The sequence below is a fragment of the Fibrella aquatica genome (assembly GCF_041321135.1).
Lineage (GTDB): Bacteria > Bacteroidota > Bacteroidia > Cytophagales > Spirosomataceae > Fibrella > Fibrella aquatica.
Genome location: NZ_JBGGWF010000010.1, coordinates 115,344 through 224,196, shown reverse-complemented (window position 1 = coordinate 224,196; position 108,853 = coordinate 115,344). Strand labels below are relative to the sequence as shown.

General features: G+C 51.7%; 94 protein-coding genes (1 of these 94 running past the window's edge). 47 read left to right on the top strand and 47 right to left on the bottom strand.

All coding sequences use genetic code 11. The features are described from left to right. On the top strand, positions 1-4,666 hold a 4,666-nt coding region (locus tag ACAW87_RS20545; RefSeq protein ID WP_370725516.1), incomplete at its 5' end, for a beta strand repeat-containing protein. Positions 4,667-4,796: 130 nt separating this feature from the next. Here the strand turns inward: ACAW87_RS20545 and ACAW87_RS20540 are convergent. The 7 genes from ACAW87_RS20540 to ACAW87_RS20510 all read right to left on the bottom strand — a co-directional run bounded on the left by ACAW87_RS20540 (position 4,797) and on the right by ACAW87_RS20510 (position 12,787). Further along, on the bottom strand, positions 4,797-6,875 hold the full coding sequence (locus ACAW87_RS20540) for a thioredoxin domain-containing protein (RefSeq protein WP_370725515.1): 2,079 nt from the start codon (positions 6,873-6,875) through the stop codon (positions 4,797-4,799). A 111-nt stretch (positions 6,876-6,986) separates the two neighbouring features. Further along, positions 6,987-8,639, bottom strand: coding sequence for a T9SS type A sorting domain-containing protein (locus ACAW87_RS20535; protein WP_370725514.1), 1,653 nt, complete (start codon positions 8,637-8,639; stop codon positions 6,987-6,989). Positions 8,640-8,720: 81 nt separating this feature from the next. Continuing rightward, positions 8,721-9,299, bottom strand: a complete 579-nt coding sequence (locus tag ACAW87_RS20530; protein ID WP_370725513.1) for a hypothetical protein — start codon at positions 9,297-9,299, stop codon at positions 8,721-8,723. 90 nt (positions 9,300-9,389) lie between these two features. Further along, a complete protein-coding gene (locus ACAW87_RS20525) occupies positions 9,390-10,403 on the bottom strand; it encodes a bestrophin family protein (protein WP_370725512.1) in 1,014 nt (337 codons plus the stop codon). A 67-nt stretch (positions 10,404-10,470) separates the two neighbouring features. Continuing rightward, on the bottom strand, positions 10,471-10,791 hold the full coding sequence (locus ACAW87_RS20520) for a hypothetical protein (RefSeq protein ID WP_370725511.1): 321 nt from the start codon (positions 10,789-10,791) through the stop codon (positions 10,471-10,473). Between the two features lie 68 nt (positions 10,792-10,859). Next, the gene (locus ACAW87_RS20515) at positions 10,860-12,449 is read right to left on the bottom strand and encodes a cryptochrome/deoxyribodipyrimidine photo-lyase family protein (protein ID WP_370725510.1); all 1,590 of its coding nucleotides are present in this window, start codon (positions 12,447-12,449) and stop codon (positions 10,860-10,862) included. A gap of 134 nt (positions 12,450-12,583) precedes the next feature. Beyond that, positions 12,584-12,787 (bottom strand): hypothetical protein, encoded by a 204-nt coding sequence (locus ACAW87_RS20510; RefSeq protein WP_370725509.1) that lies wholly within the window; start codon positions 12,785-12,787, stop codon positions 12,584-12,586. A 136-nt stretch (positions 12,788-12,923) separates the two neighbouring features. On the opposite strand from ACAW87_RS20510, the gene ACAW87_RS20505 reads away from it, so the two are divergent. From ACAW87_RS20505 to ACAW87_RS20490, 4 genes are all read left to right on the top strand, one after another. Continuing rightward, a complete protein-coding gene (locus ACAW87_RS20505; RefSeq protein ID WP_370725508.1) occupies positions 12,924-13,730 on the top strand; it encodes an SDR family oxidoreductase in 807 nt (268 codons plus the stop codon). 103 nt (positions 13,731-13,833) lie between these two features. Then, complete coding sequence (locus ACAW87_RS20500; protein WP_370725507.1) at positions 13,834-16,467, top strand: MGH1-like glycoside hydrolase domain-containing protein; 2,634 nt, start codon at positions 13,834-13,836, stop codon at positions 16,465-16,467. 114 nt (positions 16,468-16,581) lie between these two features. Next, the gene (locus ACAW87_RS20495) at positions 16,582-17,808 is read left to right on the top strand and encodes an ABC transporter permease (RefSeq protein WP_370725506.1); all 1,227 of its coding nucleotides are present in this window, start codon (positions 16,582-16,584) and stop codon (positions 17,806-17,808) included. A gap of 199 nt (positions 17,809-18,007) precedes the next feature. Next, positions 18,008-18,208 carry a hypothetical protein gene (locus tag ACAW87_RS20490; protein WP_370725505.1) on the top strand — a complete coding sequence of 67 codons (201 nt, stop codon included), beginning with the start codon at positions 18,008-18,010 and terminating at the stop codon, positions 18,206-18,208. 160 nt (positions 18,209-18,368) lie between these two features. On the opposite strand, the gene ACAW87_RS20485 is transcribed toward ACAW87_RS20490, so the two are convergent. Further along, a complete protein-coding gene (locus ACAW87_RS20485; protein WP_370725504.1) occupies positions 18,369-19,385 on the bottom strand; it encodes a ComEA family DNA-binding protein in 1,017 nt (338 codons plus the stop codon). Positions 19,386-19,543: 158 nt separating this feature from the next. On the opposite strand from ACAW87_RS20485, the gene ACAW87_RS20480 reads away from it, so the two are divergent. From ACAW87_RS20480 to ACAW87_RS20420, 13 genes are all read left to right on the top strand, one after another. Then, entirely contained in the window at positions 19,544-21,061 is a 1,518-nt protein-coding gene (locus ACAW87_RS20480) for a glycine--tRNA ligase (RefSeq protein WP_370725503.1), read from the top strand. 110 nt (positions 21,062-21,171) lie between these two features. Continuing rightward, positions 21,172-21,684, top strand: a complete 513-nt coding sequence (locus ACAW87_RS20475; protein WP_370725502.1) for an acyl-CoA thioesterase — start codon at positions 21,172-21,174, stop codon at positions 21,682-21,684. A gap of 391 nt (positions 21,685-22,075) precedes the next feature. Then, complete coding sequence (locus ACAW87_RS20470; RefSeq protein ID WP_370725501.1) at positions 22,076-24,793, top strand: c-type cytochrome; 2,718 nt, start codon at positions 22,076-22,078, stop codon at positions 24,791-24,793. 48 nt (positions 24,794-24,841) lie between these two features. After that, positions 24,842-25,606 carry a 3-keto-disaccharide hydrolase gene (locus ACAW87_RS20465; protein ID WP_370725500.1) on the top strand — a complete coding sequence of 255 codons (765 nt, stop codon included), beginning with the start codon at positions 24,842-24,844 and terminating at the stop codon, positions 25,604-25,606. Between the two features lie 111 nt (positions 25,607-25,717). Continuing rightward, positions 25,718-26,767 (top strand): aldose 1-epimerase family protein, encoded by a 1,050-nt coding sequence (locus ACAW87_RS20460; RefSeq protein WP_370725499.1) that lies wholly within the window; start codon positions 25,718-25,720, stop codon positions 26,765-26,767. A 138-nt stretch (positions 26,768-26,905) separates the two neighbouring features. After that, positions 26,906-28,129 carry a class I mannose-6-phosphate isomerase gene (locus ACAW87_RS20455; protein ID WP_370725498.1) on the top strand — a complete coding sequence of 408 codons (1,224 nt, stop codon included), beginning with the start codon at positions 26,906-26,908 and terminating at the stop codon, positions 28,127-28,129. Between the two features lie 203 nt (positions 28,130-28,332). Then, a complete protein-coding gene (locus tag ACAW87_RS20450; RefSeq protein WP_370725497.1) occupies positions 28,333-29,364 on the top strand; it encodes a sugar phosphate isomerase/epimerase family protein in 1,032 nt (343 codons plus the stop codon). Positions 29,365-29,575: 211 nt separating this feature from the next. Next, positions 29,576-30,730: a Gfo/Idh/MocA family protein gene (locus ACAW87_RS20445; RefSeq protein WP_370725496.1), complete on the top strand. Its 1,155-nt coding sequence runs from the start codon at positions 29,576-29,578 to the stop codon at positions 30,728-30,730. A 213-nt stretch (positions 30,731-30,943) separates the two neighbouring features. Then, positions 30,944-31,819, top strand: coding sequence for a ThuA domain-containing protein (locus ACAW87_RS20440; RefSeq protein ID WP_370725495.1), 876 nt, complete (start codon positions 30,944-30,946; stop codon positions 31,817-31,819). A gap of 46 nt (positions 31,820-31,865) precedes the next feature. Then, the gene (locus ACAW87_RS20435) at positions 31,866-35,021 is read left to right on the top strand and encodes a PVC-type heme-binding CxxCH protein (RefSeq protein WP_370725494.1); all 3,156 of its coding nucleotides are present in this window, start codon (positions 31,866-31,868) and stop codon (positions 35,019-35,021) included. 93 nt (positions 35,022-35,114) lie between these two features. After that, the gene (locus tag ACAW87_RS20430; protein WP_370725493.1) at positions 35,115-35,978 is read left to right on the top strand and encodes a sugar phosphate isomerase/epimerase family protein; all 864 of its coding nucleotides are present in this window, start codon (positions 35,115-35,117) and stop codon (positions 35,976-35,978) included. Positions 35,979-36,091: 113 nt separating this feature from the next. Further along, positions 36,092-36,910 (top strand): sugar phosphate isomerase/epimerase family protein, encoded by an 819-nt coding sequence (locus ACAW87_RS20425; RefSeq protein ID WP_370725492.1) that lies wholly within the window; start codon positions 36,092-36,094, stop codon positions 36,908-36,910. Positions 36,911-36,955: 45 nt separating this feature from the next. Then, positions 36,956-37,759 (top strand): alpha/beta fold hydrolase, encoded by an 804-nt coding sequence (locus tag ACAW87_RS20420; protein WP_370725491.1) that lies wholly within the window; start codon positions 36,956-36,958, stop codon positions 37,757-37,759. Between the two features lie 121 nt (positions 37,760-37,880). Here the strand turns inward: ACAW87_RS20420 and ACAW87_RS20415 are convergent, their stop codons facing one another. The 4 genes from ACAW87_RS20415 to ACAW87_RS20400 all read right to left on the bottom strand — a co-directional run bounded on the left by ACAW87_RS20415 (position 37,881) and on the right by ACAW87_RS20400 (position 41,607). Beyond that, positions 37,881-39,158 carry an asparagine synthetase B gene (locus ACAW87_RS20415; RefSeq protein ID WP_370725490.1) on the bottom strand — a complete coding sequence of 426 codons (1,278 nt, stop codon included), beginning with the start codon at positions 39,156-39,158 and terminating at the stop codon, positions 37,881-37,883. 537 nt (positions 39,159-39,695) lie between these two features. Continuing rightward, positions 39,696-40,166, bottom strand: coding sequence for a hypothetical protein (locus ACAW87_RS20410; protein ID WP_370725489.1), 471 nt, complete (start codon positions 40,164-40,166; stop codon positions 39,696-39,698). Between the two features lie 161 nt (positions 40,167-40,327). After that, complete coding sequence (locus ACAW87_RS20405; RefSeq protein ID WP_370725488.1) at positions 40,328-41,125, bottom strand: polyprenol monophosphomannose synthase; 798 nt, start codon at positions 41,123-41,125, stop codon at positions 40,328-40,330. A gap of 86 nt (positions 41,126-41,211) precedes the next feature. Then, positions 41,212-41,607 (bottom strand): DUF4296 domain-containing protein, encoded by a 396-nt coding sequence (locus ACAW87_RS20400; protein ID WP_370725487.1) that lies wholly within the window; start codon positions 41,605-41,607, stop codon positions 41,212-41,214. Positions 41,608-41,706: 99 nt separating this feature from the next. On the opposite strand from ACAW87_RS20400, the gene ACAW87_RS20395 reads away from it, so the two are divergent. The 4 genes from ACAW87_RS20395 to ACAW87_RS20380 all read left to right on the top strand — a co-directional run bounded on the left by ACAW87_RS20395 (position 41,707) and on the right by ACAW87_RS20380 (position 45,372). Beyond that, positions 41,707-42,573 (top strand): DUF58 domain-containing protein, encoded by an 867-nt coding sequence (locus tag ACAW87_RS20395; protein WP_370725486.1) that lies wholly within the window; start codon positions 41,707-41,709, stop codon positions 42,571-42,573. A 164-nt stretch (positions 42,574-42,737) separates the two neighbouring features. Continuing rightward, a complete protein-coding gene (locus tag ACAW87_RS20390; protein WP_370725485.1) occupies positions 42,738-43,586 on the top strand; it encodes a hypothetical protein in 849 nt (282 codons plus the stop codon). A gap of 30 nt (positions 43,587-43,616) precedes the next feature. Continuing rightward, a complete protein-coding gene (locus ACAW87_RS20385; protein WP_370725484.1) occupies positions 43,617-44,516 on the top strand; it encodes an MOSC domain-containing protein in 900 nt (299 codons plus the stop codon). A 19-nt stretch (positions 44,517-44,535) separates the two neighbouring features. After that, on the top strand, positions 44,536-45,372 hold the full coding sequence (locus tag ACAW87_RS20380; protein ID WP_370725483.1) for a hypothetical protein: 837 nt from the start codon (positions 44,536-44,538) through the stop codon (positions 45,370-45,372). Positions 45,373-45,456: 84 nt separating this feature from the next. On the opposite strand, the gene ACAW87_RS20375 is transcribed toward ACAW87_RS20380, so the two are convergent. The 13 genes from ACAW87_RS20375 to ACAW87_RS20315 all read right to left on the bottom strand — a co-directional run bounded on the left by ACAW87_RS20375 (position 45,457) and on the right by ACAW87_RS20315 (position 58,046). Beyond that, positions 45,457-45,726 (bottom strand): NifU family protein, encoded by a 270-nt coding sequence (locus ACAW87_RS20375; RefSeq protein WP_370725482.1) that lies wholly within the window; start codon positions 45,724-45,726, stop codon positions 45,457-45,459. A gap of 41 nt (positions 45,727-45,767) precedes the next feature. Next, a complete protein-coding gene (locus ACAW87_RS20370; RefSeq protein WP_370725481.1) occupies positions 45,768-46,877 on the bottom strand; it encodes an Mrp/NBP35 family ATP-binding protein in 1,110 nt (369 codons plus the stop codon). 113 nt (positions 46,878-46,990) lie between these two features. Continuing rightward, positions 46,991-47,995: a GSCFA domain-containing protein gene (locus ACAW87_RS20365; RefSeq protein ID WP_370725480.1), complete on the bottom strand. Its 1,005-nt coding sequence runs from the start codon at positions 47,993-47,995 to the stop codon at positions 46,991-46,993. A gap of 73 nt (positions 47,996-48,068) precedes the next feature. Further along, positions 48,069-49,172 carry an AMP-binding protein gene (locus ACAW87_RS20360; protein ID WP_370725479.1) on the bottom strand — a complete coding sequence of 368 codons (1,104 nt, stop codon included), beginning with the start codon at positions 49,170-49,172 and terminating at the stop codon, positions 48,069-48,071. Beyond that, the gene (locus ACAW87_RS20355) at positions 49,169-49,579 is read right to left on the bottom strand and encodes a hypothetical protein (protein ID WP_370725478.1); all 411 of its coding nucleotides are present in this window, start codon (positions 49,577-49,579) and stop codon (positions 49,169-49,171) included. Before ACAW87_RS20355 ends, ACAW87_RS20360 begins: the two co-directional genes overlap by 4 nt. Continuing rightward, positions 49,579-49,956 carry a photoactive yellow protein gene (locus ACAW87_RS20350; RefSeq protein WP_370725477.1) on the bottom strand — a complete coding sequence of 126 codons (378 nt, stop codon included), beginning with the start codon at positions 49,954-49,956 and terminating at the stop codon, positions 49,579-49,581. Before ACAW87_RS20350 ends, ACAW87_RS20355 begins: the two co-directional genes overlap by 1 nt. A gap of 22 nt (positions 49,957-49,978) precedes the next feature. After that, the gene (locus ACAW87_RS20345) at positions 49,979-52,681 is read right to left on the bottom strand and encodes a PAS domain-containing protein (RefSeq protein ID WP_370725476.1); all 2,703 of its coding nucleotides are present in this window, start codon (positions 52,679-52,681) and stop codon (positions 49,979-49,981) included. Positions 52,682-52,820: 139 nt separating this feature from the next. Then, entirely contained in the window at positions 52,821-53,246 is a 426-nt protein-coding gene (locus ACAW87_RS20340; RefSeq protein ID WP_370725475.1) for a response regulator, read from the bottom strand. A 6-nt stretch (positions 53,247-53,252) separates the two neighbouring features. Then, entirely contained in the window at positions 53,253-55,484 is a 2,232-nt protein-coding gene (locus ACAW87_RS20335) for an ATP-binding protein (RefSeq protein ID WP_370725474.1), read from the bottom strand. 277 nt (positions 55,485-55,761) lie between these two features. Then, positions 55,762-56,217 carry a 50S ribosomal protein L9 gene (gene rplI, locus ACAW87_RS20330; RefSeq protein WP_370725473.1) on the bottom strand — a complete coding sequence of 152 codons (456 nt, stop codon included), beginning with the start codon at positions 56,215-56,217 and terminating at the stop codon, positions 55,762-55,764. 84 nt (positions 56,218-56,301) lie between these two features. Beyond that, positions 56,302-56,553 (bottom strand): 30S ribosomal protein S18, encoded by a 252-nt coding sequence (gene rpsR, locus ACAW87_RS20325; RefSeq protein ID WP_085412948.1) that lies wholly within the window; start codon positions 56,551-56,553, stop codon positions 56,302-56,304. A 2-nt stretch (positions 56,554-56,555) separates the two neighbouring features. Next, complete coding sequence (gene rpsF, locus ACAW87_RS20320; protein ID WP_370725472.1) at positions 56,556-56,924, bottom strand: 30S ribosomal protein S6; 369 nt, start codon at positions 56,922-56,924, stop codon at positions 56,556-56,558. 153 nt (positions 56,925-57,077) lie between these two features. Further along, positions 57,078-58,046, bottom strand: a complete 969-nt coding sequence (locus tag ACAW87_RS20315) for a DUF8428 domain-containing protein (RefSeq protein ID WP_370725471.1) — start codon at positions 58,044-58,046, stop codon at positions 57,078-57,080. A gap of 174 nt (positions 58,047-58,220) precedes the next feature. Here ACAW87_RS20315 and ACAW87_RS20310 point away from each other — a divergent pair, with 174 nt between their 5' ends. After that, positions 58,221-58,889 carry a YggS family pyridoxal phosphate-dependent enzyme gene (locus ACAW87_RS20310; RefSeq protein ID WP_370725470.1) on the top strand — a complete coding sequence of 223 codons (669 nt, stop codon included), beginning with the start codon at positions 58,221-58,223 and terminating at the stop codon, positions 58,887-58,889. Between the two features lie 135 nt (positions 58,890-59,024). Here the strand turns inward: ACAW87_RS20310 and rny are convergent, their stop codons facing one another. The 5 genes from rny to ACAW87_RS20285 form a co-directional block, all read right to left on the bottom strand. Beyond that, positions 59,025-60,659 (bottom strand): ribonuclease Y, encoded by a 1,635-nt coding sequence (gene rny, locus ACAW87_RS20305; protein ID WP_370725469.1) that lies wholly within the window; start codon positions 60,657-60,659, stop codon positions 59,025-59,027. Between the two features lie 87 nt (positions 60,660-60,746). Continuing rightward, the gene (locus tag ACAW87_RS20300; protein WP_370725468.1) at positions 60,747-61,034 is read right to left on the bottom strand and encodes a cell division protein ZapA; all 288 of its coding nucleotides are present in this window, start codon (positions 61,032-61,034) and stop codon (positions 60,747-60,749) included. Between the two features lie 61 nt (positions 61,035-61,095). After that, positions 61,096-61,434, bottom strand: coding sequence for a hypothetical protein (locus ACAW87_RS20295; RefSeq protein WP_370725467.1), 339 nt, complete (start codon positions 61,432-61,434; stop codon positions 61,096-61,098). A 122-nt stretch (positions 61,435-61,556) separates the two neighbouring features. Further along, positions 61,557-64,019: a phenylalanine--tRNA ligase subunit beta gene (gene pheT, locus ACAW87_RS20290; protein ID WP_370725466.1), complete on the bottom strand. Its 2,463-nt coding sequence runs from the start codon at positions 64,017-64,019 to the stop codon at positions 61,557-61,559. A gap of 185 nt (positions 64,020-64,204) precedes the next feature. Beyond that, positions 64,205-64,840: a DUF1684 domain-containing protein gene (locus tag ACAW87_RS20285; RefSeq protein ID WP_370725465.1), complete on the bottom strand. Its 636-nt coding sequence runs from the start codon at positions 64,838-64,840 to the stop codon at positions 64,205-64,207. Between the two features lie 87 nt (positions 64,841-64,927). On the opposite strand from ACAW87_RS20285, the gene ACAW87_RS20280 reads away from it, so the two are divergent. Both ACAW87_RS20280 and ACAW87_RS20275 read left to right on the top strand, forming a co-directional pair. After that, a complete protein-coding gene (locus ACAW87_RS20280; protein WP_370725464.1) occupies positions 64,928-66,028 on the top strand; it encodes a DegT/DnrJ/EryC1/StrS family aminotransferase in 1,101 nt (366 codons plus the stop codon). Positions 66,029-66,057: 29 nt separating this feature from the next. Continuing rightward, positions 66,058-66,345, top strand: a complete 288-nt coding sequence (locus tag ACAW87_RS20275; protein WP_370725463.1) for a hypothetical protein — start codon at positions 66,058-66,060, stop codon at positions 66,343-66,345. Positions 66,346-66,421: 76 nt separating this feature from the next. On the opposite strand, the gene ACAW87_RS20270 is transcribed toward ACAW87_RS20275, so the two are convergent. Further along, positions 66,422-66,694: a hypothetical protein gene (locus ACAW87_RS20270; protein ID WP_370725462.1), complete on the bottom strand. Its 273-nt coding sequence runs from the start codon at positions 66,692-66,694 to the stop codon at positions 66,422-66,424. A 271-nt stretch (positions 66,695-66,965) separates the two neighbouring features. Between ACAW87_RS20270 and ACAW87_RS20265 the strand changes: the two genes are divergently transcribed. Together ACAW87_RS20265 and ACAW87_RS20260 are read left to right on the top strand one after the other, a co-directional pair. Further along, positions 66,966-67,454, top strand: a complete 489-nt coding sequence (locus tag ACAW87_RS20265) for a hypothetical protein (protein WP_370725461.1) — start codon at positions 66,966-66,968, stop codon at positions 67,452-67,454. A gap of 40 nt (positions 67,455-67,494) precedes the next feature. Next, positions 67,495-68,622 (top strand): hypothetical protein, encoded by a 1,128-nt coding sequence (locus ACAW87_RS20260; RefSeq protein WP_370725460.1) that lies wholly within the window; start codon positions 67,495-67,497, stop codon positions 68,620-68,622. Between the two features lie 102 nt (positions 68,623-68,724). On the opposite strand, the gene ald is transcribed toward ACAW87_RS20260, so the two are convergent. Continuing rightward, complete coding sequence (gene ald / locus ACAW87_RS20255; RefSeq protein WP_370725459.1) at positions 68,725-69,855, bottom strand: alanine dehydrogenase; 1,131 nt, start codon at positions 69,853-69,855, stop codon at positions 68,725-68,727. 188 nt (positions 69,856-70,043) lie between these two features. Between ald and ACAW87_RS20250 the strand changes: the two genes are divergently transcribed. Together ACAW87_RS20250 and ACAW87_RS20245 are read left to right on the top strand one after the other, a co-directional pair. Continuing rightward, entirely contained in the window at positions 70,044-70,502 is a 459-nt protein-coding gene (locus ACAW87_RS20250; RefSeq protein ID WP_370725458.1) for an Lrp/AsnC family transcriptional regulator, read from the top strand. A gap of 263 nt (positions 70,503-70,765) precedes the next feature. Next, positions 70,766-72,475, top strand: coding sequence for an IPT/TIG domain-containing protein (locus ACAW87_RS20245; protein ID WP_370725457.1), 1,710 nt, complete (start codon positions 70,766-70,768; stop codon positions 72,473-72,475). A gap of 315 nt (positions 72,476-72,790) precedes the next feature. Here the strand turns inward: ACAW87_RS20245 and ACAW87_RS20240 are convergent, their stop codons facing one another. Both ACAW87_RS20240 and ACAW87_RS20235 read right to left on the bottom strand, forming a co-directional pair. Further along, positions 72,791-75,079, bottom strand: coding sequence for a GH92 family glycosyl hydrolase (locus tag ACAW87_RS20240; RefSeq protein ID WP_370725456.1), 2,289 nt, complete (start codon positions 75,077-75,079; stop codon positions 72,791-72,793). Between the two features lie 120 nt (positions 75,080-75,199). After that, positions 75,200-76,321 (bottom strand): NAD(P)/FAD-dependent oxidoreductase, encoded by a 1,122-nt coding sequence (locus ACAW87_RS20235; RefSeq protein ID WP_370725455.1) that lies wholly within the window; start codon positions 76,319-76,321, stop codon positions 75,200-75,202. Positions 76,322-76,463: 142 nt separating this feature from the next. On the opposite strand from ACAW87_RS20235, the gene ACAW87_RS20230 reads away from it, so the two are divergent. Both ACAW87_RS20230 and sufB read left to right on the top strand, forming a co-directional pair. Further along, positions 76,464-78,416: a hypothetical protein gene (locus ACAW87_RS20230; protein WP_370725454.1), complete on the top strand. Its 1,953-nt coding sequence runs from the start codon at positions 76,464-76,466 to the stop codon at positions 78,414-78,416. A gap of 366 nt (positions 78,417-78,782) precedes the next feature. Next, positions 78,783-80,276: a Fe-S cluster assembly protein SufB gene (gene sufB, locus ACAW87_RS20225; RefSeq protein ID WP_370725453.1), complete on the top strand. Its 1,494-nt coding sequence runs from the start codon at positions 78,783-78,785 to the stop codon at positions 80,274-80,276. An 81-nt stretch (positions 80,277-80,357) separates the two neighbouring features. Here the strand turns inward: sufB and ACAW87_RS20220 are convergent, their stop codons facing one another. Then, on the bottom strand, positions 80,358-80,735 hold the full coding sequence (locus tag ACAW87_RS20220) for a DUF4260 domain-containing protein (RefSeq protein WP_370725452.1): 378 nt from the start codon (positions 80,733-80,735) through the stop codon (positions 80,358-80,360). A gap of 169 nt (positions 80,736-80,904) precedes the next feature. Here ACAW87_RS20220 and ACAW87_RS20215 point away from each other — a divergent pair, with 169 nt between their 5' ends. After that, positions 80,905-81,270 carry a DMT family transporter gene (locus tag ACAW87_RS20215; RefSeq protein WP_370725521.1) on the top strand — a complete coding sequence of 122 codons (366 nt, stop codon included), beginning with the start codon at positions 80,905-80,907 and terminating at the stop codon, positions 81,268-81,270. A gap of 114 nt (positions 81,271-81,384) precedes the next feature. After that, positions 81,385-81,900 (top strand): YfiT family bacillithiol transferase, encoded by a 516-nt coding sequence (locus ACAW87_RS20210; RefSeq protein ID WP_370725451.1) that lies wholly within the window; start codon positions 81,385-81,387, stop codon positions 81,898-81,900. Positions 81,901-82,001: 101 nt separating this feature from the next. On the opposite strand, the gene ACAW87_RS20205 is transcribed toward ACAW87_RS20210, so the two are convergent. Next, positions 82,002-82,955, bottom strand: a complete 954-nt coding sequence (locus ACAW87_RS20205) for an acetyl-CoA carboxylase carboxyltransferase subunit alpha (RefSeq protein ID WP_370725450.1) — start codon at positions 82,953-82,955, stop codon at positions 82,002-82,004. A 92-nt stretch (positions 82,956-83,047) separates the two neighbouring features. Next, positions 83,048-84,475 (bottom strand): MBL fold metallo-hydrolase RNA specificity domain-containing protein, encoded by a 1,428-nt coding sequence (locus ACAW87_RS20200; protein WP_370725449.1) that lies wholly within the window; start codon positions 84,473-84,475, stop codon positions 83,048-83,050. Positions 84,476-84,677: 202 nt separating this feature from the next. On the opposite strand from ACAW87_RS20200, the gene dacB reads away from it, so the two are divergent. After that, positions 84,678-86,249, top strand: a complete 1,572-nt coding sequence (dacB, locus tag ACAW87_RS20195) for a D-alanyl-D-alanine carboxypeptidase/D-alanyl-D-alanine endopeptidase (RefSeq protein WP_370725448.1) — start codon at positions 84,678-84,680, stop codon at positions 86,247-86,249. Positions 86,250-86,259: 10 nt separating this feature from the next. On the opposite strand, the gene hslV is transcribed toward dacB, so the two are convergent. Genes hslV through ACAW87_RS20180 form a run of 3 tightly spaced genes read right to left on the bottom strand, consistent with a single transcriptional unit; the run spans position 86,260 to position 89,163 of the window. Further along, positions 86,260-86,802, bottom strand: a complete 543-nt coding sequence (gene hslV, locus ACAW87_RS20190) for an ATP-dependent protease subunit HslV (protein ID WP_370725447.1) — start codon at positions 86,800-86,802, stop codon at positions 86,260-86,262. A 51-nt stretch (positions 86,803-86,853) separates the two neighbouring features. Beyond that, positions 86,854-88,128, bottom strand: coding sequence for a 3-deoxy-D-manno-octulosonic acid transferase (locus tag ACAW87_RS20185; protein WP_370725446.1), 1,275 nt, complete (start codon positions 88,126-88,128; stop codon positions 86,854-86,856). Positions 88,129-88,140: 12 nt separating this feature from the next. Next, positions 88,141-89,163, bottom strand: a complete 1,023-nt coding sequence (locus ACAW87_RS20180) for a hypothetical protein (protein ID WP_370725445.1) — start codon at positions 89,161-89,163, stop codon at positions 88,141-88,143. Positions 89,164-89,348: 185 nt separating this feature from the next. On the opposite strand from ACAW87_RS20180, the gene ACAW87_RS20175 reads away from it, so the two are divergent. The 8 genes from ACAW87_RS20175 (at position 89,349) to ACAW87_RS20140 (ending at position 95,226) form a co-directional block, all read left to right on the top strand. Then, positions 89,349-89,807, top strand: coding sequence for a DUF6932 family protein (locus ACAW87_RS20175; RefSeq protein WP_370725444.1), 459 nt, complete (start codon positions 89,349-89,351; stop codon positions 89,805-89,807). A 2-nt stretch (positions 89,808-89,809) separates the two neighbouring features. Next, entirely contained in the window at positions 89,810-90,013 is a 204-nt protein-coding gene (locus tag ACAW87_RS20170; RefSeq protein ID WP_370725443.1) for a hypothetical protein, read from the top strand. Positions 90,014-90,028: 15 nt separating this feature from the next. Further along, positions 90,029-90,367: a low molecular weight protein tyrosine phosphatase family protein gene (locus tag ACAW87_RS20165; protein ID WP_370725442.1), complete on the top strand. Its 339-nt coding sequence runs from the start codon at positions 90,029-90,031 to the stop codon at positions 90,365-90,367. Between the two features lie 9 nt (positions 90,368-90,376). Then, positions 90,377-90,886 (top strand): GNAT family N-acetyltransferase, encoded by a 510-nt coding sequence (locus tag ACAW87_RS20160; RefSeq protein WP_370725441.1) that lies wholly within the window; start codon positions 90,377-90,379, stop codon positions 90,884-90,886. A 108-nt stretch (positions 90,887-90,994) separates the two neighbouring features. Continuing rightward, the gene (locus tag ACAW87_RS20155) at positions 90,995-91,438 is read left to right on the top strand and encodes a DMT family transporter (RefSeq protein ID WP_370725440.1); all 444 of its coding nucleotides are present in this window, start codon (positions 90,995-90,997) and stop codon (positions 91,436-91,438) included. Positions 91,439-91,484: 46 nt separating this feature from the next. Then, positions 91,485-91,997, top strand: a complete 513-nt coding sequence (msrB, locus tag ACAW87_RS20150; RefSeq protein ID WP_370725439.1) for a peptide-methionine (R)-S-oxide reductase MsrB — start codon at positions 91,485-91,487, stop codon at positions 91,995-91,997. A gap of 232 nt (positions 91,998-92,229) precedes the next feature. Further along, complete coding sequence (locus tag ACAW87_RS20145) at positions 92,230-94,806, top strand: penicillin-binding protein 1A (RefSeq protein WP_370725438.1); 2,577 nt, start codon at positions 92,230-92,232, stop codon at positions 94,804-94,806. 72 nt (positions 94,807-94,878) lie between these two features. Then, on the top strand, positions 94,879-95,226 hold the full coding sequence (locus ACAW87_RS20140; protein WP_370725437.1) for a hypothetical protein: 348 nt from the start codon (positions 94,879-94,881) through the stop codon (positions 95,224-95,226). On the opposite strand, the gene ACAW87_RS20135 is transcribed toward ACAW87_RS20140, so the two are convergent. Then, positions 95,223-96,356: an acyltransferase family protein gene (locus tag ACAW87_RS20135; protein WP_370725436.1), complete on the bottom strand. Its 1,134-nt coding sequence runs from the start codon at positions 96,354-96,356 to the stop codon at positions 95,223-95,225. The two genes, ACAW87_RS20140 and ACAW87_RS20135, sit on opposite strands and share 4 nt — an antisense overlap. A 51-nt stretch (positions 96,357-96,407) precedes the next feature. Then, positions 96,408-98,168 (bottom strand): ABC transporter ATP-binding protein, encoded by a 1,761-nt coding sequence (locus ACAW87_RS20130; protein WP_370725520.1) that lies wholly within the window; start codon positions 98,166-98,168, stop codon positions 96,408-96,410. A 93-nt stretch (positions 98,169-98,261) separates the two neighbouring features. On the opposite strand from ACAW87_RS20130, the gene ACAW87_RS20125 reads away from it, so the two are divergent. From ACAW87_RS20125 to ACAW87_RS20110, 4 genes are all read left to right on the top strand, one after another. After that, positions 98,262-98,894, top strand: a complete 633-nt coding sequence (locus ACAW87_RS20125; RefSeq protein WP_370725435.1) for a DUF4126 domain-containing protein — start codon at positions 98,262-98,264, stop codon at positions 98,892-98,894. Between the two features lie 58 nt (positions 98,895-98,952). Beyond that, entirely contained in the window at positions 98,953-99,177 is a 225-nt protein-coding gene (locus tag ACAW87_RS20120) for a hypothetical protein (RefSeq protein WP_370725434.1), read from the top strand. A 301-nt stretch (positions 99,178-99,478) separates the two neighbouring features. Then, entirely contained in the window at positions 99,479-100,573 is a 1,095-nt protein-coding gene (locus ACAW87_RS20115) for a lytic transglycosylase domain-containing protein (protein WP_370725433.1), read from the top strand. Positions 100,574-100,727: 154 nt separating this feature from the next. Then, positions 100,728-102,437, top strand: a complete 1,710-nt coding sequence (locus ACAW87_RS20110) for a pyruvate dehydrogenase complex dihydrolipoamide acetyltransferase (RefSeq protein WP_370725432.1) — start codon at positions 100,728-100,730, stop codon at positions 102,435-102,437. 101 nt (positions 102,438-102,538) lie between these two features. On the opposite strand, the gene ACAW87_RS20105 is transcribed toward ACAW87_RS20110, so the two are convergent. From ACAW87_RS20105 to ACAW87_RS20090, 4 genes are all read right to left on the bottom strand, one after another. Then, positions 102,539-103,759: an MraY family glycosyltransferase gene (locus ACAW87_RS20105; RefSeq protein ID WP_370725431.1), complete on the bottom strand. Its 1,221-nt coding sequence runs from the start codon at positions 103,757-103,759 to the stop codon at positions 102,539-102,541. 118 nt (positions 103,760-103,877) lie between these two features. Next, positions 103,878-104,645 (bottom strand): glycosyltransferase family 2 protein, encoded by a 768-nt coding sequence (locus tag ACAW87_RS20100; RefSeq protein WP_370725430.1) that lies wholly within the window; start codon positions 104,643-104,645, stop codon positions 103,878-103,880. Then, complete coding sequence (locus ACAW87_RS20095; RefSeq protein ID WP_370725429.1) at positions 104,642-105,232, bottom strand: WcaF family extracellular polysaccharide biosynthesis acetyltransferase; 591 nt, start codon at positions 105,230-105,232, stop codon at positions 104,642-104,644. Before ACAW87_RS20095 ends, ACAW87_RS20100 begins: the two co-directional genes overlap by 4 nt. Then, positions 105,195-106,124 (bottom strand): glycosyltransferase family 2 protein, encoded by a 930-nt coding sequence (locus tag ACAW87_RS20090; protein WP_370725428.1) that lies wholly within the window; start codon positions 106,122-106,124, stop codon positions 105,195-105,197. The genes ACAW87_RS20095 and ACAW87_RS20090 overlap by 38 nt, the downstream gene beginning before the upstream one ends. 137 nt (positions 106,125-106,261) lie before the next feature. Here ACAW87_RS20090 and ACAW87_RS20085 point away from each other — a divergent pair, with 137 nt between their 5' ends. After that, positions 106,262-108,517 carry a sialate O-acetylesterase gene (locus ACAW87_RS20085; protein ID WP_370725427.1) on the top strand — a complete coding sequence of 752 codons (2,256 nt, stop codon included), beginning with the start codon at positions 106,262-106,264 and terminating at the stop codon, positions 108,515-108,517. Positions 108,518-108,561: 44 nt separating this feature from the next. On the opposite strand, the gene ACAW87_RS20080 is transcribed toward ACAW87_RS20085, so the two are convergent. Further along, positions 108,562-108,853 carry the 3' portion of a leucyl aminopeptidase family protein gene (locus ACAW87_RS20080; RefSeq protein WP_370725426.1) on the bottom strand. The gene runs 1,139 nt beyond the window's last position, so 292 of the gene's 1,431 nt are visible here — the last part of the coding sequence; its start codon lies off the right edge, out of view; the stop codon is at positions 108,562-108,564.

Sequence of the window (108,853 nt, the reverse complement as noted above, 5' to 3'; positions counted from 1 at the left end):
ATTCGGTTGCACCACAGCTACACCGATCTCGGTGACGGGTGTGGATGCGCCGGTAGTAGCTCCGATCAATCTAAGCTTGTGTGTAGGTACGTCACTTGATCTGACCAGCCTGTCTGGTCTGACAGGTCTGACGAACGTCTTCCGTCAAGGTGGTCTGCTGGGCTTAGGTAACCTGCTGGGTACGCCTACGGCAGTAAGTGTAGGTGCGGGTGTGAATCTGTTCAATGTGGTGTCTACTAACCCATTCGGTTGCACCACAGCTACACCGATCAGTGTCTCAGGGGTGGATGCGCCGGTGGTAGCACCAATCAATCTAAGCTTGTGCGTAGGTACGTCGCTTGACCTGACCAGCCTGTCTGGTCTGACAGGTCTGACTAACGTCTTCCGTCAAGGTGGTCTGCTGGGGCTGGGTAATGTACTGGCTGCTCCTGTAAGCATCGGTGCGGGTGTGAATCTGTTCAATGTGGTGTCTACTAACCCGTTCGGTTGCACCACAGCTACACCAATCAGTGTCTCAGGGGTGGATGCTCCTGTAGTGGCTCCGATCAACTTGTCTCTCTGCGTAGGTACGTCGCTTGATCTGACCAGCTTATCTGGTCTGACGGGTCTGACCAACGTCTTCCGTACAGGTGGTCTGCTGGGGCTGGGTAATGTACTGGCTGCTCCTGTAAGCATCGGTGCGGGTGTGAATCTGTTCAACGTGGTGTCTACCAATCCATTCGGTTGTACGACAGCTACACCGATTAGTGTCTCAGGTGTGGATGCACCGATCGTGGCTCCGATCAATCTCTCTCTCTGCGTAGGTACGTCACTTGACCTGACCAGCCTGTCTGGTCTGACGGGTCTGACCAACGTCTTCCGTCAGGGTGGTCTCCTAGGTCTGGGTAATGTACTTACTAACCCATCAGTAAGTGTAGGTGCTGGGGTGAACCTCTTCAATGTGGTATCGACCAATCCATTCGGTTGTACCACAGCTACACCAATCAGTGTCTCAGGGGTGGATGCGCCGGTGGTAGCACCAATCAATCTAAGCTTGTGCGTAGGTACGTCGCTTGATCTGACCAGCTTATCTGGTCTGACAGGTCTGACTAACGTCTTCCGTCAAGGTGGTCTGCTAGGCTTAGGTAATGTACTGGCTGCTCCTGTGAGCATTGGTGCGGGTGTGAACCTGTTCAACGTGGTGTCTACTAACCCATTCGGTTGCACCACAGCTACACCGATCTCGGTGACGGGTGTGGATGCGCCGGTAGTAGCTCCGATCAATCTAAGCTTGTGTGTAGGTACGTCACTTGATCTGACCAGCCTGTCTGGTCTGACAGGTCTGACGAACGTCTTCCGTCAAGGTGGTCTGCTGGGCTTAGGTAACCTGCTGGGTACGCCTACGGCAGTAAGTGTAGGTGCTGGGGTGAACCTGTTCAATGTAGTGTCGACCAATCCATTCGGTTGTACCACGGCTACACCGATCAGTGTCTCAGGGGTGGATGCGCCGGTGGTAGCACCGATCAACTTGTCTCTCTGCGTAGGTACGTCGCTTGATCTGACTAGCCTGTCTGGTCTGACAGGTCTGACCAACGTCTTCCGTACAGGTGGTCTGCTAGGCTTAGGTAATGTACTGGCTGCTCCTGTGAGCATCGGTACGGGTGTGAACCTGTTCAACGTGGTGTCTACTAACCCATTCGGTTGCACCACGGCCACACCAATCTCGGTGAGCGGGGTGGATGCGCCAGTAGTAGCTCCGATCAACTTGTCACTCTGCGTAGGTACGTCACTTGATCTGACCAGCCTGTCTGGTCTGACAGGTCTGACGAATGTCTTCCGCACAGGTGGTCTGTTAGGCCTGGGTAACATACTTACTAACCCATCAGTAAGTGTAGGTGCGGGTGTGAACCTGTTCAACGTGGTGTCTACTAACCCATTCGGTTGTACCACAGCTACACCGATCAGTGTCTCAGGGGTGGATGCGCCTGTAGTGGCTCCAATCAATCTAAGCTTGTGCGTAGGTACATCACTTGATCTGACTAGCCTGTCTGGTCTGACGGGTCTGACCAACGTCTTCCGTCAGGGTGGTCTGCTGGGCTTAGGTAATGTACTGGCTGCTCCTGTGAGTATCGGTGCGGGTGTGAACCTGTTCAACGTGGTGTCTACTAACCCATTCGGTTGCACCACAGCTACACCAATCTCGGTGAGTGGGGTGGATGCGCCTGTAGTGGCTCCGATCAATCTAAGCTTGTGTGTAGGTACGTCGCTTGATCTGACCAGCCTGTCTGGTCTGACGGGTCTGACGAACGTGTTCCGCACGGGTGGTCTGTTAGGTTTGGGTGATCTGTTGGGTACACCGGCTTCGGTCAGCGTTGGTGTGGGCGTGAACCTGTTCAATGTGGTGTCTACTAATCCATTCGGTTGTACCACAGCTACACCGATTTCTGTAACGGGTGCGCCTACGCCGGATCTAACTCCGATCAGCCTCAGCCTATGCGCTGGTGTTGAATTGGATCTGACAAGCCTTAGCGGTCTGGTTGGCCTCACCAACGTTTTCCGCACCGGCGATTTACTGGGTCTGGGTACGTTGATCAATACACCTACCGCAGTAAGCATTGGGGCAGGGGTTAATCTCTTCAACGTGGTGTCGTCTACTCCATTCGGTTGTACGGCAGCCACGCCGATCTCGGTAACAGGGGTCGATGTGCCGGTCGTAGCGCCAATCAATGTCACGCTTTGTGCGGCATTAACTACCCCTGTCAATCTGAGCGCGCTGCTAAACGGAAACGGAGCTATTGCGGGCTTGGTAAGCGTGTTCCTGAACGGTGATGGCCTGGCCGGTTCGGTTATTGCCGATCCAACAAATGTGAGTCTGGCGGCGGGTGTGAACCTATTCACGGTGACAAGCACCAACCCAACCGGTTGCACGATCATCACCCCGATTCAGGTGACGCTCGACGTGAAACCAGTGCTGAGCATTGCGGCCGAATTGCAGTCACAAACGGTTTGCGAAGGCACCTCACCATTGCCAATCGTCGGGACGATAACCAGCGGTACTATTGCCAGTAGCCTCTTCTTCGGTCCATTGGCCGATACAACCAGTCTGTTTAGCACCTCAGTTGGGGCAGGTCTGACTTTCACCCCAACGGCTGCGCAATTGCCGGCTCCAGGACAAACGGTTTACTTCGCCCTGGTCGCCAACGGTACGTCGACTTGCTCAGATACGGTGTTTGTGTCGATTACTACAGCGCCACGGCCTGTGGTGACTACGACCAGCCTGAGCATTTGCCTGGGCGAGTCGGTTGATCTGGCCGCTCAGGTAGCCACCTCGGCAGGAAACGTGACGGCGTTCTTCGGAACCCGGTTAAATGCGGAATCAATCTCCGGTCCGCTGACCAGCCTGACAGTTACGCCGACGCTGACGACGACCTACTTTACCCGCGTCACGATTCCGCTGACAAACTGCTTCAGCATCGATAGTGTGGTGATCACGGTTCAGCCAAAACCAAGCGCTGGTATGGATATGACACTGGTTTGCGGACCGCTGGGCGAAACCCCAACCTCGGCTACGCTGTCGGCCTCTCCAATCGGTGGGTCGTGGGTGAACGGTGCTGGTAACCCAACGCTGGCGACCTTTACGCCGAACGCGGCTGAAACGACGGTTGGTGGACTGGCCGTTGGTTCGTACGAGTTCATCTACACGGCCATCAATGGTTGTTCTGATACGGTTGCGGTGGTGGTACCTGCCTGTCAGACGTTCTGCGCCGGGGTGTCGGTGACGGCGCTGGCCAGTAGCTACACGCTCACGCCTGATCAATCGATCAGCCTGACGGCGGAGGTTAGCCCGGCCGGGTCGTATACTTACGCCTGGAATGGTCCTGGAACGATTACGCCAACGGACGGAGCTACGGTAGTGGCCTCGAACCTGACAGCGGGTGTGAATACGTTCACGGTTACCGTAACAACCAGTCCTGGCTGTACCACTACGGCTACCGTTTCGGTCACGGTTGTAACGTCTGATCTGGAAATCAGCATCGTCGACCCGGGCACGTGTAACACGGCAACGAATGGGTACACCAGTACGGGTGTCATCTCACTGACCAACGCCATTGCTGGGACATTGACTATCGTTGACGGAACAGCTACTACAACGGTTTCGGTAACGGCTGGTCAAACATCGGCAGCTTTCAGCCTGACAGGATTGATCTCGGGAACAGGAACGCATACGGTGGTGGTCAACGGGGTTGGATACCCAACGGCGTCTACTACCTACACGGCGCCTGAGTCATGTACGGTGGCACCCTGTAACCTGGTAGCGCTGCCGGTGACGGCCATTGCGGCTACGTGCAGCAGTACGTTTGCAGCGGCTCTGGACAACGCTCAGCTTGTGCTGGCTGGTCCGGTCGTGGCAGGAACCAGCTACAACGTCAGCCCTGGCAGTTCATTCTCGGCAACAAGCGCCTTGTTCGGCATTAATCAACCGCTGGCTGGTTTGACTACAGGTAGTTTGCTGCGAAGTGGCCTGCCGAATCCGGCCACGGTGGCGGGTGCTACCTACACGGTGCGTGTGTTCACGGCTGACGGTTGCTTTGCCGATACAGTGGTAACAGTGCCGCGCGCCGACTGCCAGTGCCCACCGGCCAAGTGTGTACCGATTACGGTTAGAAAAATTGCCAGAACGCGTTAATAACATTTTCCCACCGTAGCTGCATGCTGTTGCCTGTAACGGGTAACAAAAAAGCCGCCGATCGAGAGATTGGCGGCTTTTGCGTTTAAACCTATAAGGTCTTTTTGTGGACCTTATAGGTTTAATTAGTCTACTTCACGATCTTCCACATAGCCTCTACGCTGGTGACGGGGAGCTGGCAGGCGCGGTTGTAACAGACGTAAATGGCGGTTTGGTCGTTGATCGTGCCACGCTGTTGTAACAGGGGTAACGAACTGCTGCTGAACGTACCTGCTACTACCTTATTTGGGAAAAATTGACTGTCGATCTGTTGCCGGTACGCCATCGCTTCGGGGCCAACAAGCGCAATTTCGGCCGTGGGACGTACGCGCATGGCGTAAAGCGACGCCCAGTTGGTGAGGTAGCTGGCTTCGTTGGCCATCAGCGGCTGAATGAGACCCAGCATGGCATCGGCGCGCTTGCCGTAATCGGGGCGGTCGAGGAGGAGGCTGAGCGTGTAGAGATTGTGCGCCATGATTGAGTTCGAGGCTGGAATCACGTTGTCGAACAGCTCTTTCTTACGCGCAATCAACTCTTCGCCCGATTTATCGGTGAAGAAAAATAACGGCTCGGGGGCCACTTCCGATTCGGTTGTCAACGTACCCGGATCGTCGAAGTGGGCCAGTACGTATTGCGTCAGTTTATCCGCTTCGGTAAGCCAGCTTTCGGTAAACGTGGCCTGATACAGGGCCAGGTAGCCGTCGATTACGGCGGCGTAGTCATCGAGGAAACCAATCTGCCGGGCCCGGCCGGGTTCGCCTTCCCGCTTTTTGTAGGTGTGCCAAAGCCGCCCGCCATTGCGCTGATCGGTCAGTTTCTGGTTGATGAAGAAGGCCAATCGTAGGGCGATCGACAGGAATTCGGGTTCGCCGAAAACGCGGTAGGCTGTGACAATGCCTTTCAACGCCAGCCCATTCCACGAGCACAAAATCTTGTCATCAAGGCCGGGACGGATGCGCTGATCCCGAACGGCCATCAGTTTCTGGTGCGTGTCGGCGAGTTTCTGTTCCAGTTCGGCAGCGGTCCATCCCTGTTGATCGGCAAAGGCGGGGTTCGTCTCGGTACGATGCAGAATATTTGTCCGGCCGTGGCCATGACCGATGTCCCAGGCCCCTTCCGGCGTGATCGTGTACAGCTTAGCGAACCAGTCGTAATCGGCGCCCAGGATCTGCTGTAGTTCGTCGGCTTGCCAGGTGTAGAACTTACCTTCGATTCCTTCGCTGTCGGCATCGAGCGCTGAGAAAAAGCCGCCTTCAGGCCCCAGCAGTTCGCGCTCCATGAAGCGAATGGTGCCGTAAACGGTGTCTTTGTAGAGTTTGTTACCCGTCAGCGTAAAGGCGTCGGAGTAGAGCGTCAGCAGTTGGGCATTGTCGTACAGCATCTTCTCGAAATGCGGGGCAAACCAGTACTTATCTGTTGAATAGCGCGCAAAACCACCGCCCAGCTGATCGTAAATGCCGCCCAGCGCCATGCGGTTCAGGGTCAGCACCAGTTGATTAAACGCCGACGCGTCGCCGGTGAGATCAGCGTAGCGAAGCAAAAAGCTGTAGAGCGTCGGCATCGGGAATTTAGGGGCGCGACCGGTACCGCCATCTTCCAGATCAAAGCGCGATGCCAGTTTCAGGTACATCGCCTCCACGGTTTCCAGCGCGTAGATCGGTTCGGCGTTGCTCAGTCTAAACCGCTCTGTTTCCGAGGCATTCAAATGATTGGCAAACCCCTCCGCTGATTCAGCCAGTTGCCCCCGGTTATCGTCGAACGCCTGCCGGACGCCACTAAGCAGGTTATGCCAGTTTTGGGGCGGCGCGTAGGTGAGGCCGTAGAACGGTTTGGCGTCGGGCATCAGGAATACGTTGAGCGGCCAGCCGCCCTGTACGCCCATCGCCTGCACGGCTTCCATGTAAATAGCATCTACGTCGGGCCGCTCTTCCCGGTCTACCTTAATACAGACGAAGTTGGCGTTCATCACCTGCGCAATGCGTTCGTTTTCAAACGATTCACGCTCCATCACGTGGCACCAGTGGCAGGCCGAATAGCCAATACTGACCAAAATGGGCTTGTCTTCGTCGCGGGCGCGTTGCAGGGCTTCTTCCCCCCACGGATACCAATCCACGGGGTTATGCGCATGTTGAAGCAGATAAGGCGATGATTCGGTGCTAAGGCGGTTCATGGGAGAAAAGACGTTTGTGGTTTGTCGTGCGTGGTTTGTGGTTGCGCTGCTGATTCACCAGTTTTCTTGAATTAGCAGCGCAACCACAAACCACACACGACAAACCACAAACTAGTTTATGATCAGTTGCTTACTAACCCCGCCGCTTCGGATCAGGTATAGGCCGGGGGGGAGTGTACTGGTATCAATGACCAGAGGGGCCGAAATGTTCACAAATTGCCGGATAATCCGTCCCTTTGCGTCGATGAGCGTAACATCGGTACGTTGGCTGGTTTCTACAGTTACCTGTTGCCGGGCGGGGTTGGGGTATAGGCGCAAATCGGGCAGGGCGGTTGGCTCGGTGGCCAGCAAGGTTAGGTCGTATTGGCAAAGGGCTACCTCGCGGCCGGTGAGGGTGAGGCTTCCCTGCCAACTTTTATAGCGAATGGGCACCACCGTTTGCTGATTGTCGGTGGCGTAGGGGTTATGGGCCGCAACCAATAGTTTGTTGTCGCTGAAGATGCCTCGCCAAACGGGTTTCTGATCGTTCATCAGGTCGCGGGCGTTGGTTTCGGCCACTAGTTCATAAGCATCCTGAAACTGACTGTTGAATTGCGAAAGCCGGTACAGGCCGTGAACAAAATGCTCATAGGCCGCATGCACGTCCTGCCGGGTGGTCGAGAGGCTCAATTCATCCCAGAACCACAGGCCTTTGGCCCCGGCGAAGAAGGGGAAAATAGCGGTAGCCTCGGCCATCTGCGGCTGAATAAAGGTGGGGTAATTGCCGCAACAGTCATGGAACCGCATCCAGACAAACGGGATCACCGGCTTGCTGCTCCAGGCCCGGTTTGTTTCGATCTGAAATAGCGTGTAGGCCAGGTAATCGCCCGCGAGCGGACTAGGTCGAACGGCATCGTAATTGTAGTAATAATAAACCGAGGGCGACAGGAAATCGAGCTGATCATAGAAAGCGCCGCCGAGGGTTGTGCCGTTGTTGTCTTTGGTGAGGTAACTCAGGCGATTGGCATTGGTGGTCCAATCGGTCCAGGAGTTGGCAACTACATTGACGTAGGTGTTACGCACTGGTACGTCGCTGTAGGTACTGACCCGAATCTCCGACAGGTCGGCGCGCTGACGGAGGTATTGCAACCCATAAGCGTACAGGGCAACCAGGTCATTTTTGTAAGTACGTATGAAATCGGCGTCAGCGAGGGCGCGGTACTGAGCGGGTGTGGCGGTGTTGGTTTTTAGTCGAAGAATGCCCGCGTCGGTGTCAATTTGCCGTTCAATGTCCACCATCAGGATATCGGCGGGCAGGATAAACTGACCGGCGGCGTTAGTTTGCCCACCCGACTGTTCGCGCAGCCAGCCATCCCATTTCGCCCGGTACAGCGCCAGGTCATTACCCCACGGACTTTCGAGCGTTTCCCACGGTTGATTCAGGCCATAGGCAAAGCCCGCGTACTCCAATACGCGTTGGCTTCGTCCAGGGTTTTCACCGGCAACGGGCCGCACCAACCGATTGAATCCGTGGGCTAGCGGGGCGTTGGCATCACCAGTCAGGCGCGCCCCGCCGTAAATGATCGTGAAGGCATCGGGAAGAGTAAACGCCGGGAATTTGCTCCACTCGACCCGGTTGGGTTGGGTAACGGGCGTAAACGGAAGCCGTTCGGCGCAACGTTCCTGAGCCAGCGCTGGTACGGTCATACCCGATATATCAATGCCGGGTACGTTGCCGATCACCAGCAGTATGACAAGGAGCCAGAAATGTTGTTGTCGAGGCACGGCAAATGAGTTAAGTCCGGCAAAGCTAGGGTCAGAACACGCGCTTTGGCAAAACAAACTTAGCGATAGCCTGCCGACAACCTATTTTGTTGCCGTTATGGCCTTAATGATATTAATCGTCCTTTCTTCGTAGAATACCGTGACGGTGGTACCGTTCACTTCCAGCAACTCGCTCGTGATGTAGAACGGAAATTCAGTCACGTCGCCATCGGCTGCGGTAATTAACAGTAGGCCGGGTTCGTCGCCGGTGGTGATTTCATCGGCACCCAGTACGCCCACTACTTGCCGGGTTTTAGCCGTGATAATCCGGGGATCGACATCCAGCAGGGAGGTGTCATCGACCTGAATATCGAGCACGGCGTTGGTTACTTCGGAAGTGTACCGAAAAGTGATCTGACTGCCAATCAGGCCAGTAAGCGTGCTTGGCTGAATTGTTTTTATGTCGTCCAGATTAATCGTGAAAGACTCGGTCAGGTGCTGCCGGGGTAACTCGATCGTCAGCGTAACCATTGGGTACCCCGCATCGTCGACCTGTTTCAATAGCCCCGTTTCGCTGATCTCTTCGTCGTTAGGAATCGAATCATGAACAGTTAATGAAGGGGGTGTAATCTGCTGATCATATTCCCTGGCTTCCCGTATGACATAGGCAGACTTGTTCATTTGTGGACTAAAGTTGGCCGTTATGAGCCCGACTGCCAGTCCGGCTATCTGTATACTACCCCAATGCATCATCAGTCAGGAAATATGTCGTTACATGAGAATATTGTCAACGGCCTGTAGTTTGGCGGGCAGCTCTGTTTCGCTCAGCATCTCGCGCAGGTCGATTTCGATATTGCGGCAGATGGCCGAGATGGGTACGTCGTTGATGCTGTTCTCGAACGGGTTTTCGCTGGTGTCGCCCACTACTTCCATGGTGTTGAACACCCAGGCAATCAGCGTGTAGAACGGAATCGTCAGCCAGACATGCCAACCGCCTACTTTGGTCATTTCGGTGATCAGGCCGAAAGGAAGCAGCAGAATAAACAGCCAAACAAACACGTAGCTGAAAAAGGCGTACTGCCGGGGAAACGGAAACGTTTTCAGCCGTTCGGCGGCTCCCTGCTGGTTATACAGTTCAACCAGCATTCGTTCCAGTTCGTTATGATAAATATCAGACAGTAATCCCAGTGCCCGCAACTCGCGGAGGTGCGCCGACTGGTTGCGAATCAACTGGGTGGCTACGTTAGCTTTGCTTAATAAGCTGTTTACCTCGTCTTTCGGCAAAAAATGGCATAACTCGTAGTCCATCTTTTTCTGCTGGAAAGCCTCGATATGATCGATGATTTTGAGTTCGGCTCCGTGGTGTTCCTCCCAAACGTGTTTGCTGCGGAGTTGAAGCCGAAGGGCGTTCAAAAAAGCCAGATGCCGGTAAATTAGTAGCCGGTGATGGTTGCGCAATTCGCTGGCTGGTAACTGGCCGGATGCGTTCAGGTTGGTGATGTAGTCGAGCACCATAATAGCCCACGACCGGCTCGCGTTGGTCAGGCTCCCCCATACCCGCCGCCCTTCCCATAGCCGGTCATAGGCCGAGTTGTTTTTAAAACCCACGTAGAAGGCAACCGCCGTACCAATCGTGGCAATCGGGATAAACGGCACCGTCAGTAAGGGCCAATCTGTGGCTATATACAGGCTAACGATGGCCGTAGAGTAAGTGACAAAAAACAGAATTGGCCTCCAGGTGAACGACCATAAGTGCCTGAAAGAAATGCGTTTGCGGGTGTACATAATCCAGGTGATACTAGATAGCGGAAACAGGAATCCAGACGGTTTTGCTAACGCAGTTTCTCAAACTCTACATCATCGAGAAAATGTTCCAGGCAATCAGGATGGTGTTGATAATGATGGTGGGAATTCGAACCATGTTAGCTAACCGACTAAGCGATTCACCGATACGGATCAGCAGGAAGAGCGACACTACGCATAATACGATGTTCAGCAACGTGAGCAACAACGCATTTTGCAGAAACGAAGGAAAACAACTCAGGTACGTCGCTTTGGCTTCTACAAACGAAACGCCTTCGCGGGTTGCTACGTAAATCCAGAGGCCGAGGTTGAGAAGGACAATCATCGACAGCAACAGGCCAAGGGCAAAGGAGAGATTGAACTGCTTCATATACGTCGATTGTGAGTGAGCAATTGTCATTGTGCCAAAGGTAAGCATATGCCCGTGCCTTTACGTGTTCACTTTGCGCTGGCATCGGCAATCGGTATAGTGTGCCGCTTTAAAATGCGCTCTTTTTCGACTTTGCCTGTTTCCGTTTTTCGGGGCTGATGCAACTTTACCCGCGCCTCGCGACCCGACTCAACAATATCGACGATGGGGGCGGGGTAGTCGATGCCGATGTGGAAATGGGCCATATCCTGCTCCAGGGGCGGCATGGTCCACGGTTCGTGAATGTAGGCATCGGGGCAGTTGGCCAGTTCGGGAATCCACTGCCTGATGAATACGCCATTCGGGTCATGCTCCTGCGATTGCTTTACGGGGTTATAAATGCGGACGGTGTTGGTGCCCGTCATGCCCGACTGCATCTGAATCTGTGCGTAGTGAATGCCCGGCTCAAAATCGGTGTAAATCCGGGCCATGTGCAGGGCCCCTTCTTTCCAGTGTTGCAGCAGATGATGACTCAGAAACGACATCAGCATAGCCCGCATTCTGAAATTGATATAGCCGGTAGCGGTCAGGCAGCGCATGCAGGCGTCGACCATCGGGTAGCCCGTTTTGCCGTCGTGCCAGGCGGTGTAGTGCGCCGGGTTGTCGTTTTTCTCAAGGGTATCGAAAGCCCGGTTTACGTTCTCGAACTCGATTCGGTCTTCGCTTTCAAACTTCTGAATAAAATGGCAATGCCAGCGAAGACGCGACGCAAAGGCGGCAAACTGTCGACCCAACCCTGGCAGGGGAGGGTGCTTGGCGGCCTCTAACTGCGCCTGAAATACCTGTCGGATGCTCACACAACCCCAGGCAATGTAGGGCGATAACCGGCTACACCCCCGCCGACTCTCGAGCGGTTTCGAGATCGATTTTGCGTATAATGAAATACGGTCGGTCAGAAAACTGGTCATATACCGAAAGGCGTTCTGCTCGCCACCCGGTTGAAACAGCGGGTCAGGTACGTGCCACTCGGCGGGTAGGTTGGGGCCACGTTCCTGCTGAAACCAGGCGTTGGGTACGTTGGCCGGTAACCAGCGCATCATATCAGGGTGTTGCTGAGGGGAGCGCATGGTTTGCTGCCAGTCGGCGGCCCAGGTGTCGCGGTTTTTCAGCCGCCGGATAACGCCGTTGCATTGATACTCGTTCCACTGAATGCCCTGCTCACGGCAAAGCTGAGTCACGGCTTTGTCGCGGTCGTAGGTGATTTTCAGGCCGGTTTCTTCGTACGAAAAAAGGGTGTCGATGGTAAACTCTTTTTGCAGGGCTGCCAGCACATCCACGACTTCCCGCTGAAAAATCCAGATTTTTGGAGGGCCCGACTCAGGTATGTTGTCAGCAGCGGCTTCGTCGTCGAACTCGAAGGGTAGCCATTCGTGGGTACGTTGTTGTTTTGGGGCTGAAATCGCCAGTTTCGGTAATTGCCGATTCAGGTCGGCGAGGCATTCGGTCACAAAACGCCAATGGCGCGGGTCGTAGTTGGGGTCGGCCTGTACCGATGGCTCAAAACAGTAAAGTAGCAATACCGGTTTCCCTGTGTTTATCGCTGCCTGTAGCGGCGCATGGTCGCGCAGACGCAGGTCGCGTTTGAACCACAAAACAGTAATAACTGGCCGGTTGAGCATGGGGCAAAAATAAGGTGTTTCGGGGAGTGTTGATGACGCGCGGTTTATTGCTGACGCCTAGTCGAAGGGCCATACGTCAGCAATAAACCGCGCGTCATCAACACTACAGTGCGTCAGCAATACGCATCAACCCATTACGCTTCATCCCGGTTTTCCAGATTGGTTTTTCCCAGAAAATCGGCCTTCTCCATGCCATCTGATTCGTCTTTTACTTCGCTGGCGTCAACGTCGGTGTCTTCATCGATCGATTTTAGGAAGTGACCCGGCTGGGGTGCCTGCGCTTCTGTTGATTGAACAATGGGCTTTTCGCCTGCTTCCGGTTGTGGTTTGTCGGTCATGATGTTGTTGGTTAACTAGAACAGAAACTCTCCCTATAGCTTAGAAAGCCATTAATTCAAGGCAACGGTTATAACTATCCGACCTAAAACGGAGTAGTTGCAGTAGGAACTGAATAACACACTAACTCAAAAGTCAATGGGAGATAAGAAACTGTCGGGTCAAACGGCGCTGGTAACCGGGGCCAATTCGGGGATTGGGGCGGGTGTAGCCAAATCGCTGGGGCAGGCTGGTGCCAACGTTATTATCAATTACGTATCAAGGCCAGAAGATGCCGAGGCGCTGGTGGCTGAGATCAAAGGATTCGGTGTAGATGCGATAGCCATTCAAGCAGACGTGTCGAAGGAAGAACAGGTACAGGCCATGTTCAAACAGGTCATCGATCACTTTGGTACTATCGATATTCTGGTGAACAACGCGGGGCTTCAGCGCGATGCCAAGTTCGATGAGATGACGCTGGCCGACTGGAAGCTTGTAATCGATGTTAACCTGACCGGGCAGTTTTTGTGTGCCCGCGAGGCTGTTCGGGAGTTTTTGCGGCGTGGACCACGGCCTGAAGTGTCGCGGGCAACGGGTAAAATTATCTGTATGAGTTCGGTACACGAATCCATTCCGTGGGCGGGGCATATCAACTACGCAGCGTCGAAAGGAGGTGTTAAACTCTTGATGCAGTCGCTGGCGCAGGAATACGGCGACCGGCAAATTCGGGTCAACAGCATCTGCCCCGGTGCCATTCAAACGCCGATTAATACCGAAGCCTGGGGAACGCCCAAAGCCTATGATTCGCTGATGACACTGATTCCCTACAACCGAATTGGTCAACCTCAGGATATTGGTAACCTCGCCGTTTTCCTGGCCTCCGACGATTCAGACTACATCACCGGCGCCAGCATCTTCATCGACGGCGGCATGACGGTTCTGGAAAGCTTTTCGGATGGAGGCTGATCTAATTTACGAATGACGATGTACAAGGTACGATGTAGCGCTGCTTCATGTCCTGTACTTGTAGTTCGTCCATCGTAAGTCGTAAATTGTAAATCGTAAATCAATGAATCCTGAATTAGATCGCCTTCGGGAGAACGCGAAAAAAGCGGTACCACTCGAAAAGTGGGGGCCTTACCTGGCTGACCGTCAGTGGGGTACGGTGCGCGAAGACTACTCGGCTAACGGCGATGCCTGGAATGCGTTTCCGCACGATCAGGCGCGGAGCCGGGTGTATCGCTGGGGTGAAGATGGCCTGATGGGTTTTTCCGACCGCCGCATGAACGTCTGCTTTGGGCTAGCCCTGTGGAACGGAAAAGACGGCATACTGAAGGAACGTCTCTTTGGCCTTACCAACGGCGAAGGCAACCACGGCGAAGATGTGAAGGAACTGTACTATTACCTCGACAATACGCCGACGCATTCGTACATGAAAGGCCTGTACAAGTATCCTCAGGCCGCGTTCCCGTATGACTGGCTGCTACACGAAAACGGGCGACGTACCCGGCAAGACCCCGAGTTCGAGGTACTACAGACCGGCGTTTTCGACGATGGTCGTTATTTCGATGTGGTAGTCGAGTATGCCAAAAAAGATTCAGACGATGTGTGTATCCGTATTACAGCTACCAATCGCGGTCCCGATTCGGCTCCGCTGACAATGTTACCTACCCTGTGGTGCCGTAATCGCTGGTCATTCGAGCCTGATTTTCAGAAGCCAACTATTAGCCGCCGCCCCGATACGCCTACGGCGGGTAACGTGTTCTTGTCGCACTTTCGGACGGGTAATTATTATCTTTATTATCAGCCGGTAGAAACCAGCCTGATGACCGATAATGAGTCAAATACCAAGCGGCTCTACGGTATGCCCAACGGATCGCCGTTTGTGAAAGACGCGTTTCATGAAGCCGTGGCCGGGCAAAATGATTACCTCTGCGACCTGTTGAAAGAAAACGAAGTGGGCACCAAGTTCGCACCGGTTTATAAAAAAGAGCTGGCCCCCGGCGAAAGCTGGACCGTTTCGTTACGGCTTTGCAAATCGATTCAAAACCAGCCGTTCGATGCTGCGTTCGATCAAGTATTTACTGACCGGATTGTCGATGCTGATGCCTTTTACCAACCGCTATTCCCGGCTTCAGCGTCTGATGATTTAAAGCGTATTCAGCGACAGGCGTTGGCCGGGTTGCTGTGGACAAAACAGTATTACCACTACGATATTCCGCACTGGCTGCGGGGCGATCCCGGCAATCCGCCGCCACCTGCCGAGCGGTTGCAGGGGCGTAACCACAACTGGCGGCACCTGAACAACGAAGACGTGATCAGCATGCCCGACAAGTGGGAATATCCCTGGTATGCGGCCTGGGATCTGGCGTTTCATACCGTTCCGCTGGCGATGGTTGACCCCGTGTTTGCCAAGAATCAGTTGATTCTGCTTATGCGCGAGTGGTACATGAGTCCGGCGGGTCAAATTCCGGCTTACGAGTGGAAATTTTCGGATGTAAATCCGCCGGTTCATGCCTGGGCCGTGCTGTCGGTGTATCGGCTTGAGCGGGTTATTTACAAGAATGAAGACATCCAGTTCCTGAAACGGGCTTTTCAGAAACTGCTGATCAACTTCACCTGGTGGTCTAACCGGCTCGATCCTGAAGAAGATAATGTGTATGCTGGCGGCTTTCTGGGCCTTGATAATATTGGGGTCATTGACCGGAGCAATCTGCCGCCGGGTACGTTGCTCGAACAAGCCGATGCCACCGCCTGGATGGCCATGTACGCGCTGAACATGATGGATATTGCACTCGAAATTACCCGGCATGACCCGTCGTTTGAAGATGTAGCTACAAAATTCTATGAGCAGTTTGTCTTGATTTCAGAGTCACTGAACGATTCGCTTTGGGACGAGGAAGACCACTTTTACTACGACCGGATTTATACTGCCGGACAAGCGCCCAACGTGCTTCGGGTACGTTCTGTGGTGGGGCTTTCGGTGCTGTTTGCCGTGTCGATCATCAAACGGCAAAAAAGTGAACCCCTGTCTGATTTTCTGAAGCGGGTTCGTTTCTTCCAGAATTACCGCGCGGGCCTTGGCCTGCCCATGCCCGATCAGCGCGTCACGCCCGACGGTGATATTCTGCTCTCGCTGGTATCGAAAGAACGGCTGGAATACCTGTTGAAGATGATGTTCGACGAAACCGAATTTCTATCGCCGGGTGGTATCCGAGCTTTGTCTAAATGCCACGAAACCAACCCGTACAGCGTCGACATCGCGGGGCAACTGCACTCGATCAGGTACGTTCCCGGCGATTCTGATTCGGGGCTGTTTGGCGGGAATTCCAACTGGCGCGGTCCGGTCTGGATGCCGATCAACTACCTGTTTATTAAGTCGCTGAAAACGTACCACCAGTTCTATGGCGATTCCTTTACCGTCGAGTTTCCAACGGGTTCGGGAAATCGGCTTAATCTCGCAGAGGTATCGGACCAACTGGCGAAACGAATTGTGGCCACGTTTGAAGCTGACGAGCAGGGGCATCGACCCATTCATGGGCCGTTCAGCCCGTTTTATCAGCGGCCCGAAAATGCGGACCTGTTGCTGTTCTACGAATATTTCAACGGCGATACGGCGCAGGGAATTGGAGCAAGTCACCAAACTGGCTGGACGGCCGTTATTGCTGAACTCATCAACGACGATGCCTGGGAATGGGAATAAACGGCTATTGGCCAAACAAAGGGATCGGCGGCGTACCTTGGCGAACCGGGTAGTGTAGTCAGCACGTTTCCCGGTCGGGCTGTTATCTTCGCCCTCCATTTATGCAGGTACATTATGAATCTTCCCGTTTTCATTGCCCGCCGGTACTTCTTTTCCCGTCGCAAACGTAGCTTCATCAGTTGGTTATCTCTCCTGGCTATGCTGGGTGTGGGTGTGGGTACAATGGCGTTGGTGGTAGTTATGTCGGTATTCAATGGTATGGAAGATTTGAACCGGCAATTATTTAAGTCAGTAGAAGCCGATCTGACCATTCAGCCCCGGCAGGGTAAGCGGTTCGAGCTTACTCCTGAATTAGTTAGGCAACTCAGGCAGTTGCCCGGTGTGGAAGTGGTGACGGGAACAGCCACCGATAACGCACTGGCCCGTTATGGCGATAGTCAGACGGTAGTTCGTGTTAAGGGTGTTGATAGTACGTATAGTATGCGCCATCAGCTCGATTCGGCCATGGTGGAAGGGCAACAGGTGCTGACTCGTAACGGGGTCAATTTTGCCATTGTGGCCGAAGGTGTTCGCAATAACCTGACTATCTCGCCCGAAGACCCACTTACACCCCTGGAATTGCTATTTCCAGACCGCAACCGGCGGCTTTCGTCGATGTCGCCCGATGCGTTTCGGCAACAGCGGCTCAATGTGTCGGGCGTATTTTATATTGAAGCCGCCAACTACGATGATTTAGTGGTGATTCCGATGGACGTGGCCCGTGAGCTACTCGGGTATGGGCCGGATGAGTACGCTAGTTTGGAGATTCAACTGGCACCTGGCACCAACGAGGTAGCCGTGCAAAAGCGGACGCAGCAACTGGTGGGTGACAAATTGCAGGTACGCACCCGCGACGAAATGAATCCTGATCTTTTTCGGGCTATTCGCATCGAAAAGTTATTTGTTACCCTGACACTGGCCTTCATTGTCCTTGTGGCGAGCATCAACACCTTCTTTTCCCTATCGATGCTGGTGCTGGAAAAGAAAGCTGACATTGGCATTATGGGAGCAATGGGGGCCAATCCTGGTTTAATACGATCTGTATTTTTGGTTGAAGGAGCCATTATCTCATTAACTGGAGCTACGCTCGGTTTAGTGGCCGGTTTAGTCCTTTGTTTTGCACAGGAACGTTACGGGTTAGTTGGGTTTGGAACTACTTCGGCCATTGTAGATGCATACCCGGTAAAAGTACGTGCTGATGATTTGGTGCTGGTTGTCTTTATTGTCTTACTGATAACCGCACTTACTTCCTTGTTTCCGGCTAAACGTGCTGCACAACAATTGGTTGCTGATCGAAAATAGAAGGTTTTTATAAGTAACCTGATGCTGTGGAACTTATCTTAAACACTATTTGGCTTGATTTTTGGTGACCACTTTTTTACTTAGCCGTTGGGGATTTTACGCCTCAGTATAAATTGTCAGTAAAACCCGATTGTACGGGTTGTAAAGTCTTGCAATTCTATAGATATTTGTGACACCTACCGAGATGACATCGTTTCATATGAATATAGATCAATTTGTTTTGTTGTCGTCTGTATTAGGCGACGAATTGTACCGTAAGGAGGGGAAGCAGTCGAGTGCTGCCAGCCTCACCGTCGAGAAGCAATTTCAGCTTTTGGCTAACAAGCCCATTGGTGCCTACATGACCAGCGGTTTACCAACCTTCTGGCCGCGTAAAAAAACAGTACCGCGTTTCTTTTAATGTGTGATTCCGCGTTCACCGTAGCCGCATTGCCCAAGTACCGTAACGATTAACAGAAAGAGTGCCTCGTAACAAACAGAAGAGTACCAAGTGCCAAACCAACCAAACGTACCGTAACTTATTAAGAGACCCCGCTCACAAGGCGGGGTTTTTTGCATCCTTAAAATAACAGATACGGTGTTATCTGTTCAATGGTGCGGGGACTAAGTACACGTACGGCTTTCAGCGATTCGGGAGAGGTATAGGCTCCGTGCTGATTGCGGTAATTCACGATCACTTCCGCCTGTCGCCGCGATAGGTAGGGTAACCGATCTAAAGCCGCCGCCGATGCCGTGTTGATCGGTGTTTTACGGACGGGCGACTGCACTTTGGCGTAAAGTGTCAACTCGGCCAGATTGATCGAGTCCAGCCCATATACTTCATTGTATTGATCGGCCGACAGGAAACCGCCCAGCCCATCGCGGTACTGTATGATTCGGGTGGCCAGTTTACCGCCAATCCCTTTCAAAGCAATGAGTTGCGTGGTATCTGCCGTGTTGATATCGAACGGCTGAATAACCGGCTTCACATAGCGTTCGCGTGGCGGAGCTGAGTTGGGTGGGGGCGACGTAGCTGCGTTGTTGGCATAGGCTGACCGCTCAGGTACGTTGCTGCCTTTTGCCGCCATGGTGGGCAGTTGAATGTACGGTTCCAGCGTTTCATATACATCGGGCGGAAAATCGTAAATTTTTAGCAGGTCTTCTTTTTTGCGAAACTGACCGCCTTTGCTCCGGTACTTGTCAATGCGCTCGGCCATCCAGCGGGGAAGGCCCAGTTGCTGCCAACCTGCCACGCTGACTGTATTTGGGTTGAATGGAAAAGGTTTTACCTCCTGAATGCGCTCGGATGTTGGTTGATTATCATCCTGTTGGCGTGATCGGTCCGATTGGCGTTTGTCACCGAAGCGGGCTTTGTCTTCAGCAGCCCCGTCGAGTTGCATTTTAGCCAAAAGGCTGTCGAGTTTTTGCTGATCGGTTACAGTACTGTCGGGTTGGGTACGTTGAGGCTTTAGCCTTGAGTAAAGAAAAGGAGCTACCAGGAATAGAATAATCAACAGAAGCAAGGCCATCACGCCGGTTGCTTCTTTGTGCCCCACGGCAAACGTATCGGCAATAAAAGCGCGTAGTCGGTTAAACATGAAAGTGATAGGGTTGGGTTACTTTCTGTAAAGTAAGTGGTATTCTTTATTCAACCAGCCTGTAAATCCTGTAATCGGGTCAAAAAAAAGGTGTCCTGTATCCGTATGGGTCGGGAAAGTCGGTGGTATTGGCGGCAGAAGCTATCTTTGCGGCCATTATGACAACCAATACGTTGGCCGAAGGATCGGCCCCTGCCGCTCCGGCTACTTCGCTTCAGGATATTATCGCCCATGCGAAAGAATATGGCTTCGTGTTTCCGTCGTCGGAAATATATGATGGCCTACAGGCTGTGTATGACTATGGTCAGAACGGCGTTGAATTGAAAAACAACCTCAAAGCCGTTTGGTGGAAGGCGATGACCCAACTACACGATGAGGTAGTGGGAATCGATGCGGCTATTTTCATGCATCCGCTAACCTGGAAAGCTTCCGGCCACGTCGACTCGTTCAACGACCCCATGATCGACAACCGCGACTCGAAAAAACGCTACCGCGCCGATCAGTTGCTGGAACTGAAAGCCGAAGAATATGCCAACGCCGGTGACGAAGCCCGTGGCAAAGCGCTGCTCGAAGAAATGGGCCGGTTACTGGGTGCCGAAGACCTTGAAGGCGTGCGGAACCTGATCATTGCCGAAGGAATCAAATGCCCTATTTCGGGAACTCAAAACTGGACTGAGGTACGTCAGTTCAACCTGATGTTCTCGACGCAGGTAGGTTCGGTAGCCGAAGACACCAGTACGATTTACCTCCGTCCCGAAACGGCACAGGGTATTTTCGTGAACTTCCTGAACGTGCAGAAAACGGGTCGGATGCGTGTTCCGTTTGGTATTGCCCAGATCGGCAAGGCGTTTAGAAACGAGATTGTTGCCCGTCAGTTCATCTTCCGCATGCGCGAATTTGAACAGATGGAGATGCAGTATTTCGTGCGCCCCGGCACCGAGATGGAGTGGTATAATAAGTGGAAAGAAACCCGCATGAAGTTCCATCAGGCGATCGGCATTCCAGCTACCAGCCTGAAATTCCACGACCACGAGAAACTGGCCCACTACGCCAACGCCGCCGTTGACATCGAATACAAATTCCCGTTCGGTTTCCGTGAAATGGAAGGTATTCACTCACGCACTGATTTCGACCTGAAAGCGCACCAGGAACTAAGCCGTAAGAAACAGCAATACTTCGATAATGACGTTGACCCCGCCACGGGCAAACCCCACGGTAACTACATTCCGTATGTGGTGGAAACATCGGTGGGTGCCGACCGTCTGTTCCTGGCTACCTTCTGCAACGCGTTCACGAAAGAGACCGTTGGCGAGGGCGATCAGCAGAAAGAGCGGACGTACCTGAAACTACATCCGGCACTGGCCCCGATCAAAGCAGCCGTATTCCCGCTGGTGCGCAAAGATGGTCTGCCCGAAAAAGCGGAACAGATCGTGAAATCGCTGAAATCAGAGTTCCGGGTCATTATGGAAGAGCGCGATGCCATTGGTAAACGCTACACCCGTCAGGATCTGATCGGAACGCCGTTCTGTATCGCCGTTGATTACCAGACGCTGGAAGACGACACCGTAACAATCCGTTACCGCGACACTACCGAGCAGGTACGTGTCTCCATCAGCGAGCTGAAAGCCAAAATCGGTCACGAAGTATCGATTGAGCGAATTTTAGAGAAAATGTAGAAGAAGTTTGTCGTTTGAAGTTTGTGGTTGCGTTGCTAATTCAGGAAAACTGGTGAATTAGCAGCGCAACCACAAACTTTAAACGACAAACCACAAACGCCGCAGGCTTTATGTTCATACGTGACCCAAACCGGACGTACCCGGTCGAGACAGAAACACGGACGATTATCCGGTTTCAGGACTGTGATCCGCTCCAGCATCTCAACAACGCCAAGTATTTCGATTATTATTTCAACGCCCGCGAAGATCAGGTGGCGAAGCTGTATGGGTTTGCCCCCGCGCAGTTATTTCACGAATACAAGTCGAGTTGGGTGGTGTACCAGCATCAGATCGCCTATATACGCCCGGCGTTGGTGAGTGAGTGGGTACGTATTATGTCGCGCATCGTGTATTTCGATACCGACACCACAATCACCGAATATTACATGACCGACGACCGGAAGAAACAGCTCAAAAATGTGCTGTGGGTGACGTCGAAATACATTAGCATCGAAACGGGTAAGCGTATTCCGCACCACCCCGCCGTGATGGATCTGCTGGACGCCACCAAAGTCCCCGACCTCGATGTGCACGCCATCGCCTTCAATGACCGAATCCGGGATATTAAGCAGAGTTTGGCTTAGGGGCGAAGGGTGAAGAGTGAAGAGTGAGGAGTGACGGGTTTTGCCGGTTGTCCCGTAGGGACATAATAGCGAAGCGTCGGTAGAAAAAACAGGTCCGGTAACGTCAGCGTGCCGTAGGTACGCAACAGGTGTCTGACTAACTCACCCTTCACTCCTCACCCTTCACCAATTCGCCTCTCGCCCTTCACCCCTAAAATAGGAATCCGCGAAAAAAGTTGGCCTGGTAGGTAAGTGTAGGCAAGTTATCGGCCAATGCGTGGTAACATTTGACGATTGAATTGCATATTTTGTGCCGGGTGCTTAGGTCTCTCCTAATCAGGTAGGGTAATGAGCATGTCAGTAGAATCGGCACAAATGCAGTTTTTGAGAGCAACCAAGCCCTTGAAACGTCATGTTAACGCTGACCCGCCAAACTAAAGTTGGATTTATTCTTTGTGCGCTCGTTTTGCTGGGTACGTCCTGGATTAGCCTTCGGGAAACCCACACTGCCGAACGGATAGCCGACAGCACCAAAGTCGACAAACTGAAACTACTCCCCGGTTTTAGGGCAGAGCATCTGTACAGCCCCTCCGACAATAAAGAAGGATCGTGGGTGGCCATGACCTTCGATGACAAGGGGCGAATGATTACCTCCGATCAGTACGGATCGCTTTATCGGCTCGATCTGCCGGCCATTGGTTCGGGGGTGCAGAAACCCCGGGTCGAGAAGCTGAAAATCAGCGTGGCTCAGCCCTCTGCTGCCAACCCAACTAAACCAAGAGTCGGAATGGGGTACGCGCAGGGGTTGCTCTGGGCATTTAATAGCCTGTATGTCATGGTCAATCACCGGCTCGACTCTACCTTCACCAAAGGTAGCGGGCTGTACCGGTTGCAGGACACAGATGGCGACGATCAGCTCGACAAAATTACCCTGCTGAAAGAGCTGAAAGGCGAAGGCGAACACGGCCCGCATTCGGTGGTGCTGGCTCCCGACGGAAAATCGCTTTACGTTGTTGCGGGTAATCATACCGACGTACCGGCGATGGACGCTTACCGCTTACCCTCGAACTGGAAAGAAGATAACCTGTTCCCACTGATAAAAGACCCGCGCGGGCACGCCAACGACCGCATGGCGCCCGGTGGCTGGATTGCAAAAGTTGACCCCGAAGGAAAACGTTGGGAACTGATGGGTGCCGGGTTCAGAAACGCCTTCGATATCGCCTTCAACGAGACGGGCGACATGTTCACCTATGATTCGGATATGGAGTGGGATTTCGGACTGCCCTGGTACCGGCCTACCCGAATTTGCCACGTAACGAGCGGGGCCGAGTTTGGCTGGCGTACGGGCAACAGCAAATGGTTACCCGCCAACCCGGATAATCTACCGCCGGTGATCAATATCGGACAGGGGTCACCCACGAACCTGATTTCTGGACAGAAAGCTCGCTTTCCTAAGAAATATCGTCAATCGCTGTTTGCCTTCGACTGGAGTTTTGGCATCATCTACTCAATTCATCTAAAACCCAAAGGGTCTACCTATGAGGCTGATCGTGAAGAGTTTATTTCCGGTTCGCCACTCCCATTGACCGATGGCGTGGTTGGGCCCGATGGGGCACTGTATTTCCTGACCGGTGGTCGTCGGCTCGAGTCTGACCTATACCGGGTGACGTATGCCGGTGCCGATGATGTGTCGACTCTGGCTACCGCGCCCACCGTTACGAAAGAGCATCAGCTACGTACCCAGTTAGAGCAATTTCATCAGGGCCCCAATGAAGCCGCTTTGGCGCTGGCCTGGCCCAACCTGAATCATGCCGATCGGTTTGTTCGCTACGCCGCGCGTATGGCCGTTGAGCATCAGCCAGTGGCGCAATGGCAGGAAAAAGCTTTCGCGGAAAAAGATCCCCAAGGAGCAACGCAGGCCCTGATCGCTTTAACCCGGCAGGGCGATAGTTCGCTGAAGAGCAAGCTGCTCAATGCGTTGACCAGCATAAAATACGAGCAACTTTCAGAGGCGCAACAGTTTGATCTACTACGAGCCGTTGAACTGGTTTTCCTGCGAATGGGCCCACCGGAGCCCGCCGAAAAAAACCGGCTGGTTGCCTATCTAAACCCGCGTTACCCAGCTAAAACGGCGCTAATGAATCGCGGATTGAGCAAGTTGCTGATCTACCTGGAAGCACCGGGCGTCATTGAAAAAACGATGGCCTTGATGAGCCAGAAAACCGAAGCAGGAATCAAGGATCTTGGTCTGGAGGCCGCTACTGCTTCGTCGGATCTGATTTTGCGGAACCCTCAGTATGGACTGGATATTGCCAGGATGCTGGAAAAAGTACCTCCCTTACAGCAAACGTACTACGCCACTATGTTGAGCCGCCAGAAAACCGGCTGGACACCGGCGCTGCGCAATACCTACTTCACCTGGTTTGCCAATGCCTTTAAGTATCAAGGAGGAAACAGCTACATCGGCTTCATCGACAGAGCCCGGAAACTGGCGCTCGCCAACGTACCCAAAGAGCAGTTCGAGACGTATAACAAGCTTTCGGGTGCTGATCTACTGACAAAGTCGGGCAACGATATCGCATCCGATTATTCGCCCAAGGGACCGTACCGGAATTGGCGGTTGGAAAATGCAGTAGCGGTTATTGATAGTGGGCTGATGGCGAGAAACTTTGAAACGGGCAAAAAACTTTATGCGGCTGTGCTGTGTAGCCGTTGCCATTCCATAGGCGGTCAGGGCAGCGATATTGGCCCCGACCTGACTCAATTGGGCACCCGTTTCTCCAATAAAGACATACTGGAGGCTATTATTTCGCCCGACAAAACCATCTCCGATCAGTACGCCTCAAGCATCTTCACGCTGAAAAATGGGGAGTCGGTGCTGGGTCGGCTGGTGTCGGAAGATAAAACGAGCTACTCGATCTCCCAAAACCCCTTTGCACCGGATCAGCTTCGTAAGCTGGCCAAAAAAGAGGTGGTGTCGCGCAAATATTCTCCTTCATCCATTATGCTCCCCGGCCTCATCAATAGCCTGAACAGTGAGGAACTGAAAGACCTGGTCGCTTATCTGAAATCGGGCGGAAATCAGATGAACGAGGTGTATAAGGCGGTTGATACGGGTAAGGGTAAGTAGTAGTTTGTGTAGGTACGTACCTACTAGCCACAAATAGGCAAACACGATATGAGTCAAAAAACGATATGCTTAGCCGCGATCATAGCCGTCAGCTTCACAACGCTTTGCCAGGCGCAACCTAAAAAAGCGAATAAAGACGGCTTTGTCCAGATCTTCGATGGAAAAACGTTGAACGGCTGGGAGGGTGATCCGACGTACTGGCGGGTAGAGAATGGTAATCTGGTTGGCGAGATTACGCCTACCACCTTGTTGAAAACGAACTCGTTTATTATCTGGAAAGGAGGCGAGCCCGCCGACTTCGAGTTTACCGGCGAATTCAGCATCACGACCGAAGGTAATTCCGGCATCAACTACCGAAGCGATCGACTGACCGATGTGCCGTTTGCCTTGCGTGGTTATCAGGCCGACATTGACGGGAAAATGCGTTATACCGGCCAGAACTACGAAGAGCGGAAACGCACCACGTTGGCCTATCGGGGGCAGAAAACGACGATTCCAGCCTACACAGGTGCCGCTTCGATCGAAGCTGTTCGGGCAAACGTGAAGAACAACGCCTGGGGCGGCTTGATCGTGACTGGTTCACTAGGTAGCTCAGACTCGCTCAAGACGTTTATCAAACCCGAGACCTGGAACAAGTTTCACCTGATCGTGAAAGGTAACCGCCTGCAACACTACATCAATGGCGTACTCATGAGCGATGTCACTGACAACGACAAGGTTAATGGCTCGTCGAAAGGGTTACTAGGCGTTCAGGTTCACGTAGGACCACCCATGAAAGTGCAGTATAGAAGTCTGATGCTGAAGACGATGTAAGATCAGTTTGTGGTTTGTAGTCTGTTGTTTGTGGTTGCGCTGCTGATGAACCAGTAACGTAAATCAGCAGCGCAACCACAAACAACAGACTACAAACCACAAACCACTTTAATGGCCTACCCCTGGACAGATAAGATTAATAACCCGGCGCAGGTCGGGGGCATTGAAACGGCGGTTCTCGATAATGGAGCTGGTCGGGGCGTTCGGGTTGCCTGGATCAATACCGGCTCGGGACTGCGTTACAAAGTGGTCATTGACCGGGGCATGGACATTGCCGATGCGTTCTACAATCAGCATAGCCTGGCCTGGCTGTGTCACTCGGGCATTACCGCGCCACAACCCTTCTCTGACCGTGGCCTCGACTGGTTGAGAACGTTCAACGGTGGGTTATTGACCACCTGTGGACTGTCGCACGTGGGGGGACCCGAAAGCGATGAATATGGCGAACGAGGTATTCACGGCCATATCAGCAACGTACCTGCCGAGATCGAATCCATTATTCAGCCCGACCCGGTAGCGGGCAAACTGGAAATGAGCATTACCGGACGGATGCGGGAAACCCGGATTTTTGGCCCTAGTCTGGAGCTACGACGTACCATTTCTGCAACGCTTGGGCAACCTACCATTCGGATTCATGATGAGGTGGTGAACCGGGCCAACACACCCGCTCCGCACATGTTGCTGTATCACGTGAACTTCGGCTGGCCGCTGGTCGACGAAGGAGCGAAGCTAATCTGGCAGGGTGACTGGCAACCACGCGAAGGCGGTATCCATGCCGATATTTTTCGCGAGGGAAACGACTTCAAAACCTGTCCTGCGCCACTGGATGCCCACCTCGGAACGGGCGAAGCAGTCGTGTTCGTCGACGCAACACCCGATGCGTCTGGTTGGTGTACGGCCGGGGTGCATAATGCGAAACTCGGGCTGGCGGTAGCTATGCGTTTCCAGAAAGCGCAATTGCCGTGGCTCACTAATTGGCAGCACTGGGGCAAAGGCGAGTACGTGACAGGAATTGAACCCGGAACACATCCGCCCATTGGTCAGGCAGCCGCGCGGGCAAATAATACGCTGATTATGCTGGAACCCGGTGAAACGCGTATGTATGACCTGGAATTTGACGTATTGAGTAATGAAACGGTGATTGATGACTTTGTGAAATAGTCATTACGATGCGCTGTCATTAAGTGGTCATTCATAGTCATTAATTGTTTTTCTACGAATGATCACTTAATGACGGCGATGCCTAATGACCATTTAATGACCGCGTAGCGTAATGACCTCTTTTTAAACAAACCCTTTATGGAAACAACCTCCACCATGAGCATAGCTGAAAAAGCCTTTGAACAGGGAAAAGGCATCTTACGACTGGCTCCAACCTGGGTGCCCCGATCGTTCTGCGTACCTGGCCGACGGATCAAACTTCACCCCGACGATTATTATGTGCTGGGCGGTGAGCGCGGCGGTATCGACGAACGCTGGTTATCATCGACAACACCTGCGAAAAACGGTCCGCTGACCGGCGAAAACGAAGGACTGAGCGCCGTTGTCTTCAAGGATGGCGACAACGAGGTGCAGTTCCTGCTGAAAGATGCCGTTGATGAACTGAAAGGAAGCCTGATTGGTGATCGGCTTTGGGATCAGTACGGAAGCTGGCCCATGTATTCCAAGTTCTTTGACAACATGGGACCGCTACCACACCACCTGCACCATAATGATGAGCAAGCCGCGCACATCGGTCAATTGGGTAAACCCGAAGCCTATTACTTTCCGCCGCAACTCAACAACCACGGCGGCGATTTTCCGTATACGTTTATCGGTATTGCGCCGGGTACGTCGAAAGAGCAGATCAAGGAATGCCTGATGAACTTCACTAAAGGCGACAACAAGATCACCAATTACTCGATGGCCTACCGCCTCGAACCCGGCACCGGCTGGGACGTACCCCCCGGACTGCTTCACGCACCGGGTAGCCTCTGTACCTACGAGCCGCAGAAAGCGTCGGACGTGTTTGCCATGTATCAGTCGCTGGTGAACGAGGCTATTATCCCTGAAGAACTGCTCTGGAACGGCACCCCGAAAGAGCGCATAGGCGATTACGACCAACTGATGGAAGCCATTGACTGGGATTTGAACGTTGATCCACAGATGATGGCCAACCGATTCATGGCACCGCTGCCTGTCGGTGATGTGACCGAGATGCAAGCGGCTGGGTACGTCGAAAACTGGGTGTGTTACAAATCAGATGCGTTCAGTGCCAAAGAACTAACCGTGATGCCGGGTGCAACCGTCACCATTAAAGACAGCGGCGCCTATGGCCTCATCGTGATGCAGGGCCACGGCAAACTAGGCGTCTGGGATATTGAAACCCCCGCCCTGATCCGCTACGGTCAACTCACCAATGATGAGTTCTTCGTGAGCGAGAAAGCAGCCAAAGAAGGCGTAACGATCGTAAATCCATCGACCACCGACCCGATCGTTATTCTGAAACACTTCGGCCCATCGAACCCTGATTTGAAGATATAGTACGCGGATTAAAGGGATTTAAAACGATTGACGCGGATTTTTAGATTTAAATGGATTTGCTCTGCTTCAATTTAAAAGATCCGCTTCAATCCAAAATCTGCGCAAATCGTTTTAAATCTCCTTAATCCGCGTACCATCAGCATCTGCGAAAATCTGTTTGATCCCTTTAATCTGCGTACCATCATCATCCGCGTACCAACATCATGAACGAGAATAACTATCCTAAACTACACAACGCCATGTGGCCCGGCGTGGTCGGAAAAGGACCTGACTCTGAGCCCGTCATTGGATTTGATACCATGCTGGAACTGACCGCTGCCGCTGAAGTGGATGGCGTGAAATTCGATGGCGTAGACCTTGCCCTGTTCGAGCACATCGACGTCAACCTTGATGACGACGGTATTAAACGTCTGGCCGATAAAGTGTCGGGACATAACCTTAAAATCGGTTCGCTGGTGGCGCCTATCTGGGGTGGTCCGGCAATGGGGACCAAAGAGGAACGTACCCAGTTTGTGGAGATGGTTCGTAAAGCCTGCCACGTTGGTCAACGGTTAACGGAGCTTGGCGTGCGTCCAAGCGGCGTGGTCAGGATCGACTCGGCCAGTTCGCCGCATGATTGGGACGCTGATCCGGCGGGGAATACCAAACTCATTGCTCAGACTTTCCGCGAAGCCTGTGACGTAGCCGCCGATTTCGGCGAAAAGCTGGCCGCCGAAGGAGAAATCTGCTGGGGCGGCATGCACAGTTGGAAAACGATGCTCGACACCCTCGAAGCTGTTGATCGCCCAAATATGGGTTTTCAGGCCGATATGGCGCACACGCTGCTGTACTTACTCGGCTACAACCGCCCACAAGACCGCATCCTGCCCATCGATTTCGACTGGAACGACCGCGCCGCCCTGACCGAAGGCCTGAAAACAGTGACCGCCGCCCTGCGCCCCTGGACCATCGATTTCCACGTTGCCCAAAACGATGGGACCGTATTTGGCTCTGGCTCGCACGACAAAACCGGTCGCCACTGTCAGGCGCTCGACCCCAACGGTAAACTTGACGTGGCCAACGACGCCGGTTTCTGGCTGCGCGACGAAAGCGGTCAACTGACCAAAGCATTCAAGCACATTTGCTGGGATGGCTGTATGTTCCCCAACGCAGTTATGACCAATCAGCAGACCTGGAATGATATTCTGGCCACGATGATCCAGGTACGTAAGCAACACGGCTGGTATGAAGCGTAATGCCGTTGCGCTCACTGCTGGCGCGAGCATTCGCTCGTGCCTTTCATTCGCAAGCATCTGCTTGTAACGCGAAAGCGTAATACGGTAGTCAGCATATGATTTTTGCTCTACCACAATGCCCTGTCGGGCAGCAAGCGAATGCTTGCGAATGAAAAGCACGAGCGAATGCTCGCGCTAGCGAAGCATAATGACCATCAAACTCTCACCAAAAATGTCAACCAAAAAAGAACTTAGAATTGGCTTAATCGGTACCGGCCTGATGGGTCGGATTCATACAAACGGATACTTTCAGGTAGGTCATTTTTTTCCTGAACTCGAATACCGTCCGGTATTGAAAGCGGTGTGTTCGCGCAATGCCGAGGGTGTAAAGGCCTTTGCCGAACAATGGGGCTATGAATCGGTTGAGACCGACTGGCGCGCCCTGATTGCCCGTGATGATATCGATGCCGTTGATATCTGCACGCCTAATGATATGCACGCCGAAATTGCTATCGCAGCGGCTGAAGCTGGCAAAATGATCCTTTGCGAAAAACCCCTTGCCCGAACACTGGACGAAGCGCAGGGCATGGTCGACGCCATTAACAAAGCCAACGTACCCAACACCGTCTGGTACAACTACCGCCGCGTACCGGCCGTAACGCTCGCCAAGCAGATCGTTGATTCGGGCAAGCTGGGCAAAATTTTTCATTACCGGGCCAACTTCCTGCAAGACTGGACCATCAACGCTGACCTGCCGCAGGGGGGAACGGCCCTCTGGCGCCTCGATGCCGCTGCGGCAGGTTCCGGCGTCACGGGCGATCTGCTCGCGCACTGCATCGACACGGCCATGTGGCTCAACGGCGCCATCACCGATGTGTCGGCCATGACCAAGACCTTCGTGAAAGAGCGCATGCACCAGTTGACGGGTAAAGTGGAACCCGTTGGTATTGATGATGCCTGCCTGTTCCACTGCCACTTCGATAACGGGTCACTTGGTCTGTTCGAGGCCACGCGTTACGCACGGGGCCATAAAGCACTTTACACCTTCGAAATCAACGGCGAACACGCGTCGATCCGTTGGGATTTGCACGACATGAACCGCCTGGAGTATTTCGATCATTCAGACGAGTCGACCGTACGGGGTTGGCGTAATGTTCACGTATCGGATGGCGATCAGCCTTACATGAACCGCTGGTGGATTCCTGGCACAAGTATTGGCTACGAACACACGTTCCTGCATCAGGTAGGTGATTTCCTGAAAAGTCTGGAAACGGGTGAACCCTGCTCGCCAAACTTCCAGGACGCCCTAGAAACGCAAAAAGTCTGCGAAGCGGTACTAGCCTCTGCCGCTTCGAAAAGCTGGAAAGAAACCGGCGTAACTGTGTGATATAGAACGCGGATTAAAGGGATTAAACAGATTCTCGCTGATTCTTGGATTTAAAGGGATTTGCTCTGCTCCAATCTAAAGATCCGCGTCAATCCAAAATCCGCGAAAATCCTTTTAAATCCCTTTAATCCGCGTACCATAATTATCTGCGAGAATCTGTTTAATCCCTTTAGATCCGCGTACCATAATAATCCGCGTACCAACTAACATTCTATGAAAACGAACCGTCGCCAATTCATTCATCATGCCGCCGGGTTGCTTGCGCTTACGCAACTGTGTTTATCCGAAGCCGAAGCGAAAGCGACTAAACCGCTGGTTGTTTTTGTCACGGGAGACCATGAATACGGTGGTGAGTCAACCCTTCCGCTGATTGCTGCTGAGTTGGAGAAAAACTACGGTATGCGGACGAAGGTGCTGAAATCATTTCCGAACCAGAACAGCGAAAAAGATATCCCCGGTCTCGAAGTACTTAAAGAAGCCGATCTGGCCGTTTTCTTCCTTCGCTGGCGGCAACTGCCTCAGGATCAGCTGGACCATATCGATGCGTACCTGAAATCGGGCAAGCCGGTGATGGGGTTCCGCACCACTTCTCACGCCTTCAACTATCCGGCGGGTGATCCGCGTGTACGGTGGAATGCGTTTGGTGAGTTTGCTTTTGGTACACCGCCGGGCTGGGGTGGGGCGGCCAAACATACGCATTACGGCCACAAGAGCACCACCGATGTAAGGGTAATTCCTGAAGCCGCGAAAAACCCGATTTTGAGGGGCGTTGCGCCTGAATTTCACGCCGCATCCTGGCTTTATCGTGTCATGCCCGATTATCCGGCGAAAGGTGCAGTGCCGTTGCTGATGGGTAAATCGGTGAACCCCGATAAGGAAGCTATTGATAACCCGGTGGCCTGGACGTGGCAAAATGAATGGGGCGGCAAGGCGTTCTTTACCACGTTGGGGCATCCTGAAGATTTTCAGGTCTTGGCCTTTCAGCGGCTGGTTATCAACGCTATTCATTGGGGTTTGAACAAGTCCATCCCTAAAAAACAGCCTGAAAAACTGCCTATCAATGTAGCGTACCGGGGTATTGTAAACTAATTCTGGTTGTATGAGACTGTTTTTAAGCAAAAGAAATTCTGTCAGGATGCTGTTGATTACCGTTTTGCTCTGCCCCATTGGGTTTAGTGCATTTCAGGTCAGCGCCCCCAACCTGCTCCCCGTCGAAAAAGGAGCCCGTATCATGCTGCTGGGTAATAACCTGGGCTCGCGGATGATGAACTACGGTCATTTCGAGACAGAAATGCAGGTACGTTACCCCGACGCAAATCTCTACATCCGCAACATGTGCGATGGCGGCGACCTGCCTGGTTTTCGGCCACATTCGAGCCGCAATACGCCCTGGGCGTTTCCCGGTGCCGAGAAATTCCGTCAGCGGCCAGCCGAAAATGAACTGACGAACAATGCCGAGAGTGAAGGGCATTTAGAATACCCCGATCAATGGCTGACCCGCCTGAAAGCAGACGTGATCGTAGCGTTTTTTGGCTACAACGAATCGTTTCAGGGTAAAGATGGAGTGGCCAACTACAAGGCCGAGCTTGAAGCGTTTATAAAGCATACGCTAAGCCAGAAATACAATGGCACCACCGCTCCGCAATTGGCCCTTGTGTCGCCTATTGCGTTTGAAGATTTATCAGGTACGTATGACCTGCCGAACGGGAAAAAGGAAAACGAAAACCTGTTGCTCTACACCAACGCCATGCGCGAAGTGGCCGATGAGAACAAGGTTTTGTTTGTCAATGCATTCACGCCATCGCAGCAATGGTACGCCGCCAGTAAAGAGCCGTTAACAATCGATGGGTCGCAGTTGAACGATGAAGGCTACAAAAAGCTGGGCGTTCTGCTGGCCGATCAGTTGTTTGGCAAAGCGGCTGCCAAAGCAGAGGCCAACCGGAAATTGGTGCATGATGCCGTGCTGGAAAAAAACTGGATGTGGCACAACGACTACAAAATTCCGAACGGTGTGCACGTGTACGGCCGTCGGTATAACCCGTTTGGGCCAGACAACTACCCCGCCGAAATCGAGAAAATTCGGCAGATGACCGACATTAGGGATACCGCTATCTGGCTGGCCGCGTCGAAAGGCGAAAAGATGGACCTGGCCGCTGCTGATCAGAAAACCCGGCCGTTGCCCCCGGTTAAAACTAACTTCAATCCCGAACGAAACGGGAGCCTGACGTACCTGACTGGTCAGGAAGCCGTGGCCAAATTGAAAGTAGCCCCAGGGTACAAAATCGAGCTTTTCGCTTCGGAAGAAGAGTTTCCTGATCTGGCAAAACCCATGCAAATGTCGTTCGACGGCAAGGGCCGATTGTGGGTTGCCGTAATGCCGAGTTACCCGCACTACAAGCCTGGCGATGCCAAACCGAACGACAAGATTCTGATTTTTGAAGACACCAACAACGACGGGAAAGCCGATAAGCAAACCGTTTTTGCCGATGGCTTGCACCTGCCACTTGGTTTTGAAATTGCCAAAGAAGGCGTTTATATATCGCAGGGGACGAACCTGAAATTGTATACCGATACCAACGGCGACGATAAGGCAGACAAAAGCGAAATCTTGCTCAGCGGTTTCGACGACCACGACACCCACCACAATAGCCACGCCTTTTGTGTCGACCCCTCGGGCGCTATTTACTCGGGTGAAGGCGTTTTCCTGCAAACCAACGTCGAGACCTCATACGGTCCTGTACGGGCCACCAACGGTGGTTTTTACCGGTATTCGCCTCAATTACGCAAGCTGGAACGGACCGCCCAACTGTCGATTCCAAACCCCTGGGGCATTGCCTTCGACGATTGGGGACAGCCTTTCTTCGCCGAAACGTCGAGCCCTGACATGCGCTGGATGATGCCCGGTTCGGTATTGCCACGCTACGGACAAGCGACGCACAAATCAGTGCAATTGATCGAAAAAGACCACATGGTACGCCCCACGTCGGGTCTGGAATTTGTGTCGAGCCGCCACTTCCCCGACGAGATTCAGGGCGATTTCCTGATCAACAATACGATCGGCTTCCTGGGCACCAAACAGCATACCCTGGTTGACGATGGTACGGGCTACAAGAGCAAGCACCGCGCCGATCTGCTGGTGAGCGAAGACCGGAATTTCCGGCCCGTCGATATGGAATTTGCGCCAGATGGTTCGCTGTACCTGATCGACTGGCACAATATTCTGATCGGCCACATGCAACACAACGCCCGCGACCCCCTCCGCGACCACTCGCGGGGACGGGTATACCGTATAACGTACCCGGCCCGTCCGCTGGTGACGCCGGCTAAAGTAGACGGAGCCAGCATTGAGCAGTTGCTCGACAACCTGAAACTGCCCGAATACCGCACCCGCTACCGTACCCGCCGCGAACTCCGTGGCCGTAACGCGTCGCAGGTATTAGCCAAACTGAACACCTGGGTGGCTGGCCTTGACAAAAAAGACCCGCGTTACGAGCATCATTTGCTGGAAGGCCTGTGGGTTAGTTGGGGGATGAACAAGGTGGATCAAAAGCTACTTCGTCAACTCCTGAAAGCCAACGACTACCACGCCCGCGCCGCCGCTGTTCAGGTGGTTCGTTATACCGGGCATCAGGTGCCCGATCAGGCCGCATTGCTCATGCAGGCGGCCCGCGACGAAAATAGCCGGGTACGTCTGGTAGCCATTGTAGCTGCTTCTTGGATTGGCAAGGAAAAAGGCTTGCCCATTTTAGCCGAAGCCGCCAAAAAGCCGCTCGACGATTGGATGGTGCACGCGCACGAAACCGCCGTTGCTCACCTGAACGGAGTAAACGTCAAAAAAGCAAAAGAGGTAGCCGTTAAGTCGACGCTGAAAGGGGAGGAGTTGGCGCTGTTCAATTTGGGCAAAACGATTTACGCCAAAGAAGGTTATTGCACGACCTGCCATCAGCCCGACGGTAAAGGGCTGGCCGCCTCTGGGTTTCCGCCGCTGACCGGTACAAAATGGGTGACGGGTAATGAAGAGCGCCTGATCAAAGTTGTATTGAACGGGTTGATGGGGCCGATTGAGGTAGGAGGCAAGACGTACCCCGGTCAGGTGCCAATGACGCCATTTGGCGGTTTGCTGAAAGATAACGAAGTAGCCGCCGTGCTGACCTACGTCCGAAATTCGTTCGGTAACGAGGCGTCGGTTATCCGCCCCGAACAGGTGAAGAAAGTCCGCGCAGCTACCTCATCGAAAGTCGATTTTTATTCACCCGATCAATTACTCAAGGCTCATCCGCTGGAAAAGTAGGGCCTGTAGCGCCGAAGCTCCAGCTTCGGTAGTGTAAATCATAAGAAGCTGACTACCGAAGCTGGAGCTTCGGTGCTACTTTTTTGTCTGACAATGCCTTCACTAACAACGTGCCCTATCGGATTTAACGTACTGGCCTGGACAGCCGTGATGTCGGAAAAGCTGAACCCGATCACCGAACGGCTGAAAACCATTGGCTACGACGGTATCGAATGCTTTATCGACAACGGCGATGTAGCGTCCTACCGGCGGTTTGGCGATCACCTGACACAGCTTGGTCTGCAAAGCACCTGCGTCACCGTAGCTAGTCCCGATACCAACCCGGCAAGTGATTCGCCAATTATTCGGGCGCAGGCAGTCGACTTTTTAAAAGGTGCCATTGATCGGGCGCAGGCCATGAACGCCACCGTCATTTGCGGGCCGATTCACTCCGCCTTTGCCACTTTCAGTCGACGCGAGCCACAACCCGACGAGTATGCCTACAGCGCCGAGGTGCTGCATGCGGTGGGTGATTATGCCAAACAGGCCGGTATTGTGCTGGCGGTCGAGGCACTGAATCGCTTTGAGTGTTACCTCTGCAACACAATGGGGCAGCTAACGTACCTGATCGAGAAGGCCGACCATCCGAGCGTGCAGGCTATGTTCGACACCCACCACGCCAACATTGAAGAGAAACGATTCCCCGACGCAATCAGAACCGTTGCGCCCGTATTGGCTCACGTACACATCAGCGAGAACGACCGGGGCACGCCCGGCGACGGGCATATTCCCTGGGATGATACCTTCCGAACGCTGGCTGAAGTGGGCTTCAACCGTTGGATGACCATCGAAGCCTTCACCCGAAACGACATCGATTTCGCCAATTCGATCAACGTCTGGCGCGAATACAATGACCCCTGGGCCATCGCCGAAGACGGTCTTCATTTCATCAAAACCATGCAAGCGAAGTATGTGTAAAGAGTTTGTGGTTTGTCGTCTGTGGTTTGTGGTTGCGCTGCTAAGTCATGACTATTCTGCTAAAGCAGCGCAACCACAAACCACAGACGACAAACCACAAACCAAAAATTCTTATGAACATACCTTTTCGATTTGGAGCCGAGGCGTATACCTGGTTCATGAACAACAACGGTCAGACTCACGCCAACCGGCAGGGGCATATGATCGACATTACGGCGCAGGCTGGTTTTGCGGGTATCGAACCCATCTTCAACTGGATGGGCGATTTGCCTGATGCCGAAAGCCTGGGCAAAAAGCTTGCCGAAAAGGGCGTTGAACTCGCCGCTGTGGCGCTGGCCCTCGACTGGAATGGTGCAGACGAAACGGAGCAGGAACGCTACGAAGCCGACCGGGCCATTGCGCTGCTAAAGCACTTCCCGGGCGCTATTCTCTGTACCGTTCAGAAACCGACGGGGCGGCACGACATTGAGGTACGTCGCCGGAATCTGATCAACATCGTCAACACGGTGTCGCGTCGGGCGGTTGAACAAGGAGTACCCTGTAGTTTTCACCCCAACTCACCCCATTCGTCGATCACCCGGACGGAAGAGGACTATCGCGTCATCCTGGAATCGCTGGACACGTCAGTCACCGGCTGGACACCCGACGTGGGGCACCTCATCAACGGCGGCATGGACCCGCTCACGAAGATGAAGGAGTACGCGTCGCTGATCAATCTAGTGCATTTTAAAGACTGGAATGGCGAGCCAGAGTTTGCCTTGCTCGGCAACGGTAAAGTCGATTTCGTGGGCATCACACGTTGGTTGCTCGAACAGCAATATAGCGGCTGGATCATCTGTGAAGACGAAGGCCCCGAAGCTATGAACGATCCCGATGGCGTTACCCTTCACGATGGCCGCTGGGTTTATGAAACGTTATTGCCATCGATTTGATTTGTCACACCGGGTTTTACCCGGTGTGACCTTAACCCCAACATTATGCCTTTCATAACAACCAACGGCATCCGTTTATATTACGAAGAGCGCGGAGCAGGAGAGCCGCTGCTACTCATCATGGGCATTACGGCGCCCGGAGCTGTCTGGGAAAAACATGCCGAGGATTGGCAGGGGCATTTCCGCTGCATCATTGGCGATAACCGGGGCGTTGGACAGTCGGACAAGCCGGTTGGGCCCTACAGCACCGAACAGATGGCCGACGACTATGCCGGACTGATCGATTCGCTTGGGCTGACCAATGTACGGGTTGTGGGCGTATCGATGGGGAGTACCATTGCCCAACAACTGGCCTTACGCCACCCGGATAAGGTACGTTCACTGGTACTGATGTGTCCCTGGGCGCGTTGCGACCGTACGGCCGAGGCTATTTTCAGGCACATGGCTACTATTAAGGCCCGGCTGCGCCCCGAAGAGTTTGCCAACTACATTCAGTTGCTGATTTACTCGAAAAAGAGTTGGGACGATGACACCATCTTCGCCGATTTGCAGGCGGGTCGGCTGGCAGCAGCTAGTGATGCCAATCCGCAACCATTGCACGGATTAGAGGGTCAGGCCGAAGCCTGTATCGCTCACGATACGCTGGCTGACTTGCCCCAAATTGCACAACCTACGTTGGTCATTGGCGGTCGGAATGATCAGTTTACGCCCGTTTGGATGTCCGAAGAGGTTGCCGCTGCCATTCCACACAGCGAGTTGCACCTTTACGACGAAGCCGGGCACGCGTTCCATTGGGAATGTATCGACGATTTCAACCCACGCGTCCGTGATTGGTTACGCGCACATTGATGGGGATTTTTAATCGTATTGCTTTCGCGTGGCTTCGCGCTGTAGGCCCTGAGCCTATCGGGGACCGCACTGGCGGACCGGCCTAGTCGAAGGGCCTACAGCGCGAAGCAATACACACGCTCTAGGTTTTCCGCTTCTTCTTTTTAGCAGAGGGAAACAGAACGTTATTCAGTATGAGCCGGTAGCCGGGCGAATGGGTATGCAGGTTTAAATCAGTAGGCATGCGCCAGCCACCGCCGCGTACATTCTCGGGATCGTGACCGCCGTAAAACGTCCACTGACCACGGCCCATTTCGCCGTACAGATACCTATCGGAGGTGGTGCTTTGGCCCATCACCAGCGAACTGGCTTTCACTGTTGATTTACGAAATGCCGTTGTCTGTCCGGTAAATTCTTTGATGACCGCTTCGTGATTTTGTGTTAACATGGCCGGAATGACATCCCACTTGGCTGAGAAATTGAATAACTCGAAATAGCCGCTCGACGAGCCGCCCCCGTAGCCCTGACCGGCGGCCGAATTGATGTCTGAGAAGGTAGAAAAACCTCGTCCGCCACCGTTATCGCCTTCGAGCCTAAAATTGTGGAACGCAAACGTTTTGCTAAAATCAAGTTTTGCCTGCGCTCCCGGCTCAATATCATCGCCGTCGTAGCTATCGCCTACAATATCGACGCCCTCGGCAGATAGCGCAATATCGAGTGTTTCGGCGGCCGAACACATGGCGAACAGATAGCCGCCACCTGCACAAAATGCCTTGATACCCTTAGCCACCGCCAGCTTCATCTGCGATACTTTGGCGAATCCATACTTTTTGGCAATGTCTTCCTGCGCCTTAATATCGGCTACCGTCATCCGTTGCATATTCCGGCCAAACTGCCCCGTAAAGTCTTCGTGGTGCAAGTGTAGCCAGTCGTATTTGGGTAAATCACCTTTCAGTACCTCATCATCATAGACAAGTTCATAGGGAATTTCGGCATAGGTCAACACCAGCAATACCGCGTCGTTGTTTTCAAACTCGGCCGGGCCAACCTTTGCGGGTGAGTACACAATGATTTTGGCCGCTTTATTCAGTGTAACCACATCCATGTTCAGATCAGGATTCGCGATCTGCCGCTTGATCGAGGCAGCACCAGCATCGGTCAGCGATTCAAACGTGACGCCTCGAACGCGGCACTCATTTTCGAACTTGGCGCTGTGTTTAATCATGAAACTGCCGCCCCGGTAGTTCAATAGCCAATCAACGTCCTGTTCATCTTTCAGTACGGCGTAGGCAATGCCATAGGCCTTCAGATGGTCCGTCTGTCGGTCGTCCATCGGAATCAGGATTGACGCGGCCAGCGCTTGCCCGGCATAGCCGGCAATGGCCCAGAAAAGCAGGAGAAACGCGTAGGTTCGTTTCATGGCAGCGGTCAGTTGAAAAACGATTGAAGATCACAATAATGGAGCCTGAATACTGGACGCCAGATAGCGAACGAATCGACTTCAGGCCAGACAACGTACCTGCGAATGATCGAACAGCCAGTGTCCAGTACCCAGACTCCGGCACTGAGGTTGACGACGTAATTTACTGGATAAACCGGCTGATTACCAGATGGCAGACTGGTTATTTTAGTTTCACTATCGATAATAGAGGCAACGGGAATTTTGCGGATGGTGAGGTACGTTGCCCACACGGCAGAACCGTCAAAAGAGATTCGTTTCGACGCTCCTAGAGGTGAAGATGCCTAAGGCGCGTACTTCGATGACTTCTTCAAAAATATCCGTGCCGGTAGCCAGGGTACTATCGGAGATCCGGTGTTTGGTTTTCGGGCGGCGGCACCGGTTTTGGCCAGTAAGGAAAGTTATTTCCAGAAGAAAGTGGTGTACTGAAACCCCGAAACAATGATGATGAAAAGCGGTGAAGCAGCTGTTGCAACATGTGACAAGCGACAATGAGAGTTAAGGAAGATGGGTGTAGGATTCGTTTTCACCACCGTCGCCTGCATTGCCTTCTAAAATTAACCCGGTATCGCAAAGCGTGATGAAAACGCCTCCTAAAGTCGATTGTCCAGCCTGTTGCAGTTGGAGAATCAATATCGGATCGTTGGAGGCGTTCCGAAGTTCGTATGTGCCACTTTCTTGCAGTTTCTGATCTACAAAGTACTGGTACGTTCGGTCAATGTTGAAAACAAACCGGCGTGTTTTTCTTGTGGAGGAAGGTGTTGAAATGCGCGTTCCGCTCAATCGGTTTTCTGATACGCTCTGGACCCACTGCCAGGAACCAGAGATAACCTGGTATCCTTTAGCCGGTGTTGTCACAGTATTGCCCAAGGGACAAACGTCAACAGGCGTTGGAAAAATAACTTGTTGCTGTTCACGGCAGGAGCCACCTGAAAGAACAATCAGTACAAGGAGTAGGCTAAACTTCATGATCGAATGTTTTCATAAAGTAAGAGCTCTGTATGAATACATTGGTTGGAAAGAACCAAAAATTTCTTGCCGTGGTGTACCGCCTTCCGTTGTCGCTCGCCGAAGGTAAGTTTGATAGAATTCCGCACGGCGGCTACTGCTCATCCTGTCAAAAAAGCACGCTACACCATGTCAACGGCTTCTCCCGGTATGGGAGTGGCCGTTCTTTTTTTAGTGGGAATATAGTGGCGGAAGAAACTGTTTATCTTCATCTGAATAACGCCTAAAATAGCTTCCTTGAAGATCTTCGTCGACATTTTAGACTCGCCACGGGTGCGGTCGGTAAAAATGATGGGTACCTCTTTCAAACTAAAGCCATATTTCCAGCAGGTGAATTTCATCTCGATCTGAAACGCGTACCCGACAAACCGAATCGGGTTCTGAAGCAAAATATCGAGCACATGCGCCCGGTAGCAAACAAACCCAGCCGTAGGGTCCATAATGGGCATACCGGTAATGAACCGCACATAAATACCCGCTCCGTACGACATCAGCACCCGTCCAATAGGCCAGTTCACGACGTTAACGCCTTTGATATAGCGCGATCCAACGGCGACATCAGCGGGAGGCCGTCCCGCGCTTTCTGTAGCACAGGCATTATAGAGGCTAACGAGGTCATCGGGGTTGTGCGAAAAGTCGGCATCCATCTCGAAGAGAAACTTGTAGCCCCGCGCCAACGCCCACTTAAATCCGTCGATGTAAGCGGTGCCCAGGCCGAGTTTACCCCGTCGCTCCAGCAGATGCAATTGCTGTGGGAATTCCAATTGCAATTGCTTCACCACCCGGGCTGTTCCGTCGGGAGAGCCATCGTCAACAATCAGCAGATCGAAGGCCATTGATAAGGCAAATACACGCCGGATAATGGCTTCGATGTTCTCGATTTCGTTGAACGTGGGGATGATGACAAGGCGATCGGTCACAGTGGAAAAGCGTTTATTCTAAAAACAGGGGCGTGGTCAAAAATAGTGCATTTAGGGCGTTAAATAACGTTAAGGCCACCGGGGGGTCATTGAACCGTAATAGGCTTCCTATTGCTTGTTATCTTCTTTTTTTCCTCTTCCGCCACTTTTAGCTTCTCTATTACCTGTTCGTAAATTTTTGCCAGTTTGGCCGGGCGGGATGAATAATACACGAAACTCTGCGTGTAGGTGGCCGTATCAACGTCAAACTTTTTCAACGTTTTGGTTTGAAGTCGTTTAAATAAGAGCGCTGAGGTATCTACAGACACAATGCCCATTTTACTAATACGGGCTTCCGACAGATGAACCTCCGCCAGAATATCGGCCATCTTATCTTCATCGACCAGGTTGGCTGGTTCAGCCCCTAATTCGAGTTTCTTTTCGCGGCTACATTGAACAAACAGCAGACACAGACAAAGCCAAAGAGCAAGTTGAAGTTTCATTCGATAGTCGGACTTAGGACGTATTTTTACAACGTAACCCGCAATCGTAGGCAAATCGTTTGCGATGGCGTTGGCAAAAAACGTTAAAACTGGCGTGGCATGGATGATTTTCTGGTAAAGGTGCAGGAATTTGAAATCCGGATTCGGAAGGCCGTCACGTCGCAGCTGCGGGGAAACTTCCGGTCTGTTTTTAAGGGCTCGGGCCTCGAATTTTCTGATTTACGCCAATACCAGTACGGCGACGATGTGAGGGCGATCGACTGGAACGTGTCGTCGAAAGGCCACGGTACATACGTAAAAGTCTTTCGGGAAGAAAAAGATCAGACGGTATTTTTTGTGGTCGATGTCAGTGCCTCGCAACACGTAGGTACGCATCAGCGTTCCAAGCTCGATACCACCAAGGAGGTGTGCGGAACCCTGGCCATGTCGGCCCTACGCGAAGCGAGTCATGTGGGGTTGTATTGCTTTTCGGATAAAAAAGAGCAGTACCTCAAGCCAGCTAACACGCAGAAACAGGGGTATCAGCTCATTACGTCGCTGGGTAGGCTACAGCCCGAATCGATCGGTACTAACATTGCCGAAGCCCTGCTTTTTACACTTAACGTATTGAAGCGCAGGAGCCTTGTCTTTTTGTTGTCGGATTTTATTGATGACGGCTACGAGCATAATCTTAAAGCGCTGGCCCGCAAGCACGATCTGGTGGTCATTCATTTCTACGACCCCCGCGAGGTGAACCTGCCCAAACTGGGCGTTATTCCGGTCTACGACATGGAAGCACAGCGAACGGTATGGCTCAATACCTCTTCGGCGACTTTTAGGAAACAGTTGCACGATCAGTTTGCCCAAAGCCGCATTCGTCTGGAGCGCTTTTGCCGTCAGTACGACGCTGATTACGTGGCGCTCGACTCGCAAACTGACTTTATCGCAACCCTTGCCGAACTGTTCCGGATAAGAAAATACAGGTAACCGGGGGCAGTGAACAGTTATCAATGATCAATTAATAATTATCAGTTAGTACTTGGGTTTGGATGGACGTAGTTGATAGACAGTTGGTTGTGGTTTTGGGAGGAAGGGTGGAACGTGGCTTGTGGGCGCGCATGGCTGTGTGCTGGCTGATTGTTCATTGTTCATTGTTCATTGTTCATTGCTCTCAGGCGCAGCCGGTTGGCCAGTTTATCGACGATACCATTGAGGTGGGTCGGCCTTTCCGGTATGCACTGACGGTACGGCATCGGGCTTCGCAAGATGTGTTCTTTCCCGATACGGCTCAGCATTTCGCTCCGTTTCTGGTGCAGAGTGTCGCTGTTTTTCCAACCCGCACCGTCGATCGAATCAGCCTCGATAGTGCCGTTTACACGCTGGTCTCGTTTGAGTTTAGTCGGGCAAGGGTGTTGCAGGTGCCCGTTTATATGGCCGATGGGGCTGACTGTACGGCTCTGCTTTCCTCGCCAGATACCGTTTTTCTGCAGTCAACAGTGCTTGCTTCTTCCCGCCCCGACACGCTTCAGCTAACCCCGAGCGTGGTACTGACACCCCTGCCGCAGGAATTCAACTACGCTTATCTGGCCGTGGCCGTGGGAGTTATGGGTGTACTGGTAGCGGCCATCTATATTCTGTTTGGTGCCCTGATCCGGCAACGGTGGGAGCGCTACTTGCTGGGTCGGTATCACACTCGGTTCCTGGCCAGGTACAATCAGCTGACTCGTAACCTAGGCCCGGAGTCAACGGGCGATACAACGAATCAGGCCATTGTGAATTGGAAAAAATATCTGGAACGGCTCGAAAAAAAGCCCTTTACCTCGTTAACCAGTAGCGAAATTGCAGACCGAATTGGCGACGAACGATTGACCGACGCTCTACGCGAAACCGATCGGATGATTTACGGCGGTTCATTTACCGATCAATCGCCGCTGGCCCTGCGTGTATTACGCGATGTGGCCGTGGCCGCTTACCAACGCCGCCGTGAGGCTATTAGTTAAAGCACCTTGACCTTGCCAAAATAACCATCCATGTCTTTATCAATCGATCAGATAATTATTTACCCGATTAAATCGCTGGGGGGCGTTTCTGTGTACGAGGCCATTGTTGAAGTCGGCGGACTGCAACACGACCGCCGGTATATGCTGGTGGAACCTTCGTTTGATGGTCGTTCAGGCACGTTCATTACACAGCGTACGGTCCATGCCATGGCCCTGATTGAGGTGGCTGTGAACGTACCTGCGAATGAGCTAACCGTTTGGCACCGTCACAATACGGCCGATGTTTTGAGGTTGCCGTTAGTGCCCCCGCCGTCAGCTGAAGAGCCTTTGCTGGTTACCATCTGGGACAGTGAAGACGTACCTGCGCACGTTGTTAGTGCAGAGGCCGATGACTGGTTTAGTCGGGTGATTGGCAAACCTTGTCGGCTGGTGTATATGCCCGATACAACCCGCCGCAGCATCACATCGAGCCATACCCGTCGCGATGAGGTGGCCGACCCGGTAGTGAGTTTCGCCGATGGTTTCCCGGTATTGCTCATCACACAGTCGTCGTTGGATGAACTCAATCGGCGGGCTGTTGAATCGGTAAATGAACCGTTAACGATGGCACGTTTTCGGCCTAACCTGATTATTGAAGGCCTCTGCTGGCCTCATGATGAGGATACCTGGGGAACCGTACAACTCGGCGAGGCCGTATTTTATGGCGTAAAACCCTGTGTTCGCTGCGTGCTGACTACTATTGATCCAGAAACCGGCGAACAGGGTAAAGAGCCGCTGCGCACGCTGGCTACCTACCGCAGTCACGAAAACAAAATTCTGTTCGGCGAAAATTTCATGCCCGACCGAACCAGTGCCGGAACGACCATAAACGTGGGCGAAATCGTCCGGGTAATTGACCGAAAAGAACCTAGGCTGCCTGTTGGCTTCTAAAATAGTAAGTACAAAAATTATGCTTCGTCCTGCTATTTATTTGAGCCTTCCTGTTGTGTTGGGGGCTGCTTTTTCAAATCGAATGGCGGCGCGGCTGTCTGAGGTCGATCCTGTGCATTGGGCCACTACGCCGGTGCTGGCTATTGTCGTTTGGGTCATTTACACCCTGGATCGACTGCTCGATGTGCGGGATAGAAATAGACCGCTCACTGCCCGCCATCGTTTTCATGCCGACAATGTAGATTTGTTGTGGGGTGCCGTAGGCGGATTAGGAGCTGTGGCCGCCATACTGGTCTTCTTTCTGCCCCCACCGGTTGTTCGTTTCGGTGCCGGACTGGGTTTTGTCTGTGCTGCCTACATCCTGATCGTCTACCGCCTTCGCGATCAACACCCGGCTATGGTGGCAAAGGAACCGCTGGTTGCTCTCTTGTTTACGGCCGGTATTTGGGGAACAGTATGGGTACAACGCGAAGCCATTGGCTGGCCTTTTAAGGTGCAGACAGTCCTGTTTCTGGTGATTGCCTTTCAGAATTTGCTGTTATTTTCGGTTTTCGAGCAGAAAGAGGCTACCCCTGCATCAGGTAGTGTGTCGCTGGCAACCGCCTGGGGTATTCGTCGATGCGATACCATACTGCGCTGGTTAACCTTCGTGAGTATTGCCGGTGCGTTTGCTATCTGCTTTGGTGCCGACGATTCTGGCGGAGGAAGTCGGTTTTCGCAACGGGCCAGCCTGATGATGGGCATTATGAGCCTGGTTTTGTATGCCATTCAGCGGTACCCGACCTACTTCCTGAAAAATAACCGATATCGCTTCGTTGGCGATGCCGTTTTCTGGCTTCCGGCGCTGGTTCTTTAAGGAGACGTACCCAGACTTGTAACCAATAAAAAAGGGGGCTAATCAACTGATTGGCCCCCTTTTTACATATGGTAGATTACTAAGTTAAGGCATTGGGGTGAGGTTCACGGCTTCGACGCGAGTGATCTCGGGTACGGCTTTTAGAATCGCTTCTTCCAGCCCTCCTTTGAATGTCATTGCCGACATGGGGCAACTGCCGCACGAACCCATTAGTTCGAGCCGCACAACGCCTTCATCGGTAACGTCGAGCACTTTAACATTGCCTCCATCAGCGGCCAAATAGGGCCGCATGCTATCGAGTGCCTTATCGACGCGGGCAATCAGGGGGTTTACGTTATCTACGACCATTTGCATAAAATCAATGTCTTACTGGTAAATATAGTACAATTCAGGCATTATACCCGGGTAAACTCCACGCGCTTGGTTTCATCTTGTGTAGCGTTGCGAATAGCTACCCGACGGGCAAGAGCTTCAGCAGCACCCCGGAACGCATCGGCAGATGGGCCATCACCGGAGACCAGGGCGGGTTTGCCTTCATCACCTGCTTCACGAATACTTTGTACCAGCGGAACCTGACCTAATATGGGTACATCAAATTTTTCGGAAAGGAGGGCTGCCCCGCCAGAGCCGAAAATATAGTACTTGTTGTTCGGCAGTTCGGCAGGGGTGAAGTAAGCCATATTCTCCACGATGCCCAGCACAGGTACGTTAATCTGCGGTTGCCGGAACATAGCCAGTCCTTTAATGGCGTCGGCAATGGCGACTTTCTGCGGCGTAGTGACAATAATAGCCCCCGTAACCGGCACTGTCTGTACCAGCGAGAGGTGAATGTCGCCCGTGCCGGGAGGGAGGTCGATCAGTAGATAATCGAGTTCGCCCCATTCGGTGTCGGAGAAGAACTGTTGCAGCGCCCGGCTGGCTACCGGTCCGCGCCAGAGCATAGCCTGGTCGGGCGGTACCAAAAAACCGATGGACATCAGCTTGATTCCAAACTGTTGAATGGGTTGAAGCCGGTTTTGTCCGTCGATCTGAATAATCTGCGGCTGCATGTCTTCGGCCCCAAACATGGTTGGAATAGACGGACCGTAAATGTCGGCGTCGATGATCCCCACTTTAGCCCCCGATTTATGCAAAGCAATGGCCAGATTAGCCGTTACCGTCGACTTGCCAACGCCCCCTTTCCCCGAGGCTACCGCGATGATGTTTTTAACACCGGGCAGTAGTGGAGCATCGTTGCGGGTCGATGTCACGTTGGCCGTCATGTCCACCTGCACCGACACTTCTGGACCAATGTGCGTGTGAATGGCGTCTTCGCAACGCTGCCGAATCAGTTCCTTCAAGGGGCAGGCAGGCGTGGTCAGTACGATGGTGAAGCGAACTGAATCTACGCCAAGCTTAATATCTTTGACCATGCCCAGCGACACAATATCGCGTTTCAGGTCAGGCTCTTCTACATGGCCCAATGCGGCCAGTACGGTGGGTTCGGTGAGTTTGTAACTTGACATATGAGCTTCAAGTTTCAGGTTCCAGGTTTCAGGTTTCAAGTGGCTTCGCTACAGCAAGATTGCTCACTAAGCGAAGCCACTTGAAACCTGAAACCTGGAACCTGAAACTCTTTTTATTTTAAACGATTCAAAATCTCGGCGCGTTCGGCAATTGTATTTACTGTGGCTGGCAGCGCGTCAATTTGTTGGAGAATTTTCTGTAAAAAGAGGCGATGGGCGTTGGTTAGGCCATGTAGTGGTCTGTGCGTCATTGCCCGCCGGATTTGCGACCACTGTTTTATGAATGTGCAAAGGTCGGGTGTAAATGCGCTTTCGGCAAACTTCGCAAACACATAATCGTGGGCCTGAGCGTTGGGGTGAATCAGGTCGGCTTCGTAGAACCGGTAATCGCGCAGGTCATCCTGCACGAGTTCGTAGGCCGGAAAATAATGCACATTGCTGAACGTACCTGACCTGCCTGGTTCTGGCCCTGACTGTCCCGTCAGTTCGGCGCAAAGGGTACGCAACAGCGCTTTACTAGCCGAGTTCTGCACCAGTCCATCGCGGATGTGGCGCACGGGACTAACCGTCAGTACGATTTGCAGGCCCGGATTACAGTTGTGCAACAGGCTTAACAGGCTGCTTAGTTCTGCCCGAATCGGGTCTATCTGAGAAAGGTATTTGGTGAACAACGTACCTGGCATTTTGTGGCAGTTGGCCACGATTTGCTCTGTTTCATGGAGCTGATACACCACCGCCGACCCAAGCGTAATCAATAACCAGTTTGCCTGTCGTAAGGCATCTCCGGTTTCGGCCAATCGTTGGGTAAAGGTATCAGCCAGTTCAGCGCGGCTATGTCCCCAGATGGATGAGTGAGCGTCGTAGTGAAACCAAAGCCCATCGCGTTCAACGTACCCAGCCTCGTCAGGTACGCCTCCGGTCAGCGCCAGTCTGAGCAACTTCCCAATCGAAAACGGATTGAATAACGTACCCAGCGGATTAGTGAGTACCGTCAGTTTATGGTCGGCCAGCCGACTACCCATTACTTCGGCAAAACAAGACCCCACAGTTACAACCCGATCAGTCAACTGAAGTTGAACGGGCAGGCGGTCAGGCGTTAATTCGGTACGAAACTGCATACGGAACCAACGCAAAAAAAAGACCTATAGTTGAGGTTCCTGATCAATGAGTGAACCGGAATACAACCAGTACTCAGTACAGATACATATGTTTGGGTACTTCTGGCCCAGTTAACCGCTCATTGATCCAGCGCAGGCAGGCCACCCGATTGGCCTCTGTCAGCGAACGTAGCCGGATAGCCGCATAGAGCTGACTTACCCCGCTATTTGCTTTAGCGTGTACATCACACTCTGCTACCAGTGGGCAGCCAGCAATGACATTCTGAATATGAGGGAGCGAGACGTTGACGCCTGCAATTGGGACTGTCTCGTCTATACGGCCCAGTACAAACAACTCACGCTCTGAAACCCAGTTGAGCCTGTCGGGGATCGGGTACGTTGCGCCTGTGTTGGTGTTATTAATCGTTGCCGGTTGGTCAGGCAATTTAGTCAGATACGGGAAGAGTGTAAATGGCCGATCGGGCGAGTGACGATAGCCAATGCCACTGGTATCTGATGAACCATAAATCTCGGTCAGCGCTACGCCGGCAGCGTTGAGCTGATTAAACAAGCCCGGAGGCATTGGCGCTGCCGACGACACTCCTCGGCAATGTATTGTTGGCCGCCCAGGCAATGCTCTAAAGAAGAATTCCCAGGTAAGGGGCGTACCAACAAACAGGGTTGTCTCTGTTAAGTCGGAAGCGGTTAGTTGGCTTATGGAATGAACCGGACAGTTCCAGAGTGCTGGAAGCAGAACGCTGAAAATAAACCCGTAGATATGGTTGGTCGGTACGCTGGTGGCTATCTGATCTGGTTTTGGCAATAGCTGGGTTAAAAATTGGGCTTCTGCGAGTAGCGTGGTTAAGGAGTGAGTTACCGCTTTGGTTGCGCCCGTGGTACCCGACGTTCGGAAGGTCACTACCTCATCAGCTTGTGTTCTTGCCCTCAGAATGCAGTTTATCCATTCAGATAGGCTGGTATGTGCCAGAAGGTAGTTGTCTGCCGAGGTCTGGAAAATGCCGAATAATTCGTTCATGTAAGCGGCAAGCTCCATGCATTGCAGCGAGTTTAAACCCAGATCATACTGCAGGTCTACATTGGCCGATACCGTATCCAAAAAGTTCAGTTGTGGTAACTGACTGATTCGGCTTGAGGTGTCGAGGATGATCCGACCTACGTTGTCTGCCGTCCAGATCATGATTGTTGGCGCAGGGCATCAGCTTTGAGCAGAAAGTCGGTCACGTCTTCAAAAAAGATTATTAGACTATCGGCGGTATTCTTTTCGATGGTAAGGTTGAAATGGCGCTCAATCAGCGATTGCCCAACCGAAAACCGGACAACGTAGGGTTCCTGTCCAATAACAAGCCCCGATTCGGCCGGGAATTCGGTCACTGTTTGGTTCAACTGGGGAAGAAATCCCCCCAGCGTGTCCAGCAGATTATCGCCGGGCAAGCCAAGGTGCATCGCCAGGGGCATTATCAGCTGAACGGCTTTCGGATTTACCTGTCTGATGTCTCCCCTGATGCTGGTTTCGGCCATCGCTACCGGCGAGCGATTAAAAAACGGTAGCAGCTTTTGCAGATGGGATTGCGCATCGGTCTCCATCAGGAAATAGACTTTCGGTTCACAAGAAAATACTGATAACGGCTCTCCGGTGATTTGAGCAGCCGCAAGCGTACTCTGACGGGCTCACACACGTAGGTCAATATGTAATCCAGCTCCTCATCGAGCTCGGGCAGGGCATACTTTGCCGCCACCATAATGTTGTTGGCACAGGGGGCAATTTGGGTAAAATAGTACTTGCCCAGGGCATATTCGCTACTGATTCCGGTTATGTGCGACTCTGACTTGCAGTAGGCTGCCACAACTCCCTCCCGGGTCATCCGAACAATGCCGAAAGGGGCTTCGTCCAGTTGTTCACTCGTTTGTTTTTCCAGCCAGTTCAGCAGGAAGGGCGATGAGAAGTCGATAGAGTGGTTCATAGGTGAATAAGTAATTGAGGGGTTAGGTAACAGGTAGGTATACGAAGAAGGTGGAGCCTACCTGTGGTTGGCTGGTAGCCGACAGGGCACCTCCGTGGTTTTCAATGACTTTCCGGCAGATCGCTAAGCCCACACCCGTTCCGGGAAATGCAGATTTGGTATGGAGCCGCTGGAATACTTGAAATATCCGGTCGAGGTATTTTTCATCGAAACCAATGCCGTTGTCCGATACGCTGATTTCGTGGTAAAACCGGCGGTTTACCGTTTGGTCATGCTCTACGGCCTCGATAGTAGCCAGCACTGAATCGGGAAGCTGTTTTGCCGGTACTTTTCTGGAGGATACTTGAATCACGGGAGGCACATCGGGCCGCCGAAACTTAATGGCGTTTGCCAGCAGATTCTGAAACAGTTGGCGAAGCTGCGCCTTATCGCCGTGGCAGACCGGCAAGTGCTCGTAATTGATGATAGCCCCCGATTGTTGCACACTAACGTAAAGATCATCGGCTACTTCGGCAATCAACTTCGATAGAGGTATTGATTCATGAGCGCTTCGCTGAGTCGATACCCGTGAGTAATCGAGTAAATCTTTGATTAATCCCGACATACGCGAAGCTGCCTGTTGCATCCGGTTAACCATATCCAGAGCTTGCGTGTCCAGCACGGCGGCGTAATTCTTGGCCAGTAAGTCGCCAAACGACCGAATTTTGCGGAGGGGTTCCTGCAAATCATGACTGGCCACATAAGCAAACTGCTGCAGGTTTTCGTTACTGCGGCGCAGTTCCATGTTGGCTACTTCCAGTCCTCGTTTCTTACGTTTCAGGTCTGATACATCCAGGAATGTGAATAGCACCCGTTCACCATGCCGGATCAGAGCTGTTTGAAACCATCCTTCTATGCCATCACTAAAGTAAGGCATGATCCACTCCTTGTTTTCACCGGTTTCTGCCACCTCAACCAGCCGCTCGAAAAGGTCATGTCCTTCGTCGCTGGGAAAAAGAGTTAACAGCCGTGCGCCAATCAGTTCCTGCTCTGTCCGCCTGGTGAGTCGTTTTTGTGTTTCGTTCACCAACACATACGTGAAATCGATAATGCGGCCGGGGAGTTGGCTAATAGATTCTTCCCGAACAGGGTTGAATAATACCAGACCCGACGGTTGGGCGTTGATGATTACCTGCAACAAATCGGCCTGTGCTTTCTGGGTAAGTTGCGCCTCATGCTGCTCCGATATATCAATGAAGGTCATCAGCACCGCGTCAGTCGATCGGCCGTCACTCACTCGGCTAAACTGGGCATCGAGCCATCCATTGGGCCGTTGGGTGTAGTTGGTGAGCACCATGTGTTGGGTACGTCCGGTGTCAATCGTTTCTCGCAAGGCCGTATCCAAGGCAGTACCTTTGAAGTGGGGAAACAACACAAATAGTTGCTGACCAGTCAAGTAATCATCGGTATAGCCCGTCAAATAACTGTTCATCCGGTTGGTCATCCGGTACTGAAAATCAATGATTTGACCACTTTTATCGCGAACTGCCTCCCATAGTACCAGCCCGGCCGGCGTACTTTCTCCGATCGACTTCAACAACTCGGCCTGGAAATGGTGATCCAGTTGGGTCTGTTTTGCCTTCGTTATGTCGGTAACCGTCAGAATAATCTGGTCGCCCGTGGGCGTCATCGACGTCTGGTACCAGTGCGTGCTGTTCTGAGACCGGTATGGCATCTCAAATGAGTGGCTTGTGCCGCCTTCAACGCACATGATGCAGCGGCTGAGTAGCCCCGATTCTACTCCGCCATCGATAAAAGTGGTTAGTACAGGGTCGTGTCCGCTGGTAACAGTTGGCGCAAAAATTTTCCGGAAGGCGGAATTGAAGCGACTTACATGAAAGTTGCTGATACGGCCGTTGGTTGACCGAACGGCATTCAGTACGGCCAAGCCAACGGGTATAGCTTCCAAAACGCCGTCTAGCAACTGAGCCTGTTGCTGGCTCGTCTCCTCCAGCTTCTGATACATCGTGATGTCATTGTAGGTAACCATCACGCCATTGGCAATCTGCACAATACTGTATTCGCGCCACAGGTCATATTCGGGGTAATAATTTTCGCCAGAGAGCGGTTTGCCGGTTTTATAAACCTGTACATACTTGCTGAACAGACCGTTAAGGCCGGTAGCCGGATAGATTTGCCAGAGCGTTTTGCCAATCAGTTCGTCGCGCGTAAAGCCGGAACTCATGCGAAGTCCGGCTTCGTTAATCATCAAAAAGCGAAAATCGTCGACCTCTCCGGTTTCATCGAGTATGGCTTCGTATACTGTTATACCGCTGAGGGCTGAGTCAAATGCCTGTTCCAGTACGCTCGCTCGCCGGGCTGCGTCCTCATTCGCTTTATGCTGGGTAATGTTGCTGTAGGAAACGACTAGACAGTCTTCCATACGCACGGCCGACACATCGCACCAGGAAGAAGTTGACTGCCCTGGCCGGTTGTATTCAAACTCAAATCGAATAGACTCGCCTGTTTCGATAACCTGTTTATAGTGTTTGCCCAACGTTTGAGCCAGATGAGGGTACACTTTGTCGAAGGTATTACCCAGTAGTTCAACAGCAGGTTGCCCCAGATCTCGTTCGGCCACCGCATTGAGCATAGTTAATCGCAAGTCAGTAATTACACCGTTTGTGTCCCGCAATGCACGGTAAACTGACACGCCGTTCTGAGAAGCCGTTAAAATGCTTTTCAAAAGGTCTGAAGCTGATTGATGTATAGTGTTCATGTCATCAATAGGGCTATCTGATCAACCTTGCGTTTTAGTTAATATAATAGGCTGACTAACTCACACAAGGTTACTCTTTCGTAAGTATGCGACAGTTCAAATTTATTCAGGGGGCGTTTTTATTTTGAGTGAGCCAAAATTCGACAGCCTTTTGCATCATGTCTGTGACTTTATGATAACTACCCGGCTTGATGAGGTAAGCGTTAACACCCAGGTCGTAGGCACGCCGGATGTCAACTGGGTTTTCAGAACTACTGTAAACAATGATCGGTGTATACCGTGTGCGGCTCTGGGCACGCGCTTGCTGAATGACGTCGAACCCGCTTCGTCCGGGCAGGTTCAGGTCAATTAGTATAATTCTTGGTAGTAGTACCCCTTTGCCCAGGTACGTTCCCTGCTGAAGTAAATAATCAATGGCTTCGCTACCATTAGCCAGAATGGAAAAACTGGGTGGGTTAGCCTGTCGTCCGATGGCCCGCTTGAAAATATCAACTTCGTCGAGATTATCTTCAACGTAGAGTATGTCGATCATAAGGTGTTAATCTACAAGAGGTTTAGGAAAAGCGACAAAGAAGGTTGTTGACTGATTAAGTGTACTTTCGAACCATATTTTACCCCGATGCCTGCTCACAATTCGCTTTACAATGGCCAGTCCTACGCCATCTCCTTCGTAGCGGGCAGCTGAGTCGAGTCGCTGGAAAAGCTCAAATACTTTACCTGCCTGTTTCATGTCGATGCCAATGCCGTTGTCATTGATCGCATAAATAATGTCACGTTCATCCGAGTAGCCTCTTACCAGAATAGCGGCTCTGGGTACATGGCGCGAATATTTTACGGCATTGGAAATCAGGTTGCTGAATACCTGAGCAATCATGGTTTTATCACCGTACAAGTCCGGCGTGTCACCCAGGGTGATCGTTACGCTACGGTTGGCCTCACCTGCCAGGGCTTCCTCCCGAATCTGCATTAACAACGGTTCCATAGCTATGTATTCCGTGAGTAGCTCGCTGCGGCCCAGGCGCGAATACTGCATTACATTCCGGATAAGTTCACTCATCCGGTCTGTGGCTTTCATGACCTTACTGAAAATGGCGACGGCCGATTCGTCCATCTGGCTACCATAGTCTTCCAGATAGATTTCTGAATAGCTTTTGATAGACGAAAGTGGCGCGCGTAAATCATGCGAAACCGTATAGCTAAAAGCTTCAAGCTCCTCGTACGCAAGTCGAAGTTTCTCGTTGAGCGCCCGGATCTGGTCGGCTTTAAGCGCCACAACCTGCAATAGATCTTCCCGTAGCTTAAGCACGGTACTCAATTCCTGCTGTTGCCAGGGCTGCGATTGATTTCGTACCAGTTGACTCCATTTGTCAAAGCTCTTGCGTGGGCTGAGACGTACCTGACCATCATCTGTTATCTCAACAGGCTTATCAGGATTCCCGCCCCAGTGTACTGTTTTAATCTGTTCGGGTTTAAACCAGAGGAGGTACTCGTTCATGTCCCGAGAAAGCGTCAGCATGAGTACACCGGCTGCTTTATCGCGGTGAGGCTCGGCGGGAGGATACAGGTCTGGTAGTTTGTTGGTTTGAAAGATGGTCTCGGTGGCAGTAGCTTTATGCCAGTCAATCAATTCCAAAATAAAGGCCTCGTCAGGTGTATCGCCCAGGGTGTGAAGCTGTCCTTCAAAAAGTAAGGCCATGCCTGTTGCTGAAGTGAGATCTAACGCGGTAACGGGATGTTTGATTAAGCCTTGTACCACATCCCAGTCGGCTATCATCTGCTGATGAACGAGTTGCTCATAGTCCAGCAACTGCTCGGAAAAAGCTGACAGTTCATCATGTTGCCGAATTTCGACCGTAGCAGACAGCACCTGACTAATCAGTTTAACCGATTGTCGTGTCGAATTATCGATAAAGCGGGGACTTTTGTAATGATGGCAGGCAATGAGTCCCCACAGTTCACCCCGATTGAGCAATGAAATGCTCATGCTCGACTGAACTCCCATATTCTTTAAGTACTCGATATGCACTGGTGACACAGACCGTAAGCTGGCGTGAGTTAAATCAAGTGGTCTGTTATAGTGACGGTAAGTAGCTGGGTAAATGCCAATTCTGGGTTGATTAACATCCACAATGCCGCGTACAAGATTGATCTTATACAGTTCGCGCGCCTGACGGGGAATATCGGAGGCTGGATAATGTAAGCCAAGAAACGGTTCCAGATAGTCTTCGCGCGCTTCGGCAACAACTTCGCCATGCCAGTCTTCATTGAAGCGATACACCATAACACGATCGAAGCCGGTTATCGATTTCACCTTCGCCACTGTTTTGTGCAGCAGATCGGTCAGTGTTGTGCTATGCTGTATGTCAGACATGATCTGAGACAGCAACATCAACGTTGATAGTTGATGCGTACCCGTCGGCTCCAGTTCAACAAGGAGCGCGCCGTCGTGGATATGCAACAAAACGCACCATAACTCGCCACGGATGGTGATCTGATAAGGAGCGAAAGCATCAGAACTGCTATTTCGTGTGGCTATTAGCAGAATTTCCTCTAGTATGCTACCTGGCAGGTCACCCAGGGTAAGGGCTGATAGCGGCTTACCTATCACATCAGCGATTGACTGATTCACCAGTTCACTCAGGTTTTCACTGGCTTGCCAGATCGTGAACGTACCTGGATCCAAAGCCAGCAAATAACCATGTGACTGGATATACCCAGGCCACTGTACAGGTTCCTGTTCACATGTTGTTAAATCAGGAGCAGGTTGCATAGTGATAGATTAAGAGGAACCTGTATTAGCGTAAATCAAATATAGTATAAATAACTAAGAGTTAACACACTTTCATGTGTGTAGTATTTAAGTAAAAATATTTTGTTTGTTTAACTTTTCCTAGACATGAAGAATCAATGAAGTATGAAACAATTCATAAATGGATAGTAGTAACGTCTTTATTTAACAATAGAAATAGTTGGACACAAAAAAAACGGACCTTTCGGGTCCGTCTTTCTAAAAATCCAATCTGATTTTACGAATCAGTGTGGCAATATTATGGCTGCAACACGATTTCGCCGATTACGTCGACCGTAACCTGATGCTTCACCTCTTTGTGAAGGTCAAGCGTGGCCTGGTATTCGCCCAGCATCTTCACGTCTTCGATCGTGATTTTCTTCCGGTCGATGTCGAATCCTTTCTCGCGAAGGGCGTCGGCAATTTGGGTATTGGTAACCCGACCAAAGATTTTTCCACTTTCGCCTGCTTTCGCGATCAGTGTCAGTTTCAGATCGCCAATCTGCTCGGCCAGCGCCAGCGCATCATTTTTGATCTTTTCAACCTTGTGAGCAGCCTGACGTACGTTTTCGGCCACTACTTTTTTATTCGAGGGCGTTGCCATCACAGCAAATCCCTGCGGAATCAGGTAATTACGACCAAAGCCCGGTTTCACCGAGATGATGTCGTTCTTATACCCAACGCCGGTTATATCGGTTTTGAGAATGATATCCATTGAGAAATAAGTTTGATGTTTGATGTTTAGTGTTTGATGCTAAGACTGTCGAAACGTCAAACATCAAACGGTAAACGCCAAACTCTATTTAAGTGAATCGGCTACGAAAGGAAGCAGGGCAAGGTGACGGGCACGTTTTACGGCTTGACCTACTTTGCGCTGGTATTTCAGGCTAGTGCCTGTGATACGCCGTGGCAGAATACGACCCTGATCGTTCAGCAATTTCAACAGGAAATTGGGATCCTTATAATCGATATACTTAATACCGGCTTTCTTGAAGCGGCAGTATTTCTTGCGGACTTCGCCGCTGTTCATTGCTTCGTTCTGTAAGCTCATGGTTATTTCGCGTCTGCTGTTTCTTGTTTCTTCTTACCCACCAGGCCGTTTTTCTTCCGGTCGTTATACTCGATGGCGTGCTTATCCAGCACCGTCGTCAAGTCACGAATCACGCGCTCGTCACGTAGATACTCGATGTTGAGTTTCTCGATCAGGGCAGGATCACACTTAAACTCGAACACCTGATAATAACCCGTGTTCTTGTTTTTGATGGGGTAAGCCAGTTTGCGCAGACCCATGCTGTACTCATGCACAAGTTCAGCTCCGTTGCCAGTCAGCAACGTCCGATACTTGTCAACGGCGTCCTTTATCTGAGATTCAGATAAAACGGGAGTCAGGATGAACACCGTTTCGTAGTTCTTTTGGAACATGATGAAATTAATTTGATTTAAAATGAGGCCGCAAAGGTAGGGAAAAAGGTTTAATGTTCAACGTCTAAGGTCTAAAGTTGCTCCGCAGATTAGCAGAGCAACTTTAGACCTTAGACGTTGAACCGCAGCGGCGGACCGCTTAAACCTAAAACTTTACTTCACCGTAAACTCGCCCTGTCCGATTCGGAAGCCTTCGGCGTAGATTTCGATGGTGTGGCGGCCTTCATTGAAGCGCTGACCACCCCGGCCGTAGATAAACGCGATTTGCTGACCGGTGTTGGTGTAATCGATGCGCTGCATAGCCGTGTAAATCATCTCTTTGCTGGCATACGTGAATTCGCCCGAACCGGTAGCCATATCAGCCACTACAGCACCGCTTGGGTCCAGAATGCGCAGGTAAATGTCTTTGGCGTTTTGTTGCGTTAGCGGGTTGGGGCTTAGCTTAAACGAGATCTTTATTTTGTCGAGGCGTTTGGCTTTGTACTTACCGCCATCCTGTTCTTTGCCGCGCGTGTTCAGTGCCGTTACTGCAATATCGTCGGCGTGCAGAGCGGCGGCAATCGTCACCTTGTCGCTTAACTCTCGATTTCGAGCCTGTACTTCACGCGCTTTGGCCGCAAAGCTCACTACAGTATCAGATAGCTCCTGCTTCTCTGAACGCAAATTGAGATTTTCGGAGGACAGCGCCGTATTCTGTTCGGTCAAGATGCCGTTCTCTTCGCGCAGACGGGCAATTTCCTGGTCTTTTTCGGCCAGCAAATTTTCGTACCGGCTAATCTTCTCGTTAAAAGCCCGGGCGTTGAAACTGTTTACATTGCGAACCTGAATTTTGTCTTTCTCGATCTGCTCTTTCACTTTCAGCAGCGAATCAACACTGCCACCTAGCTGTTGAATTTCGGCAATTTTGGCATCTAGCTGCGCCGAAATCGAATCAAGCTTCATTCTTGTGACCAGTACTTCCTCCGTCTTGGCAGCAATGGTGGCATCTTTTGTTTTGTTATTCTCTTTTTCCTGGTACCAGAAATAAAGCAGCAATACGTTTAGGGCGGCCAAAGCAAGCAGGGCAATAATGAGAAAACTCCGGCTACTATTATCGTTTCGTTTTTCGGGTCGTTGTTCCATGGGATAGGGTACAGGGAGTGATGCGGTTAGAGTGGAAACGGCAGGAGATCTGCAAATTGTATAGGTTCAGACTGAATTCACTGGTTTGAGGCGGAAAAACTACAGCATTCTCCACGAAACTCAAACCTATCTTTGCACAATCTTCCCCAACGGTAGGCGTTATGCGCCTTATTTATGATGACAATTGACGCGTCTATACGCCAAATCGAGCAGCAGATAGCTGGCCGGGCAGCTTTGGTAGCTGTAACAAAAACAAAACCTGTGGCCATGCTCGTGGAGGCTTACGAAGCTGGCTGTCGGCGTTTTGGCGAGAATAGAGTGCAGGAAATGGCCGAAAAACAGCCTCAACTTCCGGCCGATGTTCGCTGGCATCAGATTGGGCATCTGCAGACAAATAAGGTAAAATACATTGCCCCCTTCGTCAGCCTTATAGAATCGGTCGATAGCCTGAAATTGCTGGAGGAAATTGACCGTCAGGCCCGAAAAAATGACCGAGTGATCGATTGTCTGCTTCAAGTGTACATTGCCGACGAAGAAACCAAATTTGGCTTGCTTCCCGATGAGGTGATCGACCTGCTGCAATCGCCCGAACTCGATACGTTGCTTAATGTGCGTATTGTTGGCCTGATGGGAATTGCTACCAACACCGACGATGAGGCACAAATCAGGCAGGAGTTTAAAACCCTGAAGCAACTTTTTGATGTGCTTAAATCAGTAGAACGACCTAATGTGGATTTACAAGAACTGTCGATGGGTATGAGTAGCGATTACCTGATGGCCATTGAAGAAGGTAGCACGATGGTAAGAGTAGGTAGCGCCATCTTTGGAAGCCGAAACGTTTAACGTGCACAGGATATCGTTGGCAGCCAGCCCGAATTAAACGGAACTGGAGAAACTTGCGTGCGCTTGAAGCACCCTTACTTTGTCACAAAAAAAAGCCGGACTGCTCCGGCTTTTTTTATCTCTAATGAGATACGATTACTTAGCGTAGGCCACCGAACGCATTTCGCGGATGACGGTCACTTTAATCTGACCGGGATACTGCATCTCTTTTTCGATCTTCTGCGAAATCTCGAATGACAGCGTACCTGCGCGTTCGTCGGTGACGTGATCAGCATCGACCATCACGCGGAGTTCGCGACCGGCCTGAATGGCGTAGCACTTTACCACGCCCTGGAAATTAGTAGCTAATTCTTCGAGTTCTTTCAGGCGTTTAATGTACGATTCCATCATCTCGCGGCGGGCACCGGGCCGTGAGCCCGAAACGGCGTCACACACCTGAACGATCGGCGAAATCATGCTGGTCATTTCAATTTCGTCGTGGTGAGCACCAATAGCGTTGATCACTTCGGGGTTCTCCTTGTATTTCTTAGCCAACTCCATACCCAGCAAGGCGTGGGGTAGTTCGGCTTCTTCGGGCCATACTTTGCCAATATCGTGGAGCAGACCGGCTCGTTTAGCCAGTTTGGCATTCAGTCCCAGCTCGGCGGCCATCGTAGCGCAAAGCTTCGCTACTTCGCGCGAGTGTTGTAGCAGGTTCTGCCCGTAGCTCGACCGGAAACGCATCCGACCAATCATCTTGATCAGTTCGGGGTGCAGACCGTGAATGCCGAGGTCGATCACCGTGCGCTCACCGATTTCAACGATCTCGTCTTCGATGTTCTTGCGCGTTTTGGCCACAATCTCTTCAATCCGGGCGGGGTGAATACGACCATCCTGCACCAGGCGGTGCAACGAAAGCCGGGCCACTTCGCGTCGAACGGGATCGAAACCGGAAATAATGATGGCTTCCGGCGTGTCATCTACAATGATTTCAACGCCCGTAGCGGCTTCCAGCGCCCGAATGTTACGCCCTTCGCGACCAATGATTTTACCCTTGATATCGTCTGATTCGATGTTAAAGATCGATACGCAGTTTTCAATGGCGTGCTCGGTAGCCGTGCGCTGAATGGTATCGATAACGACTTTTTTTGCTTCTTTGGTAGCGGTTAATTTCGCTTCCTCCAGCATGTTTTTCACGTAGGCCGAAGCGCGGGTATCGGCTTCTGCTTTCAGCGTGTCAACCATACGTTCCAGCGCCTGATCGGCGGATAGGCCAGCGATTTTCTCGAGTTGTGATACTTGTTCAGCCAGCATTTTGTCGGCTTCAGCCTGTCGGCGGTCAACGTCCTCGTTACGCCGATTCAGTGCCTCAACCTGCTGGGTTAAGGCACTTTTTTGCTGTCCAACCTCATTTTTGATCAGATTGATCTCGTTTTTCAGTTGGTTTAACTCGCCCTCGCGGGTACGTTGCTGATCAGCTTGCTGAGCCAATTGCTGTTCACGCTGCTTTAGTTTGGCTTCATTTTGCTGAAGCAGACCGCGTTTTTCGTTGGTTTGTTCTTCAAATTCGGCTTTCAGACGAAGGAATTTCTCTTTCGCCTCCAGCATGCGGTCTTTCTTGATGGTCTCGGCCTGTAGTTCGGCCGTTTTCAGGATATCGGCGGCCTTGGCTTCGGCTTCCTGCTGTTTATCGGCAATGGCGCCCTGAAGCGATTTTCGCCCCATAAAAACACCGATACCTGCGGCAATTACGCTGCACAGGATAATCAGTATTATGCTTGTCGTTGTCATTAATTGGTCTCGTTTGGGTTGAACACAGTTCATTATGCACCCGCTACAACACCGGTTCCCGTGGGGAGAAGAAGACCATTGCGCTACCTACGAGAGGCTGGGCGTGATGATCTGGTTTAATTGGGCAATCCTGTCATAAATGCGATTTTGCATCTGACGAGCCTGATCTTCTGACTTCAGACTCGCTACCAAACAATCAAGGGCCACCAGGGCCAGAATGTCCTGCGTGTCACGCACGCCCCGGCTTCGGTGTACCTCCATGCGTTCGCGAATAAGCTTACCAGCGTCGCGCAGAAAGACTTCTTCCTCCGGTAACGATTTAAAGCGGTAGTCGCGGTCGGCAATTTTGATATGTATCGCTAGCCGTTCTTCCATTGTGTGTGTGGCACTGGCCAACCGGCCCAAACTGCTTGGGTCGGGGTACGCTATTGGTGTGTTATGACAAGGTACTCAGATGGGTAATGCACCGGTCTAAATCCCGGATGTACTCATCGAGTTTCTGCTTTACTTCTTCACGGGCAACCGCGTCGGGCAGGTTGCTGCTTACAAGTTTACCAAAATCTTTCGACTTTGTAAACGCGGGTGGACTATCCACCCCTTTTTTCTGGTGCCGTTTTAACTGCTCCTGATGCTCCCGTATCGTTTTCTGGTGGTCGGCATTTTCGCGTTCCAACTGCTCAATGCGCTGCCGTTGCTGAGCCAAACGCTCAGTCAAATCAAAGACTTTGTGTTCAAAATCTTCCAGCAGTACAAAAAGTCTCGATTCAGAAACCATCCTTCTAACCGTTTACCCCACCCCAACCCCTCCCCGTCAGGGAGGGCCTTCAGACCCGGCCATTTAGCAGAGCTGTAGCCCCTCCCTAACGGGGAGGGGTTGGGGTGGGGTAAACACTAAACCTATTTTCTAATAATTGCTCCTAATTCTTTTTCAAACTGATTCATAAGACGTTGCATCGTTTTGTCGATCACGGCGTCGGTGAGGGTTTGGGTGGCATCCTGTAGCGTAAAACTCACGGCGTAAGCTTTTTTACCGTTGCCCAGGTTGTTACCCTCATAAACGTCGAACACGTTTATACTCCGTAACAATTTCCGTTCCGTTTGCACGGCTAGTTTCTGAATCTGCTCAAACGACACAGCCTTGTCGACGACTAGCGATAAGTCGCGCCGTACTTCGGGGAACCGCGGAACCTCCATGTAACTGGTTTTGGCGCTATATCGTTTAGTTAGTAAAGCCCAATCGAAATCAGCGTAATAAATTGGTTGCTTTACATCGGCTAATTTAGTGAGTTTTGGTTGTACTAACCCGAAAGTAACAATCGCTTTCTTATTAAGTGTGTAGGTTAGACCGTATTGGAATAGGGCAGGGTCTGCTCCTTGCTGGTCGGTTGGTTGAATACGTAGTGAAGCCAACACCGTATGAACGGCCGATTTTAAATCATGAAAAGCTATTGACTGGCCTTTTTGCTGCCAGCTCTCGGCCGTTTGATCGCCTACCATTGCCAGCGCCAACCGGGGCGATTCGTGGTATTTTTTGGGCGAACCGGTTTCTGACTCGCCCTCTGTATGACTGCTGCCATACACTTTCCCGAATTCAAATAATTTCAGATCGCGTTGACGCCGGTTGAGGTTATACATCAGCGCTTCCAGCATTGAGAACAACATGCTTTGACGCATCACCGACAGCTCATCGCTCAACGGATTCAGCAACCGAACGTCGGCTAGTGGTAAACTGGTGCGAATGGCATCGTGATAAGCCGGGCGGGTCATCGAGAGCGACATGGCCTCAACAAATCCGTTGGCCGCCAGCACCTGACCAATGCGCCCCTGCAACTGGTTTACATCGGTGGTCGGAAATTCTGACAGCGTATTGGCCGAGAGGTTAGCCGACAGAGGTACGTTGTCGAGGCCGTAAATGCGCAGAATTTCTTCAACGATGTCGGCTTCACGCGTTACGTCGACCCGGTAAGGAGGCACTACGGCCACAAAACCCGATTCGGTCAACTCGGCCGTTTGAATATCCAGTGCGTGAAGAATCTCGATGATGCGCTCGCGGTCGATCTGAATACCGATGAGCCGATCGATGTTGCGGTAGGTGACGGGTATGCTGAAATCAGTGATGGGTGTCGGGTAAATGTCGACAATCTCCGATGTAACGCTGCCGCCCGCTACTTCCCGAATGAGGATAGCCGCATACTTCAGCGCAAAAAGGGGCATGTTGGGGTCGGTGCCGCGCTCGTATCGGAACGAAGCGTCGGTTTTCAGGCCATGATGTTGCGCCGTTTTCCGAATCGAAGCGGGTGAGAAGTAAGCACATTCCAGAAAAATACGGGTTGTTTTTTCCGAAACGCCCGATGTTTTTCCACCAAACACACCGCCAATGCACATGCCTTCGCTGTCGCCGTTACAAATCATGAGATCCGTAGCCGATAATTTCCGTTCAGTGCCATCGAGGGTGACGAACGACGTACCTGCGGGCAGCGTTTTAACCACTACTTCACCCGTAGTAATAACGTCGGCATTGAACGCGTGCATGGGCTGCCCCAGTCCATGACACACAAAATTGGTGATGTCGACGATGTTGTTGATAGGTGTAAGACCGATGCTGAGTAGCCGCTGTTTCAGCCACTTGGGCGATTCGCCAACGGTGAGCCCGCTCATGGTTAGACCCGTATAGCGTGGGCAGGCATCCGTGTCTTCGACACGTACCTGAAGGGTAAAGTCAGTAGAGGCCACCGCAAACGCCTCAACCGAGGGCCATTTGATGGGGTTTCCCAACACAGCCCGGAGGTCTCGGGCTACGCCGAGGTGCGAAGCCGCGTCGGCCCGGTTAGGGGTCAGCCCAATTTCAATGCGCGAATCGGCTTCCAGGTCGAAGAAAGCAGCGGCGGGCGTTCCGTTGGGTACGTCGGTGGTGAGCACCATAATACCCGCATGCGATTCGCCTAATCCGATCTCGTCTTCGGCGCAGATCATGCCTTCTGAAGCCGCCCCGCGTATTTTGGCTTTCTTGATAACCAGCGGTTCGGCTGGTGCCCCGGTACTGTTTTTCGGGTAAAGCGTGGCACCAACGGTAGCAACGACAACACGTTGCCCGGCTGCTACATTGGGCGCGCCGCAAACGATGTTCAACGGCTGTTCGCCCCCCACATCCACGGTGGTGATGCTGAGTTTGTCGGCATCGGGGTGGCGTTCGCAGGTTAGCACGGTGCCAATGACAACACCCCGCAAGCCACCCGGAACCAGGTCGATGCGTTCGATGCCATCTACTTCAAGACCGGTACTGGTGAGGATATGATCCAGTTCTTCCGGCGTTTTATCAACATCGATAAACTGGGTAAGCCAACTATAGGAAATGTTCATGTGTCTATCAAAAAGCCCGACTGTCGGAAGTCGGGCAAAACTTTTAGCTACAAAAATAAGCAAGCTTACACGGTTTCAGGCGTGATCATGCTATTTCAGGTTCAAAGTCCAGGGTTCAACGTCCAAAGCTGCATCGCAGATTAGCAGAGCCGCTTTGAACGTTGAACCCTGGACATTGAACTCCCTTATTTCTGCACATACTGTTCGCCGGCCTTAATGGCTACGGGTAGTTTGTTTTCAGGTGGCGGAAGTGGGCAGGCGTAGGATGGGTTGTAGGCGCAGTAGGGGCTATAGGCAGCGTTGAAATCGATTACCACCTGATTATTGGCCACCGCGTCGAGGTCAATATCGATGTAGCGTCCGCCGCCGTAGGTTTGCTGGCCCGACGTGGCATCCTGAAACAGAACACTTAGCGAATTCTGAAATTTGAGCACGAGTAGCCTGCACGCTTTATTATCGACTGTAAACGTAGCATGGGCGTATTTCTCGTAAATCTCGTCGGTGCCGTCTGTCAGTTTAATAACGAGTTTTTCCGCTTTCCCTTCCGGAAACGGTTCCAGCTTGGCCATTACCCTGAAACTGGGGTCAGCCTCGAAATAGGTAAGTCCTTTAAACGTCGCTTTATCAGGAATCGGTGATTCGGCGTTGGTGCGCATATACTCGTCTTTCTTGTCCCGTTCGGCCTGAAGTTCGGCGCGATACGCAACCGGGTCAACGGTGGCTGTATTGGCCTGATCGGGAAGCATGAAGAGCCAGATCACAGCCGCTAACACGGGAAGGGTAATAAGCCAGAAGATGGGTTTTTTCAGAATATTGGCCATAAGGAGCGCAAAAAAGTCTCGACAAAGCTACAGGTCAGGCGGGATAGGCTATACTGGCATCCGCTTTTTTCCGTTTACTTTCGCTAAATGATTCCTTTTCTTGATCTGGGACGAATAAATGCACCGCATCTGGCTCGCATCAGGGCGGCAACCGAGCGGGTGTTATCGTCAGGCTGGTATGTGCTGGGCCCTGAAGTAGCCGCTTTTGAAAGCGCATTTGCCAGCTATGTGGGTGCCTCGCACTGCATTGGGGTGGCCAACGGGCTAGAAGCGCTGACACTTGTGTTGAAAGCCTGGGCATTCCCGGCAGGCAGCGAAGTGATAGTGCCCTCAAACGCCTATATCGCGTCGGTGTTGGCCGTGACACAGGCCGGTCTTATACCTGTGCTGGTAGAACCCGACCCACGTACCCACACCATCGACCCTGAACGGCTGGCTACTGCGCTAACACCGAATACTCGGGCTATTTTGCCGGTTCATCTCTACGGACGCGTGACTGATATGGCTCCGCTGCTGACTTTCGCCGAAGCGCATGGCCTCCGGGTGCTCGATGATGCCGCGCAGGCACACGGTGCAACGTACCTGGGCAAGCAGGCAGGTACGTTAGCGCATGCAACGGCGTTTAGCTTTTACCCTACCAAAAATTTGGGCGCGTTGGGCGATGCGGGTGCCATCACGACAAACGATCCCGAACTGGCCACTCAACTCCGTATGTGGCGGAATTACGGTTCAGCGCAGAAATACCACAATAACGTACCCGGCCACAACAGCCGCCTCGACGAGCTTCAGGCCGCTATTCTATCTGAAAAATTACCTTTTCTGGCTGAAGAAAATGCCCGCCGCCGTCAGATTGCCCGCCGGTATCTGGCTGAGTTGACCCTGCCCGACCTCATTTTACCCCCCACCGATTCGATCGAACAGGATGTTTGGCATCTGTTTGTGGCCCGGCACCCGCACCGCGATGCGCTTCGGGCCTATTTGCAGGAGCAGGGCATTGGCACCGATGTTCATTACCCGGTTCCGCCACACCGCCAACAGGCCTACGCCGGTCAGTGGCCCGCAGACGCTTTCCCGATTGCCGATCAGCTACACCGCGAAGTGGTCAGCCTACCCTTAAACCCGACGTTGACCGATGAGGAAGTAGATAAAATCATAACGGTAATCAATCAGTTTCCCGCCCTGTTGTAGCCAAACAAAACCTACATTTCCCTTCCACTATGAACCTCGATCAATTCACCGCCTCGTTGCAGGACAAAATGCCGTCTGCTGAGCTAAATCCTATACTGACCGCGCTGTGGCATGATGCGCGGGGCGAGTGGGAAGCGGCGCACAACATTGCCCAACTAAAAGAGGGGACACCCTCATACGACCACTTACACGCCTACCTGCACCGAAAAGAGGGCGATGTGTTCAACGCGGGTTATTGGTATCGCCGCGCCGGCAAGCCCGTTTTTAAAGGATCGCTGAAAGACGAATGGCAGGAGTTGGTAGGTACATATCTGTAGCGTAGGCATTCAACAGCGTAGCGTCGGTAGTCCATCCGATCGAGCTTGTTGGCAGATTACTATGGGAAATAGTATTCTACAGAAAGAAGCTAACTACCAAAACCAGACTGATTGATAGCAGCGAGAAGGAGCCGTATAAATAGGGTCCCCTCAACTGATCTTTCCGGACAATTCTCGTAGTTGCAATAACCAGCAGCACAACAAGCAGAATCATCACCGGTATGGTGAGTAGCTCCTGGAGAACGCCTATCAATACGTAGTCGAATTTAAGTATGTGCGCGTTAAAGTAGAGCAGCAATAGATAGCACACTACGGCAACGCTTGCAAAAAACAGGGTCTTATTTTTCATGGCTTTCAGCTGGTGCAGCCTATTTGAGAACACTCGTTCGGGGTACGACGAGGGAATATACTCAGTAAATTAGAAAGGGGGCTTTGGTATACCTAAAAATCATCGTAAATACCTCATCCGAGGTATTTGTACTTAGCTTATCGACTTAGTTCTTTGCGGCCCTGTGCACAATTTGTATTTCCATACAATCGGGCGCAGACCACGCAGGTCCCCAAAATCGGGACCCGCTCTCAAGTAACTATTTCTTATCACAAGCAAGACAATCAAACCCATGAAAAAGAAACTAGTAGCCGCCGCCGTATTGGTGTTATTGAGTACATCAGCCACATTTGCCCAAATGGGTGGTGTTATCAGCACCCAGGGCAAAGATGGTACAGCACCGGGACCGCAGGCCACCAATAATCAGACAATCAACTTTTCGAAAGGTAATAAGTTAGCAGATGTAGGGGGAGTTGCTACTTCAGGTGGTGGACAGGCCGGATTGAAGCTAACCCCTAATGCGCTTGTCCTGGAAAAGTATACCATGGTTACCGGTGGAGATGACATGGGAACGCACGCAAACGAAGTCTGGTCAATACCTCTTTCAGGGGCAGTGAAAGAATTAGTATTCCAGGCGGATGGTAATATGGCGGTGCTCGACACGAATGGCAAAGCGTTGTGGAGCACAGGAACAGGCGGTAAGGGGGATCACCTTAAGTTTTATCCGGATGGTGTTCTGGAAATTTTCGACAAGGCTGGTGCATCTATCTGGAGAAAATAGGTTCTATCACTTACCCATCTAAAAGGAAGTAACCTTTATCATGAACGTTTATGTAATGTGTCTGTCGCTCTTGTGTGGCAGCGTAGCTACAGCGCAGGTTAACAACTGGTACGCCGGGGTCAAAATGGATAACATGTTGTTTTCGTCCTATATTTTGGCCCATGCGGGTTGGGACGAAAACGAGAACGACACGCTCAGCGTAGATGGGCGCCCGTTTTACATCATTTCTGAAGATGGCACCTCGCAGATCGGGGTCGAGTTAGAACTGATCAGCCGGGCCGATGTGAAAATAGAACTGTTGCCATCCGAAGTTAATACGTACAGCGTCTACCAGGGGAAGCTGGCAAAAGGGCAGTATGGTATTTATCCTAAAGTGAACTACAAATACGAATTTATGCGGAGCCGGACACAACCGGGACCGGTAAACTTGGTGTTTGTATTGTCGGTCAATGGCCGTAAGGTTGGACAGAAAACGCAGACAGTCAGCCTACGGGCCATCTCGGAGTGTCCCTTTTATCTGGCCGATGAAGCCGACGAAACCGAGGAAGACCTGGGTTACATGTTTGCCGCCTACGTCAACGAAGATGATCCGCGGATCGACGCGTTTCTGAACGAGTCGCTTAAAACGGGTATCGTCAGCAGCTTTGCCGGCTATCAGGGTACTGAGGCCGAAGTCATTGCGCAGGTGGCCGCCATATGGGCTACGCTGGGCCATCGGGGCGTTCGTTACAGCAGTATCACCAATACCAGCAGCAATAGTCAGTCAGTGTTTTCGCAGCGTGTACGTAGTTTGGGCGATGTCCTCAAAAACAATCAGGCGAATTGCGTTGATGGATCTGTATTTATGTGTTCGGTACTGAAAGCCATTGATATTCACTCGTTTCTAGTTAAAGTACCGGGGCATTGTTACATGGGATTTTACCTGGACGAGAAGAAAACCAAGCCGTACTTCATCGAAACTACATCGATTGGCGACGCGGGACTTACTGGCCTGAAAATAGGGTCGGAGCAGGCTAAAAAACAGGCAATGATCAGCCTGCGCAGCGCAGCAGCGGTGGCCCGTAAAGACTATATGGCCAACGCTAAAGAGTTTGATAAGGAGGATTCGGAGTACCTTAAGATCGACATTGATGAGGCCCGCGAGCTGGTTAAGCCGCTTGGTCAGTAACCATACGTAGATCTGTTTCATCAAAGGCTAACAACGTACCTGAAAAAAAAGGCCGCTCCCAAAAGGGAGCGGCCTACGTTCGTCGATGAATTGGTAATATTGTTAGTTCAGAACTTCTTCTGTCAGTAAATCGTCTACAGCAACCAGTGGTAGACCCCATGCGTCGGCAACGCCTTTGTATACCACTTTCCCTTCCACCACGTTAAGTCCGGCTTTCAGTTCGGCATTGTCGCGGCAGGCTTTCATCCAGCCTTTGTTGGCTAGTTGCAGGGCATACGGAAGAGTAGCGTTGGTGAGGGCTATGGTGCTTGTGTAAGGAACCGCGCCGGGCATGTTAGCTACGCAATAGTGAACCACGTCGTCGATAATAAACGTCGGATCTTCGTGGGTAGTAGGGTGGCATGTTTCGATGCATCCGCCCTGATCAACCGCCACATCGACCAGTACTGTGCCGGGGCGCATCAGTCTCAGCATGTCGCGGGTGATGAGGTGAGGGGCTTTGGCACCTGGAATCAGCACAGCACCAACAATCAGATCGGCGGTTTTAACTTCTTCCCGAATGCTGTATTCGTTCGACATCATGGTGTCGACGTTAGCGGGCATCACATCGGCGAGGTAACGCAAACGGGGCAGGCTAACATCCATGATCGTAACATGCGCACCCAAACCAGCTGCCATGCGGGCAGCCTGAGCGCCCACAATACCCCCGCCCAGAACAAGCACATTGGCTGGTTTTACACCCGGCACGCCACCGAGCAAAATACCCCGGCCTTTCTGTGGTTTTTCCAGATAAACAGCTCCCTGTTGAACAGCCATACGACCCGCTACCTCCGACATCGGAACCAGCAACGGAAGGCTACGGTCTGTTTTTTCAACCGTTTCGTAAGCCAGGCAAATAGCTCCTTTCGCAATCATGGCATGCGTGAGCTCTTCCGACGATGCAAAGTGGAAATAGGTGAACAGCAGTTGGTTTTCCTTGATGAGCGGGTACTCCTGCGCAATCGGCTCTTTCACCTTGATGATCATCTCGGCAATGGCGTATACCTCTTCAATGGTGGGCAACATGGTGGCTCCGGCTCCGATGTATTCCTCATCGTTGAAGCCACTGCCAACCCCGGCATTGACCTGTACATACACCGTATGACCCTGCTTGCGCAGTTCAGCCACGCCCGCAGGCGTCAAAGCCACACGGTTCTCGTTGTTTTTTATCTCTTTGGGGACGCCAATGACCATGTGCTTTCTGAAGTTGAGGACTGCTTTGCTCTAGTACTTACAAAACTAAAATATCAATAACTGTTTTCTAGTAACGACTGTATATTTGGGAAGTAAGTCCTGATTATTGGTAACTGTTAGAAAAAAAGTCTGTTTCTGTTTAGTTTTGATATGATTTTCTATTCATTTTTCCGTTCGTTTACCACTATATGGAGTTAGATAAGATTGACCGGGCGATACTGACCCTGCTTCAGGCCAATGCCCATCTGACGATTCAAGAAATTGGTCAGCGCATTAGCTTATCGAAAACGCCGGTTCATGAACGGATCAAGCGCCTGGAGCGGGAAGGCGTTATTGCCAGGTACGTGACAGTGCTCGACAAGAAGAAGATAGGTAACCCGCTGGCCGTTTTTTGTCAGATCACCCTCGACAAACAGACCGCCGATAATTTTGCTGGTTTCGACCGGGCCGTGCTGGAACTTCCCGAAGTACTAAGTTGCCATCTGGTGTCAGGTACGTTCGATTACCTCATCCACGTAATCGTCTCGGATATGGATGCGTACAACCATTTTTACCGCGAACGCCTGTCGGTAATTTCCGGTATCGTACACATCAGCAGCTTTTTCGTCATGACCGAAGTGAAAAGCACTACGGCAGTGCCTGTGTGAGGGGTGATATGGTTAAGAGTGAAGGGTGATGTGGTGAAGGGTGAGGGATGACAAAAGCACTGCTGCCTCACCCTTCACCACATCACCCTTCGCTCTTCACCAATTGAAACATATACAGAAAGGATATTATCCTATGGGGGAAATGGATCGTTGGATAAGTATCTGAGTAGGCTGGCATACTATATCTGTGGTGGTAACGTAATTTGATGTGACAGGCCGGGCCCATTGATGCCCGTTTCAATCACTTACGTTATCATCTTTTCATGAAAAATTCTCCACGTTGGGGTCACGCTTGCTGGCTGATCTTCGGGCTGTTGGCCTTTTTTGCTGCCTGTAAAAACCCTGAGCCGGTAGTGCCTCCCGTACCCGTAGTGGCAACGGTGACCAGTATCGATCCGGCATCTGCCCCGGTTGGCACTACCATTGCCATTAACGGGACAAACTTCAACACCACGCCCGGTAGCAATACGGTTGTTATTGGTGGTGTTGTCGCTACTGTCGTTTCAGCAACAGATACCCGATTGGTCGTTACAGTGCCGGAAGGTGCGCAAAGTGGTGCTATTGCCGTTACGGTGGGAGGGAACACAGTGCAGAGCCCAACATCGTTTACGGTAACGCCAAAACCATTAAAACCGGTTGTAGAGCTTCGGGGTACGCTGTTTAGAAATCGAAACCTGTCGAAAGATACGATCTATCTGTTGCGAGGGTTCGTGTATGTGGCCGCTGATTATACCATGACCATTCAGGCCGGAACAGTAATTAAAGGTGCTGGTGCCGATCTGGACCCACTGGGGCAAAGCAATGCAGGTACGTTGGTGGTTGAACGCCGGGGTAAGCTGATTGCCAACGGCACGGTTACCGAGCCTATCGTATTTACATCGAATAAACCCGTCGGACAGCGTTTTGCCGGTGATTGGGGAGGCGTTGTACTGATTGGAAAGGCACCCACGAATCGGCCCGGTGCCACTACCTACGCGGGTGGTATTCGGGGAACAGCCGAAACCTACAACGAGCCGGAAGACAATAGCGGTTCGTTACAATACGTCAGAATTGAATATGCCGGAACAGGGCAACGCGGTACGCCAACTGGTAAACTGTCGGGGCTGACATTGATTGGCGTTGGCACGGGTACAGTGATTAATCACGTGCAGGTAACGCAGAGTAGCGGCGATGCCTTCGGCTGGTTTGGCGGTAACGTGCGCGCCAAATACCTGGTGGCTAACCGAACCACCGACGATGATTGGAGCACCGATTGGGGTTATACGGGTCTGGTGCAGTTTGGTGTTGCCCTGCGCGATGCCACCGTAGCCGATCCATCGGGCAGCAACGGGTTTGACTCGCAAAATTACGATCCGGGCGAAAACGCCGACGGCACACCGCTGACACGCCTAAACGGATTGCCCCAAACAGCACCGGTTTTTGCCAACATGAGCAACTTCGCCAGTAGCACCACGCCGACCGCCATCACGGCGGCTACACCCGCTCTGGGTTATTATCAGTCGGGCATCCATTTGCGCCGTAACACAGCCATCAGCATCTATAACTCCCTGATTTTCGGATATCCTGAAGGTGTACGGCTGGAGGGGTCGCTTACCGGCCTTGGTGCCAGTCTGACAAACGGTGCGATTGATCTGCGTGGTAACGTATTTGCCAACACCCTGTCGCCTGTCGTGGGTGGCGGGGCTGTCACCGATGCGGTAGCCAACACGTACCTGACCACTAATACCCGCTCGAACCAACTGGTTGGCTCGGGCGATATTGGCGCATTAGCCCTGAACGGCGCTAATTTCAATGCGGCGGCACCGAACTTCCTCCCACAGGCGTCATCTACGTTGCTGGGCGGTGCAGTGACCGGCGGTAAACTGGCTGATTCGTTCTTCACCCAAACCGCTTATCGTGGCGCATTCGGCACCGAAAACTGGACCACGGGCTGGACAAACTTCAACCCACAAAACACAGATTACGACCGGTAGCTTTTAAACCTATTTTAAACCTATAAGGTCTTCGAAGACCTTATAGGTTTGGTTTTCGATCTACAAAAAAGGCTCTCTGCGGAAGTAGAGAGCCTTTTTTGATATGTTACTGCGAAGCTAGCACGAGGAAATCCTCGTGCTTATAATATCGCAAGCATCTGCTTGCACAGCGCGAAAGCGCAAGGGTAGCTGGTTAATTGTTCGCTACAGTTAATTCTCTACCCTTGCGCTTCCGCGCAGCAAGCAAATGCTTGCGACATTATAAGCACGAGGAAATCCTCGCGCCAGATTCGGCCAGTAGCTGTGCGGACTAACCTACCTCTTCGTCGGTTTAGCGCTCATGTAGAACGTTAACTTTCCGCCTTTTAACAACTCATCGTGGGTGATAACGGGCTGCGTTAGGGTGTTGCCGTTGAAGATCACTTTCGAGACATACACGTTTTTGTCACTCTGATTCACGGCTTCGATGTTGAGCGTCTGACCATTTTCCAGTGCTAGTTTGGCGCTTTTAACCAGCGGACTCCCCAGCGAATAATCAGCCGAGCCGGGGGCTAAGGGGTAAAAGCCCATGGCAGAAAACAGGTACCACGCGCTCATCTGACCGCAGTCGTCATTGCCACCCAGTCCGTCGGGGGTGGGTTTATATTGCATGCGCAGAATCTGGCGAATCCTTTCCTGCGTACGCCAGGGTTGACCGGCCCAGTTGTAGAGATAAGCGATGTGGTGGGCCGGTTCGTTGCCGTGGATATAGCCGCCAATGATGCCTTCGCGAGTGATATCTTCGGTTTCGGCAAAGAACTTGTCGGGCAGGTTCATGGCGAACAGCGTATCGAGCCGGGCCGCAAATTTCTTCGCGCCACCCATCGTCTCAACCAGCGCCGCCGGATTCTGCGGAACGAAGAAGCTGAAGTTCCAGGAGTTACCTTCGATGAAACCCTGCCCGTCGGTGCTGTACACGTCAAACGCCTGCTTGAACGACCCATCGGCCAGGCGGGGGCGCATGAAGCCGATCGATTTGTCGTAGACGTTTTTCCAGTTTTCCGAGCGTTTCAGGTACGTTGCGTAAATATCCTGCCGGTTCAGTTTCCGGGCGAGTTGCGCAATGCACCAGTCGTCGTACGCATATTCAAGCGTGTTTGATACCGACGTGCCGTTGGCCGTTGCCGGAATATAGCCCCGGTCGATGTACTCGCCGATGCCTTCGTAGCTGCGGTGGTTCGAGGTAGCAATACAGGCGTCGAGTACCTGGTTGGGATCGCCTTTGAACACGCCTTTGATCACCGCATCGGCTAGTACCGACACGCTGTGGTAGCCGCTCATACACCAGTTATCGTTGGCGTAATGAGACCAGACTGGCAGCATCTTCAGCGTACTTTGGTCGTAATGTTTTAGCATCGACTGCACCATGTCGTTGTTGCGGGCGGGTTGCATCAGGTTGAAAAATGGGTGCAGCGCCCGGTAGGTATCCCACAGCGAAAAGGTGGTGTAGTTGGTGAAATCCTTCGCCTCATGCACACCCTGATCCAGCCCTTTGTACTGCCGGTTCACGTCCATGTAGGTCGTGGGGTTGATGAAGGCGTGGTACATGGCGGTGTAGAAATTCACCTTATCGGGCTCGGCGGCGTCGATCTGAATTTTGTTCAACTCTTTGTTCCAGGCCGTTTGCGCTTTCTCTTTTACCTGCTCGAAATTCCAGTGCGGTACCTCGGCCCGCATATTGGCCAGCGCGTTTTCCTGACTGACCGGCGACAGGGCCATCTTCAGTTGAACCTGCTCGCCTTCGTTTGTGTCGAAATCGAAATACATCCGAATCCGTTTGCCCGCAATGTCCGGGAAGTTACGCGTCTGATCGAATTTGCGCCAGAAGCCTTTGTAAACCTGTACTTTATCGAGGTTTTTCTGGCCGTATGATTTGAAGGGTTTTGAGAACGAAAGGGCGAAGTAGACCGTCCGGGTACGTGCCCAGCCGTTGGTTTGTCGGTAGCCGGTTATCAGCGTATCGTTCACCACGCGCACAAATGTCCAGACGGTTTTATCGTCGTAGTTGTAAATGCCAGCGGCCAGATCGAGAATGATGTGCGACTGATCGGACTTGGGAAAAGTATACCGATGAAAGCCCACGCGCTCCGAAGCCGTCAGTTCGGCCGTAATGGCATGATCGTCGAGCTTGACCTTGTAATAGCCCGCCTCAGCTACTTCGTTGGCATGCGAAAAAGCCGACCGGTAGCCCGTTTTAGGGTCTTTGGCCACGCCGGGGTTGAGTTGCAAGGTGCCCTGCGTCGGCATGATCAGGAAATCGCCTAGATCGGAGTGGCCCGTGCCGCTGAAATGGGTGTGGCTAAAACCCGTAATGGTCTTGTCTTCGTATTTGTACCCTGCACAGTACCGGTACACGTCGCCGTTGTATTTGCCATTGAAGTCGTACGACAGCGTGTCGGTATCGGGACTAAGCTGAACCGACCCAAACGGAACGGTAGCGCCGGGGTACGTATGCCCCATCTTTTCGGTACCAATCAGCGGACGAACGTAGGGGACTAGGTTTTGTTGAGCGAAGGAAAGCAGGCAGAGCCCCTGCAACAGAAAAATACAGCATAACTTGATCATGTTTCAAGATATACCCATTTGCTGGAAGTATAGGTTGAAAGAGGCGAAAAGCAGTCGTAACACGGACTTTAGTCCGTAAGAGCATAGACTGGGCATCACGCTTACGGACTAAAGTCCGTGTTACGGTATAATCACCTCGCCATGTGTTTGCTTCATCACGGTTCGTAGGGCCGGCTTTACGGTGCCGAACGCCGTTATGGCGACTTCGCTCAACCAGGATTGGCCAAAGAGCTTTTGCACGGTTCGCCCCACCCAAAGGCGTTTGCTGAACAGCGACGACCAACCCAGTTGGTAGGTACGTTCCAGTTTAGAACGCGTGATTTCGTTGCGCAGAAAACGCGTCGATAGCCCGCTCACGAGTTTAGCGCCGTGAATGGCCATCGCCATGCCGTTTCCGCAAAGGGGCGTGATCAACCCGGCCGCGTCGCCCGCCATAAGTATATGATGCTCGACGGCTTTTTTAGGGGCAAATGAGATTTCGTTGATCACTTCGGGACGATCGTACAGGAACGTACCTGACTCGAAAACGGCCCGCAGATGCGGATTCTGGTAGAGCACCGCCTTCTCCATCGCGCCGATGGAACCATGTGCCCGCACGTTGGACCGGGTTGTCAGGTAGCATAGGCAATACTTGTCATCCTCAATGGCCGACATGCCACAATAGCCATCCGGGAAGTTGTGCAGGGCAATAACGTCTTTCGGGAAATCGATGCCACTGATATGGTATTTCACGCCAACATACGGAGACGGTTGAGCCATAAAAGCCCGGTCCAGCGTCTTGTCGAGCTTCGCCCGTTTGCCGAACGTACCCAACACCAGCCGGGATGTCAGTGCATCGCCATTAGACAGGGTAACATTGAATTGATCGTTTGAAAAATGCACATCATCGACGCTAAGGCCAAGTCGAAAATTGACTCCCGCTACTACGCCAAGCTGATACAGTTGCTGGTCGAGAACGTACCTGGAAATGCCGAAACCGCCCAGATCCAATGGCGAGGTAAGTAGCTTCCCGGATGGGGCCGATAGCCAGAACGTGCTGATCCGGGCGGCGTTGAGGCCGTCCAGATCAACGCCCAGCGACTCGATGTAGGGGCGCACTTCGTTGGAGACGTACTCGCCGCAGACCTTGTGAAAGGGGTACGTTTTTCGTTCCACCAACGTGACGCTAAACCCGGCCCGAGCCAGTTCCAACGCACTGACCAGCCCCGCCAATCCTCCCCCGATGATAAGTACATCCTGCATAGTTGGTAAACTGGTTTTCAAGCCACAGAGTTACGCAGAGATGTACGGAGTTTCACAGAGCACTTTGTCTCCTCTGTGAAACTCCGTACATCTCTGCGTAACTCTGTGGCGAAACTCACCCGCGAAAACTTACTTTTGCCCTATGCCGACCTCTATTCAGAACTTATCCGCCGACTGGCAACGCCAGTACCCAACGTACCTGAACGACTATCAATCGGGGAAGACGAGCTACGTGCCTAACCTGTTGCCACAAACAGCCGTTCAGTTTTCGGTCTACCAAACGCTTGATATTCTGCAAAAACGGCTGGGCACCGAACTGATGCGGAAAGCATTAGATCCGCAGCAGACTGTTGCCTCGCCGGTGTTAGGCCAGCAAAACGGCGCGTGGCTGAAACAGAGCCGCATGGTGGGTATCAACGTGCGCACCATTGGTTCGTTCTGGAATGTAGTCAACTACATGCTGACGCTGCCCGCCTGCCATGATAGCATTCACCTGCTGCCTATCTGGGAGCCGGGCGTAGTGGGTAGTCTCTACGGCATGGTCAGCTGGCAGATTAACCCCGAATTCTACAATGTTGATCTGGCCCGGTTTATCCCCACGCTTGATACTGTCGATAAGCAGTTGAAAGTGGTTGTAAACCTGATTCACGCGATGGGCCGAACCGTGGGCATGGACGTGATTCCGCATACGGACCGGTTCTCGGAAATGGCGCTCGTGCATCCGGCTCTGTTCGAGTGGGTTCACCGCGACGGACACCGGCTGGTTGATCATTCCGAAGGCGTGTACCGGCACGTAGAAGAGGTGATCTGGCAGTTTCTGCACCTGAAAGGTACAGCCGATGAAAGCCCGATCACCTACTCGAAAAGCGTCTTTTTCTCCACCCAGATTCCCCTACTGACCGACGAGCAGCGGCATCTGATTCTGTTTGGTCGTCCCGGCGACTATGGCGGCCGACTACAACGTCGACTCGATCTGATCCGCCACCTGACTACGCAGGGGTTCGAGACCCTGCCCATGACCATGGCACCGCCCTATCGGGGGCTACACATCGTGCCCGATGATTTCGTAACGGATGAATTTGGGCAGATTTGGTATCAGTATAGTTTCAATCAGCCGCAGCAGTTCTCGCGGGTGTTTGGTCCGTTGGCGCGGTATAAATTCTACCATAGTCATGACGATAACCGCGACTGGCAACTCGATTTCGACCGACCCAATCAACCCGCCTGGGATTATATCTGTCAGCACGTACACGCCTGTCAGCAACGGTTCGGGTTCGATTTCATGCGCGGCGATATGGCTCACGTGCAGCTTCGGCCAGACGGTGTGCCCGTCACGCCCGACGCCCATTATGATCCGCTGAGGACTATCAAGCATTACGTACAGGCCAAAGGCACGCCGCATTTCGCGTTTTTCGCCGAAACCTTTCTGGCCCCGCCCGATACCATGGCCTATGGTAACGAAGCCGATCACCTCGAAGCCATCGACGCCGACAGTACACTGGGCGACCTGCAATCGATGGTCGTTGGTTCAGGTACATTCAACAAACAATTGGCCACGTACCTGGAACTGGCCGAAACACGTCAGTTTGCGCCCAATTTCACGGTCATGACTGCCGATAAAGATGACCCGCGTTTCGATGAATTTTACCAGACGGGTAACCTGTTCCGGTATTTCGTGAGCCTGTTTCTGCCCGAATTGCCCAGCTACGTCGGCCTGGGCTTTGAAGTACGTAATCAGCACGATGAACGGGGCGCCAACGAAGAGTACACCAAGCTATACGTGTTCCGCATTGCCGACGAAGAACAACTCGACAAGGTAACGCACGGACCGTTTGTCTGGGGCCAGAACGCCGATCAGTTTGTGGCCATTGGCCGGATGCGCGCTTTTGCCGAACAAATCGGGACTGACCTCGCCGGTCAGTCGGTAACCTGGATACAAAAGCCTGATCCGAACGCGTCGGATGGCACGGCCCTGGCCTGGCAGGTAGGCGACACGTACCTTTTCACCGCTGCCGTTGGTAACGTACCTGCGCCGGCTGTTCAGGGAATGCTGATTTTCGAAGAAAACGGCTGCCGGGTCTACCGGATTGGTTGATATGTGTCGGATGGTTGATGTGTAGGGGTAACCCCTCGTGGTTACCCGCCATGCGTCAGCAATACGTATGCGTCAGCAATCGTATGCGTCAGCAATCGTATGCGCCAGCAATACGCATGCGTCAGCAATAACCGTTCATGTACCCAGTCGCCATCCCATTTTACCGTTTGTTGCTGACGCGTCGCGGGCGGCCCATCGTGGCCGCCCCTACATATCAACCATCCGACCCCAAATTCAACCTAACCTTATTTCGCCGGTTCGGAACAGAGCCTGATGCGATTTTGTTAATTTTGTACGATACGTTCTTAAACAGTTGCGAACGGTTTTTACGTTACGCGCGCTTTCACCGGCAATCGCCAACCAATCATGAGCAAAGAAGTTGAACTCTTAGAGAGCATTACCAACGCCGAGTACAAGTACGGGTTTGAAACCCTGATTGAAGCGGACGAAGCTCCCAAAGGGCTGAACGATGATATTATTCGCTTCATTTCTGCCAAGAAAAATGAGCCCGAGTGGCTGCTGGAACGCCGCCTGGAGGCTTTCAAGCTGTGGCAGACAATGGAAGAGCCCCACTGGCCAAACGTCAAGTACCCTAAGATTGACTATCAGGACATTATTTATTATTCAGCCCCCAAGCAACAGAAAACAGTAGGCTCGCTCGACGAGATCGACCCTGAACTGCGGCGTACGTTTGAGCGATTGGGCATCTCTCTGTCCGAGCAAAAGCGGCTGTCGGGCGTAATTGACGAACCCGTTGATGCCAATGGTAACCCTATTGAGCGCCCCCGCGTAGCTGTCGATGCTGTTATGGACTCGATTTCGGTAGCCACAACGTTCAAGAAAGAACTGGCTGAGAAGGGAATCATCTTCTCGTCGATCTCCGAAGCCGTTCACGATCATCCCGAACTGGTGAAGAAGTACTTGGGCTCGGTCATTCCGGCCAAGGACAACTATTTCGCTGCGCTGAATGCCGCTGTGTTTACCGACGGTTCATTCTGCTACATTCCGAAAGGCGTTCGTTGCCCCATGGAATTGTCGACCTATTTCCGTATCAACGCGGCGGGTACCGGTCAGTTCGAACGTACGCTGATCATCGCCGATGAAGGATCATACGTAAGTTATCTGGAAGGATGTACGGCGCCGATGCGTGACGAAAATCAGTTGCACGCCGCCTGTGTGGAATTGATCGCCCACGATAACGCCGAAATTAAATACTCGACCGTTCAGAACTGGTACCCCGGCGACAAGAACGGTTTGGGTGGCGTTTACAACTTTGTGACCAAGCGTGGTATCTGCGATGCCAACGCCAAAATTTCGTGGACGCAGGTTGAAACCGGCTCATCGATTACCTGGAAGTACCCTTCGGTTATTCTGAAAGGTGATAACTCGATCGGTGAGTTCTATTCGGTGGCAGTTACCAACAACATGCAGCAGGCCGATACGGGTACCAAAATGGTGCACATCGGTAAGAATACGAAAAGCCGGATTGTGTCGAAAGGGATTTCGGCGGGTAAGAGTCAAAACTCATATCGTGGTTTAGTTGAGGTGATGAAACGGGCCGACAATGCCCGTAACTTCTCGCAGTGCGACTCGTTGTTACTGGGCGATAAATGCGGTGCACATACGTTCCCATATATCGAAGTAAAAAACCAGTCGGCCACGGTAGAGCACGAGGCCACTACGTCGAAAATTGGTGAAGATCAGCTGTTCTATTGCAATCAGCGCGGTATTCCTACCGAGCAAGCCGTAGCCCTGATTATTAACGGATATGCCAAAGAAGTCCTGAATCAACTTCCGATGGAGTTTGCGGTTGAAGCCCAGAAATTGCTGGAAATCAGCCTTGAAGGGTCAGTAGGATAAGAGTCACGTATTGATATAAAAAGAGGGCAGACACGGTTGAACGTTGTGTTTGCCCTCTTTTTTTTGCCAGTAAGGAGCCAATCACTGTGGAACCGTCACCGTGTTCTGCCCTGCCTGAAGTTCACCCAAGTGGGTAAACTTGAAGCCTTTCTCATGTTTCAAGCCATATCCCATCAGACGATCCATGGCTGAATGACCGAAGAGGATAACACCCGTCAGCATCAGGATAGGGCTGGCTAATAAAAGTCCAGCCATACCGATCAAAATGGCTATGCCTTTATGGTGAAAGAGATTGTAGGTAAACGCGCCAATTTTTGCGTTGATCAGGTAGCCAACCATACCGATATCGGGCAGTAAGAGTAGGGCAGGGTAAAGCCACCAAACAAAGGGCAGCTTTGAAAAGAGCAGAATAGAGAGGGCGAACTGAGCCGCTTCTTCGAGACTAATGAGCGTTTTCATACGATTGATGGCCTTTCGACCACGTTTTGATTACGCTACAAAGGTGAATATTGGGTGTCCTACAACTTCTTAACAATAGATAAGAAATCGATTGGCATGCTTCGGAATATGCTCGCTACCTGCCCGTAACGATTTCATAACGTACCCGGAGAACCGACTCGCGCTAGTGATGTCGACCTTTGGCATCATGGCCTGGATCGCTCTTTGTTTGGCAGCTATTTGTCAGACCCTCTGGACGTACTCACTGAAATACGCTGACTTTACAGCACTCACTGCACTGCGCTTTAGCCCAATTGTGCTTGGGCCGGTGCTGATCAATATTGTATCGGGACTGGCCAATGTCTTTTTCCTGAACATCGCATTTAAACACGTTCCGCTCACTACCGCCTTCGGTATCTGGACCGCAGGTACGTTGGTGTTTATTAAACTGGTCGATGTGTTATTTTTAAAAGCCCCCTGGTCATTCGCCGAGCTATTTTTCGTCGGTTTGCTAGCCGTGGCGATCATCGGCCTAAAATGGTCGGCACCTAAGTGAAGAGCGAAGGGTGAGGAGTGAGGTGCAAAAGGTAATGCGCTGCTATGAGGCAAGTCCGTAAGTTTGTAGCGAATTACCTTTCGCATTTCACTCCTCACCCTTCGCTCTTTACCCATGGATTCTCTCCAATTCCCAATCGGCCGCTGGTCGGGCCAGGCTAACTTTACTACCGATGAACTACGTACCCGTATTGAGCAACTCCGTGAACTGCCGGGGCAGTATCGTCAATTGACCGAATCGTTGTCTGACGATGAACTGGCACGTACCTACCGCCCCGGAAGCTGGACAGTCCGACAACTGGTGCATCACGTGGCCGATACACATCAATGGCACTACTTCCGAATCAAGCATGCGCTGACCCTGCCGGAAATTGCGCCGGGAATGTTCAGTAGTGTGAATGATTGGGCAACCCAGCCTGACGGATACGATCTGCCAATAGCGCCATCGCTGGCTATTTTGGAAGGGTTGCATGAACGGCTAGCTTATCTGTACGAGCATATGTCGGAAACCAATCTGCAACGGGCCTATTACCATCCGTTCCGGCAACTCAACGTGTCGCTGGCGCAGGCGATCGATATGGTTGTCTGGCATGCACAGCACCACCTGGCGCATATTCGGCTGGCGTTATAGGGTTTAACGTCTAAAGGTCAAGGTCTAAAGGCTTCGCTCATCACCACTCAGGTAAATTAGCGAAGCCTTTGGGCCTTGACCTTTAGACGTCAAACTCCTTTCTATTCCACAACAACCCCCATCGAGCAGAACTTGTCGATGCGGCTGTCGATGCGTTGTTCCGGCGTCATGGCGTTCAGTTCGGCCAGCGTGTCCAAAATGGTTTTTTTCAGAATGTCTGCCATAGCCGCGTGGTCATGGTGCGCGCCGCCTAGTGGCTCATCAATGATACCGTCAACGAGTTTGAACGACTCCATATCGGCGGCGGTGAGTTTCAGGGCTTCGGCGGCCTGCTCTTTGTAATTCCAGCTACGCCATAGAATAGACGAGCATGATTCAGGCGAAATAACGGAGTACCAGGTGTTTTCGAGCATCAATACGCGGTCGCCGATGGCAATGCCCAACGCACCTCCTGATGCCCCTTCGCCAATGACGATACAGATGACCGGTACTTTCAACATGAACATCTCTTTCAGGTTGCGGGCAATGGCTTCTCCCTGTCCGCGTTCTTCAGCTTCCAGACCAGGAAAAGCACCCGGCGTATCGATCAGTGTAATGATGGGCCGGTTGAATTTTTCGGCCAGTTTCATCATGCGCAACGCCTTACGGTACCCTTCCGGATTGGCCATGCCAAAGTTTCGCTGCTGCCGCTGTTTCGTGTTACGCCCTTTTTGCTGACCAATGATCATAACCGTATGACCATCTATCTCGGCAAAACCACCAACCATCGCCGGATCATCGCCTACTGTACGGTCGCCGTGGAGCTCGATGAATTGATCGCACATCCGTTCAATATAATCGAACGTGTAGGGGCGATCGGGGTGGCGTGATAATTGTACCCGTTGCCAGCGCGTAAGGTTCTTGAACAGGTCATGCCGAAGGCGGTCAATGCTCTGTTCGAGGGTCTGCACCGCTTCTGAAACGTCGATCTTGCTGGTTTCAGCCAGCCGCTTCATTTCGTCTAACCGGCCCTCCAGGTCGGCAATGGGCTTTTCAAAGTCGAGGTAGGTCTTCATATAGTGAATGAAGAATTAAGAATTAAGAATTAAGAGCGCGCCACCGCAGCGGCGGACCGCTCTTAATTCTTAATTCTTAGTTCTTCACTGTTTTAAAGTTCATATGACTGTCCTTTGGCGGGGATTTGTACGTTTGGATAACCGGCTTCGGCCAGTGTGTCTTTGAAAGCTTCCATGCTGCTGGCGTCGCCATGCACCAGGAAAATATTCTTCAACGTTTCTGGTGATTGCATCTGCACAAAGTTGATCAAATCGTTCCGGTCACCGTGCCCGCTGAATACGTCGATTTTTTCGATGTTGGCCAGTACTGGTTTTTCTTCGCCTTTGATGGTCAGCGTTGGCTGTCCATTCAGGAGTCTCCAGCCCAATGTGCCTTCTGCGCAATAGCCGATCAGTAATATGGTGCAATAGGGGTTACCAATGTTGGCCGCTACGTGATACTCAACGCGTCCGCCCTGTACCATGCCCGACGAGGAAATGATGATACACGGTTCGTTATAATCCGACACCGCTTTGCTGGCTTTGCTCGACTCAAGAAACTCGAAATTTTCGAAATCGAACAACGTTTCGTTCTCATCGAAGAAGTCGCGTGCCTCTTTGCTTAGCTGACGAATATTCTTGGCGTATACCTTCGTGCTTTCAAAGCCCATCGGACTATCAGAGAACACTTTAATTGGTTGAAAACCGCGTTGGGTGTATAGTCGATTAAGCGTATATAGCAGCGATTGGGTACGTCCTACCGAGAAGGTTGGAATAATCAGTCTGCCGGGAATGTCGATACAGGTACGTTGGATCACGTCAGCCAACGCATCTTCTGGAGAGGCGGTGTCAACGTGAAGCCGGTTGCCGTAGGTCGATTCGCAAACCAGATAATCCACGGCTGGTACCGGGGCAGGGTCAACCAGTAGGGGGTAGTTTTTGCGGCCAATATCGCCTGAGAAGCAGATGCTTTTCTTTTCCCCATTCTCGTAAATGTCGAGCACGATGTGGGCGGCTCCGAGCAGGTGACCAGCAGGATAAAACGTAACGCTACACGATTCGTTTAGGCGAAATTTGCGGTTGAATTGCAGAGCCACAACGCTTTCCATGCTCTCGCGAACTTGCTTGTCGAGAAACAGCTCGTTTTGCAGCTTTACCTGCTTGTCGAGTACTTTCTTTTTTCGGCTGCCGTTCAGATCGTTTATTTTTCGCTGGTTCAGCGAGGCAGCATCTTTTAGCAGAATATCAGTAAGGGCAAACGTGGGCTCTGTACACAAGATTTGGCCTTCGTAGCCTTCGCGGTACAAATTGGGCAGGTTGCCCGAGTGGTCGATGTGTGCGTGCGTGAGCAGCACGACGTTGATACTGGAAGCTTCGAACGGGAAGAGACCAGTAGTAGGTTGTTCTACGGGGGGAGTAAGTCCGTTTGAGCGCTCCAGATTAGAACCGCAATCGATCAGAATGCGGTAATCGTCCTCCAATTCCAGCAGGTACATACTGCCCGTTACCTGCTGGGCGGCTCCCCAAAATGTTAATTTCATGCGTGATGTTTACCGTAATTTGTATGGTCATCGCCGGTTAGTTCAGGCAGTACGTGTCCTCAGTGGAGGCCGTGTGCCGGGCCGACTCGATTAGTCATCGGGCTGGTTAAAAAGGGCTTTTCTATAACGCAGATACTGTATACTGAATTCCCTTAGCTTTGCAAAGCTACAAAAAAGCCCTGAACAGTTTACCCCCCGTATTGTGCTCATTTGCCCTGCTCAAGCCCCCACAGGTCGGTCTATTCTCTCTATACTGATTGCCTGTTCTTTCTTGCTTCGTCTTATTCCCGCTTCTGGTCAGGTACAACTTTCTCCCGATTCGGTTGCCTTACAGCGCTTACGTACCTGGGCGGTTTCGTTACAAAGTGGTCCATTGGGTAGCAATGGCATAGTGGCGCTGTCAGTAAAGCGGGTGAATGATGGGGCTGTTATCTTCGGTCAGAATCAATATACCAGCCTCTCAACGGCATCGACGCTCAAGCTGGTTTCTACGGCAACTGCCTTAGCCACACTGGGAAGCACGTTCTCGTACACGACAACGCTCGAATACGACGGTGTTATCAAAGACAGCATCTTACAAGGCAATCTGTACTTGCGCGGCACCGGTGACCCTTCGCTGGGAAGCGGCCGGTTTGCCGGCTATCCGGCCTGGGTGGCGTTGCTGAAATCTATCTCCGGTCAGGTACGTCGGGCGGGTATCCGGCAAATCGAAGGGTCGGTGATTGGTGACGCGAGCTACTATGATAACCAGCCTATCCCCGACAGTTGGCCCTTTAGCGACCTCGGAAATTATTACGGTGCGGGCCTCTACGGCCTGAATTTTAACGAGAACCTGTACCGTATTTATTTTAAATCGGGCTCCTCGCTTACGGCACCTGCCCCGGTATTGCGAACCGATCCCGCCATGCCGTTTCTGACGTTCAATAACCGGGTGACAACGGGCCCGGCCAATTCGGGCGATGAAGTAAATATTTACGGGTCTCCTTTCAACAATACAGCAACCCTCGATGGCACTATTCCGGCCAACAGCACCAATTTCGCCGTGAAAGGTGCTATGCCCGACCCGGCCTACTTTACTGCTTATGCTATTACCGAGCAACTGCGCCGCGACAGTATTCAGGTTGCCGGAGTGGCTATGGCGTACCGGCCAGGTACGTTGCCGGTTGGTGTACTGATAGACGGAGTAGGGGCTAACGCATTGGGAGGTAGACCACTGGCCAGAACTGAAATTACTCGCTACCTATCGCCGCCACTGAGTGATCTGGTGCGCGAAACAAATTACCAGAGCATCAACCTGTATGCTGAGGCCCTGATGCGCACGGCCGCACGGCAGATTAAACAAGCGCCCACCAGCTGGCCCGAATCGATCTCGGCTGTTACTGGCTTCTGGAAAAGTAAAGGCGTAGACCTGGCCGGGTTTCGCCCCCGCGACGGCAGCGGACTGTCGACAACCGGGGCCATGACAACCGATAACCTGACCAGTATTCTGACCGCTATGACTCGTGAAACGGCCTACCCGGCGTTTTATGCCAGTATTCCGGTGGTGGGTCAAACGGGAACGGTCAGAGGTCTGGCCAAGGGTACAAAAGCAGCGGGCAACGTGCGGGCCAAGAGCGGTACCATTGAAGGGGTACGTGCCTATGCCGGTTATTTTACCGCTACCGATGGTACATTGATGAGCTTCTCGTTTATGATTAACAAGTACGCCGAGGGTAAATACGCCGCTCTGACGCCGCAGATTGAACGGCTGTTTGTCTTACTGGTAAGTCTGTAATTGAACCGGGTTAGGCGGGGTCAATATTTTCGATCACCAGATTGTGGTTGGTGTAAATGCAGACGTCGGCGGCAATGTGCAGACTTTCGGCTACCATGTCGGCGGCAGTCAAATGGGCGGCGTGTTTTTTAAGCGCCAGTGCGGCCGACTGTGCGTATACGCCTCCCGAACCAATAGCGGCTACATCTGAATCGGGTTCAAGTACATCGCCGGTGCCCGAAATAATGAGCAGATCATCTTGCGAGGCCACGATCATCATGGCCTCCAGCTTCCGCAAAAAACGATCGGTGCGCCAATCTTTTGCCAATTCAATGGCTGCCCGGCGGAGGTTGTTGTTGTAGTTGCTCAGCTTTTCTTCGAAGCGCTCAATCAGGGTAAAGGCATCGGCTGTTGATCCGGCGAATCCCGCCAGCACCTTACCACCCGCCAATCGGCGTATTTTTTTGACATTGCTCTTGGCAACGGTATTACCCATAGTGGCTTGTCCGTCGGCACCTAAAGAAACTTGTCCGTTGTGCCGTACTCCCACAACGGTTGTAGCATGAATGGTCATTGAAAATGTGTTTTCCTGTTTGTTGAGTTACAGATTTAGCCGGGGCTTGGTTCACTGGCCAAAGGGCTGAATGGCTTTCACCACCTCCATCACCAGATCGGTGGCACCAACATTACCCATCACATAACGCTGGCAGATGCTCCCGGCGCGTTCCCGCTCCGACGCGTTTTCGTATAACCGGGCGAAGGTTTGCGTCAACTCGGTGACCGAACGTACCTGAAAAGCACCCCCTTGCTGAACCAGATCCACCGCCTCCTGAAATTTCTGGTGATTAGGCCCGAAAAGGAGGGGTAGGCCGAAGGTGGCCGCCTCCAGGCAGTTATGCAGGCCTTTGCTAAATGCGCCACCGATGTAGGCAAAGGTGCCATACTGGTACAGTGAGGTTAGCATACCGATATTGTCGATAAACAGGTAGCGGGCATCCGGTGGGGGCGGGGTGGTGCTCAGCGACGAAAACCGAACAGACGGGGCCGTTAGCTTCGACTGCCATCCGTTTATCTCAGTTTCGTGAATTTCATGTGGCGCAATAATGACGCGGAGTGGTTTGGTGAACGCGTTTAGTGCCGGAATCAGAACATCCATATCGGCCGCCCAGGCGCTGCCCACCACAAGCGTAGGTGCATTGCCCACAAAAGCAGCGGCTTCAGGAATAGCCCGTTTGGCGGCGGCTACCTGCGCTACCCGGTCAAATCGGGTGTCGCCAGCGAGGGTAACCCGGTCAATGCCGATCTGATTCAGTAGCGTCACCGACTCCTGATTTTGCACCAGAATATGGTCGAAGTAGGTCAGCAGATTTCGGTAGAAACCGCCATATGGTTTGAAAAAAAGCTGATTAGGCCTGAAAATGGCCGAAAACGAAAGGGTGGGTACCGATTGCCCCGGCCTGGCAGAATGACCTGCATCAAGCGCCTGGAGATAGTGATACCAGAATTCGTATTTGATGAAAAAGGCAATCTGCGGTCGTACCTGCTCCATCCATTCGCGGGCATTGATGGCTGTGTCGGCGGGCAGGTACGTGACCACATCGGCCCCGGCGTAGTTTTTCCGTACTTCGTAGCCGGAGGGCGAAAAGAATGAGAGAACAATCTGACAGGCTGGGTACGTTGTCCGAAACGCTTCGATGACTGGCCGACCCTGTTCAAATTCACCCAGTGAAGCGGCATGAAACCAGGCCACCGGCCGCGCTTCATCAAGGGGCTTATCCAGGAAAGGTTGTCGCCATCGGTTTCGCCCGTTCACCAGGAGTCGAGCTTTCTGGTTAAACGGAGCTGCCAGCCTGATGAGCAGGGAGTACAGAAAGATAGAGAGGTTATAAAGAATGATCATTACGCTGCGCTATTAATGCATGGTGACCAGTTCCAGACTGCGCCACACAATGTCGCCCATGGTGCGGCAACCATCGAAACTGGTAACGCCATAATGCCGGTTGAGCGAGTCAATCAATTGGGTCACGTTTTCTTCCGGTGCAATGAGGTCAAAGCGCATGGCGGCCATTAGGTCGCCAATTCGGCTTTGTTCTACCCGAAGCCGACCGGCCATGAGCGACCGTTCTTCAATCTGGTACTGACGCACACTTTCGGGGGTCAAAACGGTAGTGCCCAGGTCAATAATCGGCTGATTTTGACGGTAGTACTGCGGCATATACACCGATTTCCGCCCCTCATACGACTGCTGATCAAAGTCAATAGCCCTGATTCGATAATACACCTCGTCGAAATCGGGGGTAATATCGATCACGAAATTGCTTGAATGCATGTCTCCCAATAGTCGAACGAAACAGCGTTCATTGAATTTGACGAACTCTTTGCAGAGCCGAACCGGGTTCATGCCTTCTTCATTGATGCGCTGTTCAAAGAACATATCGCCCGGAATACCGGCAATGTGCTCTTCAATCAGCGTTTGCCCGCTGGTGAGGTAGCTAATCCGGTTTGGCGACAGGATGTGCTCTAATTCAAGGCCGTAGATCCGCGAGGCATCGGCGTTTTTGATGTAGAAGTAATCAAAGTTATCGTTTACCAGATTGCGCACCCGAACCCGGAATGGCGATGTGTTGCCATAGCAGCACAAATCGACCCGATCGATGGTAAGGTGGCCGGTTACCGACATATCGCCGTCTGCCTTCAAAATGGCGTAAATATGTTTTAGCGCCGACAGCATTTCATTGGCTTCCGAGGCGGGGTAATACACCGTTTCCCAGAGCGTATCGCGGTTCCGCTTGTCGAAGAGGGCCGCCGAATTGTCGTAGCGCAACAGATCGACGTACTGAATCGGCAGATCATGCTCGCGGTTGTATTGTGTCAGGTACGTTCGAAGGGTCGACCGGATGGGGTAAACCAGTTTTTTGCGAGTGATGATGGGCATATGCGCTAAGGGCGGTGTGTCGGTTTAGCTAAAGCAAGCTGTAGACCATTTTGTAAAGGTAAAGCAAACCAGCCCGAGAGCAGATTGCCTTTGCTGCCAACTAAACCAGATAGTCATTTTGCCAGGCGTATTACGAGTCATCATTCCTATCTTCAAGCGCTGAAGGTTACTATTACCTGCGAAGTATGAAAGAATTTGTATTTGATAGTAACGGCTATCTAACCCCAAATGATGAACCCGTGTTTGCCGACAACACAAGTGTTAAATACCATTTTGGTAGTTCTTCTGTATTGAGATGGGATTTATGGAACTCTGTAGAGAAATTGGTAGAGATTCTTTCATCGTATCTGCTGCCTGTACAAGAGATATGGCTCGATGGTAGCTTTATCAGCCAGAAAGTGGACCCTAACGATGTAGATATTGTGATTTTTATAAGTCACGGTTCGTTTAAGATTATGAGAGATGTCCTTGATGCGTTGAGTACCTCTTTCGTTCATCTAGACGTGAAGTGGGTTCCTGTTCTTGATACACTTGACGACCTTTCGTCTGCTATTAATGCGCTTGAACGGATGAAGTGGTTTGTCTTGTTCAGTAGTGACAGAAATGGATTACCGAAAGGATTTATTAGTCTAAAAATTAATTGATTATGGCATACTTGGAGGGGCTCACGACCCATGAGGTAAAGCTGGTTGTGACGGCAAGGAAGATTCGGCAGTTTAAGGAGATTATAGCCCAACAGCGTGCGCTTGGCGCTGCCGATGAGTTGCTTGAACCGTCGCTCGATACGCAACGCAAACTGGAAAAGGAGTTTCAACAGTTGAGTGATCAAGTACTGAAAGTAGCTCAATAGCCCATAAATTAACTCTTGACTCAATCGCTTAAACTTCTCTTTGTTTGTAGCCGAAACCGGCAGCGGAGCCTGACGGCCGAACACACGTTTGCTATTGAATCGGGCTATGACGTTCGGTCGGCCGGAACTGAACCTGGTGCCCGAACAAAGCTTAGTCCGGATTTAATAGGGTGGGCTGATGTAATTTTTGTGATGGAGAAAAAGCACCGCGACTGGATCGGCCAGCGCTACGCCGACTTGGTTGCCGGCAAACCAGTAATTAACCTCATGATCGCTGATGAGTACCCGTATATGGATGATGAACTGATTGACATCCTTACTAATCGGGTAGTTGCCTCTCTCGACGAATTCTAACCTGTATCAATGATCGAAACGCCTCGCCTTACTTTGCTTCCGCTAACGGTTGATCAGGTACGTTTACACATTGCGGGAGGCACCCTGCTCGAAACAGCCCTTGGCGTTCGGCCGGGTCACCGAGAGGTCACAGAGCCGTTGCTGAGTATCATCAAGGCGTTCACCATTCCGTTTTTACAACAGCCCGATCGCCAGCCCATCTACGATACTATTTGGGTTGCCCTCGACCGCGAACTGAATCAGTTTGTGGCCGATTTTAAGTTTAAAGGTGCCCCCGACGATGAGCAAACGGTTGAATTGGGCTACGGGACGTACCCGGCTTTTCAGGGTCGTGGCTACATGACCGAACTGGTGGGTGGGGCCACAGCCTGGGCTTTTTTGCAACCCGGCGTCGAGCGCGTAACCGCAGAAACCAGCCTGACCAACGTGGCTTCACAGACCGTACTCCAGAAAAATCAGTTTGTTCGCTTCGAGCAGGACGAATACGTTTGCTGGTGGGAGCGCAGGGTCGATGAATAATTATCAATTATCAGTGATCAATTAGCAATGGGGTTGGCTTAGTAGCCGAATGCTTAGTTTAGCAGAGCCATTGATAATTGATCACTGTTACTTGTTCACTGAACTCTCATGCACTACATTTTTCTCGCCCTGGCTTTTCTGACGGGTATTGCCATTTCTATTCAGGCTGGCGTAAACTCCAACTTGCGGCTAGCGTTGAATAACCCGCTGATGGCTTCGCTGATCTCGTTTGGTACCGGTTTTATTACACTACTGATTGTGCACCTGACAACGAGTGGAGCCATTCCGCCCATGGCAACCCTTCGCTCATTATCGTGGTGGAAATGGACCGGAGGGGTGATTGGAGCCATTTACGTGACTACCGTAATTCTGTCTGTTCCGCGTATCGGTACCGCCAATCTGGTCAGTCTGAGCGTGGCAGGGCAATTGCTGGCGGCGGTAGTACTCGATCACTACGGGTTGCTGGGATTCACACAACACTCCGCCAATGTGTGGCGATTGTTGGGAATCGGGCTTATTCTGGCGGGAGTTTGGCTGGTGGTTAAAAACTGAAAATGAGCGTTTCGCGTTTATAGAGGTACAGATTCTACAAAAAACCATGAAACTCATTATCAGTAGCTTCACGGCGCTTGCCGTTATAATTTCGCTGGCTTGCCAGACCAATTCATCAGCCGACAAAAACGCGGCAATCTACGAGCAGGGGCAAACCCCGCCGGGTGGCAAACGGGTGGTGAAGACCAACGCTGAATGGAAGAAGATTCTGACGCCCGATCAATATGCAATTTTGCGCGAACACGGAACGGAGCGGGCCGGTACCAGCCCCTTGTTGAATGTACACGAAGAAGGAACGTTCTATTGCGCTGCCTGCAAAAACCCCCTGTTCCTGGCTAAAACAAAGTTTGAGTCGGGTACCGGCTGGCCAAGTTTCTACGAGCCCATCTCGAAAAACGCGGTTAAGGTTGGTAAAGACAACAGTTATGGCATGGTTCGCGATGAAGTTGTTTGCTCAGTATGCGATGGGCATCTGGGCCACGTTTTTGACGACGGTCCCAAGCCAACCGGCCTGCGCTATTGCATGAACGGCGTAGCTATGACGTTCCAGAAAAAATAGGAATTAGTTTCAAGTTTCAGGTTTCGGGTGCTTCGCTGATCAACGACTGGTTGATCAGCGAAGCACCCGAAACCTGAAACTTGAAACTAATAAAACGCCCCTCGCATCACCTATGTCAATTGGGTGATGTGAGGGGCGTTTTTACTAAAATAGGCCTTGTTTACGTTATCTTTGCTCATCGTTGGCTGGTCATTGTGCGGCCATAATCCCTTTAAGTACCAATCGTTGATGTATGAGTGAAGAGAGAGACCGGCTACGGTCGGTTCGGCACGCGTTTGGCGAATTCCGGCAGCGGATGAAAAGCCGTCGGAAAAAGCTGGGAGGCCACGTTGTTCGCCTTGTTGGCGAAGAGCGCGTAGAAACCTGGAAAGATAAATTGCTGGCCCGTCGCGAATCGTTCCGGGCATTTGTACATCAATACATCGACCCTGATAGCTGGTATTACCCGGTGTTGCGGGGTGCGGCTAAGTACAGCCTTATATTGCTGTTGTTTCTGATTGGGTACGTGTTTGTGTTACAAACCAATTTTCTGTACCTAACAGGAGCTATGCCCAGTGTGGCAGATCTGAAAAATCCCAAGCTGAATCAGGCATCGGAGATTTATTCGCTGGATGGGCAGATGATCGCCAAATTCTACGCCGAAAACCGGACACCCATCAAATACGAGAACATTCCGGCCCACCTCACCCAAGCGCTGATTGCTACCGAAGATGCCCGTTTTTATAGCCACGGTGGCATCGATCCCCGCGCTATCGGCCGGGCAGCTTTTAGCCTTGGGCGTGAAGGGGGAGGCTCGACCATTACGCAACAATTAGCGAAAAACCTGTTTAAAACGCGCCGCCGCAACAATGAAGGCGTGCTGAACCGCATTCCGTTTGTGCGGAAAGTGATTTATAAGTCGAAAGAATGGCTGATGGCCATGACGCTCGAACGCAACTTCACGAAAGAAGAAATTCTGACCTATTACTTCAACACAGTCGACTTTGGCCAAAACTCATTTGGGTTGAAAACAGCGGCTAAGACATTCTTCAACAAAGTGCCTGACAGCTTAAGCATTCAGGAAGGAGCGGTGCTGGTTGGGTTGCAAAAAGCTACGACCTACTATAACCCGCTGAAGAACCCTAAAAACTCGTTGATGCGCCGCAACATTGTGTTGGGGCAGATGGCAAAATATAAATACCTCACAAAAATACAGGTCGATTCGATTAGCGAGTTGCCGTTGAAAACAGAGTTTTCGCCCGAAAGCGCATCTGCTGGTCCGGCCAGTTACCTCAAAAATGCGGTCGAAGATTTTGTGACGGAATGGAGTGAGAGCAACCGCAATGGATTAGACCTTTATACCGATGGACTGAAAATCTACACAACCATCGATTCCCGAATGCAGAAGTACGCTGAAGAGGCAGTGCAGGAACGGATGAAGAAGTTGCAGAAAACCTTTGATAATCACTGGCGTGGTCGTAACCCCTGGACCGACGAAAACGGGGAAGAGCTTCCTGGTTTTATTGACTCGGTAGCCCGGCGCACAGAACGATACAAGGGCCTGGTCAAACGATTTCAGCTGTATCCCGACTCGGTGAATTACTACATGAAGGTCAAAAAACAGCGTATGAGGGTTTTTGACTGGGAAGGAAAGAATCAGGCCCGTGAGGTGGAGATGACGCCATACGACTCTATTGCCTATTACAAGCATTTTCTGCAGGCGGGTATGGTGGCCATGGATCCTCATACTGGTTTCATTCGGGCGTGGGTGGGTGGTCTGGATCACAACTACTTCAAATACGACCACGTAAAGCAGGGCCGCCGCCAGCCGGGGTCAACCTTCAAGCCATTTGTTTATGCCGCCGCCATCGATGATACGGCCTTCAACATGAGCCCCTGCGATCGCATTCGGGATCAGCCTTTCCGGAAACCATACCGGGAAAACGGCGAAGAAAAAGTGTGGGAGCCTAAAAACTCGGGGGGGGGCTTCACGTATTCCAACATGACATTACGCCGGGCATTGGCTCGGTCGGTCAATTCGATCACCGCCCAACTGACCGATATGATTGGTCCCGATCGGGTAGTCGAATACGCGCACAAGCTAGGTATTACCAGTAGGTTGGCCGCTGTTCCGTCAATCGGGCTTGGCTCGTCGGATGTGTCACTCTACGAACTGGTTTCGGCCTATTCAACCTTTGTCAATGAGGGTCAGCATACGAAACCCATGATTGTGCAACGGATTGAAGACCGTGATGGGCTCGAAATAGAAGTCTTCAAACAAGAGCGCAGGCCCGCTATTAGTGCTGAATCGGCTTACCTGATGCTATATATGCTTCAGGGCGGTTTGCAGGAGCGGGGTGGCACATCACAGAATCTGTGGTCTTTCGATCTGTTTAAGCGGAACCATCAGATGGGTGGTAAAACGGGTACAACCTCCAACAACTCCGACGGTTGGTTTGTGGGCGTTTCTGATAAGTTGGTAGTAGGTGCCTGGGTTGGCGGCGATGATCGAAGCATTCACTTCCGGTCTACAGACATGGGCGAAGGAGCTAAAACGGCTTTGCCATTGGTCGGTGGTTTTCTGGAAAAAGTGTACGCTGATCCCAAGTTCCGTGACCTACAGGGGCCGTTTCCTAAAGCAACCGTCGATATACAGAAGCAATACGACGATTGTGCTTCGGATTACGAAGACTACGAAAACAGCAGCGAAGAATCATCTGATTCAACAGGTGGTGCCGGTGGTGGTGCCGATTCGCTCTTTGTGTTGCCGCCTGTTGTGGTTCCTGACCCACCTGATTCAACCAGAGTACCGGAACCGCCGGGGCCGTAGGCTAAGCGTTTGCGCCATAAAAAGAGGGTTTATCGTTGAATAGATATTATTTAAACGATAAACCCTCTTTTTATGGAACGCCAGTCAGATAATGAAAAGGACCTCCGCAACGTACCTACCGATATGGAGAATGATCCAACTGCCGACGAACGGGTGATTGACCAAACCGGGTCGAACGTAAAGAACGTACCGGAAGAGGTAAATCCATCGGGGTTGGAAAAACCAACGGCTGCCGAAGGAACAACCCCGTTGGATGATCTGGCCAATGCGTTGGCCTACGCTCTGGATGGCAGTGGTACCGGTATGGCTGGTGCTCCTCCAATTGCGCCCACTGTGGGTGAGGCGCAGAAAATAGCCAGCGAAGGAACGACCGGGGCAGGACCCGAGGACGAGGAAGATGATCTAACCGATGATCGTTAAGCCATTGATGGTATCGTAGCGGTGTTGCGTTCAAAGTATTGCTGGCGAACCCGTTCCACCCGTTCGCCAATGAGGCGGTTTAGTGCAAAAGCTACACCAACCGATATAATTAGTGTATAAATGTTGACGTAGGCACCCCCAATCTGCCAGGCAGAAAGTGATTCCCAAACCAGAAAGTGAACGATGTAGAGGGGGTATGATAAATCACCTATTTTGGCATCGAGTCGGTTGTGCTTAGTCTGCAAAAAAACAAATGGCAGAGTGAGAACTACCATAAGGCGATACAGCGCTGATGATACGCCGCCTGGCAAACCCAGGTCAACCAACGCCTGATGAACCAGGCCGAAGAGGCAGGTGTAGGTCAGCGCAATGGCTAGCGCCAAAGGACACAACCAGTTGGGTAGCTTGCTGAATTTTAGAATGTGGTAAGCTTTATAGGCGAGCGAACCGGCCACAAAATACATTAATTCTGAAGGGAAAAAGCGATAACTCCAGGCCATACTATCGAGATGAGCATACTGACGTAGCACGAAACGAATCGTGGCTGACATAAGGATGATTAGCACTAACACCCAGCTTTTTCGGCGAACGATAAAGGGAGCCACCACATAGAACGTAATCTCCAGACTAATTGTCCAGGCGGGCTGTACTACCAACAAGCTGTTCAGATTGGTAGCTGAATGGCTAAAGTCTGAAACCGGAACCAATGTACCCGTAGTGGGATCGATGGATAAAAAACTGAGCCAGTCCTGACCAACTAAGGTGAAGTTTGCAAAGCCAAGGAATAGGATTGTTGACACCGACAAGCGGTCGTAATTGTCGCGAATGGCTCGGAAAAACTCCAGTTCAGGCGGGCCAATAGTCAAGGCCATCGCAATAGCTGTCAGCAAAGTCAGGCTAAAGACGACGTAATAAAGGGGCAAAAGGCGAAGTAGTCGATTAGTCAGAAACAGCCGATAGGCACTTGACTGCTCAACATATTTTTCATTCAGAATCAGGGCCATGTAAAACCCTGATATCATGTAAAAAGTCTGAACGGCCAGGCTACCGCTCATGGTTGGAAAGCCTGGTAGTGGTCCTGCGTGTACAAAAACCACCATCGTTGCGAGGAGTAGACGAAGTAATCCCATAACGTAACCTTACTTTAAATAAGAGTACGCCAATATATTAAATCTATCTACTTAGGCAACTTCTTTGTATTGCATACGGTATAGGTTCGCATAAAATCCTTCCAACTGGAGCAATTGTTCGTGTGTTCCTTGTTCCTTTATCAATCCTTTGTCGACAACGATAATCTGATCAGCTTTCTGAATAGTGCTCAATCGGTGGGCAATAACGATAGCTGTACGGCCCCGCATCAGTTTGCTGATTGCCGCCTGAATCATCTCTTCAGTTTCCGTGTCGACTGATGAGGTAGCTTCATCAAGTACAATAATGCGTGGATTTTGCACCATAGCCCGCACAAAAGAGATCAACTGCCGTTGCCCGACAGAAAGCGTTGCACCCCGTTCCTGCACATTATAGTCGTAATTTCCAGGCAACTGCATGATGAATTCATGAACGCCGACGAGTTCGGCCGCTTCTACAATCTGTTCGCGAGAGATAGAGGGATCGCCCAGCGTAATGTTGTTTTCGATTGTATCGGAAAACAGAAAAACGTCCTGAAGAACAACGCCAATTTGCCGACGAAGGGCCGCCAGTTCATAGTCGTGAACATCTCGCCCATCAATCGTGATTTGCCCCCGGTTAATGTCATAGAAACGGCTTAGCAAATTGATGATCGATGATTTTCCGGCACCAGTAGCGCCAACGAAAGCCACCGTTTCACCGGCACGTACCTGAAATGAAACATCTTTCAACACGTAATTCTCGTCGTTATAAGCAAACCATACGTTCTGAAATGACACGTCGCCGTTCAGCTTTTCCGGAATATAATGACCATTGTTAACGGTATAATCGTCGCTGTCGAGCAGGGTCAGAATACGGTCGGCGCTTACAATGCCCATTTGCAGGGTGTTGAACCGATCGGCGAGCATACGAATGGGGCGGAAGAACAAATTAATGAACATCACAAAGGCTGTAACTGTGCCGAAAGTAACCTGCTCGTTCAGAATTTCGCGGGCTCCATACCAGACTACCAAACCCGTACCCGCGGCAGCCAGGATATCGGCAACAGGAAAGTAAATCGAGTAATACCAGATCGACCGAATGTTAGCTTTCCGGTGTACATCGTTGATTTCCTGAAATTTTTTGGCTTCAATTCGTTCGCTGTTAAAAATCTGCACGATGTTCATGCCAGTGATATGTTCCTGCACAAAGCCATTCAGGTTAGCTACGGCAGTCCGCACCTCGTTGAACGATGCTTTTATTTTCTCTTTGAACACGTAGGTGCTAAGTAACATGAACGGCACCATCGACAGGCTGATACTGGCCAGTCGCCAGTCGGTGTAGAACATGACGCCGATAATTAATACCAATTGCAGAATATCACCAGCAATGGCGGCCATGCCTTCTGTAAATACATCGGCCAGGGTTTCAATATCGGAGATGGTGCGGGTGACCAGCCGACCAATAGGCGTATTATCGAAAAACTTAAGGCGCAGGCCCAGAATTTTTTGATATAACTCTACCCGAATATCGCGGATGACGTGCTGCCCCATCCAGCCCGACAGATAGGCATTGGCAAACTGAATAAATGCTTGAATCACCAGAACGCCAACCATAAGGCTAAGCATAATGGTAAGGCCCCAATAATCAGAACTGGCAATCTGCGTATCAATAGTACGCCGAATAAGCAGCGGTGTTACGGGGGCTAACAGAGCACCTAGCAGAATAACGCCAACCAACAAATAAAAGCGAGCCTGATAAGGTCGCACAAAGGCATAGAGTCGTCTCAGAATAGCTACATCAAATAGCCGTCCACTCTTCTTTTCGTCGCTCACTGGGTAAAAATTTCGCAAGAACAGTTCGTTCTTCTCACCACTAACAGCAATATTGAGTTATCAAGTTCAGGATACTAATTCTCCTGCATAATCATGATAGACTGGATATTGAGTGCCTGCGTAGGCCTTGGCCTGGCGGCCTGTTGCGGATTTCGGGTGTTTGTGCCCATGCTGGTGGCGGCGTTTGCCACAAAACTTGGCCTGATCAATGCCATGCCGGGCTATGAGTTTATGGGCAGCTGGACTGTCATTATCAGCTTATCTGTTGCCACAGCCTTTGAATTAGGAGCCTATTACATTCCCTGGCTCGATAATATGCTTGATACAGTAGCCATGCCCGTGGCGATTGTAGCAGGTACGTTGCTATCTACTTCGTTCTTACGAGTCAACGATGAAATGGTGCGTTGGGCAATGAGCCTCATGTTGGGTGGTGGGGCAGCAGGTCTTGTGCAGGCCGGTACCAGTTTGTTGCGAATCGGTTCTGTTACTACTACAGGTGGTCTGGCAAATCCGCTTGTGGCAACGGGAGAAAACGCTGCTTCGCTGATCTTGTCAATTCTGACTGTGTTTCTGCCTTTGTTCGCCTTTGCAGTGATCGTTTGTCTGTTGATTTTTCTGGTAGTTCGGTTACTATCCCGTAAAAAGCTGCGATTCACGCAGGTCACTCCCAAGCCATCCGGCAATCCGCTCGATCAGTTTCCGCAAGGTAGCAACGGGAATCACTGAGGCTACGTTAACCTGTGTACGTACCCAGCGTTATGGTAGTACACAAAAACACAATCCAATGGAAAACATACCGAACGAATACGATGCCGGAACTGACCAAAATCAGGGTATAGTGGGCACAATGGCTCGAAATGAACATCATGGAGACACGGATGCGGAGGGAACACAACTGCCCGAATTTGATCCGAATCTGGCCACACAGGAGGGGGAGACTGACCCTGAAAATACCGATCCAGCGGATATTGGCGAACAAAAGTTTGTCAATGATGAGGGGCAGATGTGAGGGGCGTAATTGTAATTTTTCCTGATCCCCTGAATCAGAATAATCAGCATGTCAATTCGAAGACTGGATGGTCAAAAAGACCTTATAGCTGAAAGGAGCCAACAAAATTGGGTTTTTCTCAGATGTAGTGCCAAGACCATTGGATAATTCGCAGAGCAACGAATAGGAGAGCCCATCAAAATTAGGTATTTTTGCAGTCTGTCATTTTTGCATTATCTCATTAACAGGTAGTTGCCTAAATGCTTTCTATTGTCAACAAATACAATTTATTTTGATAAAAACCGTAGGATTCTCTGCTCTGATGACGTTGGCAAATGCTGCCTGTGTCTCCGCGCTGGCCGACCCGGGTGCGCCCGTTGATTCCAGCCGACAGTCTGACAACCCGGTGGCGATTTCGAATCAGTTAAATACGCCCCTCCTCCTGAACGCCGACCCTAACCGTCGGATCGTTCCTATCTATTTCTGTGGGGAAGCTGTCCCCATCGATAATTCGTACGTATCGCGCCAATGGATGCGTACCTTAATGCAATGCCAGTCGCAACGGGAAGAGCTGTACGTGATCCGCAAACGGGCCGCCGTTTTCTTTCCTATCATTGACCCTATTTTGCGGAAGTATGATATTCCGTCTGATTTCAGGTACGTTCCACTGGCTGAAAGTGCGCTGGTCAATGATTGTGTATCTCCTAAAGGAGCGTCAGGCTATTGGCAGATGATGCCCCAAACCGCCCGCGATATGGGCCTGATTGTCAATGGAGATATCGATGAACGCTATGACTTGTCGAAGTCGACGGTAGCTGTTTGCCGATTGCTGCGCGAACTTCATCACGAACTGGGTTCGTGGGCATTAGTTGCTGCCGCGTACAATGCCGGTCTAGGCCATGTGCAAAATCGTATGATCCAGCAACGGGAAAATAATTACTTTAATCTAAAGCTTTACCGGGAAACCAGTACCTACCTATATAGGGTGATCGCCTACAAAGAACTGTTGACTAATCCGCAACAGTACAAGATGTTGCTTTCGAGCGATGTAATCGGTTACCTGACGCGGCCGTTGCCCGTAAAATTGAAGTCATTGCCCGGTACCAAGAATTCGTCAGTAGTGGCCATTGGTGAAGATAACGAACTGGCCGACATTGACAAGATCGATCCAGCCTGGGGGCCCCGGACCGGAGAATCGTTTCTAACGGCACCTTCACTGGCCGATATTTTACTGGCTGCGGCCAGTTTTGCCAGTATTGACCCAATAACGGGCTCAACTGACCTGACCCGCGAGCAGAAAGGACAGCCTATTCCTAAACTGTTGGGGTTGATGGTGCTCCGATTCCGCCGTCCCCGTTTTTTGCGTCAAACACCTGGTACGGGACGTCGTCCACGTCATCGGTGGGAGTGGGTGTAGATAGAGGGTTCAACGTTTAAAGTCTAAAGGGCTGCACTAAATCACGTTTTGTGAACAAGTGCAGCCCTTTAGACTTTAAACGTTGAACCTTGAACCCTTTTTTCAGCTAATTTTGGTGCTTCGTTGTTGATACGTTGAATCCCCTTTATTGTATATGGCAGAATTAATCCGAATGCCCAAAATGAGCGACACCATGACAGAAGGTGTGATCGCGGAATGGCATAAAAAAGTAGGCGATACCGTGAAATCGGGTGATGTGCTGGCTGAAGTTGAAACCGACAAAGCGACCATGGATCTTGAAGCCTATGATGAAGGTACATTGCTCTTTATCGGTGTAGAAAAAGGTCAGGCTGTTCCAATTGATGGTATTATCGCCGTGATTGGCCAACAGGGTGAAGATTTCCAGGCATTGCTGTCGGGCAATTCAGGTGGTAGCGTAGAGGCAGCACCAGCGCCTAAAGCGGAAGAAACCATTAAACCAACAGAAGCCCCCGCTCCTAAAGATGCAGATAAGGCGCAGGTGAATACCAATATGGCTGATCCCAAAGCCGTATCGGCCGCTCCGGCAGAAGCTGTAAACGCTACAGTGATTAAAATGCCTAAGATGAGTGACACCATGACGGAAGGAACCATTGTGGCGTGGCATAAAAAGGAAGGTGACACCGTGAAATCGGGAGATGTACTTGCCGAAGTAGAAACCGACAAGGCCACTATGGACCTGGAGGCCTACGAAGAAGGTACACTGCTCTATATTGGTGTAAAAGAAGGTGAATCGGTTGCTGTTGACGCTGTGATTGCCGTTGTGGGTGAGAAAGGTGCCAATTTTAAGGTGCTTGTCGATGGGAGCAACGACGGAGGTTCAGCGCCAGTTGCAGAAGCACCTGCTGAAAAACCAGCCACTGAAGAGGCGCCGTCTCAACCCGCTGCTGCTGCCGAAAATGGCCATGACACTACTGGTCGGGTAAAAGCGTCACCATTGGCTAAGGCAATTGCGGAACAGAAAGGAATCAACCTGCAACAGGTGCAGGGTACGGGTCCTGAAGGCCGTATCGTCAAGGCCGATGTGGAATCGTTTACGCCGCAGGCCGCTGCCAAACCAGCACCACAACCACAGGCTGCTTCAGCTCCACAATCGGCTCCAGCCCCGTCTGCCCCGGCTCCACAGCCCGTTGCTGCACCCGCCGGTGAGTATGAAGACGTACCTGTAAGTCAGATGCGGAAAACGATTGCCCGCCGCTTAAGCGAAAGCTTGTTTACTGCCCCGCACTTCTACCTGACCATGGAAATCAACATGGACAAGGCAATGGCGTTGCGTGGACAGGTGAATGCGGTAGCTACGGCGAAAGTGTCGTTCAACGACTTTGTGATCAAAGCGTCGGCTTTGGCACTCAAACAGCATCCGAACGTGAACTCGTCGTGGTTGGGTGATAAGATTCGGAAATACAGCTACGTTAATATCGGTGTAGCAGTTGCCGTCGACGAAGGACTATTGGTTCCGGTGGTACGCAACGCTGACCAGAAAACGCTATCGACTATTGCCGGTGAGGTAAAAGTGTTGGCGGGTAAGGCGAAAGACAAGAAGCTTCAGCCTAAGGATTGGGAAGGCAGTACGTTCTCAATCTCTAACCTCGGCATGTTTGGCATCGATGAGTTTACGGCCATCATCAATCCCCCCGATTCGTGTATCCTGGCCGTTGGTGCTATCAAGCAGACGGTGGCTTTCGACGGCGAAACGCCTAAGCCGGTCAATGTGATGAAGGTAACGCTGTCCTGCGATCACCGTGTTGTTGATGGAGCTACGGGAGCCGCTTTTCTCCAATCGCTGAAAGGCTTCCTGGAAGATCCTATGAAAATGCTGGTTTAGTGTATAGCTAGCCAGTTTTAACATTAAAAAGCCGTTCCCGATTAGTCGGGGACGGCTTTTTTGTACGCCATATACTGAAATGTGAAAATAGCGTCGGTGGCTTACAGCAGATCGGTGATTCGGCGACCATCACGGCCAGTAATGGCACTCTGAAACTCGCGGCGTAGGGCCGCTATGCGGCGGCGAGGGTGGGTTGAGATAAATACGGCCCTCATTTTCAGCAAAGAACCCATAAACAGATAGCCAAAGAACGAAGCAATCAGAATAACCAGCGAGAACGTATTGGAAATGTTCTGATGCAGGAACAGGAATAAAACGGTGTTCAGTAACGAGGCTCCACAAAGCGTGATGGTGGCACCTGCGTGCGTAAGTCCATTGTCGAGCAGAATATGGTGCATATGGTTCCGATCGGCCGAGAAGGGTGATTTGCCGTTGAGCAGACGAACCATAAATACCCGGAGCGTATCGAAAATAGGAATGATCAGCACTACAATAGCAATGATGGGAGCATTAAAGAAAGCACGCGGCTCAAAACGGTAGGCCGAATTCAGGTTAACGAAGCGCACGGCGAAGAAGGCCAGGAAAAAGCCGATCAGGAGTGAGCCGGTATTTCCCATGAAAATTTTGCTGGTTTTTGAGAAGTTGAACCGCAAAAAACCAACCAACCCGCCCGACAGGGCAAAGGCCATAGTGGCCATAGCGTAGTGTTCTGATAGCAGAAACCAGCTCCCAAACGTAAGCGAGGCAATAGTAGCAATACCTCCCGCCAAACCGTCGATACCATCGATGAGGTTGATGGCGTTGGTAAGGGCAATAAATACGAAGCAGGTAAGCAAAATACTAACTACATCGGCAATATGGTGAAAGCCCATAATGCCATAGAGGTAATCTAGTTTGAGGTCTCCCAGAAAAATAAGGCTACAGGCGCTCAGTAGCTGAAACAGAATTTTTTTGTTAGGATCAATTCCCACCAGATCGTCTTTCATGCCGATGAAAAATAGAATAGCGGCCCCAACAATAGACAAATTGGTGCGGTACAGATCTTGTGGGTCATCGATCGGCCAAACGAAGTAGCTGATGAGCACGGCAGCAAAAATGGCCACACCACCAAACGTAGGTGTAGGCACTTTGTGAGCACGGCGGGCATCGTCGGGGCTTTCCATCAGCGATTTCATCTCCGTAATTTTGATGATTACCGGAATGGAAACGACGGCAACGAAACTGGCTACCAGAAAAGCCATGATCGCATGGTAAAGGCCCTGCTGAAAGGCGGCCTCTCCCAGCTTCTGCTGTATATAGGCAAGTAGTAGATCAGGATTCATAGAAATGGTTGAGGCTGGGTGGGAGGCTGTGTATCAGGTACTCAACTGGTACTCGGCCTGCAAAAATTGTTCTTTTTATGTTAACGACAAGTTAAATTACTCAATGTTCACGCTACCCTTATCGAACGGTCGGCTGATCTCTTTGCCAGAATTGTCCGATTTTGCGAAGCGGTTTTAGCCATAAAGTGAACCAGCCGGGCCTGATCGCATTCATTTGCCAGGCTACTCGGTCTTCTTTATTGGCCCGCAACCGATTCAGGAAGCTGCTGTTGCTGACACCGCCAAGCCGCATCACCACAACTACCTCGTTGAGGTAAGCAACCTGAATCTGGTGTTTGTGTACAAAACGAAGCATAAGTTCATAGTCGGCCGCCGATCGCAAACTGGTTGTAAAATAGCCATGCTGCTTGTATACACTGGCCCTGACAAAAAACGTAGGGTGGGGTGGCATCCAGCCACGCAAAAAGGCACCAGGTTTATAGGTGCCTGCCTGCCAGTACCGCATTACCCGATCGGGGGCGTCGCGTTGAGCGTAAACAAGGTCACCATACACGGCATCGGCCTGATGTTGGTTGAACTGATCAACAATTCGGCTAATTACATCGGGGTGGCGGTAAAGATCATCCGCATTCAGAATGCCGATAATGTCTCCCGTTGCCCGTTGAATTCCCTTATTCATTGCATCATATAACCCTTGGTCCGGCTCAGACACAAACTGACTGATCCGCTTTCCGTAACCGGCTACTATCGCCTGCGTACCGTCTGTCGACGCGCCATCTATGATGATGTACTCGATATCCGGGTACGTCTGCCCCAGTACCGACTCTATTGCCTCGGCAATGGTGTCGGCTCCGTTGTAAACTACCGTGATAATCGAAACTGTCATGAGTTAATTACGCGTTTGCGGATGGCTACTGCCGGATTTCCCTGATAAATAGTATAGGCATCCATTGGTTTGGTAGCCACAGAGCCCACCGCCAGAATGGCATGCGAACCAACCCGAATTCCCGGACAAACAGTGGCTTTAGCACCGATCCAGGCACCGTTTTCGAGCGTAATGGCCGCTACACTTAGATCGAATGCGGCCGCCCGGTAATTGTGATTACCCGTCAGCAACATGGCTCCCTGCGATAGGCAAACGTGACTGCCAATGGTGACCTGCGTAAGATTATCAATCCAGACGCCTTCGCCAATCCAGACGTGATCGCCTACAGAAAGTAACCATGGATATTTGATGTTGACAGCGGGTTTTATCATCACGCCAACACCAATTTTTCCGCCAAATGCCCGTAATAAGCTGACCTTCAAACCCGATGGCAAGGGCGCATAGGAATTGAACAACCAGGCATTAATAAAGTGCCAAAGCAGAATTTTCCAGCGCGGACCGGGATTGAACCAGTCGTTGTTATACCGCGACAAATCAGTGTGCCCCAGATTATCGTACACCGGTTCTAAGGTCTCTTCCGTACTCATCGTTGAAGTAAGCAATAATGGCGTTTTTGTCATGGCCAGCCCGATTGTAGACCTCCATCATTTTAGCATCGACCAGAAAACGATACCAAAGGCCCTGTAAGAAGTGCCAGACAAATCCTCTCCGCCCATCCAGAAATCCAAGCTGGATAACGTACCTGAACAGGAAATAAATGATGGGCCGGGTAAATAGGGGAAGCGAGGCGTAGCGTTCTTTTAGATACCGTTTTCGCTCTTCCTGGGCACCAAATAAGCGGGGCGCTACCCGAACTGTGTCGTCGAAATTATACCGGATGTTCAACAGGTCGATAACCTCTCGAGTAGCGTAGTTATTGTGTTTCTGAGTCCACCAGGTCAGGTTATTGAGGTTATGGTCTACCAGATCATGGTCAAACTGAATCGTTTTGGCCGGGGTAGCCGTGTGGTTGTCGAGCTTAATGTGTTCATCCATCCAGGTTTGCTCACAAATACCCTGCCCTTGCCGCCATAACCGCAGCAGCCAGATCGGATAATAGCCGCCGTGTTTGATCCATCGGTTCATGAACATGACCCGTCGTTTTACATAAATGCCGCTCACGTCAGTTGTCACCGTGGCCAATCGCTGATTGATCTCGGTGGCCAGTTCAGGGAGAATGTACTCGTCGGCATCCATGCGCATCAACCAGTTGGTGCGGAATGGAGTGTGGGTTATGCCGTAATTGAATTGAACGGCATAGGTTGACCAAGGATTCTGCACAACTACCGCCCCCATCGATTGAGCGATCTCTACCGTTCGATCAGTTGAATAGGAGTCAACGATAAAAATCTGATCAGTTACTGCCTGCAGGCTGGAGAGGCAGCGAGCTATGTGTTTTTCCTCGTTGTGCGTGAGAATAATTACGGACAAGCCGTTCATAGAAGACCGTTTAAGAGATAGCTGCTTGGCTATTTCTGTCTGGAGGTATATTAACCCGTTTGTTTGGAAACACTCAGGTTACTAATCACGTTTCCGGCGCAAATAAGTCTGCAATTTTAGCTGAAAAATATCACTTTATGAAGTACGGCTACACGTTCCTGTTAATGGTCGGTAGTTTTATGGTCGCTTTGGGACAGTCTTCTGTCGTGTTTCAGACGCTTCCGTATGACCTGCAACTGTTCCCACGCAATGCCGCTAATCAAGCAGCCCTAGTGGTTGAAGGTACTGTCACAAATGCGTCGGTCAGGCGTGTAACTGTCCAGGTTGACCGGGCTGGGACACTTAGTCAGACGTACCAACAGACGCTTCCTGCTAGCCGAAAATTTCGTTTTGAGCCTCAGATTCGGGCAGAATTAGCCGAATATACGCTCCGTGTCTACGTTCATCGACAGCCTGGTGACTCATCGTTGGTGGCAGAACGGAAGCGATTGCTGTGTGGTGATCTGTTTGTGATCTATGGTCAGTCGAACGCCTTTGGGTTAGAAGACCTGGAAAAAATTGCGGTCAATGATCAATTCATGCGGCAATGTGGCTACGCTTTTGGCGCCACTACTATTCCCGAATCTATGCGTTGGTTCCCGGCACTGCAACCATACGGGGCTGTAGGCGCATTTGGATTATACATGGGTGAGGCTATTCAAAAAGCAACACAAATTCCGGTTGGTTTTGTTAACGGAGCTGAGGGAGGTGCTAACATAGGTCAGCTCTCAGACCGGAATGCGGGCAACCCTGCCGATTTGAATACGTTTTATGGGCGTATGCTTTACCGCGTGCAATGGGCCGGTGCACAGCAACAGGTAAAGGCCATTCTGTATAAGCAGGGAGAAGCCGAAGCTGGTTCGTCGGTGGCCAATTACCCGGCTAGTTTCGATCGGTTATATCAGATGCTACGCCAAGACTATGGGAACGTACCCAGATTATATGTCAGTCAAATCAATATTCTTACATCCGGCTCGCCCGATGCTGGTGCGTTACGGGATTTTCAGCGACGACTGACCGAAATATATCCGGAAGGAGTGGGCAACATGGCTACTGTTGGGTCGCCAGGGTATGACGGCCTGCACTATAATTTGGTGGGCAACCGGCAAATAGGATACGAACAGGCTAATCAGCTCATGCGCGACCTGTATGGCAGCGGTGCAACCGAACAGGTAAACTCGCCCAATGTGCGGCAGGTCTATCAGAACAGCCGCAATGATACGGTAACCGTGGTGTTCGAGTCGGCCATGCAGATGCGCTGGCCGTCCGATTCAACGCTGACGAAAAAAGGACAGACCTACACCCGCCGACTGATCGATCTTTTTATGGCCGACGGGCAGGCAGGCCGGTTTTCGAGGGGCTGGGCTGAGGGAAACCGCGTTTATTTAACCTTGCGTCAACCCGCTGCCCTTCAAACATTGTCTTATTTTCCGTCATTTTATGGCGAGGAGCCCGGCGGTTTTTATGATGGCCCAACGTTGAAAAACCAGTTGGGTGTACGCGCCTTCACGTTTGACCGCTATCCGGTGGCCCGTGCTTTGGCGCCAGTCAACAACCTGTCGGTAAGCCAAACAACACGTGAATCTGTTTCGCTAGTCTGGACGGTAACTACGCCAGGAGTAACTGCTATTTTGCTGGAACGTTCCGATGCCAATAACGCCTCATTTCGTCAAGTTGCCAGATTGGCTGCCGAAACCAGGAATTTTACCGATACACCCACAGGGAATGGTCAGGGGCCATATGCGTACCGAATTAGGTTGGTAGGCCAACGAGCCGAATCGGGCGTGAGCAATGTGGTTGAAGGTCGTTTACTGTCGCCATGTGCATTGTCGGCTACTATCACCGGTAATACTGCCGTTCCGTATGGAGGTACGCTGACACTATCTGTCGTGGTAGCAGGTACTAATGCTACTAATCCGGTAACGTACCTGTGGCGTGGTCCGGGAGGGTTGACTACAGCAGCGGCCGATTTAAGGCAACAGGGTCTTACGCCAGGGCTGAGTGGGATTTATACCGTCACGGCCCTGCAGGGAAGTTGTTCGGCAATCGCCTCGGTATCGGTTGTTATTCAGGTTCCGCTCAGCGTAGAACCTATTCCCGGTAACCTTGTGGTTTGGCCAAACCCAGTCAGAGGCGGGCAGTTACTGTATCTGAACGTACCTGAAGCAACGCCGAACGAGCCACTCACGATCAGGCTGACGGATGCAGCAGGTAAGGTCGTTGCCAGGGAAGTGCAGCGTAAGCAATCAGCTACGTTGGCTATTTTTCTGCCACAGTTGCCGTCTGGCATCTATGTCATCGAGCTAAAATCGGCTTCTACGGCTGCACAATTCTCTCGGCTGCTCATCGAGTAACGTACCTAATGACTTGTTTTACTACCGGTACTTTACAGGACTAACTATCGATTTTCTGCCATCAAAAAATCGATCAGAAGGCGGATGCCGTAGGCGGTGGCGTTTTTCTGTTGACCGAATTCGGTGTCGGCAAAGGCCATACCGGCTATGTCGAGGTGAGCCCAGGCGGGGTGCTTTTCAGTAAAGACCTCCAGAAACTTAGCCGCGGCAATAGCTCCGTTGATGGGTTTGCCGCTGTAATTCTTCACATCAGCTACATCAGAGGTCAGGTCGTCTTTGTACACGTCCCAAAGTGGTAAACGCCACAGTCGTTCACCTGTACGGTCACCCGCCGCC

Coding starts and splice junctions, on each gene's coding strand:
- ACAW87_RS20280 (WP_370725464.1), top strand. CDS start 64,928: ATGATTCCTTTTCTTGATCTGGGACGAATAAATGCACCGCATCTGGCT.
- ACAW87_RS20540 (WP_370725515.1), bottom strand. CDS start 6,875: ATGAACCGCCTTAGCACCGAATCATCGCCTTATCTGCTTCAACATGCG.
- ACAW87_RS20230 (WP_370725454.1), top strand. CDS start 76,464: ATGCCGACCTCTATTCAGAACTTATCCGCCGACTGGCAACGCCAGTAC.
- ACAW87_RS20530 (WP_370725513.1), bottom strand. CDS start 9,299: ATGAACAAGTCTGCCTATGTCATACGGGAAGCCAGGGAATATGATCAG.
- ACAW87_RS20400 (WP_370725487.1), bottom strand. CDS start 41,607: ATGAAACTTCAACTTGCTCTTTGGCTTTGTCTGTGTCTGCTGTTTGTT.
- ACAW87_RS20395 (WP_370725486.1), top strand. CDS start 41,707: ATGGATGATTTTCTGGTAAAGGTGCAGGAATTTGAAATCCGGATTCGG.
- ACAW87_RS20285 (WP_370725465.1), bottom strand. CDS start 64,840: ATGGCCAATATTCTGAAAAAACCCATCTTCTGGCTTATTACCCTTCCC.
- ACAW87_RS20095 (WP_370725429.1), bottom strand. CDS start 105,232: ATGAGTACGGAAGAGACCTTAGAACCGGTGTACGATAATCTGGGGCAC.
- ACAW87_RS20250 (WP_370725458.1), top strand. CDS start 70,044: ATGGAGTTAGATAAGATTGACCGGGCGATACTGACCCTGCTTCAGGCC.
- ACAW87_RS20370 (WP_370725481.1), bottom strand. CDS start 46,877: ATGTCAAGTTACAAACTCACCGAACCCACCGTACTGGCCGCATTGGGC.
- ACAW87_RS20475 (WP_370725502.1), top strand. CDS start 21,172: ATGTTCATACGTGACCCAAACCGGACGTACCCGGTCGAGACAGAAACA.
- rpsR (WP_085412948.1), bottom strand. CDS start 56,553: ATGAGCTTACAGAACGAAGCAATGAACAGCGGCGAAGTCCGCAAGAAA.
- ACAW87_RS20490 (WP_370725505.1), top strand. CDS start 18,008: ATGAATATAGATCAATTTGTTTTGTTGTCGTCTGTATTAGGCGACGAA.
- ACAW87_RS20125 (WP_370725435.1), top strand. CDS start 98,262: ATGATAGACTGGATATTGAGTGCCTGCGTAGGCCTTGGCCTGGCGGCC.
- ACAW87_RS20145 (WP_370725438.1), top strand. CDS start 92,230: ATGAGTGAAGAGAGAGACCGGCTACGGTCGGTTCGGCACGCGTTTGGC.
- ACAW87_RS20380 (WP_370725483.1), top strand. CDS start 44,536: ATGCTTCGTCCTGCTATTTATTTGAGCCTTCCTGTTGTGTTGGGGGCT.
- ACAW87_RS20185 (WP_370725446.1), bottom strand. CDS start 88,128: ATGATCATTCTTTATAACCTCTCTATCTTTCTGTACTCCCTGCTCATC.
- ACAW87_RS20410 (WP_370725489.1), bottom strand. CDS start 40,166: ATGAAGTTTAGCCTACTCCTTGTACTGATTGTTCTTTCAGGTGGCTCC.
- ACAW87_RS20120 (WP_370725434.1), top strand. CDS start 98,953: ATGGAAAACATACCGAACGAATACGATGCCGGAACTGACCAAAATCAG.
- ACAW87_RS20495 (WP_370725506.1), top strand. CDS start 16,582: ATGAATCTTCCCGTTTTCATTGCCCGCCGGTACTTCTTTTCCCGTCGC.
- ACAW87_RS20275 (WP_370725463.1), top strand. CDS start 66,058: ATGAACCTCGATCAATTCACCGCCTCGTTGCAGGACAAAATGCCGTCT.
- ACAW87_RS20335 (WP_370725474.1), bottom strand. CDS start 55,484: ATGCAACCTGCTCCTGATTTAACAACATGTGAACAGGAACCTGTACAG.
- ACAW87_RS20450 (WP_370725497.1), top strand. CDS start 28,333: ATGAACGAGAATAACTATCCTAAACTACACAACGCCATGTGGCCCGGC.
- ACAW87_RS20245 (WP_370725457.1), top strand. CDS start 70,766: ATGAAAAATTCTCCACGTTGGGGTCACGCTTGCTGGCTGATCTTCGGG.
- ACAW87_RS20470 (WP_370725501.1), top strand. CDS start 22,076: ATGTTAACGCTGACCCGCCAAACTAAAGTTGGATTTATTCTTTGTGCG.
- ACAW87_RS20520 (WP_370725511.1), bottom strand. CDS start 10,791: ATGAAGCAGTTCAATCTCTCCTTTGCCCTTGGCCTGTTGCTGTCGATG.
- ACAW87_RS20465 (WP_370725500.1), top strand. CDS start 24,842: ATGAGTCAAAAAACGATATGCTTAGCCGCGATCATAGCCGTCAGCTTC.
- ACAW87_RS20430 (WP_370725493.1), top strand. CDS start 35,115: ATGCCTTCACTAACAACGTGCCCTATCGGATTTAACGTACTGGCCTGG.
- ACAW87_RS20340 (WP_370725475.1), bottom strand. CDS start 53,246: ATGATCGACATACTCTACGTTGAAGATAATCTCGACGAAGTTGATATT.
- ACAW87_RS20425 (WP_370725492.1), top strand. CDS start 36,092: ATGAACATACCTTTTCGATTTGGAGCCGAGGCGTATACCTGGTTCATG.
- ACAW87_RS20135 (WP_370725436.1), bottom strand. CDS start 96,356: ATGGGATTACTTCGTCTACTCCTCGCAACGATGGTGGTTTTTGTACAC.
- ACAW87_RS20175 (WP_370725444.1), top strand. CDS start 89,349: ATGAAAGAATTTGTATTTGATAGTAACGGCTATCTAACCCCAAATGAT.
- ACAW87_RS20115 (WP_370725433.1), top strand. CDS start 99,479: ATGACGTTGGCAAATGCTGCCTGTGTCTCCGCGCTGGCCGACCCGGGT.
- ACAW87_RS20315 (WP_370725471.1), bottom strand. CDS start 58,046: ATGGAACAACGACCCGAAAAACGAAACGATAATAGTAGCCGGAGTTTT.
- ACAW87_RS20455 (WP_370725498.1), top strand. CDS start 26,906: ATGGAAACAACCTCCACCATGAGCATAGCTGAAAAAGCCTTTGAACAG.
- ACAW87_RS20440 (WP_370725495.1), top strand. CDS start 30,944: ATGAAAACGAACCGTCGCCAATTCATTCATCATGCCGCCGGGTTGCTT.
- ACAW87_RS20265 (WP_370725461.1), top strand. CDS start 66,966: ATGAAAAAGAAACTAGTAGCCGCCGCCGTATTGGTGTTATTGAGTACA.
- msrB (WP_370725439.1), top strand. CDS start 91,485: ATGAAACTCATTATCAGTAGCTTCACGGCGCTTGCCGTTATAATTTCG.
- ACAW87_RS20105 (WP_370725431.1), bottom strand. CDS start 103,759: ATGAATCCTGATCTACTACTTGCCTATATACAGCAGAAGCTGGGAGAG.
- ald (WP_370725459.1), bottom strand. CDS start 69,855: ATGGTCATTGGCGTCCCCAAAGAGATAAAAAACAACGAGAACCGTGTG.
- ACAW87_RS20500 (WP_370725507.1), top strand. CDS start 13,834: ATGAATCCTGAATTAGATCGCCTTCGGGAGAACGCGAAAAAAGCGGTA.
- rpsF (WP_370725472.1), bottom strand. CDS start 56,924: ATGTTCCAAAAGAACTACGAAACGGTGTTCATCCTGACTCCCGTTTTA.
- ACAW87_RS20445 (WP_370725496.1), top strand. CDS start 29,576: ATGTCAACCAAAAAAGAACTTAGAATTGGCTTAATCGGTACCGGCCTG.
- ACAW87_RS20140 (WP_370725437.1), top strand. CDS start 94,879: ATGGAACGCCAGTCAGATAATGAAAAGGACCTCCGCAACGTACCTACC.
- ACAW87_RS20210 (WP_370725451.1), top strand. CDS start 81,385: ATGGATTCTCTCCAATTCCCAATCGGCCGCTGGTCGGGCCAGGCTAAC.
- ACAW87_RS20180 (WP_370725445.1), bottom strand. CDS start 89,163: ATGCCCATCATCACTCGCAAAAAACTGGTTTACCCCATCCGGTCGACC.
- ACAW87_RS20505 (WP_370725508.1), top strand. CDS start 12,924: ATGGGAGATAAGAAACTGTCGGGTCAAACGGCGCTGGTAACCGGGGCC.
- ACAW87_RS20110 (WP_370725432.1), top strand. CDS start 100,728: ATGGCAGAATTAATCCGAATGCCCAAAATGAGCGACACCATGACAGAA.
- hslV (WP_370725447.1), bottom strand. CDS start 86,802: ATGACCATTCATGCTACAACCGTTGTGGGAGTACGGCACAACGGACAA.
- ACAW87_RS20435 (WP_370725494.1), top strand. CDS start 31,866: ATGCTGTTGATTACCGTTTTGCTCTGCCCCATTGGGTTTAGTGCATTT.
- ACAW87_RS20510 (WP_370725509.1), bottom strand. CDS start 12,787: ATGACCGACAAACCACAACCGGAAGCAGGCGAAAAGCCCATTGTTCAA.
- ACAW87_RS20460 (WP_370725499.1), top strand. CDS start 25,718: ATGGCCTACCCCTGGACAGATAAGATTAATAACCCGGCGCAGGTCGGG.
- ACAW87_RS20155 (WP_370725440.1), top strand. CDS start 90,995: ATGCACTACATTTTTCTCGCCCTGGCTTTTCTGACGGGTATTGCCATT.
- ACAW87_RS20220 (WP_370725452.1), bottom strand. CDS start 80,735: ATGAAAACGCTCATTAGTCTCGAAGAAGCGGCTCAGTTCGCCCTCTCT.
- ACAW87_RS20235 (WP_370725455.1), bottom strand. CDS start 76,321: ATGCAGGATGTACTTATCATCGGGGGAGGATTGGCGGGGCTGGTCAGT.
- ACAW87_RS20205 (WP_370725450.1), bottom strand. CDS start 82,955: ATGAAGACCTACCTCGACTTTGAAAAGCCCATTGCCGACCTGGAGGGC.
- ACAW87_RS20485 (WP_370725504.1), bottom strand. CDS start 19,385: ATGTTTAACCGACTACGCGCTTTTATTGCCGATACGTTTGCCGTGGGG.
- ACAW87_RS20240 (WP_370725456.1), bottom strand. CDS start 75,079: ATGATCAAGTTATGCTGTATTTTTCTGTTGCAGGGGCTCTGCCTGCTT.
- ACAW87_RS20215 (WP_370725521.1), top strand. CDS start 80,905: ATGTCGACCTTTGGCATCATGGCCTGGATCGCTCTTTGTTTGGCAGCT.
- ACAW87_RS20170 (WP_370725443.1), top strand. CDS start 89,810: ATGGCATACTTGGAGGGGCTCACGACCCATGAGGTAAAGCTGGTTGTG.
- ACAW87_RS20525 (WP_370725512.1), bottom strand. CDS start 10,403: ATGTACACCCGCAAACGCATTTCTTTCAGGCACTTATGGTCGTTCACC.
- ACAW87_RS20355 (WP_370725478.1), bottom strand. CDS start 49,579: ATGGAGACCGATGCGCAATCCCATCTGCAAAAGCTGCTACCGTTTTTT.
- ACAW87_RS20350 (WP_370725477.1), bottom strand. CDS start 49,956: ATGAACCACTCTATCGACTTCTCATCGCCCTTCCTGCTGAACTGGCTG.
- rplI (WP_370725473.1), bottom strand. CDS start 56,217: ATGGATATCATTCTCAAAACCGATATAACCGGCGTTGGGTATAAGAAC.
- ACAW87_RS20270 (WP_370725462.1), bottom strand. CDS start 66,694: ATGAAAAATAAGACCCTGTTTTTTGCAAGCGTTGCCGTAGTGTGCTAT.
- sufB (WP_370725453.1), top strand. CDS start 78,783: ATGAGCAAAGAAGTTGAACTCTTAGAGAGCATTACCAACGCCGAGTAC.
- ACAW87_RS20515 (WP_370725510.1), bottom strand. CDS start 12,449: ATGCTCAACCGGCCAGTTATTACTGTTTTGTGGTTCAAACGCGACCTG.
- ACAW87_RS20200 (WP_370725449.1), bottom strand. CDS start 84,475: ATGAAATTAACATTTTGGGGAGCCGCCCAGCAGGTAACGGGCAGTATG.
- rny (WP_370725469.1), bottom strand. CDS start 60,659: ATGACAACGACAAGCATAATACTGATTATCCTGTGCAGCGTAATTGCC.
- ACAW87_RS20100 (WP_370725430.1), bottom strand. CDS start 104,645: ATGACAGTTTCGATTATCACGGTAGTTTACAACGGAGCCGACACCATT.
- pheT (WP_370725466.1), bottom strand. CDS start 64,019: ATGAACATTTCCTATAGTTGGCTTACCCAGTTTATCGATGTTGATAAA.
- ACAW87_RS20385 (WP_370725484.1), top strand. CDS start 43,617: ATGTCTTTATCAATCGATCAGATAATTATTTACCCGATTAAATCGCTG.
- ACAW87_RS20375 (WP_370725482.1), bottom strand. CDS start 45,726: ATGCAAATGGTCGTAGATAACGTAAACCCCCTGATTGCCCGCGTCGAT.
- ACAW87_RS20360 (WP_370725479.1), bottom strand. CDS start 49,172: ATGATCTGGACGGCAGACAACGTAGGTCGGATCATCCTCGACACCTCA.
- ACAW87_RS20090 (WP_370725428.1), bottom strand. CDS start 106,124: ATGAACGGCTTGTCCGTAATTATTCTCACGCACAACGAGGAAAAACAC.
- ACAW87_RS20260 (WP_370725460.1), top strand. CDS start 67,495: ATGAACGTTTATGTAATGTGTCTGTCGCTCTTGTGTGGCAGCGTAGCT.
- ACAW87_RS20480 (WP_370725503.1), top strand. CDS start 19,544: ATGACAACCAATACGTTGGCCGAAGGATCGGCCCCTGCCGCTCCGGCT.
- ACAW87_RS20300 (WP_370725468.1), bottom strand. CDS start 61,034: ATGGAAGAACGGCTAGCGATACATATCAAAATTGCCGACCGCGACTAC.
- ACAW87_RS20420 (WP_370725491.1), top strand. CDS start 36,956: ATGCCTTTCATAACAACCAACGGCATCCGTTTATATTACGAAGAGCGC.
- ACAW87_RS20295 (WP_370725467.1), bottom strand. CDS start 61,434: ATGGTTTCTGAATCGAGACTTTTTGTACTGCTGGAAGATTTTGAACAC.
- ACAW87_RS20365 (WP_370725480.1), bottom strand. CDS start 47,995: ATGCAGTTTCGTACCGAATTAACGCCTGACCGCCTGCCCGTTCAACTT.
- ACAW87_RS20310 (WP_370725470.1), top strand. CDS start 58,221: ATGATGACAATTGACGCGTCTATACGCCAAATCGAGCAGCAGATAGCT.
- ACAW87_RS20160 (WP_370725441.1), top strand. CDS start 90,377: ATGATCGAAACGCCTCGCCTTACTTTGCTTCCGCTAACGGTTGATCAG.
- ACAW87_RS20415 (WP_370725490.1), bottom strand. CDS start 39,158: ATGAAACGAACCTACGCGTTTCTCCTGCTTTTCTGGGCCATTGCCGGC.
- ACAW87_RS20085 (WP_370725427.1), top strand. CDS start 106,262: ATGAAGTACGGCTACACGTTCCTGTTAATGGTCGGTAGTTTTATGGTC.